109 protein-coding genes, 3 tRNA genes and 4 pseudogenes (1 of these 116 only partly in view) are annotated in these 115,343 nt (G+C 53.6%); 65 read left to right on the top strand and 51 right to left on the bottom strand.

The window, feature by feature from the left end; translation table 11 throughout:
• Positions 1–34 precede the first annotated feature (34 nt).
• From uvrB to ASN_RS10230, 3 genes are all read right to left on the bottom strand, one after another.
• Positions 35–2,302: an excinuclease ABC subunit UvrB gene (gene uvrB, locus ASN_RS10240; RefSeq protein WP_006557131.1), complete on the bottom strand. Its 2,268-nt coding sequence runs from the start codon at positions 2,300–2,302 to the stop codon at positions 35–37.
• A 69-nt stretch (positions 2,303–2,371) separates the two neighbouring features.
• Positions 2,372–2,821: a hypothetical protein gene (locus ASN_RS10235; protein ID WP_058988112.1), complete on the bottom strand. Its 450-nt coding sequence runs from the start codon at positions 2,819–2,821 to the stop codon at positions 2,372–2,374.
• Between the two features lie 128 nt (positions 2,822–2,949).
• A complete protein-coding gene (locus ASN_RS10230; RefSeq protein WP_058988111.1) occupies positions 2,950–3,933 on the bottom strand; it encodes an aldo/keto reductase in 984 nt (327 codons plus the stop codon).
• 351 nt (positions 3,934–4,284) lie between these two features.
• Between ASN_RS10230 and ASN_RS10225 the strand changes: the two genes are divergently transcribed.
• Positions 4,285–4,746, top strand: coding sequence for an NUDIX hydrolase (locus ASN_RS10225; protein WP_058988110.1), 462 nt, complete (start codon positions 4,285–4,287; stop codon positions 4,744–4,746).
• A gap of 173 nt (positions 4,747–4,919) precedes the next feature.
• Here ASN_RS10225 and ASN_RS10220 read toward each other — a convergent pair whose 3' ends face one another.
• From ASN_RS10220 to ASN_RS10190, 7 genes are all read right to left on the bottom strand, one after another.
• Entirely contained in the window at positions 4,920–5,435 is a 516-nt protein-coding gene (locus ASN_RS10220; protein WP_006557127.1) for a disulfide bond formation protein B, read from the bottom strand.
• Positions 5,432–6,778 carry an alpha,alpha-trehalose-phosphate synthase (UDP-forming) gene (locus ASN_RS10215; protein WP_058988109.1) on the bottom strand — a complete coding sequence of 449 codons (1,347 nt, stop codon included), beginning with the start codon at positions 6,776–6,778 and terminating at the stop codon, positions 5,432–5,434. Before ASN_RS10215 ends, ASN_RS10220 begins: the two co-directional genes overlap by 4 nt.
• 3 nt (positions 6,779–6,781) lie before the next feature.
• Positions 6,782–7,525, bottom strand: coding sequence for a trehalose-phosphatase (gene otsB, locus ASN_RS10210; protein ID WP_006557125.1), 744 nt, complete (start codon positions 7,523–7,525; stop codon positions 6,782–6,784).
• A 165-nt stretch (positions 7,526–7,690) separates the two neighbouring features.
• Entirely contained in the window at positions 7,691–8,305 is a 615-nt protein-coding gene (locus ASN_RS10205) for a DUF2155 domain-containing protein (protein WP_231948176.1), read from the bottom strand.
• The gene (locus tag ASN_RS10200) at positions 8,302–8,520 is read right to left on the bottom strand and encodes a hypothetical protein (RefSeq protein WP_058989276.1); all 219 of its coding nucleotides are present in this window, start codon (positions 8,518–8,520) and stop codon (positions 8,302–8,304) included. Before ASN_RS10200 ends, ASN_RS10205 begins: the two co-directional genes overlap by 4 nt.
• Before the next feature lie 43 nt (positions 8,521–8,563).
• Complete coding sequence (mlaD, locus tag ASN_RS10195) at positions 8,564–9,112, bottom strand: outer membrane lipid asymmetry maintenance protein MlaD (RefSeq protein ID WP_006557122.1); 549 nt, start codon at positions 9,110–9,112, stop codon at positions 8,564–8,566.
• Between the two features lie 57 nt (positions 9,113–9,169).
• Complete coding sequence (locus ASN_RS10190; RefSeq protein ID WP_039903165.1) at positions 9,170–9,538, bottom strand: NADH-ubiquinone oxidoreductase subunit NDUFA12 family protein; 369 nt, start codon at positions 9,536–9,538, stop codon at positions 9,170–9,172.
• Between the two features lie 180 nt (positions 9,539–9,718).
• On the opposite strand from ASN_RS10190, the gene ASN_RS10185 reads away from it, so the two are divergent.
• The 6 genes from ASN_RS10185 (at position 9,719) to ASN_RS10160 (ending at position 17,187) form a co-directional block, all read left to right on the top strand.
• Positions 9,719–11,284 carry a TSCPD domain-containing protein gene (locus tag ASN_RS10185; RefSeq protein ID WP_058988108.1) on the top strand — a complete coding sequence of 522 codons (1,566 nt, stop codon included), beginning with the start codon at positions 9,719–9,721 and terminating at the stop codon, positions 11,282–11,284.
• A gap of 191 nt (positions 11,285–11,475) precedes the next feature.
• On the top strand, positions 11,476–11,940 hold the full coding sequence (locus ASN_RS10180) for a RidA family protein (RefSeq protein ID WP_006557119.1): 465 nt from the start codon (positions 11,476–11,478) through the stop codon (positions 11,938–11,940).
• A 15-nt stretch (positions 11,941–11,955) separates the two neighbouring features.
• Entirely contained in the window at positions 11,956–13,110 is a 1,155-nt protein-coding gene (locus ASN_RS10175) for a GNAT family N-acetyltransferase (RefSeq protein WP_058988107.1), read from the top strand.
• 164 nt (positions 13,111–13,274) lie between these two features.
• Positions 13,275–14,183 carry a bifunctional methylenetetrahydrofolate dehydrogenase/methenyltetrahydrofolate cyclohydrolase gene (locus ASN_RS10170; RefSeq protein ID WP_006557117.1) on the top strand — a complete coding sequence of 303 codons (909 nt, stop codon included), beginning with the start codon at positions 13,275–13,277 and terminating at the stop codon, positions 14,181–14,183.
• Positions 14,180–14,929 (top strand): methylenetetrahydrofolate reductase, encoded by a 750-nt coding sequence (locus ASN_RS10165; protein WP_058988106.1) that lies wholly within the window; start codon positions 14,180–14,182, stop codon positions 14,927–14,929. Before ASN_RS10170 ends, ASN_RS10165 begins: the two co-directional genes overlap by 4 nt.
• Positions 14,930–15,021: 92 nt before the next feature.
• Complete coding sequence (locus ASN_RS10160) at positions 15,022–17,187, top strand: hypothetical protein (protein WP_058988105.1); 2,166 nt, start codon at positions 15,022–15,024, stop codon at positions 17,185–17,187.
• Between the two features lie 91 nt (positions 17,188–17,278).
• Here ASN_RS10160 and ASN_RS10155 read toward each other — a convergent pair whose 3' ends face one another.
• Positions 17,279–17,773 carry a kinase inhibitor gene (locus tag ASN_RS10155; protein WP_058988104.1) on the bottom strand — a complete coding sequence of 165 codons (495 nt, stop codon included), beginning with the start codon at positions 17,771–17,773 and terminating at the stop codon, positions 17,279–17,281.
• Between the two features lie 17 nt (positions 17,774–17,790).
• Positions 17,791–18,009: a hypothetical protein gene (locus ASN_RS10150; RefSeq protein ID WP_006557113.1), complete on the bottom strand. Its 219-nt coding sequence runs from the start codon at positions 18,007–18,009 to the stop codon at positions 17,791–17,793.
• 223 nt (positions 18,010–18,232) lie between these two features.
• Between ASN_RS10150 and queA the strand changes: the two genes are divergently transcribed.
• The 10 genes from queA to ASN_RS10100 all read left to right on the top strand — a co-directional run bounded on the left by queA (position 18,233) and on the right by ASN_RS10100 (position 27,491).
• A complete protein-coding gene (gene queA, locus ASN_RS10145; RefSeq protein ID WP_058988103.1) occupies positions 18,233–19,348 on the top strand; it encodes a tRNA preQ1(34) S-adenosylmethionine ribosyltransferase-isomerase QueA in 1,116 nt (371 codons plus the stop codon).
• Positions 19,345–20,505 (top strand): tRNA guanosine(34) transglycosylase Tgt, encoded by a 1,161-nt coding sequence (gene tgt, locus ASN_RS10140; RefSeq protein ID WP_058988102.1) that lies wholly within the window; start codon positions 19,345–19,347, stop codon positions 20,503–20,505. Before queA ends, tgt begins: the two co-directional genes overlap by 4 nt.
• A gap of 191 nt (positions 20,506–20,696) precedes the next feature.
• Complete coding sequence (gene queG / locus ASN_RS10135; protein ID WP_058988101.1) at positions 20,697–21,821, top strand: tRNA epoxyqueuosine(34) reductase QueG; 1,125 nt, start codon at positions 20,697–20,699, stop codon at positions 21,819–21,821.
• Complete coding sequence (locus ASN_RS10130) at positions 21,818–22,087, top strand: ribbon-helix-helix domain-containing protein (protein WP_050942291.1); 270 nt, start codon at positions 21,818–21,820, stop codon at positions 22,085–22,087. Before queG ends, ASN_RS10130 begins: the two co-directional genes overlap by 4 nt.
• A gap of 646 nt (positions 22,088–22,733) precedes the next feature.
• A complete protein-coding gene (locus ASN_RS10125; protein WP_058988100.1) occupies positions 22,734–23,351 on the top strand; it encodes a hypothetical protein in 618 nt (205 codons plus the stop codon).
• A gap of 6 nt (positions 23,352–23,357) precedes the next feature.
• Positions 23,358–23,669, top strand: coding sequence for a winged helix-turn-helix domain-containing protein (locus ASN_RS10120; RefSeq protein WP_006558186.1), 312 nt, complete (start codon positions 23,358–23,360; stop codon positions 23,667–23,669).
• A gap of 250 nt (positions 23,670–23,919) precedes the next feature.
• Positions 23,920–24,747: a TerB family tellurite resistance protein gene (locus ASN_RS10115; RefSeq protein ID WP_058989275.1), complete on the top strand. Its 828-nt coding sequence runs from the start codon at positions 23,920–23,922 to the stop codon at positions 24,745–24,747.
• Positions 24,748–25,026: 279 nt separating this feature from the next.
• On the top strand, positions 25,027–25,896 hold the full coding sequence (locus ASN_RS10110; RefSeq protein WP_039903956.1) for an MlaA family lipoprotein: 870 nt from the start codon (positions 25,027–25,029) through the stop codon (positions 25,894–25,896).
• Positions 25,897–25,903: 7 nt separating this feature from the next.
• Entirely contained in the window at positions 25,904–26,524 is a 621-nt protein-coding gene (locus ASN_RS10105; protein WP_006558189.1) for an MlaC/ttg2D family ABC transporter substrate-binding protein, read from the top strand.
• Between the two features lie 196 nt (positions 26,525–26,720).
• A complete protein-coding gene (locus ASN_RS10100; RefSeq protein WP_157765167.1) occupies positions 26,721–27,491 on the top strand; it encodes a hypothetical protein in 771 nt (256 codons plus the stop codon).
• A gap of 255 nt (positions 27,492–27,746) precedes the next feature.
• On the opposite strand, the gene ASN_RS10095 is transcribed toward ASN_RS10100, so the two are convergent.
• The 3 genes from ASN_RS10095 to ASN_RS10085 all read right to left on the bottom strand — a co-directional run bounded on the left by ASN_RS10095 (position 27,747) and on the right by ASN_RS10085 (position 30,194).
• On the bottom strand, positions 27,747–28,250 hold the full coding sequence (locus tag ASN_RS10095; protein ID WP_058988098.1) for a GNAT family N-acetyltransferase: 504 nt from the start codon (positions 28,248–28,250) through the stop codon (positions 27,747–27,749).
• A 127-nt stretch (positions 28,251–28,377) separates the two neighbouring features.
• The gene (gene ettA, locus ASN_RS10090) at positions 28,378–30,057 is read right to left on the bottom strand and encodes an energy-dependent translational throttle protein EttA (protein ID WP_035382507.1); all 1,680 of its coding nucleotides are present in this window, start codon (positions 30,055–30,057) and stop codon (positions 28,378–28,380) included.
• A gap of 63 nt (positions 30,058–30,120) precedes the next feature.
• Positions 30,121–30,194 (bottom strand) — tRNA-Ile (locus ASN_RS10085).
• Between the two features lie 155 nt (positions 30,195–30,349).
• Here ASN_RS10085 and ppa point away from each other — a divergent pair.
• From ppa to ASN_RS10060, 5 genes are all read left to right on the top strand, one after another.
• Entirely contained in the window at positions 30,350–30,880 is a 531-nt protein-coding gene (ppa, locus tag ASN_RS10080) for an inorganic diphosphatase (RefSeq protein ID WP_035382459.1), read from the top strand.
• Between the two features lie 270 nt (positions 30,881–31,150).
• Positions 31,151–31,978, top strand: a complete 828-nt coding sequence (locus tag ASN_RS10075; protein WP_058988097.1) for a DODA-type extradiol aromatic ring-opening family dioxygenase — start codon at positions 31,151–31,153, stop codon at positions 31,976–31,978.
• Positions 31,979–32,080: 102 nt separating this feature from the next.
• Positions 32,081–32,689, top strand: coding sequence for a YceI family protein (locus tag ASN_RS10070; RefSeq protein WP_058988096.1), 609 nt, complete (start codon positions 32,081–32,083; stop codon positions 32,687–32,689).
• Between the two features lie 257 nt (positions 32,690–32,946).
• Positions 32,947–33,023: transfer RNA gene (locus ASN_RS10065), tRNA-Asp, on the top strand.
• 453 nt (positions 33,024–33,476) lie between these two features.
• Positions 33,477–33,701, top strand: coding sequence for a hypothetical protein (locus ASN_RS10060; RefSeq protein ID WP_058988095.1), 225 nt, complete (start codon positions 33,477–33,479; stop codon positions 33,699–33,701).
• Between the two features lie 114 nt (positions 33,702–33,815).
• Here the strand turns inward: ASN_RS10060 and ASN_RS10055 are convergent, their stop codons facing one another.
• A complete protein-coding gene (locus tag ASN_RS10055) occupies positions 33,816–34,343 on the bottom strand; it encodes a carboxymuconolactone decarboxylase family protein (protein WP_006558197.1) in 528 nt (175 codons plus the stop codon).
• Positions 34,344–34,615: 272 nt separating this feature from the next.
• A complete protein-coding gene (locus ASN_RS10050; protein WP_006558198.1) occupies positions 34,616–35,158 on the bottom strand; it encodes a peroxiredoxin in 543 nt (180 codons plus the stop codon).
• A gap of 209 nt (positions 35,159–35,367) precedes the next feature.
• Here ASN_RS10050 and ASN_RS10045 point away from each other — a divergent pair, with 209 nt between their 5' ends.
• The 3 genes from ASN_RS10045 to ASN_RS10035 all read left to right on the top strand — a co-directional run bounded on the left by ASN_RS10045 (position 35,368) and on the right by ASN_RS10035 (position 37,417).
• A complete protein-coding gene (locus ASN_RS10045) occupies positions 35,368–36,354 on the top strand; it encodes a hydrogen peroxide-inducible genes activator (RefSeq protein WP_006558199.1) in 987 nt (328 codons plus the stop codon).
• A gap of 136 nt (positions 36,355–36,490) precedes the next feature.
• A complete protein-coding gene (gene ykgO, locus ASN_RS10040) occupies positions 36,491–36,616 on the top strand; it encodes a type B 50S ribosomal protein L36 (protein ID WP_003625637.1) in 126 nt (41 codons plus the stop codon).
• Positions 36,617–36,619: 3 nt separating this feature from the next.
• Positions 36,620–37,417, top strand: a complete 798-nt coding sequence (locus ASN_RS10035) for a tetratricopeptide repeat protein (RefSeq protein ID WP_058988094.1) — start codon at positions 36,620–36,622, stop codon at positions 37,415–37,417.
• A 178-nt stretch (positions 37,418–37,595) separates the two neighbouring features.
• Here the strand turns inward: ASN_RS10035 and ASN_RS10030 are convergent, their stop codons facing one another.
• Positions 37,596–38,522 (bottom strand): prephenate dehydrogenase/arogenate dehydrogenase family protein, encoded by a 927-nt coding sequence (locus tag ASN_RS10030; protein ID WP_058989274.1) that lies wholly within the window; start codon positions 38,520–38,522, stop codon positions 37,596–37,598.
• Between the two features lie 26 nt (positions 38,523–38,548).
• Complete coding sequence (locus ASN_RS10025) at positions 38,549–39,550, bottom strand: lysylphosphatidylglycerol synthase domain-containing protein (protein ID WP_407922310.1); 1,002 nt, start codon at positions 39,548–39,550, stop codon at positions 38,549–38,551.
• A 265-nt stretch (positions 39,551–39,815) separates the two neighbouring features.
• On the opposite strand from ASN_RS10025, the gene hpnA reads away from it, so the two are divergent.
• The 12 genes from hpnA to ASN_RS09965 all read left to right on the top strand — a co-directional run bounded on the left by hpnA (position 39,816) and on the right by ASN_RS09965 (position 54,980).
• Positions 39,816–40,811, top strand: coding sequence for a hopanoid-associated sugar epimerase (hpnA, locus tag ASN_RS10020; RefSeq protein WP_006558203.1), 996 nt, complete (start codon positions 39,816–39,818; stop codon positions 40,809–40,811).
• 12 nt (positions 40,812–40,823) lie between these two features.
• The gene (locus ASN_RS10015; protein WP_058988092.1) at positions 40,824–42,062 is read left to right on the top strand and encodes a glycosyltransferase; all 1,239 of its coding nucleotides are present in this window, start codon (positions 40,824–40,826) and stop codon (positions 42,060–42,062) included.
• Between the two features lie 178 nt (positions 42,063–42,240).
• Positions 42,241–43,101, top strand: a complete 861-nt coding sequence (hpnC, locus tag ASN_RS10010; protein WP_058989273.1) for a squalene synthase HpnC — start codon at positions 42,241–42,243, stop codon at positions 43,099–43,101.
• Positions 43,102–43,173: 72 nt separating this feature from the next.
• A complete protein-coding gene (gene hpnD, locus ASN_RS10005; RefSeq protein WP_035382465.1) occupies positions 43,174–44,064 on the top strand; it encodes a presqualene diphosphate synthase HpnD in 891 nt (296 codons plus the stop codon).
• A gap of 25 nt (positions 44,065–44,089) precedes the next feature.
• Positions 44,090–45,388 (top strand): hydroxysqualene dehydroxylase HpnE, encoded by a 1,299-nt coding sequence (gene hpnE, locus ASN_RS10000; protein ID WP_058988091.1) that lies wholly within the window; start codon positions 44,090–44,092, stop codon positions 45,386–45,388.
• 57 nt (positions 45,389–45,445) lie between these two features.
• Entirely contained in the window at positions 45,446–47,416 is a 1,971-nt protein-coding gene (shc, locus tag ASN_RS09995; RefSeq protein ID WP_058988090.1) for a squalene--hopene cyclase, read from the top strand.
• Positions 47,417–47,422: 6 nt separating this feature from the next.
• A complete protein-coding gene (locus ASN_RS09990) occupies positions 47,423–48,127 on the top strand; it encodes a phosphorylase family protein (protein WP_058988089.1) in 705 nt (234 codons plus the stop codon).
• Between the two features lie 455 nt (positions 48,128–48,582).
• Positions 48,583–49,812 (top strand): acetate/propionate family kinase, encoded by a 1,230-nt coding sequence (locus ASN_RS09985; RefSeq protein WP_058988088.1) that lies wholly within the window; start codon positions 48,583–48,585, stop codon positions 49,810–49,812.
• A gap of 47 nt (positions 49,813–49,859) precedes the next feature.
• Positions 49,860–52,232, top strand: coding sequence for a phosphoketolase family protein (locus ASN_RS09980; protein WP_058988087.1), 2,373 nt, complete (start codon positions 49,860–49,862; stop codon positions 52,230–52,232).
• A gap of 210 nt (positions 52,233–52,442) precedes the next feature.
• On the top strand, positions 52,443–54,041 hold the full coding sequence (locus ASN_RS09975; RefSeq protein WP_058988086.1) for a flavin monoamine oxidase family protein: 1,599 nt from the start codon (positions 52,443–52,445) through the stop codon (positions 54,039–54,041).
• The gene (locus tag ASN_RS09970) at positions 54,041–54,460 is read left to right on the top strand and encodes a c-type cytochrome (RefSeq protein ID WP_058988085.1); all 420 of its coding nucleotides are present in this window, start codon (positions 54,041–54,043) and stop codon (positions 54,458–54,460) included. The genes ASN_RS09975 and ASN_RS09970 overlap by 1 nt, the downstream gene beginning before the upstream one ends.
• Positions 54,461–54,524: 64 nt before the next feature.
• Positions 54,525–54,980 (top strand): RidA family protein, encoded by a 456-nt coding sequence (locus tag ASN_RS09965; RefSeq protein ID WP_086898027.1) that lies wholly within the window; start codon positions 54,525–54,527, stop codon positions 54,978–54,980.
• Positions 54,981–55,169: 189 nt separating this feature from the next.
• Here ASN_RS09965 and ASN_RS09960 read toward each other — a convergent pair whose 3' ends face one another.
• The 7 genes from ASN_RS09960 to ASN_RS09930 form a co-directional block, all read right to left on the bottom strand.
• Positions 55,170–55,454 carry a hypothetical protein gene (locus ASN_RS09960; protein WP_035382473.1) on the bottom strand — a complete coding sequence of 95 codons (285 nt, stop codon included), beginning with the start codon at positions 55,452–55,454 and terminating at the stop codon, positions 55,170–55,172.
• A 15-nt stretch (positions 55,455–55,469) separates the two neighbouring features.
• Positions 55,470–56,984 carry an efflux transporter outer membrane subunit gene (locus ASN_RS09955; RefSeq protein WP_058988084.1) on the bottom strand — a complete coding sequence of 505 codons (1,515 nt, stop codon included), beginning with the start codon at positions 56,982–56,984 and terminating at the stop codon, positions 55,470–55,472.
• 19 nt (positions 56,985–57,003) lie between these two features.
• A complete protein-coding gene (locus ASN_RS09950) occupies positions 57,004–57,915 on the bottom strand; it encodes a biotin/lipoyl-binding protein (protein WP_006560263.1) in 912 nt (303 codons plus the stop codon).
• 30 nt (positions 57,916–57,945) lie between these two features.
• Positions 57,946–58,140 carry a DUF1656 domain-containing protein gene (locus ASN_RS09945; protein WP_006560264.1) on the bottom strand — a complete coding sequence of 65 codons (195 nt, stop codon included), beginning with the start codon at positions 58,138–58,140 and terminating at the stop codon, positions 57,946–57,948.
• A 22-nt stretch (positions 58,141–58,162) separates the two neighbouring features.
• Positions 58,163–58,657 (bottom strand): MarR family winged helix-turn-helix transcriptional regulator, encoded by a 495-nt coding sequence (locus ASN_RS09940; RefSeq protein WP_006560265.1) that lies wholly within the window; start codon positions 58,655–58,657, stop codon positions 58,163–58,165.
• Between the two features lie 142 nt (positions 58,658–58,799).
• Positions 58,800–59,225 carry a phage holin family protein gene (locus ASN_RS09935; protein ID WP_035382474.1) on the bottom strand — a complete coding sequence of 142 codons (426 nt, stop codon included), beginning with the start codon at positions 59,223–59,225 and terminating at the stop codon, positions 58,800–58,802.
• 38 nt (positions 59,226–59,263) lie between these two features.
• Positions 59,264–59,566 carry a hypothetical protein gene (locus tag ASN_RS09930; protein ID WP_006560365.1) on the bottom strand — a complete coding sequence of 101 codons (303 nt, stop codon included), beginning with the start codon at positions 59,564–59,566 and terminating at the stop codon, positions 59,264–59,266.
• Positions 59,567–59,633: 67 nt separating this feature from the next.
• Here ASN_RS09930 and ASN_RS09925 point away from each other — a divergent pair, with 67 nt between their 5' ends.
• The 7 genes and pseudogenes from ASN_RS09925 (at position 59,634) to ASN_RS20570 (ending at position 65,310) form a co-directional block, all read left to right on the top strand.
• Entirely contained in the window at positions 59,634–60,758 is a 1,125-nt protein-coding gene (locus ASN_RS09925) for an ABC transporter ATP-binding protein (RefSeq protein WP_058988083.1), read from the top strand.
• A gap of 146 nt (positions 60,759–60,904) precedes the next feature.
• Positions 60,905–61,894, top strand: coding sequence for an extracellular solute-binding protein (locus ASN_RS09920; protein ID WP_058988082.1), 990 nt, complete (start codon positions 60,905–60,907; stop codon positions 61,892–61,894).
• A 134-nt stretch (positions 61,895–62,028) separates the two neighbouring features.
• Positions 62,029–62,373 (top strand): hypothetical protein, encoded by a 345-nt coding sequence (locus ASN_RS19955; RefSeq protein ID WP_167541310.1) that lies wholly within the window; start codon positions 62,029–62,031, stop codon positions 62,371–62,373.
• A 4-nt stretch (positions 62,374–62,377) separates the two neighbouring features.
• Positions 62,378–62,899 (top strand): YcgN family cysteine cluster protein, encoded by a 522-nt coding sequence (locus tag ASN_RS09910; protein WP_058988080.1) that lies wholly within the window; start codon positions 62,378–62,380, stop codon positions 62,897–62,899.
• 42 nt (positions 62,900–62,941) lie between these two features.
• Positions 62,942–63,658, top strand: coding sequence for a M48 family metallopeptidase (locus ASN_RS09905; RefSeq protein ID WP_058988079.1), 717 nt, complete (start codon positions 62,942–62,944; stop codon positions 63,656–63,658).
• A 102-nt stretch (positions 63,659–63,760) separates the two neighbouring features.
• Positions 63,761–63,846: transfer RNA gene (locus ASN_RS09900), tRNA-Leu, on the top strand.
• 89 nt (positions 63,847–63,935) lie between these two features.
• Positions 63,936–65,310: pseudogene (locus ASN_RS20570) on the top strand (DUF6538 domain-containing protein).
• 166 nt (positions 65,311–65,476) lie between these two features.
• Here the strand turns inward: ASN_RS20570 and ASN_RS20200 are convergent.
• Positions 65,477–65,824, bottom strand: a pseudogene (locus tag ASN_RS20200) (transposase); the annotation flags it as partial.
• Between the two features lie 167 nt (positions 65,825–65,991).
• Here ASN_RS20200 and ASN_RS09885 point away from each other — a divergent pair.
• The 9 genes from ASN_RS09885 (at position 65,992) to ASN_RS09850 (ending at position 72,367) form a co-directional block, all read left to right on the top strand.
• The gene (locus ASN_RS09885; protein ID WP_058988077.1) at positions 65,992–66,429 is read left to right on the top strand and encodes an AAA family ATPase; all 438 of its coding nucleotides are present in this window, start codon (positions 65,992–65,994) and stop codon (positions 66,427–66,429) included.
• Positions 66,429–67,187, top strand: coding sequence for an AAA family ATPase (locus ASN_RS09880; RefSeq protein ID WP_058988076.1), 759 nt, complete (start codon positions 66,429–66,431; stop codon positions 67,185–67,187). Before ASN_RS09885 ends, ASN_RS09880 begins: the two co-directional genes overlap by 1 nt.
• On the top strand, positions 67,187–67,828 hold the full coding sequence (locus ASN_RS09875; RefSeq protein ID WP_058988075.1) for a hypothetical protein: 642 nt from the start codon (positions 67,187–67,189) through the stop codon (positions 67,826–67,828). Before ASN_RS09880 ends, ASN_RS09875 begins: the two co-directional genes overlap by 1 nt.
• A gap of 308 nt (positions 67,829–68,136) precedes the next feature.
• A complete protein-coding gene (locus tag ASN_RS20565; RefSeq protein WP_058988074.1) occupies positions 68,137–68,547 on the top strand; it encodes a DUF6538 domain-containing protein in 411 nt (136 codons plus the stop codon).
• Positions 68,548–68,615: 68 nt separating this feature from the next.
• Positions 68,616–68,975, top strand: a complete 360-nt coding sequence (gene tnpA, locus ASN_RS19230) for an IS66-like element accessory protein TnpA (RefSeq protein WP_058986867.1) — start codon at positions 68,616–68,618, stop codon at positions 68,973–68,975.
• Positions 68,972–69,319: an IS66 family insertion sequence element accessory protein TnpB gene (tnpB, locus tag ASN_RS09860; RefSeq protein ID WP_010510701.1), complete on the top strand. Its 348-nt coding sequence runs from the start codon at positions 68,972–68,974 to the stop codon at positions 69,317–69,319. Before tnpA ends, tnpB begins: the two co-directional genes overlap by 4 nt.
• Before the next feature lie 63 nt (positions 69,320–69,382).
• Complete coding sequence (gene tnpC, locus ASN_RS09855; RefSeq protein ID WP_058986868.1) at positions 69,383–70,993, top strand: IS66 family transposase; 1,611 nt, start codon at positions 69,383–69,385, stop codon at positions 70,991–70,993.
• A 109-nt stretch (positions 70,994–71,102) separates the two neighbouring features.
• Complete coding sequence (locus ASN_RS20195; protein ID WP_231948173.1) at positions 71,103–71,369, top strand: hypothetical protein; 267 nt, start codon at positions 71,103–71,105, stop codon at positions 71,367–71,369.
• Positions 71,321–72,367 (top strand): tyrosine-type recombinase/integrase, encoded by a 1,047-nt coding sequence (locus tag ASN_RS09850; protein WP_231948172.1) that lies wholly within the window; start codon positions 71,321–71,323, stop codon positions 72,365–72,367. The genes ASN_RS20195 and ASN_RS09850 overlap by 49 nt, the downstream gene beginning before the upstream one ends.
• A gap of 385 nt (positions 72,368–72,752) precedes the next feature.
• Here ASN_RS09850 and ASN_RS09845 read toward each other — a convergent pair whose 3' ends face one another.
• From ASN_RS09845 to ASN_RS19950, 5 genes are all read right to left on the bottom strand, one after another.
• The gene (locus ASN_RS09845) at positions 72,753–74,501 is read right to left on the bottom strand and encodes a hypothetical protein (RefSeq protein WP_167541309.1); all 1,749 of its coding nucleotides are present in this window, start codon (positions 74,499–74,501) and stop codon (positions 72,753–72,755) included.
• A gap of 253 nt (positions 74,502–74,754) precedes the next feature.
• Positions 74,755–76,494 (bottom strand): hypothetical protein, encoded by a 1,740-nt coding sequence (locus ASN_RS09840; protein ID WP_058988072.1) that lies wholly within the window; start codon positions 76,492–76,494, stop codon positions 74,755–74,757.
• Entirely contained in the window at positions 76,491–76,865 is a 375-nt protein-coding gene (gene mobC / locus ASN_RS09835; RefSeq protein WP_231948171.1) for a plasmid mobilization relaxosome protein MobC, read from the bottom strand. Before mobC ends, ASN_RS09840 begins: the two co-directional genes overlap by 4 nt.
• 303 nt (positions 76,866–77,168) lie before the next feature.
• Positions 77,169–78,017 carry a hypothetical protein gene (locus ASN_RS09830; protein ID WP_157765166.1) on the bottom strand — a complete coding sequence of 283 codons (849 nt, stop codon included), beginning with the start codon at positions 78,015–78,017 and terminating at the stop codon, positions 77,169–77,171.
• Positions 78,014–78,595: a hypothetical protein gene (locus ASN_RS19950; RefSeq protein ID WP_167541272.1), complete on the bottom strand. Its 582-nt coding sequence runs from the start codon at positions 78,593–78,595 to the stop codon at positions 78,014–78,016. Before ASN_RS19950 ends, ASN_RS09830 begins: the two co-directional genes overlap by 4 nt.
• A gap of 114 nt (positions 78,596–78,709) precedes the next feature.
• Between ASN_RS19950 and ASN_RS09825 the strand changes: the two genes are divergently transcribed.
• The 3 genes and pseudogenes from ASN_RS09825 to ASN_RS09815 all read left to right on the top strand — a co-directional run bounded on the left by ASN_RS09825 (position 78,710) and on the right by ASN_RS09815 (position 80,955).
• The gene (locus ASN_RS09825; protein WP_231948170.1) at positions 78,710–79,060 is read left to right on the top strand and encodes a recombinase family protein; all 351 of its coding nucleotides are present in this window, start codon (positions 78,710–78,712) and stop codon (positions 79,058–79,060) included.
• 543 nt (positions 79,061–79,603) lie between these two features.
• Positions 79,604–80,260, top strand: coding sequence for a DUF4760 domain-containing protein (locus ASN_RS09820; protein ID WP_082666640.1), 657 nt, complete (start codon positions 79,604–79,606; stop codon positions 80,258–80,260).
• 155 nt (positions 80,261–80,415) lie between these two features.
• A pseudogene (locus ASN_RS09815) lies at positions 80,416–80,955 on the top strand (recombinase family protein).
• A 5-nt stretch (positions 80,956–80,960) separates the two neighbouring features.
• Here ASN_RS09815 and ASN_RS19660 read toward each other — a convergent pair.
• On the bottom strand, positions 80,961–81,599 hold the full coding sequence (locus tag ASN_RS19660) for a serine protease family protein (RefSeq protein ID WP_157765165.1): 639 nt from the start codon (positions 81,597–81,599) through the stop codon (positions 80,961–80,963).
• Between the two features lie 470 nt (positions 81,600–82,069).
• Here ASN_RS19660 and ASN_RS20190 point away from each other — a divergent pair.
• From ASN_RS20190 to ASN_RS09795, 3 genes and pseudogenes are all read left to right on the top strand, one after another.
• Positions 82,070–82,225: pseudogene (locus tag ASN_RS20190) on the top strand (IS5/IS1182 family transposase); the annotation flags it as partial.
• A gap of 644 nt (positions 82,226–82,869) precedes the next feature.
• A complete protein-coding gene (locus tag ASN_RS09800) occupies positions 82,870–84,261 on the top strand; it encodes an NAD-dependent succinate-semialdehyde dehydrogenase (protein WP_058989270.1) in 1,392 nt (463 codons plus the stop codon).
• A gap of 180 nt (positions 84,262–84,441) precedes the next feature.
• Positions 84,442–85,734 carry an NAD(P)/FAD-dependent oxidoreductase gene (locus ASN_RS09795; protein WP_058988066.1) on the top strand — a complete coding sequence of 431 codons (1,293 nt, stop codon included), beginning with the start codon at positions 84,442–84,444 and terminating at the stop codon, positions 85,732–85,734.
• A 92-nt stretch (positions 85,735–85,826) separates the two neighbouring features.
• On the opposite strand, the gene ASN_RS09790 is transcribed toward ASN_RS09795, so the two are convergent.
• Positions 85,827–86,768, bottom strand: coding sequence for a LysR family transcriptional regulator (locus tag ASN_RS09790; protein WP_082666639.1), 942 nt, complete (start codon positions 86,766–86,768; stop codon positions 85,827–85,829).
• A gap of 62 nt (positions 86,769–86,830) precedes the next feature.
• Here ASN_RS09790 and ASN_RS09785 point away from each other — a divergent pair, with 62 nt between their 5' ends.
• On the top strand, positions 86,831–87,928 hold the full coding sequence (locus ASN_RS09785; RefSeq protein ID WP_231948169.1) for an aromatic ring-hydroxylating dioxygenase subunit alpha: 1,098 nt from the start codon (positions 86,831–86,833) through the stop codon (positions 87,926–87,928).
• A 134-nt stretch (positions 87,929–88,062) separates the two neighbouring features.
• Here ASN_RS09785 and ASN_RS09780 read toward each other — a convergent pair whose 3' ends face one another.
• Both ASN_RS09780 and ASN_RS09775 read right to left on the bottom strand, forming a co-directional pair.
• Complete coding sequence (locus ASN_RS09780; RefSeq protein ID WP_058988064.1) at positions 88,063–88,662, bottom strand: TetR/AcrR family transcriptional regulator; 600 nt, start codon at positions 88,660–88,662, stop codon at positions 88,063–88,065.
• A gap of 897 nt (positions 88,663–89,559) precedes the next feature.
• Positions 89,560–90,054: a hypothetical protein gene (locus tag ASN_RS09775; RefSeq protein ID WP_006558018.1), complete on the bottom strand. Its 495-nt coding sequence runs from the start codon at positions 90,052–90,054 to the stop codon at positions 89,560–89,562.
• Between the two features lie 234 nt (positions 90,055–90,288).
• On the opposite strand from ASN_RS09775, the gene ASN_RS09765 reads away from it, so the two are divergent.
• The 3 genes from ASN_RS09765 (at position 90,289) to ASN_RS09755 (ending at position 95,829) form a co-directional block, all read left to right on the top strand.
• Positions 90,289–91,023, top strand: a complete 735-nt coding sequence (locus tag ASN_RS09765; RefSeq protein ID WP_231948168.1) for a DUF4142 domain-containing protein — start codon at positions 90,289–90,291, stop codon at positions 91,021–91,023.
• A gap of 321 nt (positions 91,024–91,344) precedes the next feature.
• On the top strand, positions 91,345–93,870 hold the full coding sequence (locus tag ASN_RS09760; protein ID WP_058988061.1) for a TonB-dependent receptor domain-containing protein: 2,526 nt from the start codon (positions 91,345–91,347) through the stop codon (positions 93,868–93,870).
• Positions 93,871–93,957: 87 nt separating this feature from the next.
• Positions 93,958–95,829, top strand: a complete 1,872-nt coding sequence (locus tag ASN_RS09755; RefSeq protein ID WP_082666809.1) for a CocE/NonD family hydrolase — start codon at positions 93,958–93,960, stop codon at positions 95,827–95,829.
• Positions 95,830–96,123: 294 nt separating this feature from the next.
• On the opposite strand, the gene ASN_RS09750 is transcribed toward ASN_RS09755, so the two are convergent.
• From ASN_RS09750 to ASN_RS09740, 3 genes are all read right to left on the bottom strand, one after another.
• The gene (locus ASN_RS09750) at positions 96,124–96,861 is read right to left on the bottom strand and encodes a M15 family metallopeptidase (protein WP_231948167.1); all 738 of its coding nucleotides are present in this window, start codon (positions 96,859–96,861) and stop codon (positions 96,124–96,126) included.
• 484 nt (positions 96,862–97,345) lie between these two features.
• Positions 97,346–98,620: an NAD(P)/FAD-dependent oxidoreductase gene (locus tag ASN_RS09745; RefSeq protein WP_058988059.1), complete on the bottom strand. Its 1,275-nt coding sequence runs from the start codon at positions 98,618–98,620 to the stop codon at positions 97,346–97,348.
• Positions 98,617–100,050 (bottom strand): aldehyde dehydrogenase family protein, encoded by a 1,434-nt coding sequence (locus tag ASN_RS09740; RefSeq protein WP_058988058.1) that lies wholly within the window; start codon positions 100,048–100,050, stop codon positions 98,617–98,619. The genes ASN_RS09745 and ASN_RS09740 overlap by 4 nt, the downstream gene beginning before the upstream one ends.
• 90 nt (positions 100,051–100,140) lie before the next feature.
• Between ASN_RS09740 and ASN_RS09735 the strand changes: the two genes are divergently transcribed.
• Positions 100,141–100,740, top strand: coding sequence for a thioredoxin domain-containing protein (locus ASN_RS09735; protein ID WP_058988057.1), 600 nt, complete (start codon positions 100,141–100,143; stop codon positions 100,738–100,740).
• Here the strand turns inward: ASN_RS09735 and ASN_RS09730 are convergent.
• The 9 genes from ASN_RS09730 to ASN_RS09690 form a co-directional block, all read right to left on the bottom strand.
• Positions 100,737–101,240 carry a c-type cytochrome gene (locus ASN_RS09730; protein ID WP_231948166.1) on the bottom strand — a complete coding sequence of 168 codons (504 nt, stop codon included), beginning with the start codon at positions 101,238–101,240 and terminating at the stop codon, positions 100,737–100,739. The genes ASN_RS09735 and ASN_RS09730 overlap by 4 nt on opposite strands.
• Positions 101,218–101,694 (bottom strand): c-type cytochrome, encoded by a 477-nt coding sequence (locus ASN_RS09725; RefSeq protein ID WP_006558027.1) that lies wholly within the window; start codon positions 101,692–101,694, stop codon positions 101,218–101,220. Before ASN_RS09725 ends, ASN_RS09730 begins: the two co-directional genes overlap by 23 nt.
• A complete protein-coding gene (mauA, locus tag ASN_RS09720; RefSeq protein ID WP_058988055.1) occupies positions 101,691–102,302 on the bottom strand; it encodes a methylamine dehydrogenase (amicyanin) small subunit in 612 nt (203 codons plus the stop codon). The genes ASN_RS09725 and mauA overlap by 4 nt, the downstream gene beginning before the upstream one ends.
• Positions 102,289–102,882: a redoxin family protein gene (locus ASN_RS09715; RefSeq protein WP_058988054.1), complete on the bottom strand. Its 594-nt coding sequence runs from the start codon at positions 102,880–102,882 to the stop codon at positions 102,289–102,291. The genes mauA and ASN_RS09715 overlap by 14 nt, the downstream gene beginning before the upstream one ends.
• The gene (locus tag ASN_RS09710; RefSeq protein WP_058988053.1) at positions 102,882–103,400 is read right to left on the bottom strand and encodes a MauE/DoxX family redox-associated membrane protein; all 519 of its coding nucleotides are present in this window, start codon (positions 103,398–103,400) and stop codon (positions 102,882–102,884) included. Before ASN_RS09710 ends, ASN_RS09715 begins: the two co-directional genes overlap by 1 nt.
• Positions 103,401–103,402: 2 nt before the next feature.
• Positions 103,403–104,608: an amine dehydrogenase large subunit gene (locus ASN_RS09705; protein WP_058989267.1), complete on the bottom strand. Its 1,206-nt coding sequence runs from the start codon at positions 104,606–104,608 to the stop codon at positions 103,403–103,405.
• Positions 104,609–104,676: 68 nt separating this feature from the next.
• On the bottom strand, positions 104,677–106,056 hold the full coding sequence (locus ASN_RS09700) for an amino acid permease (protein WP_082666638.1): 1,380 nt from the start codon (positions 106,054–106,056) through the stop codon (positions 104,677–104,679).
• 2 nt (positions 106,057–106,058) lie between these two features.
• Complete coding sequence (locus ASN_RS09695; protein WP_058988052.1) at positions 106,059–108,041, bottom strand: NAD(P)-binding protein; 1,983 nt, start codon at positions 108,039–108,041, stop codon at positions 106,059–106,061.
• Positions 108,042–108,087: 46 nt separating this feature from the next.
• A complete protein-coding gene (locus ASN_RS09690) occupies positions 108,088–110,577 on the bottom strand; it encodes a TonB-dependent receptor (RefSeq protein ID WP_231948165.1) in 2,490 nt (829 codons plus the stop codon).
• Positions 110,578–110,994: 417 nt separating this feature from the next.
• On the opposite strand from ASN_RS09690, the gene ASN_RS09685 reads away from it, so the two are divergent.
• Complete coding sequence (locus ASN_RS09685; protein WP_006558035.1) at positions 110,995–111,537, top strand: cupin domain-containing protein; 543 nt, start codon at positions 110,995–110,997, stop codon at positions 111,535–111,537.
• On the opposite strand, the gene ASN_RS09680 is transcribed toward ASN_RS09685, so the two are convergent.
• The 3 genes in view from ASN_RS09680 to ASN_RS09670 are tightly spaced (each overlapping or abutting the next) and all read right to left on the bottom strand, a layout consistent with a single transcriptional unit that may run on beyond the window.
• Positions 111,527–112,771: a cytochrome c gene (locus ASN_RS09680; RefSeq protein ID WP_058988051.1), complete on the bottom strand. Its 1,245-nt coding sequence runs from the start codon at positions 112,769–112,771 to the stop codon at positions 111,527–111,529. The two genes, ASN_RS09685 and ASN_RS09680, sit on opposite strands and share 11 nt — an antisense overlap.
• Complete coding sequence (locus tag ASN_RS09675; RefSeq protein ID WP_231948164.1) at positions 112,768–114,972, bottom strand: xanthine dehydrogenase family protein molybdopterin-binding subunit; 2,205 nt, start codon at positions 114,970–114,972, stop codon at positions 112,768–112,770. Before ASN_RS09675 ends, ASN_RS09680 begins: the two co-directional genes overlap by 4 nt.
• Positions 114,965–115,343, bottom strand: partial view of a (2Fe-2S)-binding protein gene (locus tag ASN_RS09670; RefSeq protein WP_058988050.1) — the 3' portion only. Its footprint extends 83 nt past the window's final position; the window shows 379 of its 462 coding nt (coding positions 84–462); its start codon lies off the right edge, out of view — the gene reads right to left on this strand; its stop codon occupies positions 114,965–114,967. The genes ASN_RS09675 and ASN_RS09670 overlap by 8 nt, the downstream gene beginning before the upstream one ends.

The following is a 115,343-nucleotide window of genomic DNA, read 5'->3' as shown; positions in this document are numbered from 1 at the left end:
GTTTCCACTTCTTAAAAAAACCCGTCCCTTTCGGCTAACCCCGGCTTCGGGTGCGGCCTTTTTTGGGTTTAGGGTCGTACCCTCCCCCGCCTGGCCCGAGGGGACGCGGAACCTGATCCTGCTTTTTGCGCCGCCCGGCTGGCTTTTTCCCGGCCGTAGATGTTGGCTGCGGAGGCGGCTCTATCCCCAGTTGCAGCGCTTCCAGCCGTTTGATTTCATCACGCAGGCGCGCTGCTGTTTCAAATTCCAGATTGGCGGCTGCCTCACGCATGCGCTTTTCAAGGCCAGCAATAGCGGCATCAAGATCCTGCCCGACAAATTCCGTCACACCCGTATCTTCATCCGGGGCGATGGTGACGTAATCCTGCTCAAAGACAGAAGAAACAATATCACTGATATTCTTGCGCACGCTTTGCGGGGTAATGCCGTGCGCTTCATTCCAAGCCATCTGCTTTTCACGCCTGCGGGCTGTTTCTTCCACCGCGTAACGGAGGGAATCCGTCATTTTATCGGCGTACAGCAACACCCTGCCTTCCACGTTACGGGCAGCACGACCAATGGTCTGGATCAGTGAGGTGCGAGACCGCAGGAAGCCTTCCTTATCCGCGTCCAGAATGGCCACAAGCGAACATTCCGGAATATCCAGCCCCTCACGCAGAAGGTTGATCCCGATCAGAACATCAAACGCCCCTACGCGCAGATCCCGAATAATTTCAATCCGTTCCAGCGTATCAACATCCGAATGCAGATAGCGCACACGGATACCGGCTTCATTCAGATAATCCGTCAGATCTTCCGCCATGCGTTTGGTAAGCGTTGTCACCAGAACACGGCCGCCTTTGGCAATGGTCAGACGACATTCTGCCAGAAGATCATCCACCTGATGCTCAACCGGACGGATATCCGTAACAGGGTCAATCAGCCCCGTCGGACGGATAACCTGCTCTGCAAATACACCGCCCGTGCGTTCCATTTCCCACGGGCCGGGGGTGGCGCTGACAAACACGGTCTGCGGACGAAAGGTATCCCATTCCGCAAAATTGAGAGGTCGGTTATCAAGGCAGGAGGGCAGACGGAAGCCGAACTCCGCCAAGGTGGATTTACGCGCATTATCCCCGCGCTCCATGCCCCCAATCTGGGGCACGGTCACATGGCTTTCATCCACAATCAGCAAAGCATCTTCAGGCAGATATTCAAACAGGGTTGGCGGTGGATCACCCGGTTCACGGCCAGACAGGTAACGGGAATAGTTTTCAATCCCTTTGCACACACCTGTGGTTTCCAGCATTTCCAGATCAAAGGTGGTGCGCTGATCCAACCGTTCTGCTTCCAGCAGTTTTCCCTGCTGCGTGAAACGATCAAGCTGTTCGCGCAGTTCCTGCTTGATGCCTTTGATAGCCTGATTGAGCGTGGGCCGAGGTGTCACATAGTGGCTGTTGGCGTAAATGGTGACTTCCTGCAGATCTGCCGTTTTTTCCCCTGTTAAAGGGTCAAACTCGATAATGCCGTCAATTTCATCGCCAAACAGGGAAATACGCCAGGCACGGTCTTCATTCTGCACCGGAAAGACGTCAATGGTCTCACCCCGCACGCGGAACGTGCCACGGGTAAACGCGGCATCATTCCGGCGGTATTGCAGTTCCACCAGACCGCGCACCAATCGGTCCCGATCAATCTCGCCACCCAATTCCAGCTTTACCACCATGCGGGAGTAGGTTTCGACCGACCCGATACCGTAAATGCAGGAAACGGACGCAACAATGATCACGTCATTCCGCTCCAGCAGCGCCTGCGTGGCGGCGTGGCGCATCCGGTCTATCTGTTCATTGATCTGACTATCTTTTTCAATATAGGTGTCAGACCGTGGCACATAGGCTTCCGGCTGATAATAATCATAGTAACTGACAAAATATTCGACCGCATTATTCGGGAAAAACTGCTTCATTTCCCCATAAAGCTGTGCAGCCAATGTCTTGTTGGGAGCCAGAATGAGGGTTGGCTTCTGGGTGGCCTCAATCATCTTGGCCATGGTGAAGGTCTTGCCGGAACCCGTAACCCCCAGCAACACCTGATCCCGCTCATTGGCCTCAACGCCCTTCACCAGTTCCTTAATGGCCTGTGGCTGATCCCCGGCGGGTTCATATTCGGAAACCACTTCCATCCGCTTCAGCTTGGGCCGAGCCGCCTGTTTTTCCGGCTTGAACAGCACGGGCGGCAGTGCGGCTGCCTTTTCGCTCAGGGAGGGACGCTTCTTGCCCCGCGCTGCGGAGGAAGAGGAACGGGATGCAGACTGTGTGGCCATAGAAAGCAAGATGGGGCACAGCGCGGCCTCCCGCAAGGGCTGCCCCGCTCCACCGCGCCAAAAACCGCCTTACTGCATATGAAAGAGCATGCGTGAAAGGGGGGTGTGGGAAAGCACAATCACCACCATGCCAAGAACAATGGCAATACGACCGCCAATAAACGCACACGCCTGAGAGAGTTCATCCCGACTGGCCATGTCCATAAAGCGATCAATACCTGAAAAACCGCTTGCTGTGCGGTTGCTGCGATACCGGGCCAGTTCATCATCTGAAAGTCCGGCATAGGAAAACAGCGCGGCGCTGTATGCGTCCAGATCATCCTTGCGATAATGAGGCGTAGCACTGCCCTGCCTGACGCGGGCCGGGCCACCGCCAAACAGCGCCAGAATCCGCAACCGTTTTTCAGAAACCCCCAGATAGCCAGCCGCCTGCTGGCTGCTCAGAACCTGCTGAAGCGGGAACTGGAAGACCGTTCCCGGTTGTTCTGGCGCTTCAGGAAGGGTGGAGGGGTCTTTCATTCCTGACAGCTTGCGGAAAAGCGGCTTGCCGAGTCAACGTTAAACCCCGGACGCCAGCCCTGCGACCACGGCGGGTCTTACAGCAAGCCCATATGGAAGGGGCGCTACCGCCCCCTCCGGCCACTCCTTCAGGCGCGTGCGGGCGGTGCCATGAACTCCGGTCCTACCGGGTCCGTAATGTCACGGGTCAGGATGGCGTCAATCTCTTTCATGTCTGCTTCATTCAGCTTCCAGTCCAGAGCATCATCCACTCCACTGATCTGTTCGGGCTTTCTTGCGCCCCACAAAGCAATGGTCGGCCCACGATCCAGCACCCAGCGGATCGCCAGCGCCAGCATGCTCTTGCCGTGCTTGTCTGCAATGGCTTTGAGGTCTGCCACCGCCTTCAGATACTGGTCAAAGCGCGGCTCTTTGAATTTGGGATCGGTCTTGCGCAGATCATCCCCTTCAAATTTCCGGTCCGCCGTCATACGGCCAGACAGCAGCCCCCGGCAAAGAGGACCATATGCCAGCACCACAAGCTTGTTCTGAATGGCGTACGGCAGCACATCCTTTTCAATCTCGCGCTCAAACAGGTTGTAAGGCGGCTGCACAGCGGCAAGAGGAGCCACCTTGCGGAATTCATCCATCTGGGCTGGCGAGAAGTTACTTACGCCCAGAGCCCGCACCTTACCATCGGTAACAAGCTGCTCAAGCGCCCGCGCTGTCTCTTCAATCGGCGTTTTGGGGTCGGGCCAATGCACCTGATAAAGATCAATATGGTCCGTGCGCAGCCGCCGCAGAGAGTCTTCCACTTCCTGTTTGATACGCTCTGGCCGGCTATCACGGAACACCTTGCCGTCCTGCCAGTTCAGGCCGACTTTAGTGGCCAGAATCACGCGGTCCCGTTTGCCTTCCAGCGCCCGGCCAATCACATCTTCTGAATGACCAAAGCCGTAAACGGGAGCGGTATCAATAACATTGATGCCAAGATCAAGCGCCTTATCAATGGTTCTGGCGGCATTCTCATCATCCGGTCCGCCCCACATGGCCCCGCCAATAGCCCATGTTCCAAGGGCGATGCGTGAGGCCGGTTTGGCCAGACCGGGGATAGAAAGCATTTCTGCCGTCATTCCTGAGAACTCCCAACAAATATAAACTGCAACTTTATCCGTTCTTTATCAGCAAGATAAGGGCGGAGAAACCCAAAGCCTAAACCTCTCCTCCGTGATAAGTTGCATGGCAAATATGGGAGGCTGCCATACAGGCAATTTTCCAGAAACATGAGTCCCAAAAGACATAGCGTGTGGCTGGAACAGATTGACTGAAACACCGCCCCCAAACGGGCTGGCTTTGCCGGTCAGCTTTCTCCCCTTATCCGCCTTCCTCGCGTGACAGACCTTCTGACTTTTTGATCAATCAGCCTTACCTTCTATACTCCCCTCCGTAAGCCCCTGTTGAATGATCTGTCTGATAGAGACGTAATGACCCAAACACCTCCCTTTATGCCCCGTGCGGGGGTTCTTGCCGTAGTACGTCGCGGTTCCGATTTCCTGTTGGTCAGACGGGCCAACCCGCCGGATGCCGGACTATGGGGATTTCCCGGTGGGCGCATTGAAGCAGGCGAGACCCTGCTTCAGGCAGCAGAACGGGAACTGCTTGAAGAAACCGGAATATGCGCCAAAGCCACACATGTCGCTGATGTATTTGATAGCCTGCACTACGGCCCGGATGGCGCACTGCTGTTCCATTACATTATTATCGCCGTGTGCTGCACAGAATCAGCGCCAACATTGCAGACCCCGTGTGCGGGCGATGATGCTCTCGAAGCGCGCTGGTTTTCCTATAAGGACATGACTGCGTTGGGTGCTTCAGCCAGCAAGCGCGTCGCCACCCTTGCCAAGCATGTGCTGCAAGAAGCACAAATCCACGAAAACCAGTCATAACCCGGTGTGAGAAATCTGCATCGTGCCACAGACGAGGAATTTTTGGGGCTGGGGGAAAAGATTTTTACAAGCCCCGTGCAGACAGAGGCATCATCAAGGCGCCAGCGTATCAGACGCAAAAAGCGGAGTAGTCTGATCAGACAGACTTTGCATGCAATCTGTCTGGCAGCTTTTCAGTAGAAAATCCGTCTTGCTGTGCGGGCCACTCTGCGTTTCCAGATAAAGAACACAGCCAGAATAGCGGCAGCATACAGGCCGCCCATAACACTCATGGACAGCGGTAAGCCCGGCACAAGATAGGTGGGAGCATCACAGGGTTTGGAGGGACGCAACGGCATGGACGCCAGACGTTCCGCCATTGTACGGCCACTGATATGCGGCGCGTGGCACCCCGGAAACGGGCTAGGCCACCATTGCCACTCTACCCCGGCGTGGCACGCAGCCAGCCCGACTGATGCCAGAAGAACAGGCACAGCCAGCCACAGCACCGGACCACCCGCCGCACCCGGCAGAACAATATCGATAATGCCAATCAGAATGAGAATGCGCCACGGCCAGCGTTCTACCAGACACAACTCACACGGCATGATTTGCAGAACATGTTCCACCCACCATGCTACGCCCAACGCCAGCCCTCCGGCCAACGCCAGAAATAATCCCATTTTCCGATGAACCAACGCAGCCTTCACGCGCGCTTTACCTTTGCCAACGTGCCGATGAAATCTCGCGCCCAGCTTCCTGCCGTAACGCGCCAGACATCAGGCTGCAACAGGGCCCATCTGGCCTTTCGTTCTGCCTGTGGCATGATAAGTGCCTTGTGCAAGGCCTCTGCTATTTCATCGGCATCATGCGGATTGACCAGCAGGGCATCTTCCATCTCAGGCGCCGCACCCGCAAAATGTGAGAGAACCAGCACTCCGGGGTCTTCCGGATCCTGTGCCGCTACGTATTCCTTGGCCACCAGATTCATGCCATCCCGCAGCGGTGTGACCAACGCAACATTGGCCAGCCGGTAAAAACCTGCCAGCAGATGACGCGGCACCGGGTGCGTCAGGTAGCGCACGGGGGTCCAGTCAAAATCACCATAGCTGCCGTTAATACGGCCTACGGCTTCATCCAGCCCCTGCTTCAGCAGACGGTATTCCTCAACATCCCCACGGGAAACTGGCGCAATTTGCAGGTAAACAACCTTACCCCGGTGTTCAGGGTAGCGCTGAAGAAAAGTTTCATATCCTTTCAGGCGCTCAGGCAATCCCTTTGAATAATCCAGCCGGTCCACACCAATAATCAAAGGCTTCCCCGCCAGACTTTCGCCTAGGCGCTGCACCTCCGCCAGATCTTCTCCTGCCTTTGCCTGCTCGGCAAAGCTTTCCGGGTCAATGCCTATGGGGAAAACCTGTGCCCGTGCCTTGACGCCACAGATGGAAAATCCATCATTCATGTTGCGTGCGTCGTCTTCTGTCTGCAGGCCGATCACATCATACGCCTGCATGTTCTGCATGAGTTTGGTCCCGCCGGGCAGTGCTTTCATCAAGCTCCAAGGTGGGAACGGAATATGCAGGAAGAACCCAATAGGGGATGTAACCCCCAGATCACGCAGCGCCTGCCCTAACGGGAACAAATGGTAATCGTGAATCCAGATCAGATCATCCGGTTTTAAAAGCGGCAGAAGTTTCCGGGCAAACAGTTCGTTTACATCCAGGTAAACTTCACGATCTTTCCGGTTATATTCCATCAGGCCAGCGCGATAATGGCAGAGCGGCCACAGGATGGCGTTGGAATATTTCTGATAGAACCCGTCAAACTCGGCATGCGTCAGATCTATCGTGGCGTAGGTAACATTTTCCACGTGATCGATGCTGACATCGCGCTCTGCCTTTTCATGCTCGGAAATCTGCTGGCCAGACCACCCGAACCACAGGCATTGGCCCTCGCTCAGCGCATCGCGCAGCGCCACGGCAAGCCCACCTGCGGGCTGCTGCCGGTCACGCGGGGCGGGAACGCGGTTGGATACAACAACAAGACGTCCCATCCTTTAGCGCTCCTTTCCAACCAGTATCCCCAGCCAGTCCCGAAATGCCGCAGGTGTTGGAAAATCCGTGGGAATGCGCAGGCCAGCTCCGCCCAGCCTTTTTGCTGCGGCAATACCATCCTCGTCCGTTACATCATCACCCACAAAAACCGGCTTTCGGCCTGCAAAGGGGGCCGCTTCCATCAAGGTGGAAACAGCATAGCCTTTGTCCACGCCTGCGGGCCGGATTTCCCACGCCATTTTGGCGGCCTGCAAATGGAACGCGCCATCTGCTTCCTTCATCCAGCCCTCGGCAGCCTGCCGGAAAACCTCGCCTGCTTCAGGAACAGCGCGATAATGCAGCACAAACCCGGCCTGCTTGTGCTCCAGCCGGGAACCGGGCCAGGCTTCCACCAGTTTGCGGGCGGCAACCAACCAACTTTGCGGAACAGTGGGCAGAGCAACCCGTTCGATCGGACCACCCGGACGATGCCGAACCGCGACCCCATGCTCCCCCGCCACGGCAAAAGGCACATCTCCGAGGAAATGGTCGATCTGATCAATCGGACGCCCGGAGATAACCGCAAGGGCATCTCCACACGCTGCCCGCAGACGACGCAATGTTTCCAGCAGGCCGGGAGGCACCACCACAGAATCAGGTGTCGGGGCGATATCAACCAGTGTTCCGTCAAAATCGAATAAAAAAGCCGCCTCCTTCACGGGGGGAACCTGAAGGCGGAACTCATTACCGGAAAAAGTACGGACCACGTGCACCTCGTCTTACTATCTTTTCAGGCTCCGTCCCTCGCCTTCAGGGTCGTCAGAGCCTGTTGCTGAACGATGCCGGAGCCAACGGCTGACGACAACCACCCCGCACGGCAGGGCTGGTCATGCATTCTGTGGACACACTATGGAGAAAATGCGTCCTTAACCTTAATATTCGCCGCCATATTCAGGTGTGGCTGGTGTCTGGTTCTGGCCAGCGGGCGCCGCCCCCGTAGAGGGAGCCTGCCCGCCTGCCCCGCCATCACTCCCGGTAGAAGGAGGGGTGGCACCAGAAGGTTGCGTCAGCACCGGCACGCTTGGTGTGGGCAGTGGCGGCGCAGCAGGGGCAACATTATCCCCTTCACACCGCACCATCCGCACATCGTACACAGCACTTTCAAACACACCCAAAGCAGGTTCCGCCGCCAGCATCCAGCCTTTGAACGTTGCCCCATCCGGGTGCGTGTCATGCAACTCCAGCCAGCCTGCGGCATCCGGAGATAATGTTTGCGGCCGTTCCAGGCAACGGCCCGCTGATATCTCTAAACTCTTGTAATGTGCAGTCGTTCCAACCGGAACCGAGATCACTTCCACATGAGCATCCAGCCGATCCAGCACGCGCACAACGGCGGTCGCTTTCCCCTGCCATGTGTTGGGCGGATAAATGGCCGGAGGGGCAAGCGGCGTGCCGACGGCATGAGCGACGGAAACAGCGCCTACGGCCGCGCTGCCGACCATGACACAGGCAAGGGCGATCTTGCGCAAAATGTGTATGCTTTTCATGCGCCGCTCCCCTGACGGGGGGAGACGAGAGCCGTTACAAGATCAGCCAGCCGGTCACGCATCACCTGTTCACTTACCCCCATTAAAACCGCATCCTCAAACGCATCACGCAGAACGTCCTGCACTTCCTGCCAGTTTTCTTCCAGCACCTTTAATTTTTCCACGCAGGATACGGGTTGCCCGTCGTCCTGCGGCCAGATTTCAGGGGTTTTCATCTCGCTATTTTTCTCCACAGCCGCGCACACCAGGCGTTCTGCCTCAAGGCAGATCACCCTTCCCCGCATCAGCTGGGGCAGCGGGTTGATCCTTGGCCGCATCCTTGTTGGCGCGGGTCAGTGTGTCCGTTACAGAGAAAATAAATTTGCTCAGCAGTTGTTCAAGACTGATCGAACCCTGGGTCTGATTAACCATGGCGTTCGGTTTCAGGGTCTGATCATCCCCACCAGGAGAGAGGGCAATGTATTTACCGCCCAGAAGACTATCACTGGTGATGATGGCAGCACTATCCGTTGGCAATTTGATATCGGGCCGCACGGTAAAGGTGACTTCCGCCTTGTAGGTCGTGGGATCAACCCGTTCCTGGACCACCTGCCCAACGGTAACACCTGCCAGCCGCACATCCGACCCCACGCCCAACCCGTCTATGTGGGAAAAGCTGGCATGAAGCGGATAACCCGTACTATCGGTTTTCCGGCCTTCCCCTACCACAGCGGCCACAAGCATGAGGGCGAGGGCAATCAGCACGACCACACCCGTTATGAGTTCAACCGAATTCCGCCGTGCGGTTGCTGATGTCACTGAAGCCATGAATCCTGTTGCACTCCCTGCTCTGGATTTTCCTCTTAGCAGGGAATGCGTCCGAGATCACGCATCCGGCGTCCAGGCGTCATAATCTCCTGTGGCAGGAGGTTTCTGCCCGGTGCTGTATGCACTGCCCGGCGGGCTATAGCGCTGCGCCGTGCCGGTCATGTTAGGTTGGTACGGAAGCTGCCATGGCTTGCGCTCTTCATCAGGAATGGGTGCATCCAGCGTATGGTGCAGCCACCCCCACCATTCCGGCGGCACGGCGGAAGGATCTTCCCCTTTCAGGTAGATCACCCACCGTTCAGGCCGGTCAAGCCCGCCGCCGCGGCGTGCGGGGCCGGTCGATTCGTAATAGCAGCGCCCTTGGGCGTCCTTGCCAACCAGCCGCCCTTTGCGGCGCGTGTACAGCCGTGTTCCGATATTTGCCATGAACGGGATGATAAAACCGCTGGCAAGGCGCGGTCCATGCCTTTTGGCCTCCTGTTCGATCAACTGCGCTCGATTGGAAAAAAGTTATCCCCCATATCCTCATTATACCGGGGTCTGTATAATCTGCAGAGGGGTCTGACCGGGTTCCATCGCCCTGTGCACAGGGCGTAAACTGCGGGCATGACAAGAGCCAGACGCCATTGGAACGGTGTGCTCATGAGCACACTACAGGCCGCAGCAGACCCGGATGCTCCTTTCCGCTCCGTAACGCTGCCCGCTGAGTGGGATACCGACGCAGCTTCTGCGCTGGCCCAGCTCATACCCGGCACGGACGCAATAGACCTCCCGCGCGCGGCCTCGCGCTGGGTGGACGCCCTGACACAGGATGACGCCACTGCGCGGTCTCTCATCTGGCTTCTGCTCATGCGTCAGGCGGCTCCGACAGAAGCCGTCTGGGCATGTGAATTCGATCGACCGCCGGGCTTTGTGCTCAATCTGGCCGCGTTTGTCTCTCCGGGGGAAGGGTTTGCCGCAGAAACCTTTGTGGCGGCCCTGCGTCTGCTCTCCCGCGTGCTGCGTGATGCCTCCCACACCATGGGCAACCAGCGCAACGGCGAGCTGCCGCTGCCTGATCTGTTCGCACCCCAGTCTGAAAACGCTCAGCCTGCCGTCAAGAGCTCTGATGTGGATGGCGCAGGCACTCCCCCGCGATGTGCCGGGGACATCCTGCTGACCAATCTGGATGCGTGTCTGGCTGGAGTAGGGCTGGATTACGATAGTGAAGATGGCCGTGCCGCCGCATGCGCCATTGCCACACTGGCAACGCTGACAGCCCATTCCGGCTGTGGCCCCGAGTCCCTTCCCCTTCCGCCTGTGCGGACCGTTTTGCCGGGCCTGAGCGAAACGCTCCGGGCCGTGTGGAATGAAGCTGCGGTAGAAACTGAAAATCCGCTTGAAGCCATTGAAACCGGCTTCTCCACCTCCGGGCCAGTCGATGGCGTGCTGGGCGTGGAAGCGTGCGGCCTCGCCCCCGTTTTCTCCCTGCTGCGCCCGGATGGACGGCTGGCTCAAAGCACCGTCAACCGGTTGGAGGCCCGAGGCTTCACCACAGAAACCGCTCTAGCGGCTGCGCTGGCCGGGGAAACCGTACTGCCTTTGCCCGGACCCACCGCGCACATGGCCATGTATCGGGCGCTGACCGGCTTTATTGACCGCATGCCAGCACGGCCAGACCCGGCCGCCCAGCCGCTACGCCGCAAGCTGGAACGCGGAATGCGCCGTGCGCTGCCCCACCGCCACGGCGGCTTTACTCAGAAAACAGCCATTGGCGGCCACCGCCTGTTCCTGCGTACGGGAGAGTATGAGGACGGAACACTGGGCGAACTGTCCCTCACCCCCACGCGGGAGAGTGCCATGGTGAAAGGGCTGATGGAAAGCTTTGGGGAAGCCGTGAGCATTGGCCTGCAATATGGTGCGCCGCTGGAAGAATATGTGAACAGCTTTGCCTATTCCTGCTTCGGCCCCTCCGGCACGGTGGAAGGAGACCCCGTGGCCACCTACGCCACCTCCATGCTGGATTATGCCTTTCGCGCTTTGTCTGAAGCCTATCTGGGTAAAAAGCTGCCCGATGGCCCCCATCAGGACATGCAGGGCGAGCCTGATCCGTTGTTGCCGCTTGATTTCCCGCCGGATGAGAGCGACCCTGCCCCCCGCAAACGAGGCAGCCTGCGGCTGGTTGTCAGCTAACGGAACTCTGGTCCTCTAGCCCCGGCGCTGCCCTGCACTCTGTTGCGGGGGATACGCTGGAGCCAGACAGAGCGGTTTTCTATCGCCGGCCCTCCCTTTCGGGGCCGGCTTTATAGCCTGCCGGGGCAGCCTCTTTTCCCGCTGCATGCGCCTTTGATGGCGCACGCGGCACCCTGAACGGAGATGATTGTATGAGCACCACCCCTGAAGCACGTCTGGCCGCACTGGGTATCACCCTGCCCACACCCGCTGCTCCTGTTGCCAACTATGTAGCGACCGTGCAGACTGGCAACCTGCTGGTTCTATCCGGCCAGTTACCCATGGTTGACGGCAAGCTGTTCGCCACAGGCAAGCTGGGTGGCGCGGTATCTGTTGAAACCGCTGTCGAAGCTGCCCGCTACAGCATGATCAACGTGATCGCACAGGTTAAGGCCGCCGTGGGTGACCTCAGCCGTGTGAAACGCGTGGTGCGTCTGGGCGGATTTATTGCCTGCACGCCAGATTTTACGGCTCATGCATCCGTCATGAATGGTGCCTCTGATCTGGCCGTGGATGTATTTGGTGATGCTGGCCGCCATGCCCGCTCCACCGTGGGTGTGCCATCCCTGCCGCTGGATGCCCCGGTTGAAGTGGAAGGGTTGTTCGAAATCGACTGATTGAGAGGATGCGCCATGCCGGACTGGTCTGTTTCACTCCACGACGGCATCCATTCCCTCACGGCAGAGGCGTGGAATGCCTGCGCGGGGTCAGATAACCCGTTTGTCAGCCACGCCTTTCTCTCTGCGCTGGAAGACAGTGGTTCTGTCTCCCGCCGCACAGGCTGGATGCCCCGGCATGTTAGCCTGCACGCCCCGAATGGCACCTTGGCGGCCGTCTGCCCCGCTTACCTGAAAGGGCATTCCTGGGGCGAATACGTGTTTGACCAAGGCTGGGCCCGCGCTTTTGAAGCCGCAGGCGGCCAGTATTATCCCAAACTGCAAGTTGCCGTTCCTTTTACCCCGGCACCCGGCCCGCGCCTGCTTGTGCACCCTGATGCTCCCCCGGAAGCTGCTGCCGTGCTGGCAGATGCCCTGCGCCAGATCTGTGGCGATACCGGCCTTTCTTCCGCCCATGTCACTTTCTGCCAGGAGCAGGAAAGCGCCCTGATGGCCAAACGTGGCTGGCTGCATCGGCTGGGGCTGCAATATCACTGGCATAACCGGGGTTATCAGAGCTTTGAGGATTTTCTTGAGGCGCTCTCATCCCGCAAACGCAAGGTCCTGCGGCGCGAGCGGCGAGACGCCAATGCGGCGGGCCTCACCTTTCATACCCTGCGCGGGAACGACATTACCAAACCCGAGTGGGATGCGTTCTACAGATTTTACCAGAACACGGTGGACCGCAAATGGGGAAGCGCCTACCTCACTCCTGCTTTCTTTCCTCTGCTTTCAGAACGGCTGGGGGAACGGGTTGTGCTGATGGTAGCGCGTAACGGGCAGGAAACCGTTGCCGCCGCCCTGAACTTGCTGGGCAAAGATACTCTGTACGGACGCAACTGGGGCTGCACAGGCAACTGGCCGTTCCTGCATTTTGAACTCTGCTATTACCGCGCCATAGACTTTGCCATCGCGCACGGGCTGAAACGTGTAGAAGCTGGCGCACAGGGGGAACACAAGATCCAGCGCGGTTATGTGCCCAGCCTCACCCATTCCGCCCACTGGATTGAAAACCCCTCCTTTCGGGCCAGTGTGGCGAACTTTCTGGAACACGAACGCTTAGCAATGACGGAAGAAGCCCAGGCACTGGGCCAGCTTTCCCCCTATCGGCAGGATAACGCCGCAGAATAAGGGAGCCCACCACATGTGGCGGCTGCCGGTTTATCCCTGCTGCCCTGACATGCGCGCAGAAAACTGCGGCTGTACCGGGCTGCGGCATTGTCCCGAGATGTTTTTTTGCGTATGCCTCCAACACTTCAGACCGCCCCTTCCCGATTAGACTGGCAGCAGGAACGATGAGCGCATCCTCTCCCCTTTCTTCCGACCATCAGGCCTCCCTGATTGATGGCAAAGGCTTTGCCGCCTCCCTTCGCGCTCAGATCCGCGATGATGTGCGTACTTTCCATGATCAGTACGGCGTCACGCCGGGGCTGGCTGTCATTCTGGTAGGGAATGATCCGGCCAGCGAAGTCTATGTGCGCAACAAGGCGATCCAGACTCATCATGCAGGCATGCGCTCCTTCATGCACATGCTGCCGGAAACAACCTCTGAAACCGAACTTCTGGCGCTGATTGAACGCCTGAACAACGATCCGGAAATTCATGGCATTCTGGTTCAGCTTCCGCTGCCCAAAGGGCTGGACGCGCGGCGTGTGACCAATGCCATCCGCCCCGAAAAAGATGTGGATGGACTCGGAGAAACCAACGCAGGGCGTCTGGCAATCGGGCTCCCCGGTCTTGTGCCCTGCACCCCGCTGGGCTGCCTGCTCCTGCTGAAAGACCAGTTGGGAGACATGCACGGCCAGCACGCCGTGGTGATTGGCGCATCCAATCTGGTCGGCAAGCCGCTGGCCCTGCTGTTGTTGGCCGAAGGCTGCACGGTCTCTATCGCGCATATCCATACACGGGATACCGCTGCATTGGCCCGGCAGGCCGACATTCTGGTGGTGGCCACCGGGGTGCGTGAACTAGTGCGGGGTGACTGGATCAAACCGGGGGCCACGGTCATTGACGTGGGCATCACCCGCGTCACGCTGGAGAACGGCAAAACCCGGTTAGTCGGCGATGTTGTGTTTAACGAAGCCGTCAAAGTGGCTGGCCGTATCACGCCAGTACCGGGTGGCGTCGGGCCCATGACCATTGCCTGCCTGCTGAAAAATACTCTCACGGCAGCGCGCCTTCTGGTAACGGGAAAACCGGAATGAGCCTTTCACGCCTCTCCGTTGAACTGATCCCCCGCAGCACGGAAGCCTTGCTGGACGATGTTGCCAGCGTAAAGGCTCTGTTTCCCGCAGCCGATACGCTGAACGTGCCGGATCTGATGCGCTTTCCGCTGCGCAGTTGGGATGCTGCTGCCTTGATCCACCCCCACTTTGCGCGGGTTGTCCCCCACATCCGGGCGATTGATATCGCTCCAGACGCCCCTCTGCCCGGTGCAGATCAGCCGGGGCTTGAAGAAGTATTGGTCGTGCACGGAGATCCGCCAGCAGATCTGTCCCACCGCACCTACCCCAACAGCACGGAAAGCATTATCCGCCGCTACAAAAAGGAAGCGCCTCACCTGCGCATCTATGCGGCATTTGACCCTTACCGCCGTGCGCCATGGCAGGAACTGGAAGACGTTGCCCGCAAGAAAGAGGCCGGGGCGGAAGGGTTCTTCACCCAACCCGTGTTTGACCTGAAACTGTTTGACCTCTGCCGCGAATGGCTGCGGGATGAAACCGTGTTCTGGGGCTTGTCTCCCGTTATTGGCCCACGCTCACGCTCTTATTGGGAGACCACCAACCATGTGGTGTTCCCAAAGGATTTTGAACCCACGCTGGAGGCCAATATCCAGTTTGCCCAGACCGTATTACGGCACCTCTCGCAGGAAAAAGGGCGGGCTTATCTGATGCCGCTTCGCGTAAAACTGGATCAGTATCTGCCACCACTGCTAGAGGCTCTGGCATAAAGGCAGGTCTGTTCTTTCTGACTGCACACAAAAACAGTCTGACCTGATAAAATTCCTCTTTCACGAACGCCGTTTCAGGATAAAGTTTTGAAATGGCGTTTTTTCTTCTCTCATGGCATGGCGCGCTGGTGGGTTACACAGGCCTGCACATGCATTCCGCTTCTTTCACGGATATCCTGTTCCGTGCGACATCCCCTGTGGTGTTGCATGATGATGGCACGATCGAGCCATGTGAGGCCTTTGTAAAAGTCGTGCCTGTGAACTCCATTGGCACCAGGCAGTTTGTGGCGCTGAAGGCCAACACCCATTACCTTTCCAGCCGCGCAATTGACAAACTTGACACGATGCCTATCTGCGCCGCCTGGGAACATTTTCTGGCCCTTCCCACCGCGCTCCTTCCCGTTCTGAAAGACCTGACCACCCGTGACTGGCACGAAAATGGCCGCTGGGTAGGGCGCGCCGTATGCCACGAACACCATATTCATCTGGGAGACTGGAAGTGGCCAGCAGAAGCACTACAGACGGAACGAAAAGGGGATACCCTCACCCTTTGGACTGAAGGAAGCGACCAGCGGATCACTTTGACTCAATGCCCTTCCCGCACACTTTCAGCGCTACTGGAAACGCTGACAGAACGGCTGCAGATGGGAGAAATCCGGCCAAGCCAGAGCACACCCTGGGCCGCAACAGAGGAACTGCGCGAGCAGATCCTCAAGGTGAGCGTCGCACCGGGCGATACGGGGCATCTGCTCCATCTGGCGCGCCAGTGTGGTTTTTTTGCCCTTTGGGATCTGGCGGCAGGGTTCCTCTCCTGCGCACGCGCGCAAGATACCAACCCCGATCTGATCTATTATGCTGCCATTCTGGCCCTGCGTACAAAACAGTATGAAACCGCAGCACATCTGCTGAGCGAAGCCCTTAATGCCCGCTTCCCCGACACGGACCTGCAACGGATTCAACCTCTTCTTGATCGGGTGAACGCAGGGGAAGACGCTCTGCTGGATTTACCCCGCCGTCTGGGCCGCATGGGGCTGCCCATGTTTGACGGGTTCTTTGATCAGTTGCTTATCCCCATGCCCCTGGCACGGCAGAACAGCCATGATGTACGACAGGCCTACAGCACACGTTTTGAAGAAATCTGTTCAGGTCAGAGCATACAGCGTCGGCTGAAGATCCTGAAAGCTGAGGCCCATTTCAACGGCCTCAGCTATTGGGAAGAAGTGAACATGGGTCATGCCAGCTGGCTGGCTGGCCTGCGCAGGGAAGCCGATGCCCATTACGCGGCAGCAAAAGCACTGGCCATCCAGACACATATTCATCCCATCCATTATAATTGTGGAGTTTTTTCATGGCTGAGTGAGGCTGAATGCGACGCCCTCTCCTCCCGCGCTGTACCAGACCGGCTTGGCCTCTCTGGGTGGGAATGGCATTTCAGCCCGGAGGAAGAGGCTACCGCTTCACCACCAGCCCTGTGTCTGGTTTTCGGGTGTGATACCGGCTATTTCCGTTTTATCCCAAAGCTGGTGCTGTCTCTCCTTCGGGCCTGCCGAAGCACTCCGCCTGCCCAGCCTATTCACCTCTGTATCGGGGTGGAACAGCCAACCATGGAACAATTGACCTTCCTGACGCGGGTTTCAGAATGGCTGGCGGCCCATGATCCGCACGTGAAGCTCAGCTTTACTCATGGCTCTCTGACACACAGGGATGGCGCGACCTATACAGCCATCCGGTATCTGATGCTGCCCGAAATTGTGGCCCGCTTCCGCTGCCCGGTAATTACGGCCGATTGTGACGGGTACTTCCCTGAAAACTTCACTACCCTGTGGCAACAGATGGCTGACACAGCGGATTATGGGTTCCGTCTGTACGCCTATAATCATGAGGGCCAACAGGTGATGGGCGAACCCTGGGGTTTTGGCGCAGGTATTTCCTATTTTGGAGAAACCGATCTCCTGCCGCCCATCGCACACTTCCTGAGCGATTATCTGAACACGGCCTATGACCCCAAAAACCCGACCAACTGGTGTGTGGACCAATGTGCTCTAGCGGCTGCCTTCCGGCGCTTTGTGGCGCCACGGTGGAATGACCTGCGACTCAAATTCATGGATGAAGGAGAAACCCTGATGGTCATGCCCCATCATGTGGGTGGCAAAGACGCGCTCCTGACACACGAAGGCAGTGTGTCCATGACGGATGTGGTGGTGGATCTGGCACATCATACGCCGCTCCGTTCAGCCTCACTCTCCGGCAGGCCGTAAGCACTAAAAAAGGAGGCCCTTTTCTGGCCTCCTTTTTTCCTGTCTGATGAAAACGGCGGATTTATCCTTCCGCAGACGCTTCATGCAGACCTTACGGGGCTTTTCCGCCGTAAATAGCCGTAAGGCTGGCCGCACCAAGACTATGATGATGCACCATGAAACCAACCAGAGCCGGGCTGGAGTCCGGGGTAACATCCAGTGTGGGCACATCCACCGCATGCACCGTAAAAACATAATGATGCACCGGTCCGGGCGGAGGAGCTGCCCCACCATATCCCGGCACGCCGAAGTCAGTCCTTACCTGCAAGGCCCCTGCGGGGAGCCCCCCTTTGCCTGACCCTGCACCCTCGGGCAGGCTGGTCACGCTTGCAGGAATATTGGCAACCACCCAATGCCACCAGCCGGACCCTGTTGGAGCATCCGGATCATACACTGTGATCACGAAGCTTTTGGTGCCCTCCGGCGCGCCTTTCCACTCCAGCGCGGGGGAAAGATTCTGCCCGGATTGCCCCATGCCGTTGTAAACCTGGGCCTGCGGCAGGGTTGCGCCCTCAGTAAAAGCCGGGCTTGAGAGAACAAACGCCATGGTGTGCTTTTCCTTTGTTACCAGTTGCGGCTGATCAGCCAGAATTCTTCAGAGGTCAGGGTAACGGCCTTGCCAGCGTCAGATTCAGCCGCAGCACGGGCCAGAGCTTCAATCCGTTCAATCATGATGATCTTGCGCTGATGCGCTTCAGAAGATTCGTTGCTGGCCTGCAAAACACCCAGAGAGGTTTTGGCGGCTTTGGCAACGCGGGCCGCATCAAGCAATGCGTAAGACATTCTTTTCTCCAAATTTTCTCATACAAACAGGATTGGACTTTGAACCTCGCCTGCTCGCACTTCAAGACAGGATGAGGCGTACCACCCATGCCATCTTTTGCAAAACCCTGCCGCCTTCTGCCCTCTTCCCTGTGGGCCAGACGCATCAGTGCTCACAAGGTTCAGTTTTCCATCCATCTGCCCTCTGGCGCAGGCGCTGCCTATTGCGTAAACCCATCGGGCCATGAGCGACCGTACCGAAGATTTTGATTTCCACCTGCCCGAAACCCTGATCGCGCAGGAACCTGCCAGACCACGGGAGAGCGCCCGCCTGCTGGATGTGCCGCAAGACGGCCCGTTCCATGACCGGCATGTGTCTGATCTCCCCTCCCTGCTGCGCGCGGGTGATCTGCTGGTCGCAAACGATACAGCTGTTATCCGCGCCCAGTTGCACGCCCTGCGTGGGGAAGCCCGTATCGGCATTACGCTGGACCGTATTCTGGCCGATGGCACATGGCATGTGCTGGTCCGCAATGCGCGCCGCCTGCGGGTGGGCGATACCCTGACATTTACCGGCAGCCCCCACACTGCCGAGGTTCTGGCGCGGGAAGAAGGTGGCGGAGCCGTGCTCAGGTTCTCAGCAGAAGGCAGCGCCTTTGATGCGTTCCTGAAAGATGTAGGGGCATTGGCGCTTCCACCCTACATTCACCGTCCACATGGCCCGACGGCGCAGGACGACAAAGACTACGCCACCATTTTTGCCGAGCATAAAGGGGCTGTGGCCGCCCCCACGGCGGGACTCCACTTTACGCCGTCCCTGCTGGAAGCAGTAGACGCGACCGGAGCTGAACGCTGCACGCTTACTTTGCATGTGGGTGCCGGCACCTTCCTGCCCGTGCGGGAGAACGATATCTCCAAACACCACATGCATGCTGAACGCGGGATCATCACGCAAGAAACAGCAGAGCGTATCAACGCTGTACGGCAGGCAGGTGGCCGTATTATTGCTGTCGGCACCACCAGCCTGCGCCTTCTGGAAAGCGCTGCAGATGAAACAGGCCGGGTGCATCCGTTTGACGCTGAAACCTCCATTTTCATTCGGCACGGCTACAAATTCCGGGCAGTGGACATGCTGATGACCAATTTTCATCTGCCACGCTCCACCTTGTTCATGCTGGTCAGCGCCTTTGCCGGAACAGCGCGCATGCGCGCGGCCTACGCCCACGCTGTAAACTCTGGCTACCGTTTCTATTCCTACGGAGATGCCTGCCTGCTGCGGTGCGCCAACCCCATTGATGCCCACCGCATTTCTCATCAGACCACTGCCCACCCCACAGGTGCGGCCGGAGCCCTTTCATGACCCGTTTCAACTGGACCTGCGAGAGCATGGACGGCAACGCCCGCGCTGGTACCCTGCACACTGCTCACGGCCCCGTTGCCACCCCCACCTTTATGCCCGTGGGCACTGTGGGCACCGTAAAAGCCATGACCATGGATGCGGTGCGATCCACCGGCGCGGGCATTGTTCTGGGCAACACCTACCACCTGATGCTGCGCCCCGGCGCGGAACGGGTACGGCAACTGGGTGGCCTGCACAAATTCATGGACTGGTCCGGCCCGATTCTCACGGATTCTGGCGGCTTTCAGGTCATGTCTCTGGGGGCGTTGCGCAAACTGGATCAGGATGGCGTCACCTTCAAATCCCATATTGACGGTTCAACGCATCGCCTGACCCCGGAAAGCTCGACCGACATCCAGCACGCGCTGGATGCCACCATCACCATGTGTTTTGATGAATGCCCGGCCCTGCCTGCGCCGCCGGAAATCATTGCCAAATCCATGCGCCTGTCCATGCGCTGGGCAGCACGCTCCCGCGAGGCTTTTGTGCACCGCGAGGGCTACGGTCAGTTTGGCATTGTGCAGGGCGGCACAGAAACAGACCTGCGGGCTGAAAGCGTGAAAGCCCTGACCGACATCGGGTTTGAAGGCTACGCCATTGGCGGCCTTGCCGTTGGCGAAGGGCAGGAATTGATGTTCGCCACACTGGACACCACCGTTCCGCTTATGCCGCAAAATGCGCCCCGCTACCTGATGGGCGTTGGCACGCCTGATGATCTGCTGGGCAGCGTGATGCGCGGCGTGGACATGTTTGACTGCGTCATGCCCACCCGTGCGGGCCGTACAGCCCGCGCTTATACAGAACGTGGCACCCTGAATTTACGCAATGCCCGCCACGCTGGCGATGCACGGCCCATTTCTCCACACTGTGACTGTCTGGCCTGTTCACGCCACAGCCGTGCCTATCTGCACCACCTGTTCCGGGCGAATGAAATTCTGGGCCCCATGCTGCTGACATGGCATAATATCGCCTATTATCAGCGGCTGATGCGCCAGATACGCCAAGCCATTCTGGAAGGCCGACTGGAAACGCTGGCTACACAGCTTCGGGCTGAATGGGCCGCAGAAGACTGGACAGAAGATGAAATGCCACAACCGGTCATCCCACCTGTTCCCTGACCCCGCCTGTGCTCGTACTGAGGAAGAAGCAGGGTATATCATTCCCTGCTTTATCCCCCACCATCAAGCGGGTCAGAAGCCAGTTTCACCATATCCCCTTTTTCCGGCCCGAGCCGTAAGAGATCTCGCTTTCGCGGGAGCCTCTCTTGCCTGACTCAGACTCCGTTTCCCCTCCCCTCCCCGCTGCACGCATGGAGAAGCTTGCCGCGCGTATTCGGGATAAAGCACTGGCTCTGGGGTTTGACGCCATTGGCTTCAGCCCTGCGCATCTGGGGCCAGAGGTACGCACGCGTCTGACCGATTTTCTGGCCAACGGCTATCAGGGAGAAATGGGCTGGCTGGCCGAACGTACGGACCAGCGCACGCATCCGCAGGATTTATGGCCCGATGCCCACAGCGTGATTGCGCTCGGTCTGTCTTACGCGCCGGAAGGCGATGCTCTGGCAACCCTGCGCCAACCAGATCGCGGCAATATTTCCGTCTATGCCCGCCACCGCGATTACCATGATCTGGTAAAAGGCATGCTGAAGCATCTGGCCCAATTTGTGGTCAAGGAAGGACGCGAAACGCTTGCCGCCGCACAGGCACAGGCACAGGCACAGGCACAGGCACAGGCACAGGCACAGGCACATCCGTTGCCTGAAACGCCGCAGGTCAAGGTCTTTGTCGATACGGCACCTGTTTCTGAAAAACCTTTGGCAGAACAGGCAGGATTAGGGTGGCAGGGCAAGCACACCAATCTTGTTTCCCGCACCCATGGAAGCTGGCTTTTTCTGGGTGAGATTTATACAACGCTGGCATTGCCTGCCTCTCCTCCCTCCGGAGGAAGCTGCGGCAGTTGCACGCGCTGCCTGACGGCCTGCCCCACGCAGGCCTTTCCTGAACCTTATAAAATGGATGCAAGGCGCTGCATTTCCTATCTGACCATTGAACATTCCGGCCCTATTCCGCACGCCTTACGCCCAGCCATAGGCACACATATCTATGGGTGTGATGATTGCCTGGCCGTATGCCCCTGGAACCGCTTTGCCCAGACATCCCGCCAGATCAAACTGCAGCCACGCCCAGACCTGATTGCCCCGGAACTGGCAACCCTCAGCCAATTGGATGATACCTCTTTCCGCCAGATGTTTTCCGGTTCTCCCATAAAACGCATTGGCCGCAATCGCTTTGTGCGCAATGTGCTGATTGCCATAAGCAACAGCGGCGAACCTTCCCTGTTACCTCACGCCGAAAAGTTGCTGACAGATACAGACCCGGTAGTTGCCGAAGCTGCCCAATGGGCTACCCTCCGCCTGAAAGAGAATGGATCATGAGTTCGCATTTACGCAAACGTAGCCTTATCCTTTCCGGACATGACACAAGCGTGGCGCTGGAACCAGACTTCTGGGACGTTCTTGAGGAAATGGCAGATGCCTGCCAGCAGCCTCTGCCCGTTCTGGTTGCACGGGTGGATGCAGAACGCCTTCCACCACGCTCTCTTGCTTCTGCCTTACGGGTCCATGCCCTCAACTGGCTGCGCAAACAGGTCAATGCGACGACAGATGATAAAGCAGAACCTCATTCAACGAAAAATATTTGAATTAGTCAGTCCATTTTAAAAATAATTCTAGAAAATAATCAGACCCAACAATAAATAGCAAGAAGTCAAAAACAGCTACGCAGCGTAGGCTATAAACACCTTCATAGACACGATAACAATAATAAAATCCCCTTACATGAAATAAATTTTCAAAATAACAAATGAAATCCTGACGATGAAGGACAGTTTGAAAAATAAACTATGAAAAGCTGACGAGAGGTTAGCAAGATTGAACAGGCAACCATGAAGGTCGATACGAAGCCATCGGAATAAAAGCCAACACAGTCAGCCGCTGACGCCCAGCCCCTCCGCCTTATAGACTTTTCAAACAGCCTCTTAATCTCATTTTGTCACATGACAAATACGTTTTCCCCAAAAGGCCGGTCCACCAGATAGATAGCTTAACCGGCTTTTGCGTTCTCGGCAGGCAACAGCACTCACGTCCCAAAGCACCTTCCTTTCTGCTCTGGCTCTACGGCGCAGGACCTCCCCGCATTTCCTCTACCTCGCCTTGCCTTCAGCTTTTCAATGCACGCCAACGACTATTTTTAACTTTGCATAAAATTTTACTTTTAATTTCAAAGTGAATTTCCTATGGTGAACTCACGGTTGCTGGCAACCACCCCTTCGGCTTGTGAGACGCTCCATGACCCAACAGACACATATCTTGCAGCAGGACATCAGTTTTTTACGTGCTCTGGCTGAAGCCGGACAACGCACGCCGTTCACTTTTGGGCCTTTCCTTCTGGCGGGCGGCCTGGTTTTCGGGGTTGCCTCTGTCATTGCGTGGGCTGCCTCCCGCCACCTTCTTGGCCTTGAGCCTGACGCCATCATATGGATTTATGGGATCGCCATGTGCGTGCATGGGGTTTGCGTTTTCATCTTGGCGCGAAAAGCAAACCTTACGGGCGCTTCTTCTTTCACCAATCAGGCCATGGCGCGGGTCTGGCAATCTATTGGGTGGTGTATTCTCACCGTCTTTCTAGCGGCCCTGCTGATCATGTGGCGGTGCCAGACAACACTGGTGTGGGCACTGTTTCCCTCACTGATTCTGGGGCTTTATGGAACAGGCTGGCTGGTTGCTGCTTTGATCTCGGGCCAGAAATGGCTGCAATTTGTTGCTGGCTCTTCTTTTGTTGGAGCTCTTCTGTCTGCACTGTTCATCAACTCACCTTATCTTTTCCTGCTTTATGGCAGTTTGCTCGTGCTTCTTTTGGCTGTGCCCGGCGGTGTGCTGATGCGCAAACAGAACGCTGTAGCCTAAACTCCCATGCCTCCTTTCAATATCCATGAGGTCGATGAAACCATTCATGGCCGGGTACGGCTTGGCATCATGACCTTTCTGGCCGCCACCGGCACTGCGGATTTCACAACCCTCAAGACGCATCTTCAGGTTTCAGATGGAAATCTGTCCACCCACCTCAGAAAACTGGAAGAGGCCGGATATGTCCTGCAAAATAAAAGCTTTGCAGGGCGACGCCCGCTCACGCAACTCAGCCTGACAAAACAGGGACGAAGCGCCTATATCGCCTATCTGGACACCATGAGCCGTTTGGTCGCCACGTCCGGAGACATGGCATGACGCCTGCGGTTCAGGCGGGAAGCATTGTCCTCCTTCCCTCGCCCTTTTTATAATGAAAGCCGCAAATAAAAATTAAGACCGCTTACCCGCCCTGCTTCCCCCTGAATTCGTAGCCATTTGAACAGGCGCGCCATGGCAGCGTTGCCGGTAGATTGCCTTCTCTTGCAGGCCATCTCCTTGCTATGGTGTTTGAAAGGCTGAAACCGGGCACCATATGGTACTCACAGCACAGATGGTTGAAGCGGACAGAATGGCGATTTGGGGTAAGATTTTTGGCGGCGTTGCCGGGTTTGCCATGGGGGGGCCTGTAGGGGCCGCCTTGGGCACGGCGCTGGGCCACGCTGCAGACAAAGGGACTTTGCTTCAGCCCCCGACAGGAGGGTGGAGTGACCGCTGGGCGGCCCGTGCCCGGCCTGACCCCAACGGGGCGGCAACCTTCATGGCGGCCAAACTGGCTGCGACCATGGGCAAGAAAGAGCAGCTTTATGGCCTGAGCAGCGTGATTCTCTGCGCCAAGCTGGCCAAATGCGACGCCCCAGTGAACCGGCGTGAAATTAACGCCTTCAAGGCACGCTTTCGGGTCCCGCCAGAAAATATGCGCGAGCTGGGACGGCTGTTTGATATGGCCCGTCAACGCACGGATGATTATGAAGCCTTTGCCCGCGAACTGGGGCAGGCTTACGCTGATGACAAACAGCCGCTGGAAGACCTGCTGGCGATTCTGTTCACCGTTGCCCGCGCTGACCTTGCTGCTGATGAACCTTTAACCAAAGAAGAAACACGCTTCCTGCAACGGGTTCACGCCCTGTTCGGGTTAAGCAAGGGAGCGTGGGACCGTGCGGAGCAGGGCCGCGCACGCCCTGCCATGGCGGAAGAAGATGCTTACGTGATCATGGGTGTGGAAGCCTCTCTCTCCAATGACGAGATTCGCGCGCATTGGAAAACGCTGGTTCGCCAATATCACCCGGATGTGATGTCTGCCCGCAATGCGACACCTGCCGAAATTGCGGAGGCTTCTGCCCGTATTTCACGCATTAACGCGGCATGGGATCTGATCAAACGGGAACGCGGCCTGTAAACTGGCCGTCTGCCATCCAATAGAATCCCCTCACTCGCGCTTAATAATGGCGCGAGAAACCGCATAATTGCGGCATTCAGGCAACAGAGAACAAAAAAATCACACTCCGCGGTGAACCGAAGGGCCAGAGAGGCGCTTTTTTTCTTCTACCCTGCCTTCCGTGCAGAGAAGCCCTGCATTGCGTAGCGCCGTTCTCGTGGTAGACAAGGCGGCAGGATAGGCCTGCCATACGGTCAGGTCATATTAAGGATGCGTCACAGGGTGAAGGTGAAGGCGGCAATGAATTCAGGACGGAACGGCATGCGGCTCCGCCCTCGCGGTCAGGCACAGAATGGTCAGACCCGGGCAGGCTTTTCGGCTTATCGCCGTTTCTCCACCCGCTCTTCTCTTCTCGCTCTTTCTCTTCTGGCATTGGCGGGTTGCAGCAGCATCCGCAATCCGCCCCCCAAAGATCCAGACGCCTTGGCCGAATACAAACAGGCGAACGATCCGTACGAGCCCCTGAACCGCAAGGTCTACAACCTGACCATGACGTTTGATAAATGGGCGCTGCGGCCGGTAGCCAAGGCTTATGTGTGGGCCGTGCCCCGCCCTGTGCGGAATTCACTGGGCAACATGATCACCACCATGAACGAGCCCTCTGTCTTCTTTAACGATGTTGGCGCAGGTAAGCCACGCCGTGCGGGTGATGCGTTTGTACGCTGGTGCATCAATATGTCCGTCGGCCTTGGCGGGCTGATTGATGTCGCCAAAATGGCTGGATATCCTCATCATGATAATGATGGCGGGATGACGCTGGCCAACTGGGGCATTCCCTCCGGCCCCTACCTGTTCCTGCCCATGGGGCCATCCTCCATCCGTGACGGAATTGGTTACGGGATTGACCAGGGGCTTTCCCCTTGGAACTATGTACCACGTGGATATGGGCTGATCAGCTTCAACTGGGCCTATAACATGATGGCCGTTGTGCATGGACGCTCAGAACATCTGGATGAGCTGGACGCACTGCAGCGGGATGCGCTCGACCCGTACGCCACCATTCGCAGTGCGTATCAGCAGCAACGCAAGGCTCAGATAGAAGCTATCAAAAACGACCACCGAGCGACGGTGCCTTTGTGGTACCATGTCAAGAATAAACAACAAGGGTAACACTGACATGACATTCCTCTCTGGCCGCCGCTTTCTTCTGGGTGCCTTTGCCATGGTATGTGCAGGCAGCCTTTCCATCCTGCCGGCCCATGCAGCTCAGAATACCCGCCAGTTCATTCAGGATTTCGGCAACAAGCTGGTGGCTATTGTAAATAGCCCGGTCTCTCTTTCTGAAAAAAAGGAAAGAGTTATGCCGCTTATCCAGGAAAACGTGGATATTGACGGCATTGGCCGCTATTGCCTTGGCCGCTACTGGAAAGTTGCCACACCTGCCCAGCAGAAAGAATATCTGGGCCTGTTCCATCAGGTGCTGGTGAACGCCATTACCGACAAGCTGGGCGATTATCGTGGCGTGAGCTTTACCATTGGCAATGTCACCAAATCCGGTGAGGATGACGCTGTTGAAGCCACTCTTCTGCGCCCCCAGCAGCCCCCCGCAACCATGCAGTGGATTGTGAATAACTCTCCCAAAGTGGTGGACGTTATTGGCGAAGGAGCCAGCCTGCGCCTGACACAGCGGCAGGACTATTCCTCCTACATCGCCCGTAACGGCGGCAACGTGGATGCACTGATCAGCGCCCTGAAGCGCCAGATTGCCCACCACACAACGGCTGCTACACAGCAGTAAGCCTCTTCCACCTCCGGCAACGGAGCGAGATCAAAAAGCGTCACTCTTCTGGAGTGGCGCTTTTTTTGTGCTCATCTGACCTTCCCTTGAATTGTTACAAATTGGGGAAACCCTTCTCTCGTCCGCTCTTTCATGAAAGATGAGACTGGCCGCTGAAAAGCAGGCTGAACCGTCAGGACAGGAAAAGAGCACGATCATGACCCTCGTCCACAACCTTCTGCGGCACAGGTCCGCATTACTTCTGCCATGCGCTGTTCTGGCAGGAACCACATTTCTCTCCCCTCGCCACGCACAAGCAGCACACTCCCTCATCACGCAGTTTCAGGGGTGTACGGCAGACGGGCAGACAGGTCCTGTTGCCGCCCCAACGGTTCTTCCTACCCCTTTTGCCTTGGCCGCCCCTCTTCCTGCCGGCCTAACGCTTTATGCTTCTCAGGATCTGGCCGCCGTGGGGCCGGTTGGGTGGCATTGTCTGCAACTGTATGGCTCATCGGGCACTTTCCTGATGCTCCGGCCCGAAGCCTTTCCCCAGTCAGACAGGGCCGCGCTTGAAGCCCAAACCAACGGCCCCGGTATTCAGCTTTCCTCCACATTTGGAACAACCAGTGGCCGTTTTGACGTGGCACGCACCGTTGCTCGCGCCTTTCCCAACTATCAGGCGTATGTGCAGTCAGTCATTCAAGAAGGGATAGAGCCTGCCAGCCACTTTCCGAGCGGCCCGTATCCGGATGACCAGATAACGCGCGAAGGGGATAGAGATGTTGCTTTCACAACCCCACCGCACACAACCGGATTCGGCACAGAAAGCCGCCTGATAGCTAATAACAGCCCCATACAGGGCCTCCTCCACCTGACCACGGCACATGATCTGATGGCGCTTCAGGTACGGCTTCCTCCCAGCCAGAGTCACCTGACCCAGACAATTATCGAGCAGACTCGCAAGCTTAATGCAGATTTTGGACGTTAACCTACGCAGTCGCCGCCACTTCCTGACGAAAAATTGGGTGCTTCTCCGGAAAAAGGAAACGGATGCTCTGAAGCCGGAAGGGGGAATGTGAAGGCCTGCCTTCAGGGCATATGCGTCATCAGTTCATCCCAATGACAGCAAGAGATTGGGATCGCTCCCCTTGTCTCCGGGCAAAAACGCCCGGCTACCTTACGGTCAGCGTTTTTCGCGCACGCGCTCTAATCTGCGTTGCGGCGGCAGAAGTCTCCGCTTCTTTCAGGAAGGGCGGATGCTTTCATAGACAACCATCGTCTGCCCATCACGCTCGAATGTTTCACACTCGCGCATCCCGATTCCCTTCAGAATACTACGTGAGGGAAGATTGGTTTCTTTTGCCACAGCGACAACACGGGAAATCCCCGCATTATGCGTAAAACTTAAAGCCGCGTTGGCAGCTTCACGCGCAATTCCTCGCCCGCTTGCCCAAGGATAGAGGGCAAACCGCAGGCCGAATCCTCGCCCGTCCGGTCTGTCATGGATGCCGGTCATCCCCACAAATTTGCCGTGCTCGTGAATGGTGAAAATCCCCACACGATGACAGGCCCAAAACGCAATATCATCCGCCATATCGCGTTCAGCTTGTTGACGGGTGCACACGCCGCCCAGCATCTGGCCAAAAGCGCCGCCATCGGCCTTGAGGCGAACCATATCTTCCATGTCACGCCAGGTAACTGGCTGGAGCACCAAACGGCCAGTGCGAACTGTCCGGGCATCAGACATGGCCCGCCCTCCGCACAAAGGCAGGAGTACGCGCAAACGCCCCGGCATGGGGCGTCAGACAAGAAAAGAAAGATTTACCTGAGGGCAGACAGGACGGATGCCGCATCAGACACCCATCCAAGCCAGATCAGCGGGCGATGGGCCGATAACGGATGCGGCCCGGTTCCGTAGCATCAGCACCCAGACGCCGGCGTTTGTCTTCCTCATAAGCCTGGAAGTTTCCTTCAAACCACTCGACGTGGGAATCCCCTTCAAACGCCAGAATATGCGTTGCCAGACGGTCCAGGAACCAGCGGTCATGGGTAATAACCACGGCACACCCCGGAAATTCTGCCAAGGCTTCTTCCAGCGCACGCAGGGTATCCACGTCCAGATCGTTGGTTGGTTCGTCCAGCAGCAGCACGTTGCTTTCCTTGCGGAGCATCTTGGCCAGATGCACGCGGTTGCGCTCACCACCGGAAAGAATACCAACCTTCTTCTGCTGGTCTGAGCCCTTGAAGTTGAACGCCCCGACATAAGCACGGGAAGGAACGGCGCGCTTGCCCAGATAAATGACATCCGTCCCGCCGGAAATTTCTTCCCACACGGTCTTGTTGGGGTCCAGATCGTCACGGGACTGGTCAACATATCCCAGCTTTACAGTCTCACCGATTTTCAGTTCACCCGAATCCGGCTTTTCCTGACCCACGATCATCTTGAACAACGTGGACTTACCAGCACCGTTCGGCCCGATCACCCCGACAATACCACCCGGCGGCAGTTTGAAGCTGAGATCGTCAATCAGCAGACGGTCACCAAACCCTTTGCTGAGGTGATCGGCTTCAATCACCGTGCCGCCCAGACGCGGGCCGGGCGCAATGACGATATCCGCCACACCCGTCTGCTTTTCAGCGCTCTGGGCCAGCATTTCTTCATATCGCGCAATACGGGATTTGCTCTTGGCCTGACGCGCCTTGGGGCTGGACCCAATCCATTCCTGTTCGGCGGCAAGGGCACGCTGGCGGGCACTTTCTTCCTTTTCTTCCTGTGCCAGACGCTTACGCTTCTGTTCCAGCCAGGAGGAATAATTGCCTTCAAACGGGATACCGCGACCGCGTTCGATTTCAAGAATCCAGTTGGTCACGTTGTCCAGGAAGTAACGGTCATGGGTGATGACCATCACGGTGCCCTGATAATCGTGCAGCGTCTTTTCCAGCCATGCCACGCTTTCTGCGTCCAAATGGTTGGTTGGCTCGTCCAGCAGCAGGATATCAGGCTTTTCAAGAAGCAGGCGGCACAGAGCCACACGGCGACGTTCGCCACCGGAAAGCTTGTCTACCGGGCTGTCAGCAGGCGGGCAGCGCAGTGCATCCAGCGCGATCTCCAGCTTGCGGTCCAGCTCCCAGCCATCGCCAGCATCAATCTTTTCCTGCAAATCGGCCTGTTCAGCCAGCAGGGCATTCATTTCATCGTCTTCCATGGGCTCAGCGAAGCGCATGGAAATCTCGTTGAAGCGGTCAACGGCCTTTTTCAGGTCGCCAAAGCCTTGGGCCACGTTCTCACCAACGGTCAGTTTGGGGTCGAGCTGAGGCTCCTGCTCCAGATACCCGACCTTTACGCCCTCAGCCGCCCAGGCTTCCCCGCCATATTCCTTATCAATCCCCGCCATGATCTTGAGCAGGGTGGATTTACCGGCACCGTTAACGCCCAGAACACCAATTTTCACGCCCGGCAGGAAGGACAGCGTAATGCCTTTGAACACTTCCCGACCACCCGGATAGGACTTGGTCAGATCCTTCATCACATAGACGTATTGATATGGTGCCATGAGATGAACTCCCGCGAATGGACTGGTAAAAAGGCGCCGATAAGGACGTGAAAGGCAAAAACCTGCGCCCGGCAGGACTTGAACCCGCAACCTAGCCGTTATGAGCGGCCCGCTCTAACCAATTGAGCTACGGGCGCGCAGGTGGCTCTCTGATTACGCAACCTGACACATTTGGCAAGAGTTCTGAGTGTGAAAAACAGCCAAAATTCACTCCCTTCTGTTCCGACTTGGCAAGTCGCACCATGGCGGATAGGGTCTGGCATCCGTATTTTACCCATGCTGGAGCAGCCTTATGGACGTGTCGAAACTCTCTCCTGGTAAAGATGTGCCGTTTGACATCAATGTGGTGATCGAAATCCCGCAGGGATCTTCCGTCAAATACGAAATCGACAAGGAAAGCGGCGCCCTGTTTGTGGACCGCTTCCTGTTCACGCCCATGGCCTACCCCACGGCATATGGCTTCATTCCCGGCACACTGGCCGCTGATGGAGACCCGACAGACGCCCTGGTGCTGACCCCCAGCAACGTTGTGCCCGGCTCCGTGATTCGCGCCCGTCCCATCGGTGTGCTGAAGATGGAAGACGAATCCGGCCAGGACGAAAAAATCATCTGCGTCCCGCATGACAAGGTTCACCCGCAGTTCAGCAAAGTGGAAAGCGTGCAGGATCTGCCGGAAATCACCGTCAAGGCGATTGAGCACTTCTTCACCCGCTACAAGGATCTGGAACCCGGCAAATGGGTGAAAGTGACCGGCTGGGGCACCCGTGAAGAAGCTGGTGACTTCATCCGCACTGGCGTGGAAGAAGCCAAAAAGGCCAAATAAAGCGTTTTGCCCTTTCTCCTACGGTTCCATCACACCGTAGGATGGGTTCGAGAAACCGGAGTGTGCGGCTTATGCCGCCCTTCGGTTTTTTTTATGCGCGTTTCTCAGGAGACGACAGCTAAGGCAGTTCCCTCCAGTGAGAAGAAAAGGGCCTTCCAGAATACCCATCTCATACTCCTGGTGTGAGATATCTTACTGAAACATGGGATTATCAAAAGGCATCGAGAACGCGACACTCCCATTCCTGCTCCTGTCACGGTTGGTCTGCCCATGCCTGAAGCCGCACGTCACTCACACTCTGCCGGACGTCAGCCCGTCCTCTTCCTGCCGCATGGTGGAGGGCCGTGCTTCTTCATGGACTGGCCGGATACGTGGGATGCCATGGCGGCTTATCTGCGCGGGGTGCGCGATACCCTTCCCCAGAAGCCAGATGCCATTCTGGTTGTATCTGGCCATTGGGAAACCGGAGTACCAACCGTAACCTCTGGTGCTCATCCGTCATTGATTTATGATTATTACGGCTTTCCACCCCACACCTATCAGCTTGACTATGCTGCACCGGGTTCACCCCAGTTAGCCCAAACAGTGCAACATCTGCTGGCGGAAGCAGGTATCGCCGCAGAACAAGATCCCCACCGTGGCTTTGACCACGGTGTCTTCATTCCTTTCATGCTGGCGTTTGAAAAGGCGGATATTCCCGTTGTGGAACTCTCTCTACAGCAGGATATGGACCCGGCCCAGCATCTGCGTATCGGGCAGGCTCTCGCGCCGCTGCGGGACCAGAACATCCTGATTGTGGGCACAGGCCTGACCTACCACAATCTGCGCCACTTCATGACGGGTGACCCACGTTCCAATGATGCCGCCCGCCAGTTTGACACATGGCTGACCCAAGCCATCACACAGCCGGAAACCCAACGTAATCAGGCACTCGTTCAGTGGGAAAGCGCGCCCGCCGCGCGCATCTGTCACCCCAGTGAAGACCATCTGCTTCCCCTGATGGTCGTTGCAGGTGCCGCAGGCACAGATTTGGGCGTCCGCACCTATAGCGACACGGTTATGGGCAAGGCTCTTTCCGGCTTCACCTTCGGCGGCTGATCTTTTTCCCGGCAGAGTACGAACCCAACGCTCTCGCGTTAGGACAAAGCGGACATATGCCTCTCTTCCTTTGTTCTCACCATTCCCCAAGGATGTTTCATTATGTCTAAAAGACTTCTCACATGCTCTCTTGCTGTTGTCGGCATGGCAGCTTCTCTCAGCATGGCGCTGGCAGAAGGCGCTCCCCAACAGGTTCAGAGCGGTACCTACAAAGTCGAACCCGGCCATACGCAGGTAGTATTCTCCCTGCTGCATTTCGGCTTTACCAATTATTCCGGCCTGTTCTCCGGTGCCAGCGGCACACTCGCTTTGGACAGCGTGCATCCTGCTGCGTCCAAACTGACCATTTCTCTTCCGGTCAGCAGCGTTCAAACCACCAGTGATAGACTAACAGACGAACTGAAGGGCGCGGACTGGCTGGACGCAGCCAAATACCCCACGGCCACCTTTGTTTCCACACAGGTCGCGCCCGATGGCAAAGGAGGAGCCTCCATCACCGGCAATTTCACTCTGCACGGCATCACCCGCCCCCTTACGTTACAGGCACGCTATGTGGGGTCTGGAGTAAACCCCATGGACAAAGCTTATACGGTCGGCTTCCAGGCGACAGGGGTCATTAAACGCAGTGAATTTGGCGTAAAAACCTACGTGCCAATGGTTGGCGATGAGGTGACACTTGCCATTGCTGGAGCATTTGAAAAGCAGAACTGACCGATCTGCGCCCCCTTCCCTGCCTTACCGGATGGGGGTTTTTCGGGCCGTTCCTTCCACCCTGCCCACCGGCGAATGATGAAGGGGCGCGCACCTCCCGCATGCCTCCAACAATCGTCCATTTTCTCCATAAGTCTCTGGATTAAAGAGAAAAATACATAATCTGCATTTTTTTTACCCAAACCCTGTTGCCAAACGAAAAATCCCCGCTATAAGACCCCTCATACCGACGCACACTACTGGTGAGCGTCAGGACTGCGGGTGTAGCTCAGTTGGTTAGAGCGCCGGCCTGTCACGCCGGAGGTCGCGGGTTCGAGCCCCGTCACTCGCGCCACTTTCTCTCAAAATACAAATTAAATGAGAAAATGGCGCGCCCCTCTCCTGTGGCATTTGATCCCATGCCAATCCCCCATCGTTTTTATCGTTAAACTGCTACCCGTTCCGGCATTTTTTACAGCCGAACCTATAGGTGACTTCTGTAGCCGCCCGTTGAATGTCAGCACGATAACGCCTTGGCCCTGTCGCCACGACCATGCTTCTGCCCGCAATCGCACGAAGCGTGCAGGGTAGGATTAGAGGGAGAATGTGCCTGGCAATTTAAGAAGCGCTGCACCTTATGCGTTGCAGAACCGCCCGCTGTCCGCAAAACGCCGCCCTTTTAAGGGAACCGTATTGGAGGGATGGTAGAAGCTATTTGAAAAGCCCTTCCCCAATAAACCCCGTAGATCTCTTGAGATCGAAAAGGCCGGTTTGAAAGTCCGATAGAGGATCTTTGGCACAAAAACCAATGGCCCAGAGGCGCAACACAAAGCCCCATCAGGTGGACGCCTCACTCTACCACACAGGCAATAATCGGGCTGGCCTTTTATGGATGGTGCCGAAAACCTGCTTTCCGGCAGAAAAAACCATTCTGATTGATCAGACTGGATCTACACTCTACTCCGCCATTGCCTCCGGCAGGCAGGCAGGCAGGCAGGCAGGCAAGAGATTGCAAACTTCCCCCCTCCTTTGAGCAAGCGTTGCGTTCCGCATGGAATGGAGAACGCTTCGCTTGCACGGTCAACAGAAGAAGGTAGGGGGCAGCTTTTCGACAATATAAAAACGTCTGACGCCCGCTGGCTGAGAATCAATCACCCAGTGCAGCAGCACCTTCCACAGCCACGGCAACAGCATGCACGGTTGCGGCAATACGCGCGGCGGTCTGAACAGCTTCCGCCCCCAGGGCTTCTCGCACAATTTTCTCGTGGCTGGTTACGCACAGGTCACAGCCGTTGATGACGGACACAGCCAGAGACCACAGTTCAAAATCCACTTTTTCCACACCGGGGCGCCCAATCACACTCATGCGGAGCTGTGCTGGCATCTTGGCATAGTCACCGCCTGCCATATGCACAAAGCGGTAGTAAATGTTGTTCATCCCCATGATAGCCGCAGCAGATTTGGCAGCACTCAGGGCTTGAGGGGAAAGCTTACCCCCAAATTCGGCAACAATAGCCTTGGTGACATCATCATTACGAGACGCGATGGCAGAGACAATGAACGTACCGGCAAGCTGCTGCTGCGTCAGGGCAATATCATTGGCGAGAGAGCTGAGATTCAACCTCAGATCCTTCGCATAATCGGGAATACGATCCTTCAGGGCATCAAGGGACATGGGTCAATCCGCAGAAATTAAAGAAAATAGGGGAAACGAGGCACCTTCTACCGGGAAAACTTACCGGACATCAGGCACTCTCAGCATTCGGGAAAGCAGGGCGTAGGGCCGCAGTACAAACCCGCATGGAGCAGACTCCTCGGGCTGCCGTCCCGTCACAGAGCAGGCAAACCGGAAGCGTTGCCTTCGCAGCAGACCGAAATCGCCACGAAGACAACCGCCAGATCAAAAACCATCAGAGACAGCATGATCTGGCTGATAAAGCAGAAGGATCAGACTTTGATGAAGTCGTCACCTTTCTTCCAGTTGCAGGGGCACAGTTCGTCGCTCTGCAGGCCATCCAGAATACGCACGATTTCCTGCGGGTTACGGCCCACGGACAGATCGTTCACGGACACGTGGCGAATGACGCCGTGCGGGTCCACAACAAAGGTTGCGCGCAGGGCCACACCGGCATCCTTCGCCATCACGCCTGTGCCTTCTGTCAGCTCACGCTTGATGTCAGCCAGCATCGGGATCGAGAGATCCTTCAGGTCTTCGTTGTGCAGGCGCCAGTTAAGGTGCACGAATTCGCTATCGATGGACACACCGTAAACAACGGCATCACGATCAGCGAAGTCTTTGGACAGCTTGCCAAATGCCACGATTTCCGTGGGGCAAACGAACGTGAAGTCTTTCGGCCAGAAGAAGACAACCTTCCATTTGCCAGCGTCAGACTTATCAGAAATCTGAACGAATTCGCCCTTCAGCCCTTCGGGACCACCCGGAACAGCAGTCAGATCAAAGCTCGGAAATTTATCACCAACGGTCAGCATCAGATTGCTCCTTATATGTTGGGCATATGTTACAGCGGCACATGCGCACCGCTGCCGCGGAAGTATCTATGGCGCGATGCGTCCATTCATGCCAATGAATATTTTATATCAAAACAATCGGAATGATCGATTAACAATCCCCCTCCTGTTCTTCAAAAGAGAATCATGTCTGCGCATCTGCTGCCAGCCGTAAACGTGTGAGGTCTGCCATGCTTCCCCTCCCTTCTGCCCAGCAACTTCGCTACCTGATTGCGCTTTCAGAACTCCGTCATTTTGGCAGGGCGGCGGCGGCCTGCGCCGTGACGCAATCCACGCTTTCGGCAGGCATCATGGCGCTCGAACGCCAGCTTGACGCCCAACTTCTGGACCGCACTGTGGGAAAGAAAGTGGTTTTCACACCGCTGGGGCATGACATTGCCAATAAGGGCCGACAGGCGCTGGAAGCGCTGGAAGCCGTGCCGCAACTGGCCGCCGCCGCCCGCACACCACTGACAGGCGCGCTACGGCTAGGCATTATTCCGACAATTGGCCCTTTTCTCCTGACTCCGCTGGTCAAAATCATCCGGCTGCGCTTCCCTCAGATTGTGCTCTCCCTGACAGAAGACACAACCGAACATCTCTTGGAGAAACTGTCCCTCGGGCGGCTGGATATGCTGGTGCTGGCCATGCCCTGCCTGTGTGATGGCACGGAAACGCTCCCCCTGTGGCAGGACCCGTTTCATGTTGTCATGCCGGAAGGCCACGACCTGAGCCACCTCACGCATGTGCCGGTGGAGCGTCTGGAAAACCAGCGCATGATCATGATGGAAGATGGCCACTGCCTGCGGGAGCAGACGCTCGCTGTCTGCCGCCAGGGCCGGGGATGGGACAGTTCGGACGGAGAAGGCGACTCCACATTCACAGCCACATCACTCCAGACCATGGTTGAAATGGTGGAACTGTCTCTGGGCATTGGGGTCGTGCCCGCATTGGCTATTGAAAACGGCCTTCTTCAGAATCATCGTGTTGTCGCCCGCCCGCTTTCCGGCGGTCCGGTGTGGCGCACCATCGGGCTGGCATGGCGCCCACGCTCCCCGCGCGCGGCGGATTTCCATACTCTGGCTTCAGCTTTTGCCACCCTTGCGCCCGCCAATCGGGAAACACCCAGGCCGGACCTTTCCGCAATCGGGAAAAAAGACACGGCCAGATCCAAATAAAACGGCAAGAAACCAGACCCAGAAGAAGAAATTCCGTCTGGAACCCTTGAGAAACATTGACTCGTACAGGCGGGGCCGGTATGTGCCCACTCAACTTGTTTCCAGTTCCTTAAGCATCGGCGGAGTAAAACGGGCCATGAAAATCAGAAACAGCCTGAAGTCAGCCAAGGTGCGCGATAAAGATTGCCGTGTCGTGCGGCGTCGCGGCCGGGTTTACGTCATCAACAAGAAGAACCCCCGCATGAAGGCTCGTCAGGGCTGATCCATGCCATCTCCGGCCTCTTCCGGCTGGCGTTTGACGCATGACATGCGCGCAACCCGTTTTTCCGCACGCCGGAGAAACGGGTTTTTGCATTTGCGCTCCCGTTTTCTGATACTCCTCATGGCTGGTTCCTGCCTGCTTGCCTCTGCCGGGCAGATAGTGGCGGCCCCCACTTCCACGGCACATCCACCTGCTTCTGCTGGCTCAGCCCCTTCCTCCGCCCCGCCCAAGGCTCCCACGCCTCCGCCCGCCGCTACATCACCTCAGCAGAGCAGCCACGATAACAAGCCTTCTGCCCCTTCTACCAAGAAACTGACCCGTCAGGACCGGATCGGCCTGTTGGCAGACCAGCTTGCCCACGCCAAGACGCCAGAAGAAGCCCATACGCTGGAAGACATGCTGGAAACCCTTCGTTCTGCCGGGCTTTCCCCCACAACCCAGCTTCTACTGCGTCGTGCACAGAAAGATGTGTCTGCGGAAAAACCAGATAACGCTGTGGACGATATGGGAGACGCCATAGCTCTCCAGCCAGACCAGGCCATTCTCTGGCGCTCACGCGCCCAGATGCGTCTGGTCGCCGGTGATCTGGCTGGAGCCGTGCAGGATCTGGGCGCAGCCCTCCAGCGGGACCCGAAAGATGCCCAGAGCTGGAACCTGCTGACAACAGTTGAAGAGCACCGCAATGATGGTCAGGCTGCACTAAAAGCCTGGCAGAAAATGCTGGATCTCAATCCCATGGCAGACAAAAATCACAAGCGTCTGGATGCGCTCCGTATTAAAGCCTTCGGCCAGCCTACCTGAGATACGCCCGTTCTATACGAGAGCAGTTTGAAGCATCTGGCAGATCAGCCCCACAAATCTGTTTGGGAGCGATGATGTTGGATACTTGTCCCGATAGCCTACCCCATCGCGCCTTCAAATCAGCCTTTCGACTCCTGTGCGGGCTGACTTTTCACACGGCGTCTAACGGCGGCACGTCTTAGGCCTGCTCGTTTTCAATCAGGCTTTTGCGGATTTTCCGCCCCCGTTCGATGCGGTCCACAATATACGCTTCATCTCCCCATCGGATGGCGCGTGCCATGGCTTGTGCGTCTTCCATGAAGCGCGCCAGCATTTCCAGAAGCGCATCCCGGTTTAACAGAAAGATATCGCGCCACATAATGGGGTCAGAAGCTGCGATACGGGTAAAATCCCGAAAGCCGGATGCGGCAAAATCCAGCACTTCCGAACGCGTTTCATCTGCCAGATCATCCGCCGTGCCACAAATGGTAAAGGCCAGCAGGTGCGGTAGGTGACTCACAATGGCGCAAACACGATCATGATGCGCCGGGGTCATTTCCCTCAGACGCGCCCCACACCGCTCCCACAAAGTGCGAATGGCGTCCACGGCTTCAACTGGTGTGTTGTCCAGCGGGGTCAACAAGCACCAGCGTTTTTCAAAGAGCGTAGCAAAACCTGCATCCGGCCCGGAAAACTCGGTGCCCGCCATTGGGTGCGCGGGCACATAAGGGACATCAGGCCGCAAATAAGGGGTAATGGCTTCTATGACCGAAACCTTGGTTGATCCCACTTCTGTCAGAATCGCACCCGGACGCATGGCGGGCAACACCTGCGCGGCAACAGGCCCCATTGCGCCCACAGGCACGCACAGCATGACACAATCAGCCTGCGCCACAGCCTCGGCAGCATCGGCCATGACTTCGTCTGCTATACCCAACTCGGATACGCGTGCCCTGACCTCTGGCGAAACATCAACCGCAATGACACGCCGAGCCAACCCTCCGAACTCCCGCGCACGCCGAAGGACAGAAGATCCGATCAACCCCGGCCCGACCACCACCAGCGTCTCGAACACAGGAGGAAGAGGCACCGCTGACGCAACGGGACGACTCTGGTTGTCAGGCATGGAAAGCCCCGCATCAGCCACGCCCGTCACTCCTTCACCACGGAAGAAGCCGGAACATAGCCAACCTCTGTTTTAGGCATGGGCTTGGCGCTTGGGGTCCGCAATCCACGCACTTCCATGAACTGCCACAGCAGCAATACCGGAATGCCAATAGCCAGTTCACGCCCACGCCGCAGGAGAGAAAGCCCGAGAGAGACGGAAGAATCGATTCCAAAGGCATGACCAAGGGCCATATAGGCTCCTTCCTGCACACCAAGACTCCCCGGCACCAGAAAGCCGAGTGACATGATGGCGCACGTCACACCCTCAACAGCCACCGCATTGGGAAAGGAGAGAGACGCACCAAGGAAACCCGCTGTCATCCACAGCATGGCGGCACTCCCCAGCCACCCCACCAGATGGTAGGCCGCAGAGGCGCAGATACGGCCAGGACGGCCCCATACTGCTTCCATCCGTTCCTGCAGATCATCCGCGCCATTGAGCACGCTGTCATGCCACTGAGACGCCAGACTGCGGGTAAACATCCCCCCAAAACGGCGGAAAATGCTGCCACCATGCCGTTGGGTCCAGATAAAGCCTGCCGTGCCGACAATCAGAAACACCGCCCCTATAATGACAGGCATCACAAACGGGCTGTTGCGCTGGTGGGCCACCAGAAACGCCACCCCCAGAAGCACAAAGGCCACCTGCCCCATCACTTCCGTGGTGATATCCACCAGATTGGCGCACGCAGCTTCTGGCAGATCGACCTGTCTGGCCTCACGCCCATGCAGGCCGTGCCCGGAACAGGTGGCCCGAATCCCGATGACAATCCCCCCAAGCTGGGAGAACGGCAGACAGGTTGCCGCAGCATCACGCACCATCCGCGCACCAAGCAGGCGCAGATAACCAATCTCGGGAAACGCAGCGTGCCAGGCAAGGCCCAGCACTCCGTCCACCGCCAACTGGCAGCATACCATCAGAAGAAAGCCGCCCAGACCAATACGCATAACAGCATGAACCACAGAGCCAAAACCGCTCCATGCCATGGCTGCCGTAATGGCCAAAAGGCCCAGCAAAGTGAGAAAAATCGTAAGCTTTTTCAAGGCCTAAGCTCTATCTGCCCGAGAAGCCCCCCTGGGCCTCCCAGCGCCTGGCGGCAGTCAGTCCATCCAGGAGGGCTTTGTTCGTGAGTGGAGGATCACTTACACCAGCACGGGGTCTGGCGCCACCTTGGAGGGCAGGATAAAGAGACAATCCAGCCGTTCGGGTTTCACACCCGTCCTTTTTATACCCTTGTGGGAGCGCACTTTCATGACCGCCCATACGCTCGTAACCGGCGCGACAGGTTTTGTCGGGTCTGCCGTAGCCCGTACGTTGCTGGAACGCGGCCACACCCTGAGACTGATGGTGCGTGAAGGCAGCGATCGCCGCAACATTGCCGATATTCCGGCCGAACTGGTGGATGGTGATCTGTCCCGCCCGGAAACCTTCGCCCGCGCGGTGGAAGGCTGCCGCTATGTGTTTCATGTTGCTGCTGATTACCGCCTGTGGGTGCCTGATCCCGCCCCCATGATGACGGCCAATGTAGAAGGCACGCGCCTGCTGATGCTGGCAGCGCAGAAAGCTGGCGTTGAACGCATTGTCTATTGTTCCTCCGTTGCGGCACTGGGCCTGATTGGCGACGGTACGGAATCGGATGAAGAGACTCCTGTGCAAGAGCATGGCGTCATTGGCATCTACAAGCGTTCAAAATATCGTGCGGAACAGGAAGTTCTGCGCCTGGTGCAGGAAAACGGCCTGCCCGCCGTTATTGTGAACCCGTCCACACCCGTTGGCCCGCGCGATATCCGGCCGACACCGACAGGCCAGATGATTCTGGACTGCGCAGCAGGCCGCATGCCCGCCTACGTGGATACGGGCGTGAATATTGTGCACGTGGATGATGTGGCAGAAGGCCATGCTCTGGCCCTCGAACGCGGCACCATTGGCGAGAAATACATTCTGGGCGGAGAAAACTACCTGCTGCGGGACCTGTTCGCCATGGTGTCTGAAATTGCCCATGTGCCACCGCCGCGCATCCGTCTGCCGCAGGAAGTGATCTGGCCTGTTGCCATTGTTTCAGAATGGCTTTCCCGTTCTTTTGGGTTCTCTCCGCGCGTTACGCGTGAGATGCTGGCCATGTCCCGCAAGAAAATGTTCTTTTCATCAGAAAAAGCCATCAAGGAACTGGGCTATTCTCCTCGCCCTGCCCGCAAGGCAGTGGAAGACGCCATTACCTGGTTCCGTAATAATGGAATGCTGAAATAAGGAGGCTGAGGGATGGTTTTCGGCCTGGCTGTTCTCTCCGCGCTCATCTGGTTCGGGCTCATCTTTTTCCACGGTAAATTCTGGCAGGGCGGGCCCATTCTCCGCCCAGCCAACCCTTCTCATACCCCTGCGGATATTGCCCCCAGTGTCACAGTGGTCATTCCAGCACGTGACGAGGCCGAAGGCATTGAAGCTGCGCTGGGCTCCCTGTTGCAGCAGGATTATCCCGGCAAGCTCTCCCTCATTCTGGTCAATGATCGCAGCGAGGACGATACGGGGGCCCTTGCCCGCAGCCTTCCAGACCCCATGGGGCGCCTTACAGTTCTTGATGGTGCGGACCCGTCTCCCGGTTGGAGCGGCAAGCTCTGGGCCGTGGCGCAGGGTGTGGCGGAAGCCCGCCGACAACAGGAACAGGACACCGGCTATATCCTGCTGACAGACGCGGATATCGTCCACGCACCGGCCCATGTTTCCACTCTGGTCGCCAAAGCCCAGACAGATGCCTTGCACATGGTTTCTGAAATGGTGGAGCTACAGTGTGAAAGCCTGCCAGAGCGCGCTCTGGTTCCGGCCTTTGTCTTCTTTTTCGCGCTGCTCTACCCCTTCGCCAAGGTCAATGACCCGGAAAGCCGCACCGCTGGCGCTGCGGGGGGCACCATTCTGATCCGGCGCGACACATTGGCCGAAATCGGCGGAATTGCCGCACTGAAAGGTGCGTTGATTGATGACTGCACATTGGCCACGTGCGTCAAACAGGCCGGAGGACGGCTGTATCTGGGTCATTCTTGCCTCGCCAAATCCATCCGCCCTTATCCGTATGTGGCTGATGTCTGGCGCATGATTGCCCGCACCGCTTATGTGCAGCTTCGTTTTTCGCCCGTGTTGCTGGTGCTCACGGTTCTCGCCATGTGCGTGGTGTGGGTGGCACCGGGCGTTATTGCGCTGTTTGGTCACGGTCTGGCCCGCTGGGTCGGGGCGGCCACATGGTTGGTCTCCATCGGCTCCTTCGTGCCAACCCTACGGCGTTTCCGTCTCTCCCCCTTGTGGGCACTGACCCTGCCGTTTGTGGCGCTTTTCTACACGGCGGCCACCATCGGTTCCGCGGTCAATCATTACTGTGGGCGTGGTGTGGTGTGGAAAAATCGCGCCTATCGGGAAGCTATTCCGAATGATGGCCGCATTAGCCCTGTCCCTGCGCAGCAGGAAGAACCGATTCGCTCCGCCCAGCGGGGTGCCGGCCCCGGCCGGTAACCCCACCCCAAGCAGAACAGGCGGAGCAATACCCCAACACCACAGGGCAGGCGAAAACCCGGTCCTGCTTCAACCCGGTACCCGGCCAGAAAATCTGTCTGCACGCGCAAGGAGTAGGCACGCCTGAACAGAGGGTGTAAAGGTCCGCTTCATGATAGCCAACCGCGCAGAGCCGAGCATGACCGAGACATCATCTGTATGGGGCACGGCAGACGTTTCCTCCGGCAAGGGTGCGTCTGACGAGAATTTTCCTGTTGGCTCCCTGCTGATCAGCAAGGCGCTGCGCCCGCATGTGCATGCCTATTACGCCTACGCCCGCGTGATTGATGACATTGCGGACTGTGAAACCCTGACACCAGAAGAAAAGCTGGCCCGCCTGAACGCCATGGAAGACGTTCTTCTGGGCAAGCGGGAAGCCATTACACGACAGGACTCCATGAGTGCCGCCGTGCTCCGGGCCTCTCTCACCCGCACTGGGGTTCCCTTTGAAACCGCGACAGATCTGATCATCGCCTTCCGGGATGATTCTCGCGGGGTGGAATACAAAACGTGGGATGACCTGCTGCGCTACTGCAAATATTCCGCCAATCCTGTCGGGCGCTTCCTTATTCAGTTGCACCGTGAAAGCCTCAATGCTTTTCCGGCATCTGATGCGCTGTGCACCTCTCTCCAGATTCTGAACCATCTACAGGACTGTCAGGGGGACCTGATCCGGCTGAAACGCTGCTACCTGCCGTCAGACATGCTGGCGCTGGCTGGAGCATCGCAAGAGGACATTCTGGCCGGACACACCAGCCCGCGCCTGCGCCGCGTCTTCAATACCCTGCTGGATGGTGTGGACGATCTCAACCGTCAGGCCTCCACGCTTCCCTCCCATATTAAAGACCGCCGTTTCCGTATGGAATGTGCCGCCATTGTGGAACTGGCCAAGCGGCTGACCCTGCGCCTGCGCCGGGAAGATCCTCTGGCCGGGCGGGTTGCCCTGAAACGAACTGATGCCATGCATGCAGCCCTTGCGGCCCTGCGGGGATGGTCTTGAGCTTTCCCTCTGCCGGAAGTTCTGTAAAAAGACCGTGTTTCGAACAACCATGAACCAACAGGTGGAAAGCGCGTGACAGCCGAAGACATCCAGACGCATGACAAGCCAACCCCGCTTGGGTGTGATCCTGCTGATCTGGCGTGGGTAGAAAGCACAGTAAAACAGGCTGGCACATCCTTTGCCGCCGGCATGCGCATTCTGCCCCCCATGCGCCGCTACGGCATGTATGCCATCTATGCCTTCTGCCGCGTGGTGGATGACATTGCCGATGGGTATGAACCCATGGAAGAGCGCAAGGCCCGTCTGGACGCATGGCATCAGCACATTGCTGATCTCTATGATGGCAAGGCGATTGACCCGCTTGACCGCGTTCTGATGGCTACCATCCGTTTCTTCTCCCTTCGGCAGGAAGATTTTGATGCGGTGATTGACGGCATGATCATGGATGCCGAAAACACCATTGTTGCCCCGGATGAAAAAACGCTTGATCTGTATTGTGATCGCGTAGCCTCCGCCGTTGGTCGCCTTTCTGTCCGTATTTTTGGGGACAGCACGCAGGAAGCGGACAAGGTGGCGCATCACCTCGGCCGCGCTTTACAGTTGACCAACATCCTGCGTGACATTGCAGAAGATGCCGCGCGTGGTCGGCTTTATCTGCCTGGCGATCTTCTGACACGCTTCAATGTGCCGCATGATCCCATTAAGGCGCTCTCGGCTCCCGGCTTGCAGGATGTGGCCAACATTCTGGCCGCCCGTGCGGAGGATCATTTCCGTGCCGCTTTTGCCACCATGCGCCACTGCCGCCCCAAGGCCATGCTGCCAGCTCGCATCATGGGGGCAAGCTATGAGGCTGTGCTGGTGGCCATGCGGAAGCGCGGCTGGAGCAGCGCTGTCTTGCTGGACCGGCCTCACACCTCCACTCTGGGCAAGGCCTTCTGGCTGACCGCCTCCTACCTCCCGTAAGCTGAGAGCGGAAAGAGCACACAGAATGGCAGGCACCCTGCACATTATTGGCGGCGGCATGGCCGGACTGGCCGCAGCAGTAGAAGCGGCTGGCGCTGGCAAGCATATTGTGCTGCACGAAGCCGGACGCGCCTGTGGCGGTCGTGCCCGTTCCTATGAAGATCGTCAGATCGGGTGCCGGATTGATAACGGGAACCATCTGCTTCTTTCCGCCAACAAGACCGTGTTCCGCTATCTGGCCATGACCGGCGGGCTGGACACGTTAACAGGCCCGCGGGAACCCCTGTTTCCGTTTGTCGATCTGGCCGAAGATGCACGCTGGACGCTTGATCTCTCCCGCGGGCGGGTTCCGTGGTGGGTCTTCCAGCCGCATCGCCGGGTGCCGGATATGCGACTGGTGGAATTGCGCAGCCTGCAAAAGCTGATGTCCGCCAAGGAAGATCAGACCGTGGCCGAGTGCCTGCTGCCGGGTGCCTTTTCCCGCCGTCTGCTTGAGCCCTTTGCTATTTCCGCACTCAACACCCCCTGCGAGACAGGGAGCGCTGCCCTCCTTGGCGCGGTCATTCGGGAATCCCTCTCTCTGGGTGGGGAAGCCTGTGTGCCATGGTATGCGCGGGATGGATTGTCCGAGACACTAGTGGACCCTGCGCTGGCGCATCTGCGTGTGATGCAGGCGGAAATCCGGACCCAAAGCCGCATTGGCAGCCTGGATATTGAGCGTGGCCGTATTACTGCCCTGCACGGCCCAGAAGGCAGTATTCCGCTGACGGACGACGATTTTGTTATTCTTGCCGTGCCTGCCCCGGTTGCCGCCAGCCTGCTGGATGGCCGCGTGCAGGGCTTTACCGCACCTGATGCGTTTGAAAGCATCCTGAACCTGCATTTCCGTCTGGCAGCCCCCCCGCGCCCGCTTGGCACATTCGCCAAAAGTGGATTCATGGGACTGGTGGGCAGCATTGCGGAGTGGGTTTTCCTGCGGGATGACATTCTCTCCGTAACGGTCAGCGCCGCAAACCGCTTTGCGGAACAGGACCCGGATGAACTGGCCCGCACCATCTGGCAGGATGTCCGCCATGCGTGTGACCCGGTTCTGATGGAAGCCCTGCCAGACACCCCGCCCCAGCAACGGGTGGTGTGGGAAAAACGGGCCACCTTTGCCGCCACCCCAGAACAGAACCGCCTGCGGCCCGGCCCGGCAACGGCGCTGGTCAATCTGGCGCTGGCTGGTGACTGGACGGCAACCGGATTGCCCGCCACACTGGAAGGCGCAATGCGCTCAGGTGTAAGGGCTGTTTATACGCTTGGGCTTCGCTCTCCGTCATGATCCTATCATGTCGGGCTTTTTCCAATTCAATGCTGAAAGCTAAAAGGAACAATCGACATGGCCGCTGACGGCAGCGCTTTTTCCGACGCCCCCGTTTCCAAAGAAACACTGGATCGCGCAGTCACAAACGCTCATGCCGCATTGGGCAAGCGCCAGCAGGCTGATGGCCACTGGGTTTACGAACTTGAAGCTGACGCCACCATCCCGGCGGAATATGTGCTGCTTGAGCACTATCTGGACCGTATTGATGATGCGCTTGAACAGAAAATAGGGAACTACCTGCGCCGTATCCAGAGCAAGGATCACGGTGGCTGGCCACTGTATCACAACGGCAAGTTTGATCTCTCCGCTTCGGTAAAAGCCTATTTCGCGCTTAAAGCCGTTGGGGATGACATCAACGCGCCGCACATGCGCCGGGCACGGGAAGCCATTCTGGATCACGGTGGCGCAGAGCGCACCAACGTGTTCACCCGGTGTCAGTTGGCCCTGTTTGGAGATGCCCCGTGGCGCGCCACGCCGGTCATGCCGGTGGAACTGATGCTGCTGCCCCGCAAGGCATTCTTCTCGGTATGGAACATGTCTTACTGGTCCCGCACGGTGGTGGCGCCCCTGCTGGTTCTTGCGGCCCTCAAACCTATTGCCATCAACCCGCGCCAGATTCACGTGCGCGAACTGTTTGTAACCCCCCCGGAAGTGGTGAAAGACTGGATCCGTGGTCCTTACCGTTCCGTCTGGGGCCGGGTCTTCAAGGGGCTGGATACGGTTCTGCGCCCGGTTCTGCCGTTTATTCCGACCCAAACGCATGACAAAGCCATCAAGGCGGCAGTGGACTTCATTGAACCCCGCCTGAACGGAGAAGATGGACTGGGTGCCATTTATCCGGCCATGGCCAACGTGGTCATGATGTACCGGGCTCTTGGTGTGCCAGATGAAGATCCCCGCGCGGTAACGGCATGGAAAGCGGTGCAGAAGCTGCTGGTCATCAAGGATGATGAAGCCTACTGCCAACCCTGCGTCTCCCCCATTTGGGATACCGGCCTGTCTGGCCATGCCATGCTTGAAGCCGCCTCCGGCCCCAATGGTGTGGCTCCGGAAGAAACGCTCACGGAACTCCGCAAAGCCAGCGCATGGCTACGCGACAAGCAGATTCTGGACGTGAAGGGCGACTGGGCCATCAACAAGCCTGACCTTGCCCCCGGCGGCTGGGCCTTCCAGTACGGCAATGATTATTATCCGGATGTGGATGATACCGCTGTTGTTGGCATGCTGCTGCACCGTGAAAGTGACCCGGCCAATGCCGAGGCTCTGGAACGCGCCCGCCAGTGGATTATCGGTATGCAGAGCACCAACGGAGGTTGGGGCGCCTTTGATATCGATAACAACAAGGATCTGCTCAACCACATTCCGTTTGCAGACCATGGCGCGCTGCTTGACCCGCCGACAGCGGACGTTACGGCACGCTGCATCTCCTTCCTGGCCCAGCTTGGCCATGTGGAAGATCAGGCAGTTATTGACCGTGCCATAGAATATCTGCGCAAGGATCAGGAAGAAGACGGTTCCTGGTTTGGCCGTTGGGGCACCAACTACATTTATGGCACATGGTCTGTTCTGTGCGCCTTCAACGCGGCGGGTATCTCACATGATGATCCGGCTGTGGTGAAAGCAGTGGAATGGCTGCGCTCCGTTCAAGGCGCCGATGGTGGCTGGGGTGAAGGCTGCGAATCCTATGAAGGCGGCGCACATGGCACCTATGGCGAGAGCCTGCCGTCCCAGACCGCATGGGCTACGCTGGGCCTGATGGCCGCTGGCCGCCGGGATGATCCTGCCGTAGCAAAGGGCATGGCATGGCTGGCCGAACAGCAGGATGAAAACGGCGAATGGCATGAAGATCCCTACAATGCCGTTGGATTCCCGAAGGTGTTCTACCTGCGCTACCACGGTTACAAGCAGTTCTTCCCGCTGATGGCGCTGGCCCGCTACCGTAATCTGGAAAGCAGCAACACCCGCCGCGTCGCGTTCGGGTTCTGAGGCTCCATGGCGCAATCTGCTCAGCCATCCCCATCCCGGCCGGGTATTCTGGTCGGGCTTAAGGCCGAAGCCCGCTTTATCCGGCAGGTTTTTCCGCATGCGGCCATCGCCGCCAGCGGGGCCTGCCGTGCGGGCGCCCTGCGGGAAGCCGCTCGCCTTGCGGCCTGTGGTGCAGATTGCCTTCTCTCTTTCGGGCTTGCCGCTGGCCTCGACCCGGATTTGCCTGCGGGCAGCATTATCGTGCCGGAAAAAGTCTCGGCATGGGGCAGTGCTTACACGGCAGACGCTACCTTGCGCCACATTCTGGGGGCCGGGCAGTCTGGTGTCCTAAGCGGATCATTGCTCCACAGTGACGATGTTGTGTTGAACGCGGATGAAAAGGCGCGTCTGTTCGCGTCTTCTCATTGTGCTGCGCTGGATATGGAAAGTGGTTTTCTGGCCCGTGCTGCTGATGAGGCTGGGCTACCATTCGCCGTACTGCGGGTGGTATGTGATCCCGCAACCCGTTCTCTTCCTTCCATTGCAGGCACAGTGTTGTCACCCGATGGTGGCCTGAAGGTTGGGGCGCTTACAAAGTCCCTTCTGCGCCATCCGGGCCAGATTCCGGGGCTTATTGCCCTGGGCCGGGACGCAGGAATGGCTCGCTCAGCCATGCAGACTTTTCTGAACCACCAGCGCGCCCAACCGGCCTTTGCGCGTTTGGCTGCCTGAACAGCCTCTTTAAAAAATAAGCTCAGCCGGAAAGCTCACGCAGTCTGAGCCGTTTTCCATTTCACCCTATTGCTGCCCCTTTTTCGTTCCGTCGTGAGAGAACACGGCCCAACAGTCCCTTTTTCAGCATTAACGCCCCGTATGCATTATTCTCTCGGAAAAGCCGGACATTTTTGGGCGCTGACAAGACGCGCCTTACCCCACGATATCTGCCAAAAAATCATTCTATTCAGGCAAGGCAACCTTCCCTCATTGCGGCAGCCAGCATTTTCACACTCTTCAGCACGCGGCAGATTTGCTTGCTATCCCTGCGCCTCGGGGAACGACGACCGGCGTTTGTCTGTTACAAATTCCTGAAAAAGTGCTCGGCATGAGGCGTATCAATACGGGCATCACCCGTTTAACGTTATGCTCGCAAACGCCTTCTCCACTATCAAGCAACGGGAGCCCCTGGGTTGTCAGACGTCATACTGGCCTTCAATTGCGGATCATCCAGCCTGAAATTCACGTTGTTCCGTTTGCAGGCACACGCTGCTCCAGCCGTGCTGGCACATGGCGCAGTTGAAACAACGCCCGACTCCCCACGCTTTCATGCTGTGGACAACACAGGCACCGTTCTGGCGGATTGTACCTGGAGCCAGCCAGACCATACGGATAAAACAGCCCCGTTTTCGCTTGGTCCGCTTTTCAAATGGATAGAAAGCCATCTTGACGGAGGGAAAGTGGTGGCTGTGGGCCACCGTGTGGTTCATGGCGGCCCTGATTTTATCGCTCCGGTGCGCATTACGCCGGATATTCTGGCGCAACTGGAAAAGCTGACGCCCTTCGCCCCCCTGCATCAGACCGTTACACTCGCCCCGATCAAAGTGATCGCGCGCGAACGCCCTGATCTTCCGCAGATTGCCTGTTTTGATACAGGCTTCCACCACACCATGCCCCCGCTGGCCAAATTACTACCCCTTCCCCGCCGATACGATCAGGCAGGCGTACGGCGCTACGGTTTTCATGGCCTTTCCTACGCCTATATCTCCTCCCGCCTGCGCGAGATTGATCCCAAACTTGCGCAGGGCCGAACCATTGTTGCGCATCTGGGCAGCGGGGCCAGCCTGTGCGCCCTGAAAAACGGCCAGAGCATTGAAACCACCATGGGGTTCTCCGCGCTGGACGGACTGATGATGGGCACGCGCTGCGGTGCACTGGACCCCGGGGTCCTGCTCTACATGATGCAGGAGGAAGGCGCGGGATGGCATACCATTGTTGATATCCTCTACCATCAATCCGGCCTGCTGGGCGTGTCCGGTCTTGCGGCAGATATGCGCTCCCTCCGCGAGCAGGCAAAGGCGTCCACTCCACAAGCTGCCAATGCGCGGGAAGCCCTCAATCTGTTCGCCTATCGCGTGGTGCAGGAAATCGGCGCCCTTACGGCCATCCTGCAAGGGCTGGATGGGCTCGTCTTCACCGCAGGCATTGGCGAGAATGATGCCGCCCTCCGGGCAGAGGTGTGTACTGCCCTGCACTGGGTTGGTGTGCGCCTGGATGCGGAGGCCAACCAGCGCCATGCCCCCATTATCAGCACGCCCGATAGTTCCGTCATCATCCGCGTGGAGCCAACAAATGAAGAACTGATGATCTGCAAGGATGTCATCTCAACGCTGGATCTACTGGCCAAAGCCTCTCCGGCCTGACCCTTGCGCCTCCTGCTTCCGGCCTCTTTCCTGAAAAAGGACACTCCATGAGCACGCAAACTCCCTCAGCACCGCTTTCAGCCGCAGATCTGGCCCTGTTCAACAGGTGGTGGCACGCTGCCAATTATCTCTCGGTTGGTCAGATCTACCTGCTGAAAAATGCTTTACTGCGTGAGCCACTGAAGCTGGAGGACATTAAGAAACGCCTGCTGGGGCATTGGGGCACAACGCCCGGCCTGAACTTCATCTGGCTCCACCTTAACCGTATTATCCGCGCGCAGGACCGCAACATCCTGTTCATCGCGGGGCCGGGTCATGGCGCTCCGGGGCTGATTGCCTCCACATGGATGGAAGGCACCTACACAGAATATTTTCCGGACGTAACGCAGGATGAAGAGGGCATGACCCGCCTCTTCCGCCAGTTCTCGTTCCCGGGCGGCATCCCCAGCCATGCCGCGGCAACCACGCCTGGCTCCATTCATGAAGGGGGAGAACTGGGCTATAGCCTCTCCCACGCTTATGGCGCGGCTTTTGACCATCCTGATCTGGTTGTGGCCTGCGTGATCGGTGATGGAGAAGCAGAAACGGGGCCACTGGCCACATCCTGGCATTCCAACAAGTTTCTTGACCCCAAGACAGACGGGGCAGTGCTGCCCATTCTGCACCTGAATGGCTACAAGATTGCCAACCCCACCATTCTGGCCCGCATTCCCAAGCCCGAGTTAAGAGATTTCCTGAAAGGCTGCGGGTATGACCCCATTTTTGTGGAAGGGCATGAACCTGACCCCATGCATCAGGCCATGGCCACAGCCATGGATCAGGCGTTTGCCAGCATCAGCGCCATTCAGGAAAAGGCCCGCACACAGGGAGACACCACCCGCCCCGCATGGCCCATGATCGTGCTGCGCAGCCCCAAAGGCTGGACCGGCCCCAAAACGGTTGATGGTCTGCGCACGGAAGGGTACTGGCGCTCCCATCAGGTGCCGGTGGACAATATGAGCAAGCCCGGCCATCTGGCGGTGCTTGAAGAATGGATGCGGTCCTACAAACCGGATGATCTGTTCACACCCGAAGGCGCATTAAAACCGGAACTTGCTGCCCTTGCGCCCAAGGGCGACAAACGCATGAGCGCCACACCTTATGCCAATGGCGGCACCCATCTGCGGCCCCTGCGCCTGCCCGACTTCCGCACCCATGCGGTGCAGATTACGGCCCCGGGCCAGACCGTAGCGGAATCCACCCGCATTCTGGGCTCGTGGTTGAAAGATGTCATGGCCGCCAATGCGGATAAACGGAACTTCCGGATTGTGGCCCCGGACGAAAACAACTCGAACCGCCTTAACGCCGTTCTGGATGTAACCAACCGCGCGTGGAACGCGGAAACCTATTCCTATGATGACCATCTCTCCCCTGATGGCCACGTGATGGAAATTCTAAGCGAACATACGTGCCAGGGCTGGCTGGAAGGCTATCTGCTGACGGGCCGTCATGGCTTCATGTCCTGTTATGAAGCGTTCATCCACATTGTGGATTCCATGGTCAACCAGCATGCAAAATGGTTGAAAACAGCTTCTGAAACCGAGTGGCGGCAACCTATTGCCTCGCTGAATTATCTGCTGACCTCTCACGTCTGGCGGCAGGACCATAACGGGTTCAGCCATCAGGACCCCGGCTTTCTCAACCACATGGTGACCAAAAAAGCCGAAACGGTACGGATCTACCTGCCACCGGATGCCAATACGCTGCTGTGTGTGACAGACCATTGCCTGCGCAGCCGCAACCGTATCAACGTGATTGTGGCGGGCAAGCAGCCTGAACTCCAGTGGCTGGATATGGATGCCGCACTCACCCATTGCCAGCAGGGTATTGGCATCTGGGAATGGGCCAGCAATGATAAAGGCTCAGAACCGGACGTGATTATCGGTTGCGCGGGGGATGTGCCAACACTGGAAGCACTGGCGGCTGTCAGTATTCTCAACAAACATATTCCGGACCTGAAAATCCGTGTGGTCAACGTGGTTGATCTCATGACGCTGCAAACGCCAGACCAGCACCCGCACGGCCTGCCAGACGCCACGTTTGATACCCTGTTCACAACCGACAAGCCGGTTATTTTCGCATTCCACGGCTACCCTGCCCTGGTGCATCAGCTTATTTACAAGCGCCGGAACGCCATCAACTTCCATGTGCACGGGTTCCGTGAGGAAGGCACAACCACCACCCCGTTTGATATGACAGTCCGCAACCATCTGGATCGGTTCCATCTGGCTGCCAACGTTATCCGGCGCGTACCAAGGCTGGCCTCCAAAGCGGCTTATGCGCACCAGGCCGTGCAGGACAAACTGGCTGAACATCAACGCTATGTTTGTGAATATGGGGAAGACATGCCGGAAATCCGAAACTGGAGCTGGGCACGTTAAGCCCGGATTTCTCAGAGCATCTCAAGCGGCAGTTGCCCCTGCCGCCCCCAAACCCTCATTGCCTCTCATCAGACCTGTTGTCACTCTCAAATTGATAACGTAATGTTCCCAATAGGGAACATTTGGACAGCACCGTCACGCTCCACCAGACACTCCTCCGCCGTGATCGCTTCTGATGTAACGCTTTTTAGGATATCTTGGGGTTAATTGATGCCATCAGCTCATTCTTCTCCTCCCACCCGCAGGCAGTTGCTGACGCGCATTGGCACTTTGGCAGGAAGCGCCGCCCTTTATCAGGCCATGACCAGTCTTGGCCATGCTCAGGGAACGGATTTCAAAGGGCCGCCAGCCCTTGGCGGAGCCAAAAAAGGGACCAAGGTTCTCGTGCTGGGGTCTGGCCTTTCGGGCATGCTCTCTGCCTATGAATTACGAAAAGCCGGCTATGATGTTCAGATTCTTGAATTTCAGAGCCGCAGTGGTGGTCGCAACATCAGCCTGCGCGGTGGCGATACCGTAACAGAACTGGGCGGAGCCACGCAAAAAGTGGGGTTTGCGCCGGGCAATTACATCAACCCCGGCCCGTGGCGTATCCCCTATCATCATCAGGGGCTCCTGCATTACTGCCGGGAGTTTGGCATCCAGCTCGAACCGTTTATCGAGCTCAATCATAATTCGTGGCTACACTCCACGGGGGCCTTTGGCGGCAAGGCTGTCCGTTATCGGGAATTTGCATCGGATTTCACCGGCTTCACGGCCGAACTGATTGCCAAAGCCATTGATCAGCACAAGCTGGACGATCTTGTCAGCGAGGACGAACGCGACCATCTGCGCACGGCCATGAAATCTTGGGGTGGCCTAGCGAAGGATTACACCTACAAGAAAGGAAATACCAGTTCCCTTCGCCGTGGCTTCGCCCGCCCGCAAGGCGGCGGCATTGATGGCGCGCCCATTCCCTCCGATCTGTTCGCACGGGACGATGTCATGAAGTCCGGCCTGTGGAACTGGATGGCCTTTCATGAACGGCTGGATATGCAGACCACCATGTTCCAGCCTGTTGGCGGCATGGACCAGATTGGCAAGGGCTTCACCCGGCAGGTGAAGGATCTGATCACGCTCAACTGCAAGGTCACAGCCCTGCATCAGGACCAGAAAGGCGTGACCGTTACCTATAATGATATGGCCAACGGTGGAGCAGTGCTCCAGGCCCAGGCCGATTACTGCGTCTGCACCATTCCGCTCTCCGTTCTGTCCCAGTTGGATGTGCAGGTGAGTGACGCCATGAAAGCCGCCATTCTAGCCGTGCCCTATGCGTCCTCGGTCAAGATGGGCATGGAATTCAAACGCCGCTTCTGGGAGGAAGATGATCAGATTTACGGTGGCATCAGCTTTACTGACCAGCAGATCAGCCAGATCTCCTACCCCAGCCACGGTATTTTCTCCAAAGGGCCGGCGGTTCTGCTGGGGGGCTATATGTTTGGCCCCGCCGCGTATGATTTTGCAGGCATGACCCCCAAGGAACGGCTTGAACGCGCCCTGACCCAAGGCACGGCCATTCACCCGCAATACCGCAAGGAGTTTTCAAACGGCGTCAGCTTTGCCTGGAGCCGTGTGCCCTGGACTCTCGGCTGCTGCTCCATGTGGACGGAAGAGGCCCGCAAAACCCACTACAAAACACTGTGCAGTGTCGATAACCGGGTTGTTCTGGCTGGTGAACACGCTTCCTACATTGGCTGCTGGCAGGAAGGAGCCATCCTCTCCGCGCTGGATGCCGTCACCCGCCTGCACAAACGCGCACTGGGAGCCGCCTGATGCGTCACATTCTCCTTCTCTCCGCCCTTCTGCTCTCCCCCGCCCTTATGCCGGTTGTCGCCCATGCTGACAGCGCCAGCTCAGTTGAAGGCAAGGTGCAGACGCTGCCCGATGGTGCTGCGGTTTACAAACATGTCTGCCAAGGGTGCCATATGCCGGACGGCAAAGGCGCGGAAGGCGCTGGAGCCCGCTTTCCTGCGCTGGCAGGAAACCCCAAGCTACAAAGTGCTGAATACCCGGCCTATGTGGTGCTGAACGGATTTGGTGGCATGCCATGGTTTGGTGTGGCGCTGAATGACCAGCAGGTGGCCAATGTTGTGAATTACGTTCGCACGCACTTTGGCAACCACTATACTGACACGCTCAAGCCTGAAGACGTCGCCGCCATGCGGCCTCACCTGACTGTAGAGGATGAATAACGTGCGCCTTTCCAAAACTCTTCTTTCCGCTGGTACGCTGGCGCTGGTTGCCGCCACAACGGCCATGCCGCTGGTGGCCAAGGCTGAAACGGGCATTGTACGTCATGCCGAAGGCGATTTTCCAATCTCGACCTCCATTGAGGTTCCGGCGGGAGCGAGCACCATCTATCTGAGCGGCATGGGGGCCCCGGTGCAGGATAAAACTGCTCCGCCCAAAAGCCTTGAAGCCTATGGTGACACGCAGACCCAGACGCTTGCCTCTCTTCAGCGCATTGAAGCCGAGCTGAAAAAGCTGAACCTGACCATGGGGGACGTCGTGCAGATGCATATCTACATGGTGGCCGACCCACGCACAAAACAGCTTGATTTTGCGGGCATGATGAAAGCCTACACCCAGTATTTCGGCACAGCGAAACAGCCCAATCTGCCGGTTCGCTCTGCTTTTGCCGTGGCACAACTCGCCAACCCCGGCTGGCTGATCGAAATTGAAGTGACGGCTGTACGCGCGCCCAAAAAATAAGGCAGTCGCTTGAAAAAGACCTCAAACTTTAAGGTTCGAGGTCTTTCATGAAAAAATCCCCCGCTCATAAAAAGCGGGGGATGGTTTTTTATTCTCTTGCTCTCGTAATACCAACGCAACGGAAGCAGCCAAGGCAATCTGAGTCAAAAATCCTGCCAAACTGGCCAGGGAAGTGTCTCAAACAGCCGGTTACTTTCCATCCATCCGTTCAACCGTTCCATCTGCATCGTCACCCAGAAAAAAATCTTCCGGATCTTCTGGCACGGGCAGATTAAGCAGATAGAACCCGAACAGAACGGTCAACGCCCCCAGAATGACAGGCACCCAGCGAAACACCGTAACCAGTGTCGTATCCTGCGGGCTGCTCCTGACCACCATGACCCAGCCGCTGATACACAGAAGCGCAAACCCTCCCAGAAAACAGAAGGAAATCAGCAGAAGCCGACGCACATAAGATGAGGACTGGCTGCGCATGGCGGCCCCCTGCAATTACTGTTTGAAGGCCCGCGCTAACACATTCTGCGTTTCAAGAGAAACAGGAAGTGTGGTGTTGGTAAGCGGCACGCCTTTCCACCCAGCGCCCAAAGCCGTGTAAAGGTTCACGGCATCACGCAAACGTTCCAGCTTGGCCAGTGCTTCCTGGTTCTGGGCATTCAGGGTTGTGCGTTCCGTGGTCAGCACTTCCAGAAAGCCAACCAGACCAGCACTGTACAGCTTGCGTGCCCGCTCGCTGGCAGTCGCACTGTCTTCCGCAGCCTTATGCAGTTGCTCGGCATATTCAATATCATCATGCCAAGCGGCCATGGCGTCTTCAACTTCCTTGAAGCCGGTCAACACCGTCTGCCTATACTCCAACCGCGCAGCCTCGGCTGATGCCTGTGCTGCCCGGACTTCCGCCGTCATCTTGCCGCCATGCATCAAGGGCAGGCTGGCCATCATCAAGAACTGCCAGCTCATGGCGTTCACCTGAAAGAGCTGGTACATGGCTGACGCATTGGGGTTGAACGTCAGCGGAATAACAAAGTGCGGATACAGGTTGGCCACCGCCACGCCAATCTGCGCCGTTGCCAATGCATATTTGCGTTCCGCCATACGGATATCCGGGCGGTTCGCCATCACAATAGACGGCATAGTCGCGGGGAATGCGGGAACCGTCGGCAGAGGCCGCACCACCTTGAGCTGATCTTCCAACTCGCCCGGCATTTTCCCCAGCAGCACTGCAATGGCATGCGTGATCTGGGAGACACGGGTTTTCAACGGTTCACGGGCCGCAATCTGGGAATCCAGTTCCGCCTGCGCCTGTGCAATCTGCAAGGTGTTGCCCACACCTTCCAGATACAGCTTGTTGGTCAGGTCCACCGCATCCTTGGCCACCCGGATATTGTCCGTGGCGATATGAATCTGCAACTGCGTTACCCGCAGCAGCATGTAATCAGACGCCAGTTCGGAAAGCAGCGTCATCAACAGGGCGCGGCGGCCTTCAATGGACGCTTCCACCGCGCGCTCGTGCGCTTCCACATCGCGGCGGATACGGCCGAATACGTCCATTTCCCATGTGGCCATGGCACCATATGTCAGCATGGACGCTTCTGGCCGGTTTTGCGGATTACCCGGACGAATGGGCCAGTTATCAATGTTCAGAGAGTACCGAACATCCCCCCCGCCCATATTGGCGTCCATCTGCGGATACCATTGGGAAGCTGACCGATCACGAATAGCCCGTTCCGCCAGAATACGCTGACCAGCGATCTGGAGATCAAAGTTCCCTTCAATCGCCTGCTTCACCAGACTGGTCAGCATGGGATCATTGAAGGAAGCCCACCACTCGGTCATTTCCTGAGTGGTGTGTGCAATTTCTTCCGGAGTTGCGGGGTGTTCCTCCGCCGCTTCCTTGAACTGCGCAGGCACTTTCATGCGATCAGGCTGATAGTTCGGCCCAACTGTGCAGGCCGAAAGCAGCATGGAAGACGCCATGAACAGGCCGAGGCGACGACGAACCTTCATTTTCCGTTTCCCGTCGCGCTCAGAGATGATCTTGCAGCCAGGTCGTCAGCTTACCCCGACGCCCACGTGGCTCTGGTCCGACACTGACAGTCGCCGTCATGCCCGCTGCCAGCGTCACGCTGTCCGGCACATGGTCCAGATGGATACGAACCGGAATACGCTGGGCCAGACGCACCCATGTAAAGATGGGGTTCACGTCCTGAAGGCCCAGCTTGTCGGGGGTGCCATTGGTGTCATTGATACCACGGGCGATACTGACAACATGGCCTGTCAGGATAGGTTTATACCCCATCAGCTTCACGCGGGCTTCATCCCCCACATGCACGCCCCACATCTTTGTTTCCTCAAAATACCCGTAAACCCAGTAGGAATCAGAATCGATCACGGCCATCCGGGCCTGCCCGGCAGATGCATAATCCCCTACCCGTACGTTCAGGTTGGTCACATAGCCATTAACGGGTGAATACAGCACGGAACGCTGGAGGTTCAGCTTTGCCAGATCCAGCGCCGCGCGGGCGGCATCCACAGAGGCAATCTGGGTTGCCACATTGGAGTTGAAGACTTCCTGCTCTTCCGCTGACACAATGCCACCCAGCCCCATACGGCGGCGTGCATCATTACGCTTGAGCTTCAGGTCTTCCAACGCGCCATCCAGCCGGGCCTGCGCTTCCCGAATCGCCAGACGGAACCGCACCGGGTCCAGCACGAACAAGGGATCGCCCTTATGAACAAACTGGTTGTCCACCACCGGAATCTGAACCACCGTTCCCGCAACTTCAGGGGCAACGTCAACCACATACACACGCACGCGGCCATCACGGGTCCAGGGCGCAATCATGTAAACGTTCCAGAGGGTTATCCCCAGAACAATGGCCAGTGAGACGACCGCCAGGGTCAGAATAACTCGTATCAGGGTGCGCAGAAGGGGCATTGCGGGGACTCAAAAGCCTTTATCGGGGGATCAGACGTACAGGATCAGCAAGCAGAAAATACACACGTAAAGAGAGACTTCGAACAGCGCGATATGCCAGAACCAGCCCAGCAGGCCGCTCCACCACAAGGCGAACCGTACAAACATCGTGAGCGGCAGAGCCGCCAGCGCATAGACAACAACCGGCGCCATAAAGACACCGAAAAGATTGAATTCCGTCAGCATGACGCCATTCTCGTTCCAACCATCACCGTGCGTGTTCTCTCTCACCTGCCGGCTGGTCTTTCTGTCCAACGGCAGCCTGTTCCACACGGTCAAAAATATGACAGCATTGCTCCAGTTCGGCGGAAGAGACATCCGCTGTCAGACGGTTTGTCACCTCGTCAGCCGCGCGGCTGACCAGAGCGGCAACATCCCGCCCTTCTTCCGTAATACTGACAAGCTTGGAACGGCGGTCATCCTCATCAATTTCACGCACAATAAAGCCGCGCTTCTCCAGCACGTCCAGAAGCCTCACAAGCGAAGGCGCTTCCAGAGAGAGGGAGCGGGCCAGATCAGTCTGCCTGACCGGAGCTGATGAAAAATTGAGATAATAGATGGGCCGCCACGTTGCGTCCGTCAGCCCGAATTCCCGCAGATCTGCATCAATCTCACGCCGCCATACGGACGCAAGACGAGCCAGCCGGTACCCGAAGGACCGGCGGATCTCATGACTGTTAGCGGAATCGTGGTCAGGTTCCATAAGGTGCCCATACTAGCAAGTATACAAACTGTTTGCACACTTACAAAATGCTGGGCTCATCATTCACAGAAAATATACTTCCCCGCCAATGCAAAATTGGAATGGAACCTATGGGCAAAGGCGGAGAGAAAAAGAAAAACGCTTAGTTTTTCTTGCGGCGCACCACATCCCACACCTTGCGGGTGCCGTGGCGGCCCAGAGAACTGGCCACTGTGGCGGTAACAGCCGCCATGGTCACAGATTCCTTCATCTGGGTCATGCAGCGGTTACGGGCAATGCGTGCATCCACTTCCGCCGTTGTCAGATAGGAACGACGGCCAAACAGCACGCAGATCAGTGCAACCAGCAGATCAAGCGCGAACACCGCAAATGCAGCGCTCACCGGGCCCCAATGGAATGTAAACAGGAAAAGGGCCCACAGGAGTCCATGCCCCGAGACCAGCGCAAAAAAGCCAAACACAGCGGCAACCACCAGGAACGCAGCCTGACGGCCAAGGCGAATGGCCATCTGCTGCATGAGGCTTGATTGGGCATGCAGGGCTGACCTGCCAAGTTCAAAGATACGCATGGACTCCGAGACTACCTTCGTTCAGATGACGTTACGCTTCAGCGTGACAACCGACCGAGGATAAAGCCCACAACGCCAGAAATAGCGATAGAGACCAGAGAGGACGGACCACGCGTCTGCTTGGAAATATCATTGCGCGCATGATTGGCCAGTTCACGCGCATTGGCAACCGCCTGCTCGGTCAAATTCTCGGCTTTGCCACCAGCGTTCGTCAATGCAGGCACGATATGTTTGGTGATCAGGCGTTCAACGTGGGCTTTTACCGCTTCAATTTCATCGCGGGCCGTTTCTGCAGCATTTTCACCCGCAGCCTTTACATCCTTGAGCTTATCAGAAGACATGGAAAACCCTATTCGTTCTATAATTATTGAAGATACCCTTTTAACGGATCGGTAAGGACATCGTTGCATGCATACAACGCATGGCTCGCCACCGCCAATGGCGCTTTTGAACTTTACGTATCACCCAACCGCGCCAGGGCTCAGCTTTTCCGTCCATACGGGGCGCTGTGTGGCTCTTTTGGGAATCGGAGACCGATCACAGGATTTTGCATCCCTTTCCCTTGCGCTGGCAGGACACCTCCCGGTCCGTGCCGGGAGTCTGCTGGTGAGCGGAGAGAATGTCACATCCCAACCCGCCGGACACCGGAAGCTGGCCACCATAGGCCCGCACACTCCTCTATTTCCGCATCTTTCCGTTGCCGAGAACTGTCTCTTCCCTCTCAAAGCCAGAAGCCAGCTCTCCGAAAGCGCCATGCACCATCGGGTCTCGGAAACACTGGCGCTGACAGGGTTGGACGCCGTGCGGTCTGTGCTGCCCGGCAAGCTGACCGCAGAGCAGACTTTTCGCGCCCAACTTGCACGCGCCCTTATTCTCAGGCCCGAAGCCATTGTTCTGGATCATCCGTTCACCGGTCTGGATCATGCAAGTGTGCTTCGCCAGATAGCGCTGCTTGAAAAGCTCCAGCGCGCCATTGGTCTGAGCCTGCTTCTCCTCACCCACAACCGCACGGAAGCCCTGTTGCTGGGTGATGTCATCGGCGTGATGGAGAACGGTCATCTCCTTCAGCTCGGCAATGCGCCCACCCTGCTGCAAAGACCAGCGAGCGAAAGCGTTGCCGTTGCGTTTGGGGAGGCCAATGTCCTGACAGGCAAAGTGCTTTATACTGATGACGACTGCGCCGAACTGCGCCTGCCCTCAGGTGAGACCGTGGAGGCCATGGCCTCACACGGGCTGGAAGAGCATGATCTGGCCGCCATTTGCGTCCCGCCGGACAAGCTTTCCGTCATGTTTCCACGCTCCGCCACCCTTGCAAAAGAGGAAACCGAGGGCATGGTCGTCGGCACATTGGTCTCTGCCCGTCACCTTGGCACCGTCATTCATATCCGCTTCCGCATGCAGGATGGAGGGGAACTTATTGCGCACCGGCCGCCCGTCCATACCCTCAAGGATCTTGAGCCTGGGCGGCTGGCGTTGCTGGCGTGGCAAACAGCAAACGCAACCGCCTTCCCGATGGACCAGAAATCAGGCTAAAGTAACTTAGAGCCAAGCCGTAACTGTGTGAGGTTGCCCTGTTTTTTTCTTTCCGCCGCCCCAGACATCGTCCATCTTCTGTTCTGGACCATCCTTCCCCTGTAGCCCCTGCCCGCCTTCTGCGGCGCAGCATAGGGGCGTTTGCCATGGGGATTCTGTTATTACACGGCGGCGCACAGGCCAGTACGCATACCTCTCGTCGCAGCATCCGCCCGGCGGCAGCCCCTCTGCGGGTTCTGACATTTGGGGGGATGATTGCGACCACCCAGCAGAAAATTCTGTTCAAACCTTATGCGCAGCTTCTCAAACGCTCCATAACCAGCACCCCGTGGGATGGAGAAATCGACGCTTTACGCAAACAGGAAACCGTTTCCCCTCACCGCTGGGCAGCGGTGATGATGGAAGACAGCAGTCTGCAAATCAGTTGCTCCCTTGGCCTATTGGCGCGCGACCCTGCCGACAATTCCAATAGCAGTTGCGGGCAACCCTCCGCCGCCATTGATTTCGCCATGGCGTGGGATCGCTCTCGCTTTGACACGGCTCCCACATGGGCCGATTTCTGGGATGTTGCCAGACACCCCGGGCGCCGCAGCCTGCGGCGCGATCCGCGCACTACGCTGGAAATTGCTCTGCTGGCCGACGGCGTTCCACCAGAAGCCCTTTACCGGGTTCTCAACAGTGATGAGGGGCTAGACCGCGCCTTCCACAAGCTGGAACAGATCCGGCCTTATATTGTGTGGTGGTCTACCCCAGCGGAAGCCGCCCATATCCTGAAAAGCGGCGGTGCACTGATGGGCTGCGTACCCACGGGCGAGATTCTTAGCGAATCTCCCAGTGAACGCCTGCGCTTTGGGGTGTTCTGGTCACAGCGGCTCCAGGTCAATTACGCATGGGGTGTTCCCAAAAGCTCCGGGCAGGACAACACGGCTCTGGCTTTCGCGTCCTGGCTGGAGCATCCGACCCAGAAGCAGGCTTTCGCCAATGCGTGGCCATCGCTCCCGTCCCTTAAAGAAATCTCCTCTGGCTTGCCCGAGTTACAGCACCTCCCCGCGGCCATCCCGGTTGACGACACGTTCTGGAGCACCCATCTGGCCAGCATCTCCGCCCGTTTTGAACATTGGGCAGAAGAACCCTAACCATAAAGTTTCTCCGTTTGTCGTCATTCCCCTTTTTGTTTGTCCATACGCTTTGGGTGGCACTGGTTGGCCTGTGTCTGGCTACCCTCATCTCCTGCGTGGCGCTAATGATAAAGCAAGGACAACGCATATTTGTGCTCTTGCTGCTGATTGTGCTCCCTGCCACAGCCGCCGCACTAATGCTGCCCTTTCTGCTTACCGGATCGACCTTCCCTCTCCCCATCCTGCAAGGTGCGCTAATCAGCCCCCTGCTTTCTCTCGTGCTTCTCAGCCGCCTGCGAAACATTCCGTCCACATGGACCCTGACCGCGCAGGAACTAGGGGCAGGCAGCCAAATGCGCCTTCGCTACCTCTGGCTGCCTCTTATCCGGCGCCCTCTAATGCTTAGTCTGCTTCTTGCCGTGATCTTGGGGATAGCGGGCTCAGTCTGCCTGTTACAGGCTTCTTCTTCCCTGAGCACACAAGGCAGTTTATTCTAACGTCATGACACAATCTTCCGCCACTACGCCATTTTGGGAAACCACACCTCTGCAAGACATGACCACAGCACAGTGGGAATCTCTGTGCGATGGATGTGGACGGTGCTGCCTGCACAAACTGCGCGATGAAGAGACGGACGAAATTCATTATACGTCCGTTGCCTGCCGCCTGCTGGATGTTTCAACCTGCCGATGCACAGACTACGTCCAACGGCACCGCAAGGTACAGGACTGCATCACCCTGACCCCAGAGATGGTGGCTGGGCTGGATTGGCTCCCCCCTGATTGCGCGTACCGTCGCCTGTCTGAAGGGCGCTCGCTCCCTTTGTGGCATCCGTTACTCACCGGCACGGCGGAAACTGTGCTAGAATCCGGCGCATCAGCAGCGGGGCGGTGCATCAGTGAACGCAAGGCCGGAGATCTGGAAGATTATCTGGTTACATGGCCGGGCGAACCGGCCGAGCCTGTTACGGGACACCCGCAGCAGCGGCCTACCGTACGCCATGTGCACACCCGTAAAGGCTAGCTTCTTTCCCTCACGATCTCACTTACGGGGCCTGCTTCTGACATGACAGCCCCCCGCACAACCTCTCCCAACACAGAAACTGTTCTTTTGGGAGATGCGGCTGTCCCCATAATCTGGCGGCCCTCCGTGCGGGCTCGCCGCCTTTCTGTCCGCATTGATCCCAAGCAGCAGGCAGTGATTGTCAGCTATCCACCTGCTTTTCCCAGGCAGAGAGCTCTCCTGTTTTTACGGAACCAGTCCCACTGGATCACCTCTCGGCTCACGCTTCTTACCCGCGCGCCCCTTTTTGCCCCCAACAGTATTATTCCCATTTGCGGCGTGCCCCACACCATTGTTCACCAACCCAACGCACGCGGCGGCGCCTGGCTGGAGGACACAAGGCTCGTCGTCACTGGTGAGGAAGACTTCATTAGCCGCCGCGTTGCTGACTTTTTGAAAAAGCACGCTCAAACCATTTTGGGGCAGGAGCTACGCGCTTTGGCACAAAGTGCTGAACTCTTCCCTTCCCGGCTAGATATAAGAGACACATCCAGCCGCTGGGGCAGTTGCAGCAGTTCAGGACGTATCATGCTTTCCTGGCGGCTGATTATGGCCGCTTATCCCATTCAGCATTATCTCATTGCCCATGAACTCGCGCACCTGAAGCACATGAACCATAGTCCTGCCTTCTGGGCTTTGGTGGACACCTTAACCCCCCACCGACGGCAGGCCGAAGCGTGGCTGAAACAACACGGCAACCAGTTGTTGAGCGCCCGCTGAAAACCACCCCTTGCCGCCGCGCCGCATCATGCTAAAAACCCAACTCAACAACGCCTCATACTGGGCGGGCCCGACACACTTCCAACGGCCTCAGCCCTCTAAGCGAACTTGGCGGAATGGTAGACGCAGGAGACTTAAAATCTCCAGCCCGCAAGGGCGTGCGGGTTCGAGTCCCGCAGTTCGCACCACAGACACCTGAAATAGCACGATTTTTTAGCTGAATGAGGGGCAAAGGCTGTCTTTGCTCCATCGTCCTTCCCCATCAAGGGAAGATTTTATGCTCCGAGTTAGAGGCACTACCTATCACTTTCGCCGTATCGTTCCCCCCTGCCCTGCGAGCAGCTTTAAATCGGCGGGAAATCTGGGTTTCCCTGAAAACAGGCTACCAGAATGAAGCCCGCAAACGCGCTTCTCTGCTCCATGCCAGAACCACAGAATTGTTCATGCAGGCCCACTCTATGCTGGCTGAACCGGACGCTTTAGGCAGGCTTGAAGGACTGCGGGTTGCACTGCGGGATTTGCAGAGCGTGAATCTGCCTTCATCTGCTCAGGAAATGGGGTCCATGCCAGTTTCAGCACCGATGCCAAAACCCCGAATGGTGAAGAAAACGACCAAAGCACCCAAAGCCCAACCTTTAATGCTCTCCGGTGCCTTGAAGCGCTTTGTGCTGGATAATCCCCATGCCAGCGCCGACACCAAGAAAGCCACCCAGCGGGCTGTAGACCTGTTCCTACAAGCCTTTGGCGATGCTCCTGTGTCCATTATCGGTGGCGAAAAGGCCGGAGCCTTCCGCGACCTCCTGTTTTCTCTTCCAGCATCACTGGGCAAACGTAAAAGCAGCCTTACCCTTGAAGAAGAAGCACAGAGGGCCAGAGAGGAAGGTCTGCCGACCCTGAGTGGTAAGAGCGTCAAAAATCATATGATGCGCCTCTCTGCCCTGTGGAACCAGCTACACCAGCGCGAACAGATCACACGCAATCCGTGGACAGGCTGGAATTTTGAAAATGGACAGAAGACCGTCAGAAGAAGCTGGACGACCAAAGAACTGGCTTTGCTGGCCTCTGCCTCATGACATAGCACATCCGTGCCAGAAGAGACCTTCAGGCTGGTCACATTGATTGCAGCCTATTCGGGGATGAGGCTGGGCGAAATCTGCACCCTGCGCAAAGAGGACGTCCAGACTGTTGACGGTATCCCCTGTTTCCTTATCCGACCCCATAGCGAAACCGGCTGGGCACCCAAGACAGAAGCAGGCACTCGTATGGGGCCAGTCCATTTAAAGCTGATTGATGCCGGTATTCTGACTCTTAAGGATACCACAGACGGCCCATACCTCATCCCCGGCTTGGAGACTTCAAAACAGGGTGTCAGAGGCGCAGCATTGGGACGAGCGTTCTCTTTGCTCAAGACCCGTATCGGCCTGCCAGCGGAAATCACGTTCCACTCGTTCCGGCATACCGTTTCCACACAACTCAGAAACGCCCATACAGATATCCGAGAGGTGTGGATTGACCGCCTACTTGGTCATGAAGCCACCCATAAGAGCCAAGGGACGACTACCTACCTTACCGGCATTTCAACAGCCAATCTGCAACAAACAATAGAGGCAATACGCTACCCGGAAACAGCCTTCAAAAAGGGAACGATTTAAAAGGGAGCCAGCAGTGCTCAATGGCTACCCAAAGGGGCGCATCGAGCAACTGGCAAGGGGAAGTTCCTTCCCCGTTGACGCCCTAAAAGGCAGACGAAAGATCCCCGCAGTCGGGAAAACCTTCTCCTAGGTTCAGGGCTCATAGCCAGCGTTCTGATCGGTAACCGGCATGCGACTTGGTATTCATACCGCCTTTGGTGCGACCGATCAGGTGGCTTGGATCCCCTTTTCTAACCGCAGGCTTAAAGCCGTACGGTGTGCCTCGAGATTAGGTCGCATCAATCATAATGGTCCGAGGCTCAGCCCACGCGACAGACAGACCACCCATCATTCGCATAAAAATAACCATATCGTCCCGACGCTTTCAACGGTTGCAGAACGTCTTGTGCGGGCCGTATTCCCGGGGTGCATCACGCCAGCCCATAGCATTGCGGTTCACAACAGTAATGCAGCTCAGAACGCGACGGTTATCAACGCGAGGTTTGCCGTGGCTCTTGGGAAAGAGCCGCCGCAGGGAGGCTGAGCCCCCCCCTCATTCTAGGCTATAGAGACTTTGCAGTGCTGAAAATTATGCTATGATAATCAAGGTAAGAAAGCATATGATCACAACATCATCAGCCATAAAATTCTCTTGAATGTCAAATCAACGATGAAACAGACCAGAACCACCAAGAAGAGATCATGATCAACAATATAACGATCAAAAACTATAAATCCATAAACAAGATAGATCTCGATCTTGGGAGAATAAATGTTTTTATTGGCGAAAATGGTTCTGGAAAATCCAACATCTTGGAAGCGATTGCTTTAGCTGGAGCTGCAGAATCAAATAAACTAGACAATGAATTCCTTGCGTCCAGAGGAATACGAGTTAGCACTCCTGAATTGATGCGTTCTGCTTTTTTAGAAGAAAAATCTTGTGATCCTATACAGGTCTCAATGAAATCTGATGAAAATATTTTTGAATATAATATAAACAACGATAACAAACCTTACTCAACTTGGAAACTCGAACCTCAAGGAAATGGATTAGATAACGAATATTCTTTGGAAGAATTTAAAAAAGCTATTTCAAATTTACACAATAAAAAATCCGATTCAAGACTACAAAAAAATTAATGGCTGCCTTGGATGAAGCTTTATTAAAAATGCTCTCCTCAGAAAACGATTCATTTAAAAACATAAAAATAAAACTCAAAAAACCAGAAGATTATATTGATGTAAGAAATTTTATTATTTTTTCTCCAGAAAATTCTTCCCTTAGAATATTTGAAAAAGAAGGACAAATAGAACCCTTAGGAATCAACGGAGAAGGGCTATTCAAGCTTTTATCAGTCTTATCGCAAGACAATGAAAACGAAACGTTTTCCGAAATACGAAAATACTTAAGTCTATTTGGCTGGTTTGAAGATATAAAAGTTGAAATAGAGGAAAAGACAGATAATATTAAGATATTTGATAGTTATTTATGCAAAAAAACACATTTCTTTGATCAAAGAAGTGCCAATGAAGGATTTCTATTTTTACTATTCTATTTCACCTTATTTTCTACAAATTTAACGCCAAAGTTTTTCGCTATTGACAATATTGATGCATCATTAAATCCCAAACTTTGCTCTGAATTGATGAGAAAGCTTCGGGATTTGTCGAACAAACATAACAAACAAGCTATATTTACCACTCACAATCCTGCGATTCTCGATGGCTTAAATCTTAACGACCAATCCCAAAGATTATTTGTAGTTTACAGAGGCATTAAAGGAGACACAAAAGTCCGCAGAATTGCTCAAAAAGAAAACATACCTTCAGAAACGCCACGCAAACTCTCGGAGTTGTTTATGCGTGGCATTTTAGGCGGCCTACCAACAGGTTTCTAATGATAAATATTGCTTTAGTTTGTGAGGGTAAAACTGATCAAGTTATTATATCTCACATTATCGAACAGTTATCTAATGACGATAGTATTGACATTAACCCCCTTCAACCCAGAAGAGATGATACTGACCAATATACATCTACTGCTGGTGGTTGGGAGTTAGTGTTTGAATTTTGCGAAAATGAAATAGAAGATGCTCTACAATACAATGATTACGTCTTAATACAAATAGACGCTGATCAATCCGATCACCCTAATTTTTGTGTAGATTTAACGTGTGGCGGAAATGATAGACCTTGCGATGACGTAGTGAATGATATCATATTCTTGATAAAAGAAAAAATTGGCACTGATATTCTTAATAATAATGATGATAGGATTTTATTTGCAGTATCTTTTCACTCTATTGAGTCCTGGATTTATTTGATTATTTTAGATAAATACAAACCGAAAAATAGTTTTCAACATTTAAAAAGGGAAATCAATAGAAAATATAATATCAATATTACAAAAAATATTCCATCTTATACAAAACTATGCAATTTCATCAAAAAAAGAAATATCCTTTCCTCCTTAGGAACGGATATTAGCTATGACCTTATAATAAATAGGTTAAATATAATTTTAAACAATGACCTTTAAATATACAGGATTAATATTCTTATTCCAAAATACCATTTATTTTTTCACTTGACTGCTCCATCGGGTTGCCCGCAGGTTATGCGGGATTACCAACCTTGAAGGACGGTAACGGCTGAAATTGTCGTTCGTTTTCAGTGTGTTTTCTGCTTAGTGTTTGATAAAGCGTGGGGGTTCGAGTCCCGCAGTTCGCACCACCATAACTCATTGTTTTTGTTCATTATTCTGGATTTCCAGAAACACAGACCCCGCAAACTCTTACACAAGGTCTTACACAGGCTTTGGCGGGGGACGATGAACAAGGCAGAAACATGCTCCAATGCCGGGCAACAGGTTTCTATTTCAGAACGCGGGTTCCATCACGATTCCGTGATGTCGTAAAAAAGAGTGAAATCTGCTTTTCGCTGTTCACCAGATCAAGGAAAATCGCACTGATCCGTGCTGGAACAGCATACGAACGAACACAGGCACTTTTTGCAAAGATCGAACACGCGATGGCTCATGAACCGTGGATTATATCGGATGAGGAAAAGCAGGACTATGCTGACCTTCTCAGACGCTCCATCCTTCCCCCGGAAACCAGCGGAGCTCAGGAAACAAGAGACAGTCTGACAGAGTGCGTACGATCATATCTTGATAATAATAATGCCAGGAATTTCCTAGAGGCCATAATCCAGTCATATGAGCTCGAAAGTAACCGGCCGTTTGAGGCCGCCTTATGATTAAAGATTGTGACTGGTAACTTACCGTCGTTAACGACGTCGTTATTGACGTCATTTGAGAGGTAAGAATGGCCCAGGAAATCCTGATTGGTGTTGAACGCCGTCGCCGCTGGTCGGATGAACGCAAACTGGCGATACTGTCTGAAGTTGGTGTGGATGGAGCGAGTGTATCGGATGTGGCACGTCGGCATGACCTGACCCGCCAACACCTTTACCAATGGCGGAGTTCATTCCGTCAAAGACTATCTTCGCCAGATCAGTCTGTGGCGTTTATTCCTGTTGCTTCAGTGACGACACCTGCTGTGACATCTGGCGGTGGACCTGACGAACTGGCCATAGTGCTGCGCAATGGCCGTAGTATCAGGGTGACGGGACATCCTGCCGAAGATCTTCTGGCCCGGGTCATCCAGATTGCGGAGACGGCATGATTGGCGTGGGCAACGGCGTGCGTGTCTATCTGGCCTGCGGGGTGACCGATATGCGCAAGGGCATATCGGGTCTGGCAGCACTGGCACAGGACGTGCTGCGTCAGAACCCGACATCAGGGGCGCTCTTTGCTTTTCGTGGTCGCCGTGGCGACAGGATCAAGCTTCTGATGTGGGACGGTCAGGGGTTCTGTCTTTATTACAAGGTGCTTGAGAAGGGACGTTTTCCATGGCCGTCTCCGGCAGAGGGCGTTGCACGCCTGACGACAGCACAGATGGCCATGCTGTGGGAAGGCATGGAGTGGAGACGCCCTTCCTGGTCTGCACCACCGTCTCGCGTAGCCTGATTTTTATGGCGTGATCGTGTAGAACCTTTTGAATTTTCTTAGATTTTCTGCTATTTTTTCATAATGACGCCTGCACCCGTGGTCCTGCCTGATGATCCGGATATCCTGAGGGAAATGATTGTTTCCCTGCAGACCGAAGTGGCCCGGCTTTCTGCGTCGGCCCGTGCGTATGAGGCTCTTGTCCAGTCTCTCAAAATCCGGATCGCACGCCTTCAGAAACAGAAATTCGGGGCCAGTTCAGAAAAGATAGACCGTGAGATTGAACAGCTCGAACTGCTCCTTGAAGATGTAAAAATCGCCATCGCGGCAGCCGATCCTTCTCCTGATATCAGGGAGCATGATGTCAGCGATGATGCAGTCTCTCCCCCACGGCAGCGTGGCAAACCACAGGTTTCTGACACGACACCACGGGAGCGTATTGTTCTCGACCCGGGTGAGGCCTGTCCTGCCTGTGGCGGTCCTCTGCGTCTTGTAGGCGAAGATGTCACCGAAATACTGGACTTTATTGCGGCAAAACTGAAAGTTGTCGAAACGGCACGGCTGAAGAAATCCTGCCGCCATTGCGAAACGATGGTGCAGCCTGAAGCACCGTCGCGCCCTGTTCCACGGGGGATGGCTGGCCCCGGGCTTCTGGCCCATATCCTGGTCTCGAAATTCGATGACCATATCCCGCTTTATCGTCAGAACGAGATCTTTGCCCGTCAGGGTGTGGACATTCCCCGTTCAACCCTGATCGACTGGTGTGGTCAGGCCGTTGCCGTTCTGCGTCCTCTCACAGATCTGATCCGTCAGGATGTCGTAAAGGCAGACCTGCTGCATGCCGATGATACACCCATCCAGGTTCTTGATTCCCGTCTGCGCCAGGCTGGGAAACCACGTGGTGTGAAGGAAGGGCGGATCTGGACCTATCTGCGCGATCCCCGCCCCTGGGGCGGGAGTGATCCGCCCGCCGTGGCCTACTGGTTCTCTCCCGATCGCAAGGGGATCAATCCCCAGACCCATCTGGCACAGTTCCGGGGCATTCTGCAGGCTGACGCCTACGCGGGGTTCAGGGATCTGTATAAACCCGATGCAACGGGAACCGTGCATGTGCGCGAAGCGGCCTGCTGGGCTCATCTCCGCAGGGCCTTCCATGATGTCTGGAAGGGCAGTGATTCGACAATCGCAAGGGAAGCACTCGAGCAGATCGGGGAACTCTACGATATCGAGCGGCAGCTCACCGGGTCTCCTGCTCCGTATCGTCTGGCTGTCCGACAGGAAAAAAGCCGCCCTCGTGTCACAGCATTCCACGCATGGTGCGAAACACAGCTCGCCCGTATCCCTGGCAAGGGGGAACTGGCAAAAGCAATCCGTTATGCGCTCAACCGGTGGGCAGCCTTTACCCTCTTCCTCGAAGATGGTCGTGTTGCCATCGACAACAATCCTGCCGAACGGGCCATACGACCGGTATGCGTCGGGCGGAAAAACTATCTGTTTGCCGGTTCAGACGCCGGGGGCGACAACATCGCTGATGCCATGACGCTTATCGAAAGCGCAAAACTTTCAGGCCTCAACCCGCACGATTACCTCGCCGATGTTCTCGCCCGCATCAACGAACACAAGATCAACCGCCTCCACGAATTGTTGCCATGGAACTGGCAACCCGCGAATACGCTTCACAAAAAGGCCGCATAATCAAGGCGGCACAGAACGGCCGGTTACGCTCGAAATTGCGTCGCTGATCTCCCAATACAAGACCATCAACGCTGAACATCTCCTGTCCCATGTCAGAGACACAGACCGCATGACCGCGCTCACCGGCTATCTCAAGGATACAGCCGAACCCGCAATGGAAAAGCTGATCCGTTCAGGTGAAATCCTTGCGTCCAGAGTCCAAGGCCATCAGGAAACCATCAAGGTCTTTGAAAATCAGTCTGCACTGTTACGGGAAACATTGGCTCCTGTCTTCCAACAACTGGAAGTGAAACCTTCTCCCCTGTCTCGGAAGCAGTCTCTACCTTCATGGCGTCACCAGAGATTAAAACCAAGCCAAACAGCGAACTGGCTATGATGACTAACGTCTATCGCAGATGCATCGAAATCAATGGCGATGAGCCTATCCGCACTTATTCCAGTAAGCACGCCGATAAATATATCGAAATGATGACCCAGATTCCTGGCACCTATGGAAAAGGTAAAACCAAAGAACTTACTGTTGACGAACTTATTAAATATGCAAAGCGGAACCGCATAAAAGCCCTTCTCAAAACCAAAACCATCAAAAACCATTTCTCCAAGATGTCGATCCTATGGACCTTCCATGAGAAAAAGGAACTGGTGAACCGAGGCTCCAATGTCTTCAAAGACTGGTCTTTTGGCCGAAAACTGAAGGGCGATGGCTATAAAGCGTGGCCAGAGGACGACCTGCGGAAACTCATCGACACTCCATGGCCTCCCGGCCAGATTTCCCAAAGAACATTTGGCATGATTGTCGGAATTGGATCTTATACAGGGATGAGGCTGGAAGAAATATGTCGCTTGCGAAAGCTGGACGTTATCAACATCAAAGGTGTCTGGTGTTTCAATATCTGTGAGCATCTGCCACGACGCAACAGACCAGCGGAGGCATGGAACCCCAAGACTGAGGCCGGTGAAAGGGTTGTTCCTATCCACCGCAAACTGATTGAAGCCGGAATTCTGGAATGGGCCAAGAGTGCCAATTATTATCTATTTAACGAACTGGCATTCAGCGGAAGGGATAAAAAACGAAGCGTGGGCTTTGGAGGAAAATTCTCAACATTCAAGAACCGGCTTGACATTAAGTCCTCTACTATTGTTTTTCACAGCTTCCGTCATAATGTCTCCACCAAGCTCAGAAATACGCCAGGAGGCGACACCGGCATCAGGGAACTCTGGATTGATGATTTCCTTAGTCATGAATACGGGCATCACTCAGAAGGCGTAAAGCGATATCTGGATGGTATCGATCTTGAAAATATCGTTCAGGTGGCTGAGTCCATGCAATATCCGGATTTCTGGGATATCAGGACACTTATGGGAGAGGTTTAAAATTCATTTCCATAGGGTTTTAAGTGCCATCTCACCCACAACAATCATAATGCCAATAATCCACAGGATTTGAGCTGTAAGATGACGATAAGATTCAGGGACAAACTTTTTTATTTTTTATAATTTTTTCTCATGTGAGTTGCCGGCATCTTATCCATGGGAGAAGCAGGAAGGGGCATCCTGGACCTACCCCCTCCTTTTCCCTTCTCCCTTAATTTCTGAATTCTGAAGATCAATAAATTGGAAACATGATAACAAATCTTTGGTCTATGAAAACTTATACCCCTACACCCCAACCTACGAACCTATATATTATTTGCGATAGACTTGCGACACATCAAAACAGAATAAGAACCTATAGAAAATTATGGTGAAAAAATTTTAGTCACCCAACATTTGATAGAAGGTTTGATTCAGAGCTTTTAACCTCAATATCAACAGAAGCTCTCTGTAATTTTTTTTGTCGTCTTTCCCATGTCCTGCGACATATTCCCAATTTTTCCCATGGTTTTGTTTTGGATAATGCCTCCCCTTCATAGTGTTCTCTTCTGACAGACCCTGCATTCCTGCGCTTTTTGGCTTGATAAACCTTGTCAGTCTGTTTCCGCCTTTCTTTCTTGATGCTCTTGGAAACCAGACAATCCAGATGCTTCATTTCATCTTCGGTGATCGCAAGTTTTTCAATGATTCGATCAATGCTGTAGGCATAACGCCATGAGCAAAAACCCGGTTTCACATCAGACACATCACACGCAGTCATCAGTTTATTCAGGCTCGTGATATTATCGCTTTCAAAATGCTGAGTCAGATAATCAGAGGGAATAATATCTTCCATCTGGGCTTTCACATAGGGCAACAGCTCATTGGGATTATTCTGGAAATGTGCTGACGCCATGGAAACAGCGATATGACAGAACATATCCCTGTAGCCTTCCATGACACTTCCACCCCATCTCAGCTTTGCCAGTTCCTTCAGATCACCAATGATACGCCTTGATTGCTTATAGGGTGAGTTTTTAGAGGCTTTGACAGGAAACTGGAAGATATTCCCATGATCAGGGCTGTCAGCCTTCAGAGATGCCTTCTGGCTCCATTTCAAGGCATTGTCCCTGTAGATCTTCTCTCCCCGCTTCCTTGCGTTTGCACGAATAGCGTCAATCTCTTTCGCCTGCTGATATCGTTGTTCTCCTGCATATGGTGCAATACCCAGAACACGCTGTTTGAAGTCGTCCGAGCTATAACGATTGTCTTCGTTAAACCACACTGACCGGCATGAATGTCCCAAAGGAGAATATTTATAATTGATTGATCCTGGAATCCTCAAAACAGTCTGAGCAGAACACGGTGTGATATCTGCCATCAAATAATCCAGCCTGTTTCGGATGTTCCTATGAATATCCTCAATCACATCAATATAAGAACGCGGTGGATTTTTCTGCCCAACTTTCCTGCGTCGTCTTCGGATAAACACAGTATCTGTGAATTGCCATAACAGGTAGGCTCCACCACCAGACAACACAACTTCAGTGGGTTCTGGTATTTCGTTATTCACGCAATGAGAAATAAGCCATTCAGCTTTGCCTGAATCATCCAGAGATTGCCATTCCTGAAAGAGTTCAGGACGATAGTGATCATTATCAACCCACCTGTCAAAAATACCTTTTGCCCTGTCTCCCCTGATAAGCTTCCGTTTTTCACCAAGCTTATTGATATCCAGATCAAGCCATGCATGAGATATGGCTGAAATATCCTCTTTTCTCTGGGTCTTTCTGATCTTCGGAAAGAATGCCTGAGAACGATACAGAGCCTCGAATTTGTTGCTCTTTATCAAGTCCCTGATTCCCTGCATTCCTTCTTCTGTCGCAGGAAAATATCTTCTGAAGATTCTGTTACCTGGCTTTTGTTCCTGAGTGGCCGGATCATAATATTTTGGACGCCAGAAATCTTTCCAGAATCCTAAAATGCTTACATAGCATTCAGAACCATCCCGATTTGTCGGGAATCTTGAAACATCCCAGAATGTCGAAATGTCAGGAGGCAGAAAGCTTTCAGATGAAAACTTTTCTTCATTCAGGCATTTTCTTACGTCAGGAATATCATTTTCTTTAATAACTTTTTTACATATCTGTTCCATATTCTGTTTCCCAAAAATTGGGATCACAAAAAGTCTTCATTTGAAAACCATGAGAAGGAAAAGAAAGAAATTCTATTTTTATTGTTAACTTTGTGTTATAATTACTCTATCTACAATCTAACTTAACAAAACTTCTTGCGGGGGCGTCATTTTCCTCCTCCCTGCAATCCCGCCCTTTAGAGACGCCAATCTCTCAAGGGCTTTTTTATATCTACCATGATTATACATGAAAATCAATAATAAATGAAAAAATCTATTTATATACAGGAATAATATCATTGTTCACATTTTTCTTTTTCTCTATTGAAATGGCTTTATCCCTACTCTGATTCATTGCTGTCATGGGCGCCTCAATATCTTTTGTTTTCCTCATCTGTTGGAATGCATAAACAGGATTCGTTAGAGTATCCCGTAGAAGTTCTGCGTCTCTTGTTTTCTGAATGTAGTTATATAGCTCATCAAAATCTTTTTTTGCCTTCAGGTAGCTTTTAACAGAGTTATCAGTCTGCCATTCCCGAAGCTTTCTTTCACGACCAGCTACGTAGAAATCCGCTATCCAATTCAGACAATATAAAAAATCACTCTCATTATTCAGAATATCCAACGCCTTAAAATCATCTCTCTCATATCTCAGCTTCTTTAAGGCATTGTTGAATTCTTGGAGCGCCTTACGTGTAGATGAGCCATTAAACCATTTCTGCCGTTCCACATGATATCTGGTTCTTAATGGCTTCAGGATACTCTCATGCTTTTCCCTTACCTTCACACGATTTCTACTGGCAGGATCGGAAAATGGCTCTTTGGGAACATGTTTCCATTTCTTATCAAAGTCAGACATCATCTGTAACAGATCATCTGCAAATTTTTGCTGGTTCGCTAGTGTCTCTTTTTCGACAGATGCTTTCCTGTTGGCTTCTTCATTCTGGAAAACAATAGAAGCCTTCTGTTCACGCGACATACTATCAGTCATCGCAAAATGATCTGCTTTGATGTCAGAAACTCCACTTCCTGACGGAATGCCTTTAATCGTAAGTTGGGGCACAGACGACAGTAAAGTGCGCTCCGGTATAACCTGAGGCATAGGAGAGAGAATCTTCTCACCTGTCATCTCTGAAGCATTTACTGGGCTCTCACCCTCAGACAGTGCAAAGGTCGTATCCTTTCCCTGTTGTAAGGCTTCAAACAGGTTGGCAAACTCCCCTTTCTTCATTTCAAACAGACGATTGGCAGAACCAAGAAACTGATTATTTTCGTTATTCACGATAATGTATGTATTGGCTTTTTCTCCTTTCTGGATACTCACGCCCAGAGCACTTAACCCCTCAACCATTTCTGAAAATGATTCTGAGGTTATACGTAGGCCTCTGATCGACTGTCTCAGCTTTCCGAGGTTAACCCCCTGACGCAAGGCTGATTGATGCTGGATGGCTGTAAAAGCAGATTGCACTGGTTCATACAGGTCTGGTGTATGAGCATCTATATAATCCGCAATATCAGCCTTACCTTCATCCCGGAGCTGGCGGATGACTGCAACCTGATAGCGTCCCTTTACAATGTCATGACCAAACAAAACCTCACACGTCCGGGAAATCTTCTCCTGTCTGACTTTCATGTAACTGCTGTCCAGGCATTTGCCAGCACTATTCCGCCATGATGCATAGAGATGATAGTGCTCATCCGCATCAGGTTCACCCGCCTTGGCCTTCCTATGTCTGACTATTGTGCAGGTATCCGGATCAAAGCCAAATTCCACAGCCAACATACTGACACTTTGTAACATCTGCTCATGCGTAATGTTTCGCTTGGGATTGATCTTGAAATGGCACACCGCATATTTGTCGTGGTTGTCTCTGGCTTCATCAAAAGTCTGCATAACATCAAACTCTGATCCTTGAATCTCGTCTATGGATTCATTTCCAGAGCCCCGAAAAACATGATCACAGGTCTCCCCACACCCACGAGAGGCAATAAGAGGCTCTGAGCTGATAATCATCTTCGAATATCCATGATAATACGCTTCATGGTCTTGATGATGTCACGACATTCAGAAACCGCTCGTGATGCGTCCTCATGTCCACCAGCATTCAGATGATAGGCTATCTGGTTCAGGTTATTCCCACATCGTGCAACCTGATTGGTGGCTTCATTCAACTCTGCCAGAAGATATTTCTTTTCGTCATTCACAAAATATCTGGAAGACATCAAAGACCGGAAATAACTGGCGAGATTATGAAACCCGGCTTCACGTCCGGTTTGCTTCCATGCCTCCAGTTCTTCACGGTTTGCACGAATGGAGAGACGGGTTTCCATTCGTCTCATATTTGGCCTTCCTGCTTTGCCTTTATTTATTTTGTTATTTTCCATTATATAAAATTCCTGCACTCAAATGGGGTCAACGGGGTGAAACCCCTTGCCAGTCTGGGCAGAGTGAACCGTGAAACGGGTCAACGTAGTCCACGCCTGGCAATACTATTATAATACATATTTTATATTATAACGAATTTCAGGAATTATTATTATTCAATAGCGTAAAACACCGGGGTTATACCGGTATGAATTTAATATATTATTATCCAACTTTTTCTTATTCTCTGCCATCTCATTTCCAGAGATATCAGAAAAGGCACCGTTATAGCACCTTCCCATGATGAAGCATAAAAAGTGTTTTTATAATGTTGCTTTCACTGTGTTTGTGGAAAGCTTGTCATCAACAAAGGCATTCATTTGCTTAATTACCTCATCATTCAAGCGGTTCTCTGCCCCTGTATCTTCGAGAAAAATCTCCATATATGAAACATTCTCCGGATTTCCTGACACGCCTCTTATGTTAACAAATATATATGCCTGTGCTGTCGGTGCGTAATCCGGGTTTTTCCGTGTTGGCACCAGAAGAGAACCTTCAGGTCTTTCACTGATGCTCCCATCTTCCAATGAGTAAATGATGTCCTGAGTATCATTTTTCATGAGATGGATATTATATTTTTCAGCCAAGTCCGCTTTGAGGCCAGTAAAACTTGGTGACGCATCAGCAGGGTAAGAAACTGTCCTCTCTATCTTCGTTATGACATTCCCTGAAACGGGCGGAGAAAATGTTACACGTAACCCATCTCCTTTTATCAAACATCCTAACTGCATCGGGAAGAATTGTGTCTTAACCTGCACTCCCTTATGTACCACTGTCAAAAAAGTATTGCTCTGATGTGGTTCGCCCTCACAATGAGCCGTCATGATTTTTCTTGCGTCTTCTAATGACATTCCCAACGTCAAGCCGAGAATAGACGCCTGTCCGACACTGTTAGATGGCGCTTTATAGTCAATAACCTGCTTCAGATGCAGACCGCCGTTATCTTCAGGAACTTTGGCCGGTTCTGTCGATAAGCCAAGAATTTTATTACAAGCAGGAGATATCATACCCTGATTACGTGCCATCATGCACTGTACCATTGTCTGAGCAGATGCGGTCACAGGTTGAGCAAGAGTAAGGGCTGTAAAAATGAAAAATATCTTTTTCATCATGATTCCAGAGATTTAACGAATTGAGGATTGTTGTTAATGGCCTGATTGATACAAACCATCGCAGTATTATAATTTTTCCAAATCAGCTTGGTTCGCTTTCGATAACCAACGAATATCAATATCGGAATCGCCATAAAGATATCGATATTTAGAAATGGAAGGATATCTGATTGAGTGAACGTCGGGTGAGTGGCGCGATAGTCTCTATCTGAATGGTAAACACCTCCAAGATTGTTATTTCGAGGAGGAAGATTACTGTAGGCCAGCGTCAGAATTATAAGAGGAAGAAAGATATAACCAAGGTATTTTAGCGTTAACTCTTTAGTCCCTTTGTAAGCAATCGAATTTGGCAGACACCTGAGGAGATTCCAGCCTTGATTGGTCGTGAAATTCCTGACAACTAAATTATACCCGTTATTATTACCTTTAACGCTTCCCCAGACCACTAATACTGTTTGACCATTACCAATATCACCGTTTACTTCGACTTTCTCCTGTCGGCCACCGGGAGAAACTATCCAGAAATCTTGGTGTTCCTGAGTTGTGCTGGATATCTGAGGAGCGCTTGTCCTGTACACACCATACCCAAGGTCGGTAATCGTACCCTGTCCAGTCGACTGAACTGTAGTCGATGTCCATTTCTGAACGTCTTTTACAGTCCCCTTGATTCCGTTCAGCCAGAACGTAATGCCGTGGATGTTCTTTCTTTAATAGACATACTGAAAAAACGGCAGATTGCTGTGCGTATCCTTAACCTCGGGATTGATACCTCAGGTGCTGGTGGTCGCCTGTTCCTTCTGCTTCTCGCTGGTTTCGCGGAGTTTGAACGCAACATTATTCGTGAGCGGATCATGGCTGGCCTGGATGTCGCCAGAGCCAAGGGAAAACGCCCCGGAAGACGTTCCACTCTATCGCCTGAAAAGACGGCTCAGGCACGCGCTATGAAGCAAAGAGGACTTTCCTCCCGCGAAGTCAGTGAACTGCTTCAGGTATCACGTATGACGGCATGGAGAGCCATGAACAGCCTGAAAGCCGTCCCATAACCTCTGTATCAGCTATGCATTATTAAACGCACGACATGCAAATAATGCATATTCCAAAAACAGGTGATTTTGGGACAAATTTTTGATCCGAACGATGAAGATACCTCCGCTCCCGGAAAACTGTCAGGACCAGTGAAAAACGTGCCTATCCCCGGCAGGATTTTTGTTTTAATTATGTGGATCACAATAATTATTTTCTGCGCTCCAATCTCATTATAAAACAGACTTCTGACTATCAGAAATTTATACAAACAAATTACATAAACACGGCATAAAATCATAAATATATCATAATTTTATTTATGATATATTATAGAAATATTAAAAAATAGGTTTTGGTTGACTTTTTTATTAAATTATGATATATTATTTTTGCACATATTAAATGTGCGTGGAAATACATGAGGAGATGACCAAATGACCAATGTAAACGCTATGTGCAACCTAGACGAGATTCCTTGGGTAGAATAAGCCCAAAATTTATGTTTGAATACGGGAGAGGTAGCTCTTTAATGAGCTACCTCTTTTTATTTGAGGGAAGGCATGATGCTAAATTTAAAATATGGAAAAAAACAAAAATTTAAACTATATAAAAAGATGAAATGCAGAAATCCTCTTTTTATCATTTATATTTTTGCCGCTACATTTTACATTTCAATAGTAATCGGAATTTGTTATGTGTTTTATGTTAAGAATTGCTTAGACAATGCTGGAAAAACTGAATCTGACACTGCGTTAATAACGATACTGACTTCGTTATTTGTTGGAGCAATGGCTTTGTCAGGATGGGTAGTTGCGTCATGGATAGCGCACAGAAACTTAAAAATTCAGACTACAATAGCATTGGTTGGCACAAGATTTTCAAATGCAGAATTCCCAAAGCATCTAGATAGAATAGATAAGTATTTTCCTGAGTCAAATGTGAAAATTGATTCTATACAAAATATGAAAAAAAGCGAAAAAGCAGAACATATTCAAGCAATTCAATCATTAAGATATATTCTGAATTACATGGAATTTATAGCCGTTGGAATAAAAAGCGGAGAGTTAGATAAAAGATTCATATCTCAAGTTATGAAAACAAGCATCATAAATATTTATAATAAATTTTCTTTGTATATAGAAGATCTTCAGAAGAAAAAGCCGTCAGTCCTGTCAAATTTTAAAGATTTGAAAGATGACATTAGGGAGGATTTGTAATAAACAATATTGGATCAAATAAAAAACTAGTCTCATTTGTGTAGTCCCTAAAGGAACATTACCACAACCTACCGTATTATGTGCCTTTTGGGTCTATAATGGAATTAGGGAGCGGTTAGTACCGTCATCACTATAACCCAAAAGGAACAAGGAATATGAAATATGGCTATGCACGAGTAAGCACATCAGACCAAGACCTGACCATACAAGAAACAGCACTCCAAAAAGCAGGATGTGAAATTATCCGAGGTGAAAAGGTCTCTGGAACTAGCCGGGAAGGAAGGCAAGAACTGGATACCTTGCTTCAATTTTTAAGGCCCGGTGATTCGTTGCTGGTCACTCGTATCGACAGGTTAGCGAGATCAATCAGCGATTTGCAGGATATTGTCAGATACCTGGAAGATAAAAAGGTATCATTGATTTGCACTCAGCAACCCATAGATACATCCAACGCTGTAGGGAAAATGTTCCTGAATCTGCTTGGTGTCTTTGCTCAATTTGAGACTGAATTGAGAAAGGAACGCCAGCTTGAAGGTATTGCCAAGGCAAAGGTAGACGGTGTCTACAAAGGCAGAAAACAATCCTATGACCATTAGTATGTCAGACAACTCAAAGCCAAAGGATTAGGAATTAGTAAGATTATGCGTCAAACAGGAATATCAAAAACACACATTTATCGTATTTTGATTCACTAATTGTACTAAATATTTTGTGTTATGAAATCCATAATATCATTGTATCCAATAAAAATACCTTCATCGATAACTCTTACAGTCTTTTCTTCCCATTTTTTTCCATCGTCATCAACTTCTGAATGGGAAAAAACTGTAATAGAGCTCTCATGATTCCCTATTAACATCCCCGCAAAATGCGTTGTATTAAATACAAATACTGGAGCACCACTGTATCCGGCAAGGGAAGGAAAAGAGAGATTGTACACTCCACGACCTTGGTTTAAGAATGAGCCTAAAGGTGTAGATGTTATATAGCCCTTAGAAAAATGTGGTAATATGCTTTTTGAATCTTTTATCATGTCTTTGAGATAAGCATTGGCAACCAATTCTCCTCCCATCGTTAACGGGCACGATAATGGCTTAAATATTTGCATTTCACTACTACGCACATCAGCTATAGCTAAATCTAATTTGTGATGAAATTTTATATTTTCTATTAAGAAATTTTTATCGCTCGGCGATTGCGCTGTTGCAGAAGTGGCACCCTCAAGAATATGCCTACATGTTACTAATTTAGGGGGACTCCCCACAAAAAAACAACATCCTAAATATTCTAGATTTCCATCGCCTAAATTATCCAGGATTGGCCAAATCATTTTACTCACGTCGAAATACGTCATGTAATTACCTCTCTATCAAACCCTTGATCACAAAAACTTCCGTAAGAATAGCATGTTAAGAAATTTCAGTGCCCGTTTTTCTAACCTTCCACCGTTACCCAGTGATCCAGCCTTTTAACATATAGCATTCCCCAAGAGACGGGCTCGATGCAAGCATGCATATTGTCACATTCAACTCGTGATATTGACCCTTCCGGCATATTCAAAAACCTTGACCGATTTCACACAAAGTCTTACACAAACTGTTACACGAACGTTCAGAATATTGTTTGAAAACAATATGTTATTGGTTGTCCGATTTACTTCAGTGGGTTCGAGTCCCGCAGTTCGCACCACCATAACTTCTTGTTTTTGTTCAGGCTTCTATTTCAGGACACGGGTTCCGTTACATTTCCATGATACCCTTAAAAAGAATGGAATCAGAAGGTTAACAGGAAAAACCCCTCGTCCAGCCCCATGTCGAGCATGTCTTTGCTGATCAGAAAGCACAGACGGGACTGTTTATCCGGACAGTGGGCATCATTCGTGCCACCACGAGGATCGGGCTGGCCAACATCGTCTACAACATGCACCGCTTTCTGTTCCTGGAACGGATCAGTGTCGCCTCTTAGAAAACCAGAGGATAATGCTTTCCGCTTTGCCTCAAACGCAGAGTGAAAGTCATAACCCTGAACCATCAACACCTGCTCATTGATTCCAAAATCAGGATACTGGGGCCTCACTCAACGATTCTTTAATCCCTCCAGATCATCTGTATTTTCCATCACCAGACGAACATTAACGAATATTTTCAAAAAGAGAGTTCTGCCGACGGCTGCGCCATTGTTTCGGAGAGAGGAGAGATACCCTCTTTTTCGTGATGACACGACTCTGGCTGGCCACCCACAGGCCATACTCTTCGCTCCATTGAAGCGTGTCGCCCCTTTACCCCCTTTCATCGTTCTTACCTGAGGAACCTGATAAGAGTTATTAATTTGAATAATCTATTTATGCGTTGACCGTGTCTATATCCATTTATATATAGACACCTGCAGACAGAACAGTGAGCTATGGCAGGAGGTAAAAGATTTTTTGTTTCCAGCCGAGGGCTTTTTGTAAAGGGGTCTTTCCCTTCTGTTAGAAGTTGACCGGTCTATTTTTTGTCGGTCAAAGGGACAATGGTGATGCAGAATATCCTGTTTTGCGCTTCCAGATGTATGCCGCATATGCGGTTGCGGGTCCCTTTTGCCTGTCTTCCATTGTTTACGAGGTAAAAATGGCGTACGCGACAACCAACCCCTACACAGGGGAAGTTCTTGCCACTTTCCCTGAAGCCACAGATCAAGAGGTTCAGACAGCGCTTTCTGACGCCTATTCAGCTTTTGAAAAATGGCGTGATACGCCTTTTGCCGAACGTGCCCGCATCATGAATGCTGCTGGTGCCATTCTGCGGCGGGATGTTGACAAGTATGCCGGCCTCGGCACGCTTGAAATGGGCAAGACTTTTGAAGAATCCAAGAAAGAAGTCATTCTTTCTGCAGAAATTTTCGAATATTATGCGAAATATGCAGAAGAACTTCTGAAGCCGGAAAGCCTGCCGGTTGCTGATCCTGCCGAAGGAAAAGCCGTTCTGGTGCATGAACCGCTTGGTATTGTGTTCGCCATCGAACCGTGGAACTTCCCTTTTTATCAGGTTGTCCGCATTATCGCTCCGCAGCTTTCTGCCGGGAACGCTGTTCTGCTGAAGCATGCTTCCAACCTGCCGCAATGTGCTGCAGCCTGTGAAGACCTGATGAACGAAGCAGGACTGCCCAAAGGGCTGTTCCGCAATCTGTACGCTGCCCGGTCTCATACAGCACTGATCCTGAATGACCCGCGCGTATGTGGTGTCGCTCTTACAGGCTCAGAAGGCGCTGGCACAATTATTGCTGGTGTTGCTGGTAAAGCGCTGAAAAAAGCCACCATGGAACTGGGTGGTGCAGACGCCTTTATTGTTCTGGACGATGCAGACGTTGAAAAAGCAGCCAAATGGGCCGTTATCGGGCGCCATTGGAACGCTGGGCAGGTTTGTGTATCAGCCAAGCGCCTGATTGTGGCAGATGCGGTTTATGATCGCTTCCTGGAACTTTACAAAAAAGGCGTTGCCGAACTGAAAGCCGGCGACCCGATGGACCCGACCACCACGCTGGCTCCCCTGTGCTCTCAGGGTGCGGTAGATGACCTGCACAATCAGGTAACCGCCGCAATCAAGCACGGTGCCAAGGTTGAAGTCATTGGGCCGGAAGTTCCCGGAAAAGGCGCTTTCTTCCGCCCGCTGCTGATGACCAACCTGCATGGCGATAACGAAGCACGCCATTGGGAATTCTTTGGTCCGGTAACACAGCTTTACCGCGCCAAGGATGAAGACGACGCCGTTCGTATTGCCAATGACTCTCCTTATGGTCTTGGTGGTGCAGTCTTCACCAAAGATGAAGCGCGTGGTGCCCGCGTGGCAGCAAAGATCCGTACCGGCATGGTGTTCATCAACCATCCGCTGGTGCCGAAGGCAGATCTGCCGTTCGGGGGTATTGCACGCTCCGGTTATGGCCGTGAACTGATCGGCCTGGGGATCAAGGAATTTGTGAACCACAAACTGATTAACACGGTTGATATCGACGCACCGTTCTGATCAAACTGCCAGCAGTTGTCTTGATTGACTTCTGCTGGCACCTCTCTCCCGATCATACAAAATACAAATAAACGTTAAAATATACTCTATTTACAGATATTTTATAAATACACATCCAAAACAATATTCCAAAAAATGGACCTTTCCCTGCTTACTCCCTGAAAGAGGCTTGTAAAACTGATGGCATCCAAATCTGAAATTCTTATCGTCGGTGGTGGTGTGGCAGGACTGGCCCTTGCAACCCGTTTGGGAAAAACGATTGGAAGGCAGGGGAAAGCTCGTATTACCCTGATTGACAAAAGCTTTTCACATGTATGGAAACCCATGCTGCATTGCTTTGCAGCCGGCACTGTACTGAATGAAAATGATCGAATCAGCTTTATCTCTCAAGCCAGCAGCCACCATTTTGAATTCTGGCCCGGAGAAGTCATTTCAGTTGACCGCACTAAACGGGAAGTTGTTTTAAGCCCGCTTCATGCATCAGATGGCACCAAGGTTCTGGAAAGCCGCACTCTGAAATATGATGCCATCATTCTGGCTGTTGGAAGCTGTGCCAATGATTTTGGTACACCCGGCGTGGCTGAACATTGCCTTTTTATTGATAATCTGATTGAAGCCAATTCTTTCAATGAGAAATTCAGGATGGAAATCCTGAAATCCTTTGCCAATAGTTCCAAACTGGACATTGCCATAGTTGGCGGGGGCGCAACCGGCACACAACTTGCCGCGGAACTTCATAAATCACTTGAAATTGTCGATCCTCTCAGCTTGCATGCATTCGGTAAGGCTCCTCCAAAGCTTAGTGTGACACTCCTTCAATCCGGCCCACGTATTCTGCCTGCTTTTCCGGAATCGGTCTCCATCGCAGCGCAAAAAGAACTTGAGCGGTTGGGTGTTACCGTACGCACGTCCTCTCGTGTTGCTGCAGCAGATGCCACTGGCTTTATTTTGAAAGATGGCTCTCATATTGCCGCAACCCTGCGCGTCTGGGCGGCTGGCGTCAAAGCGCCGGAAGTCACCAAAGCTTATGGGGGCCTTTCTCTCAACAGGTCGGGCCAGATTACGGTTAAACCTAATCTGAGCTCAGTTGATGATGACAGGATTTTTGCAATGGGAGATTGCTCCTTCATTGCAGATGAACCGTTGCCAGCAACAGCACAGGTGGCGCGGCAGCAGGCCCACCACCTTGCCCAACATCTCCCTGCATGGCTCGAGCATGGTAAAGAAGTCCCGTCCTGCATTTTCCATAATAAGGGGGCCATTGTTGCTTTAGGCAATTACAATGGATGGGCAGCGCTGCCGGGTGGCACTGTTTTAGGTGGTGGCATCATGCACGGGCTTTCAGCACGCCTTGGGCACATCATGCTCTATCGTAAGCATCAGATCGAACTGTTCGGTTATTTCCGGGGCATGGCCTCCATCGTTGCAGACTGGATAGAAGCCATTATCCGCCCTTCCGTTCGTCTGGACTAAAATCTACATGGAAGGCTAACGAAAATTTCTGCATGCCAACCCAACGTAGAGTTGGAGAGCCTTCCAAAACTTTCGTTTGTTGAGATCTGCAATTACGCCAGTTTCTGCCGTAATTGCGTCCATTCTGCTTCCACCCTATCGGCAACACGTCGCGCCACGCCAGACAAAGGGCGCGTACGGTCATGCGCCAACGCCAAAGTGAGGCGCGGAGCCGTTGCCCCTGCCAAGGGCGTAAATGCGAGATCACCTGTCTGCACTTCCTCCATAACATCAAGATAACTGAGAAGCGTGATGCCCAATCCCGTTCTGACAAGGGATTTGATCATTTGCACGTTATTACCGCTGGCAACCCTATAAGCGTTAAGCCGACAATCAGCTTCCAGTTTTCTGAATACTGAAGCCAGCGCCAAAGGCTCTTCTGGCACAATAACTGGATATTCCGCACAAACCGAAAAGTGAGCCTGCGCCTGTGCGGTCACGGGATGACCCACTGGACTGACAATTCCCAACGGAAAAGAAAGAACAGACCTCACCTGTAAATCCCGCACATCTACAGGGTCCAGAAGAAAGGCCAGATCCCCATCTCCGGCAAAAAGCCGGGTATTTAACTCGGCATTATCATGAATGTGAATATTCAGAATAATACCCGGATAGTGCTCCTTCAGCCGCACGGCTATATCCGGCAGAAAAGCGCTTGCCAGCGCCTGGGGAGCCAAAATATCAATCTGCCCCCGCCGCATGCCCTTCAACTCATCAATCTGGCGGTTGAGGCTCTCAAAATCCTTTACCCACCGGCTCGCATGAGCGTGGAACAGTTCTCCCACCGCAGTAAGACGCATGCCGGACGCAAGACGTTCAAACAGAGGCGTTTGAAGCGCCTGTTCACCCAGCAGAATATGCCGGTCAATAGCGGAAGGGGCGATGCGCAGGTCTTCCGATGCCTTGCGGATCGACCCATGGCGCGCCACAGCCAGAAAATAGATGAGGAAGCGAGAAAACGGATTCATTCGACTGTTCTCAATTTGAGAATGCATACTGCATGAAACAGATATATCCGATAATATATAATCAATGAAATACTCCTTCCTATGACTGGATGGCTTTTGCCTCCTCCTTCATCGTTCCAGGAGCGCCTGCCGTGACCACGCCCCCCCTTGCTGCCCGCACCAACGAAGCCAAGCTCCCCCGCGACAACACGTTTGAGCCGGATGATTGGCTTATTCTGGCTTCATACTGGTATCCAGTCGCCCTTGTGCGCGAACTTGAAGACAAGCCACTCGGCGTCACGCTACTGGATGCGCCGCTTGTCCTATACCGTTCAGGGGACGAGATTGTGGTGGCAGATGATCTATGCCCCCATCGGGGCGTCCCTCTCAGCATGGGTAGAGGAGACGGGCAAAGCATAGCCTGTGCCTATCACGGCTTTCGCTTCGGCTCCGAAGGACGCTGTGTGAAAGTACCCGCTCATCCGGATAACGCCATTCCCAAACGGCTTACTCTGCGCACCTATCCTGTTATGGAGCGCTATGGCCTGATCTGGACCTGCCTTCGCCCGCAGGAAGGAGAAGCTTCTCTTCCTTCCATGCCCCACTGGAATGATCCTGAATTTCAACAGATCAATTGTCCCTGGATTGATATTAACGGCTTTGCTGGCCGGCAGGTTGAAGGCTTTATCGATGTAGCTCACTTCGCCTTCGTCCATACCGCAACCTTTGCTGACCCGGAAAACCCTGTTGTGCCAGCCTACATGCCCAAAATAACCCCTTATGGGTTTGAAGCAGAATACCGGAGCAGTGTTGGCAATTATCCGATTGGGTATTCTGAAAAAGGACGGCCCGGCTTTGAATGGCTGAGGCATTTCCGGGTGCATGTGCCATTTACCGCAACCCTGGAAATTCATTTTCCCGACGAGAAACGGCTTGTGATCATGAATGCAGCCTCTCCTGTTTCTGCGCGCAAGACACGCATGTTTGCCCCCATCTGCCGCAATTTTGATACGGACCTGCCCGTGCAGGATGTGTACGACTTCAATCTCAAAGTTTTTGAGGAAGACCGCGCTTTGGTAGAAGCGCAAAAGCCGGAAAACCTGCCCCTTGACCCTTCGCTTGAGGTTCATGTGATGGCAGATCGAAGTTCAATTGCTTACCGCCGCGCACTCCGGTCCATCGGTTTAAGCCAGTTTTTCACAGCTTAAAAAATACTTCAGGCAGCCTCTTGTTCACAACACATGTTTCCAAGAGGCTGCGTGCTGCCAAATCTGCGGCCAACAGCCTTCTGGCACCCCTGCTCTACGCAAACCCCGCGTTATCGAACGCTTCAATCGACTTCTTACTTTGACGCATTCAAAAGCATGATTGATGTCTGCCAAGCTTCATCAAAAGGATGGGGAGCGTGGGTGATCTTGGCCATCAGCGTTGCCCCAAGCCATAATTGATACAGAGAAGTCGCCAACTGATGTGCGGAGAGAGGAGATGAAATTGATCTATCTTTTTGCCCTGCTTTGATCATGGCGGCCAAACGTTTGATAACGGCAGCCACACCATTATCCATAACAACGCGCATATCTTCAGAAAGATCAGATATCTCGGCAGCCAGTTTCACAATAAGACATTTATCACCTACCCGCCCACCAACATGGGTGATACGCCAGCGTTCAAAATAAGACGAAACCAAATCGTACCCTGTCTGAGTCTTCTTGGAACTCAAACATTCCATATCTGCAAGGTAGTCATGGATATACAGCCTAAGAAGATCTTCCCCGAATTTTTCTTTCGATTCAAAATAGTGATAAAATGATCCTTTAGGAACCTGTGCCACTTCCAATATTTGAGAAATTCCCACACCGGAAAAGCCCCGCTTTCCAATCAAAGGGCGAGCGGCTTCTATTATTCGTTTCTTTGCAAGATCGTGTTTATTTTCAACAGCCATAACAGAGAATTACATATACCATAATTGCGAGAAATGTATTTCTCATTTTACGTTATAGAACATAAAAAATATACACGATGTCATAAAAAAATCTGTGATCGCTCTACTTTCTTCAACTTACTCGCCAAAAAGACCATACTCACAGCAGGACGCCCTGCGTCCGGGCACTCGATTTACCCCTCTTCGGCAATACTGGGTTGGCATGTCTTGCCGGAAGCTGTTCGGATAATGAGCCAAACATTGAACATCCAACCGTCTGCTACTTGATTGACACATAACACTTCTGGGTTTTTATGATATATTCCATGTAGTTACTGAGTCCATCTGCACGTATCGTCGCTGACCAAAGCTTTATCCGGAACATGAAAATTTTTGTAAAAACAAGGCGGGATAACGCCCCCCAAACCACCCATCACATACGAAAGCCGCCCCTTCCCTTCCGGAAGCATTTTCTGGCTCCCGTTTCTATCTGTGTGCTTTTATCAGGATGCGTGGACGATCATGGCAAAGGTGCAATGCACGCTGCTACCTCACGCTGTTTCTCAAAATATCCGCTGGCAAAAGGCACTGCTTATAAACGCTTTAGCTGCATCTATCAGGCACACTCACAATACGGACCTGATGCAATGGGCACTCACTCCGCCCTTCTTAAGCAGATAGACCAAGCATCCTTGCGTGTAGGACTGGATATTGATTCAGGAGTTCTGACCGTAGCGGAAGGGGAAACAGCCCTCCATTGGGTGACAAGGAAAGCCTATTATCAGGCTTCCCAACACGCATCACCCCCAGAGCAACCCAAAACTCAGGGATTACGCAAATAACAGCAGAAAAGGAAACATGACCAGAGCAATGCTTCCTCTAAAACAATATAACTGAATGCTCTTTCAACCCAGAATTTTACTGTGTTCTGGGCACAATAATAGGATCTGAAGATTTTTTATCAGAATTAAGCACAGCCCCACCTGATTGCGTGGAGTAAGTTGCGGTTGTGGATTGCTGCGGTGTTCTGGGAGGATGGAACGCTGAAACCGGACCAAACACGCCGCCAGCAGATTTCTGCATCGTGCCTTCAGGCTGGCGGGCACAACCGCGTGTAATAATGGAACAGATACCATCTGTTCCGACCATTTCATCGTTATTGCCTGTGTAATGCACGTCAGAGACACGGTCATGATCCAGACGGATCACGGCAGAGCAAGTTGTTCCGCCCCCACCGCCAAGCTGTGCAATTGTTGTGGCAATATCACCAATCGGAATAAGGGTGGAGCCACCATAGCTCGGCTGTGGCTGCGTTCCTGTGTAAACAAAGATCTGAGTTGTATCATTGATCTGTTTGGTGGCCGTCGGCAGGCCAGCACAGGCCTGCAGATCATAAGAGGTCATCCCGATCATTGTGATCTGCGCTTTATGAGCAGCCCGTGAATCAAAATACCCGCACCCACTTACACTCACAGAGAGTGAGGCAACCGCGACCAAACCCGCAATCCGACACTTCATTTCTTCGACTATCCTCACCCGTTGCCCAAACACTCACACTATGAAGCGCAGCACTTCTAAGTTACTGTGCTCTTTCCATACAATGCAAGAGGTCAAATAAAGTGTGGAATATTTCTTTTCTGACAAAATATGTCACCATCAGACCAATATATCGCTCTTAATTCTCGCTTGATTTCGTCCTTTTTATCAAAACAGACTGCCTCTCTTATCTTGCCATCCCTATCACTCCCTAGCATCATGGGCTTTTCCAAGCGCCGTCTACCACCTAAAGACAGCCGGACAAAACGGCCCGTGTGGCCAAAGGAGAATTTGCTGATCATGTTGGTCCTGTCCCGTCGTAAGGCGCTTGCCTGCTCCCCTCTTCTCGTGACCCTTTTTGCGCTGAGCGCCTGCATCAGCCCCGGCCAACCGCCAGCTGCTCCCTTGCCTGCCCTGGAAAAAGCTGCACCATTCACGTCGGCTGACGCGGACTTTGTTCAAAAACTCAATGATATGGATCTTACCCACATTGCGTTGGCAAATATCGCCAAAACCCACGCGGCTCGTAACGATATCGCTCTGCTCAGCACAACCATCGTAAAAGAACTGACAGAAAACCACGATACGCTAACCAAGCTGGCCACAACCCACACATTGACTCTGCCAGCCAAACCTTCTGCGCAAAGCCAAAAAGTCATTGATCAGTTGCAACATTTGCATGGCTCGGCATTTGACCGAAGCTACACCCGCTATTTCATGACCAGCACAACCAAAATGAAATCAGTGCTTGAGGCTCAAATCACCACCTCCAAGAACACAGATCTGGTTAAACTCGCAACCGATACCAAAACCAAACTCACCACTTATCAATCAGAAATCAAATAAGCACTTTTCCAAAAACAGACCATAAACAAACAGACACATAAAATTTTCAGTTCCAATGGCTTCCTGTTTATAGTGCAGGAAGCCATTGTTGTACTTACATCAACAATAAGAACCTGATCATTCCATTCTGCTTTGATCTCACCGCCTCATAACTTAACCTAAAGTTATCACATACCCATCATTTTTTGGGCATTGACAGAATACGTTTCGGTTCAACAACATAGAGCCTGTGGTTCGCGGTTGACCTGATTTTTTATGGTCAATTCAGCCAGCCATGATGTTTGAGCAACGCATATCATTACGATCTGAAAAGGGTTTAAGATGGGATACCGGTGTCAAACGCTCTATGAACGATATAGCAGGCCATTTCTGCTGTTTGGCACGGCTCTTGCTACTCTTTTCACTATTCCCGCAGCATCGGCGGCAACCCCTGTTCACACAACGGCAGGAATCAAAAAAGCTCCCCTTCATACCAAGCCGCATAAATCTCTTTCTTCCACTCCCGCAAGTGCAGTGCGCTCTGCGCCGCCGCGACATCGCCGATCCGGCCCGCTGCATAGCAAAGACAATGAAGAAATAAACGTGAGCACGCGCCGCGTTGCCAGCCGCGGTGCAGAAGTTGCTGTAACGCGTAAAGTGATGGATCGCTTTGTAGAGGGCACGAACCCGATGCAGATCCTTGCCCAAACCACACCGGGAGCCAACTTTACATCAACAGATGCCTTTGGCCTTGATACCTACGGCAACACTTTCTACATGCGCGGATTTACGCAAATGCAGATTGGCGCAACGCTGGATGGTATTCCGATGGGGACCCAGGGTTTTGCCAACTACAATGGCGTGTCCATCACCCAGGCAATGATTCAGGATGACATCGGTGGCATGACGATGTCTCAGGGAGCAGGCTCTCTGGACACATTCTCCGCCCAGAACCTTGGCGGAGCAATGACATACGTCACCTCTGACCCCAAGGACAAGGCTGGAGGCAAGATCAGCCAGACTTTCGGCAGTTACAACGCTTTTCGCACTTACGGCAGGGTGGATAGTGGTGTTCTGAACTCCACAGGAACAAAATTCTACGCATCTTTTGCGCGCACCAAAACAAATATGTGGAAAGGGCAAGGTTACCAGAGCGAACTGCAAGCCGATGCAAAGGTTGTTCAGCCCCTTGGTGACCGCGGCAAAGTGACGGCCTTTTTTGGCTACGGTAACTTTACGCAGGGCAATTACCTGACAATGACCAAAAATATGTGGAAAACAATGGGGCGGAATTCCACATATCTGAAACCAGACTACGATAAAGCAAAACTTTGGGCATATTACGCCCAATATACATCTGACGTCCCCCCGGGATACGAAGGTCTTCTGTCTAATGACGAAATTGGTGATTATGCCTGGGATGCCTCGCAGATCCAGCGGACCTACCTATCCTCCATCAATACCCACTACGATTTATTCAAAAATGTAAAATCAGATACCATTATTTACGGTAACGTCAGCAGTGCGGTGCATGGTGGCACAAACAACTTTGTCACGTCTCCCTCTTATGGCACGCCGGAACTTCTGGCAGATGGCACGGTATCTGGCGTTCCCATGGCGCTCTCAATGGCGCATGCCTTCATGCGCCGTCTGGGCGGCACACAAAAATTTACCATTGAAGCGCCTCATCACAACCGTATTGAAACGGGCGTATGGTATGAAAACAACCATTGGATTTATAACCAAAGGCTCTACGAAGACGGTTTGAACTCAGCGCACAACTGGCTCTCTGACTTCAAACAGGGCACGGGGCATACCTGGTTCAATAACTCCTATAATACCAATACCTTCCAGTTTTTCCTTCAGGACCGCTGGACCATTATTCCCGGCATGAATCTTCTGGCTGGGTTCAAATCTCTTACACAGACAACGCATGGTGGCACCAAAGATGACTACACCCAGCAGTTGGCTGCTGAGGGATGGAACACTTATTATCGCCACGCAGCAAACGGCACCTTAACCGCATCGGCGGCCTTCCTGCCGCATTTCAATTTTGACTACCATTTTCTTAATCATCATGAGTTTTACTGGGATATCGCGGAAAATATGCGCGCATATGACTACTATTCCCAGACAGCAACCAGCACTGCATGGGGTGGCCTAGGCAACTCCACCTACACGGCCCAGCAGGTATTTGATGCCAACAAGAAAGTTCTCCGCCCAGAACGGACATGGAACTACGTTGTCGGATACCGATATGACACACATCTTTTTTCAGCATCCGTCGATTTTTACCATACCGACTATTACAACCGCCTTGCGTCCATCACGGAAGGTAGCGCAAATACAGCGAACAGCGCTTACCTGAACGTTGGTCGGGAAACCATGAACGGCGCGGATGTGATGGGCACAATCCGCCCGGTGGAAGGGCTTGAAATCACCAATAGTTTTAGCTGGAACGATGCCGAATATCAAAGCCGCTCCATCAATTACGGGGGAACATCATACAACATCAAGGGTAAACATCAGGTCTATTATCCAAAGTTCATGTATAAGGCGAACCTGAACTACACCTACAAACGTGCCATGTTCAACTTTAACGTGAACTATATTGGCTCACGCCCGATGACATATTTGAATGATGAAAAAATTCCGGCTTACTGGGTCGCAAATCTCAATCTTGCCTATAACTTTGGCAAAATTGGCTTTACCCAAAACCTGAAAACTACATTTGGAATCACCAATCTGTTCAACTCCAACTATATTGGCGGGGTATATGGCGCAGCCTCCGTATCAGGAGACGATAACGCCAACCTGTTTGTTGCTGCTCCCCGGCAGTTCTTTGGCACGATTGCCGCTGAATTTTAAAAGATTCGTTAACCGCACTGGACGTGTAAATTACGTCCAGTGCGCACAAAGACATTCAAGGTTATCATGAAAAAAAGCTCTCTACTCATGGCATGTCTTCTCACGACAAGCCTGCCCGCCGTCGCGCAGCCATCTGGCGGCATCAGTCCGGACATGCCAGACCATTTTACAGTCAGCACTCAGGACTTTGATTTTATCCGCAAGGAAATCATGATCCCGATGCGGGACGGAGTAAAATTACATACCGTTATCCTTGTGCCCAAAAACGCACACAATGCGCCTATTCTGCTAACACGCACCCCTTATAATGCTGATCACATGACGTCTCAGGCAGACAGCGGCACCATGGCCTCTGTTCTGCAAGGTTATGACAATATGCCCGACGTTATAGCTGATGGCGGATATATTCGGGTTGTTCAGGATGTGCGGGGCAAATATGGCTCCGAGGGGCATTATATAATGAACCGCCCCATGCGGGGGCCATTAAATGCCACGGAAGTAGATCACAGCACGGATACCTGGGATACCATTGAATGGTTGGTGCATAACGTTCCCGAAAGCAACGGCAAGGTTGGTATTCTTGGCGTATCCTATGATGGTTACACTGCCATCACAGCCCTGTTTCATCCTCACCCCGCCCTTAAAGTCTCTGTGCCCATGAACCCCATGGTTGACGGATGGATGGGTGATGACTGGTTCCATAACGGCGCATTTCGGGAAGAAATGCTTTCCTACATCTACAATCAGGAAGCGACCCCAAAAAATACAGTCAAATGGTGGAGCAACCAGTATGACAATTACCAGCTTTTCCTGAATGGTGTCTCTGCCGGTGCCATTGGCAAAGCACATGGTATGGAACAGATCGGGTTTTTCCGCCAGATTTTAGCACACCCTGCTTATGATAGCTGGTGGCAGTCTCAAGTATTGGATCGTCTTCTCCCAAAAGAAGGTCTTACTGTTCCGACGCTTCTTGTTCATAGTTTGTGGGATCAGGAAGATAATTATGGTGCAATCGCGCTGTATTATGCTCTGCAAAAAACGCCATCTGCAAAATCTGATTTATGGTTGGCCATGGGGCCGTGGAACCATGGCAGAGAAATAAAAGACGCCAGCATGCTTGGCGCCATAGATCTGCATTCTGATACAGGGTTATATTTCCGTAAGAAAATACTGGAACCCTTTCTGGCGCATTATCTCAAAGACAGCACTGTGCCCCTCCCTGCTCGCGTTACAACTTTTCGCACAGGCATCAATGAGTGGGAGACGATGCCCGCTTTGCCATCACAAGACTGCAATTCCACATGCACGACACTGCATCTTGCGCCTCAACATGGTTTGACGTTCGACGCCACCACGCAAAAAAGAGAGACTGTGCAGTATGTATCAGACCCTGAACATCCTGTTCCGTATGTTCAGCGGCCTGTTCTCTCCAAAAATCTTCCTAATTCCGAATGGCAATGGTGGTTGACGACTGATCAACGGAACGCAACCTCTCGACCAGATGTTGCTTCCTTCACCTCCCCGGTTTTGACAAAAGCAGTGTCCATTTCAGGCCAGCCTCTGGTGCATCTTACCGCCGCAACCACGGGTACAGATGGCGATTTTGTTGTGAAACTGATTGATGTTTATCCGGATGAAGTGCCCGCGCAGCGGGAAATGGGCGGCTACCAGCTCATGATCAGCGCAGATATTCTGCGGGGCCGTTACAGGAACAGCTTTGAACATCCGGAGCCCATCCCTGCTAACGTTCCCCAAGTCTATCACATGAAACTTCCGGTTGCGGCCCACACTTTTCTACCAGGTCACAGGATTATGGTACAGATCCAGTCTAGCTGGTATCCGCTTTATGATCGTAATCCACAAACCTATGTCGATAATATTTTTAATGCGGCACCGGACAGCTACAAGCCTGCGACAATCAGTATCGATACCGCCGAAAGCTGGGTTCAGGTGCACTGAATCCTTACACGGGCACCTTCAAGAAGCACAACTTAAAGTCTGGAGCATAACCTGAGCAGAGAACACGTAAGACAACCACAAAACTGATCAAAAAACACTCACGCAGAAAGCGACAATATTTTATGGCATGAGCCTTCTGCGTGAGAATGTGCAAAAATTCTTGCGGCCATTTCAAGAAATCAGGTATGTGCCTGACAGAGCCTTTTCATGGCAGAAGAAATGACCGAAACCGATTACCGGGATGGTATAGTGGCATTTGGCGGATAACCTGCCCAATACCCTTTCAACTGCCCTTTAATTTTTGATCTCTTCAAATGGAATATTCTGAACGGGATACAGGCTCCAGTCTTTATAATCGAAATGCCACCACTCTTCAGGAAGTTGTTCAAACCCTTCATGCTGCATGGCATCTTTCAGCAAAGCGCGGGCTGTCTTCTGTTCTTCAGGAGCTTCTGTATAATCTGAATATGCTCGGGGTGTCATTTCATCAAAGCCGCTGGGCATAGGCACCTGCCGTCCCGTTTTCAGATCATATAATGTCAAATCCACTGCGCACCCGCGATTATGACGTGAGCCTGTCACCGGATCTGCTACAAATTGATGTTTGTCGGCTGGTGTCGCATCCCAGAACACTTTTGTGATATACCATGGGCGATATGCATCAAAAATCAGAAGTCCATACCCTTTTGTTTTCAGAAATTCTGCTACACGCAGTAGCGCATCAGCCGCTGGTTTTTCCAAAAAAGCATGTGATGACGAATAAACAGGTGTTCCCAGAAAATTCCTATCTGTGGCGTAACGCACATCAAATTTGAACAATGGAGAGAGGTGTGCCAGATCAACCAATTCCGGTTTACGCAGCCCCATACCTGAAGCGGGAGGCGTAGCACGACGCGCTTGCTGCATAAGCTCATCTACAGGCTTAAGGGGCGTTATGCGAAAAACCATACTTGTCTGATCCTTGGCAGCATAAGCAGAAGATACGGACAGTCCCATTATCACGAACAAAGGGATCGCATAACCAGTTCTCATAACCCTTCGCCTCCTTGCCTGAAGCCATACAGATGATTTCTATTGCAACCTTATCTGCAAAGTCATCTGAAACCTGAACAAATAACTGCCAGAGAAAACCCAATGTTGATCAGTGTAACATTTCCATCAGAGGATGAAAGCCAATCTGCCTAACTGACACGCTCCTTCGATACTTTCATTCATCGCAAGCCACAATATGCTGTCCTGTAGGCAGGGTGCTGAGGGAAAACAATTTAAGTGCTACCGGTGCGTAAGTGGCTCTCTTCTTTGTATTTACTTCCCTGCAGAATTTACTGCATCTGTTTCTAAAACATGATGCGAAGACAAAAACCTGAGGAAACAGCCTCCGATCATCCGGCAACCTAAGGGGCTATATTTTCATTATACACAGAATATGGCCACACTGCACCAACAGCACACCGTCAGTTGTTCCGATTTTTGCGGTCCCTACTCATTTAACTGCCAAGAGAGCACCGCATTTTACTCAGAAGGGCAAACCAAGCCGGTCAGAAAGACGGCCCCATAGAATACGTCCGGCAACCCCTGCTTTCCATGCAAAATGGCCAGCTATTGGTTTGACAGGAGACGGAGGAAAAAGGGGCACCCCTGCGCCACTAAGATAATTCGCGAGGTGCTGCCCCATGACGGTCGCCATTGCAACGCCCCGCCCATTGTAACCGAGGCATGCCAGTAATCCTGCATCCGGCTCATGCCAATGGGGGTAGTGGTCAAGCGTTATACCAAGTTGCCCGTTCCAGCCATGGGTCCAGCCAACATCCTGCAATTCTGGCCAGAGAAACAATGCACGTTGCACCAGATACGGAAAAGCCAAGGCTCCCTGTAGATCATGTGAATATGATCGACCGCCCATTAACAGTCTTTTGTGTGCATCCACCCGATAATAGGTGGTAATTTGTCCCAGTTCATACAAAACTTCATGTTGAGACAGAATACGCTCGGCCAGTGCATCCGAAAGCGGGGAACTGGCGACAATACCGCTAAATACAGGGACCACGGACCGCCGAAGCTTATCCCATGCCTTGTCCGTATAGCCATTGGTTGCGAACACCAGCCGTTGCGCAACCACGCTACCTGCGCCTGTCTGCACATGCCATGCCCCCTCTTTACGGGCAAAGGACGCCACGCGCGTTGCACCGTAAATGGTAGCGCCTGCCCGTGTCGCTGCACGTGCCAATCCCCGGGTATAAGCGAGCGGGTCCAGTTGACCGCCCCGCATATCCAGCATCCCTCCACAATAAAGAGAGGTTCCTGTTCGGGCTTGCATTTCTTCCGGCTCAAGCCACTTCACGGGCCAGCCACGTTCCAGACATTGTCGTGTCAGTTCACGCAAGGGAGCAATCTGCACCGGAGCCGTTGCCGCACGGAGTGTCCCTCCGCGCTGCGCAGCGCAGTCTATGGCATGGCGCTCAATAAGTTCAAACACGCGGTTCGGCGCATTCCACGCGGCGTCAACCAGTGCTGGACCATGAACCGGGCCGAACTCTTTCTCAACCTCATCAGGAAGCGGCTTAAGACCGGGGTTAACCTGCCCTCCGTTCCGTCCGGAAGCCCCCCAGCCGGGCTGTTCCGCTTCCAGCACAATGACGGATGCGCCCTGTTCAGCAAGATGAAGTGCTGTGGAAAGTCCTGTCAGACCTGCCCCAACAATAGCAACATCAGTACGCACTGGCCCATCAAGGGGAGGATAAGCGAGGCCAGCCCCGCCATCCGCGGCATAGAGACTGGCCACGGTTTTCATGCTGTTTCACCGTATCCAAGAATGGCTTTGATTTCCAGGAAGTCTGTCAGACCAAACTCACTGCATTCGCGCCCATTTCCGGACTGACCGTAACCGCCAAACGGAGCCGCAACAGTCCAGTCTGCGCCATTGATATTTACGTTCCCGGCCCTTAACCGACGCGCAACCGCCCGAGCATGTTTCAGATCACCCGACTGAACATAAGCGGCCAGTCCATATGGCGTATCATTGGCAATCTGAATGGCATGCTCTTCATCATCATATGCCAGAATAGACAGAACCGGGCCGAAGATCTCTTCTCGTGAAATTGTCATATCCGGCTCTACATTTCCGAAGACAGTGGGCTTGACGTAATATCCTGTTTCAAGACCTTCCGGCTTGCCCAGACCACCAGTGACAAGAGTAGCGCCTTCTTCTATGCCCTTTGCGATCAGCGCCTGAATGCGGCCAAACTGGACATCACTGACAACCGGCCCAAGCTGTGTGGTTTCATCTGCCGGATCCCCCATTTTGAATGAGTCTGCCGTTTCTTTTGCAATGGCCATGGCACGATCCATTTTGGCACGCGGGACAAGCATCCGCGTGGGGGCATCGCAGGACTGTCCGGAATTGCTAAAGCAACCTTTAACACCTCGTCTTACAGCATCTTCAAAGTCAGCATCGGGAAGAATGATGTTGGGAGATTTCCCCCCAAGCTCCTGATGCACACGTTTGACTGTATCGGCTGCCAGTTTTGCAACAGCAGCACCCGCACGTGTTGACCCGGTAATAGAAACCATATCGACATCTGGATGGCGGGCAATGGCCTCACCAACTTCAGGCCCATCACCGTTAATCATGTTGTATACACCGGGAGGCAGACCGGCTTCCTCTATGATTTCACTAAAAACCAGTGCACTGAGCGGTGCAACTTCGCTAGGCTTCATAACCAGGGTGCAGCCGGCCGCCAGCGCAGGCGCCACCTTGCACATGATCTGGTTCATGGGCCAGTTCCAGGGTGTAATCAGGCCAGCAACCCCAACTGGCTCCCGCGTGATGAGCATATTGCCGCGCTGTTCATCAAACACATACGTTTTGAGCGCGGAAATCATTTCCTCCAGATGAGCCATCCCGGCCCATGTCTGACTGTCACGCGCCCGTGCGATGGGAGACCCCATTTCCTGAGAAATAGCCTGCGCCATATCCTCAGAGCGTTTTTTATAAATAACCAGAATACGTTCCAGAACGGCCAGTCGCTCTTCCCGTGTACTTACGGACCATGCGGGAAAGGCTTTGCGCGCGGAAGCCACCGCACGGTCCACATCCTGCGCATTTCCCATGGCAATGGTGGCGCAGGCTTTTTCAGTAGCCGGGTTAATAACATCAAGAGTGCGGGTGCCGAGGGGCGCAACCCATTGACCATCATAATAAAACTGCAAAGCATGGGACATGATTGTTAATTTTCCTTATTATACAAGATTGGTATCGACCATCAGGTAATTTGTTGCGATAGTCATATAAATGACAAGGACTGACAGATCATGACGGCTCTGATGCTCGCGCAGGGAATGCTCTGGATTGCGATTTTGCTGACAACGGCGGTAACCCTGCTGTTGCTGGAACGCATAAAAGCCCTTTATCGCAAAATCGCTCCTCTGGGCGCGCTGGCTCCCACGCAGCCTGCCGTAAACAGGCTGGATGCGCAGCATCTGACAACATTGGGCGGCCAAACGAGCGTAATTGGCGGACCAAGAGGGAACGGCAGAAAGCAGCTTCTGCTGTTTGTTTCGGGCGACTGTCCCGTTTCCCGGAAAATGGCTCCTATCACGCAGGATTTCTGCTACCGGGAAAATCTGGATCTGCTTTTTGTGGGTGACGATACGCCCCAGGCTCAGGAAGCCGCGTTGCACACCCTGCACATTGCAACGCACCAGATGGTCAATAGCGCAACGGTAGGCCGGTTGCTGGGTGTAGACCGTGTGCCATTTGCCGTCCTGCTTGGGCCGGATGGAACGGTGGAAGCCCGGGGGCTGGTCAACAACCGGGAGCATCTGGAAAGTTTGCTGGCCGTAACGGAAACAGGCCATGCCTCCATTCAGTCTTTTCTGGAAGCCAACCCGCATGCGCTATCGCCCTCTTAACGCGGGCACTGCGCAGCAGCGCGAGAAAGAACCTCTGCCCGTAGCTTCAACAGGTCTGTGGTGGTAAGGGGCTGTGCCCGCAATGTATGAACCTCTTGCGCAGTAAACGGTTTGGCTCCTGCGGGTGTGCTGCTTCTACCCAACCGGAACAGCACAAAGTTCATGACATCCGCCAGTTCCTGATCATCCCGAATAAGGGACATGGACACACCCGGCACCCGCACAAGATAGGCTCTGCCTTCAGCAGAGCAGTCAAATGTGCCTACATGGTCCCGCAATAGCGGGACAAAAGTGCGCGGAGAGGCCCCTTCAATCCCGTGACACCCTCCGCAATGGGTCAGATAGTTTGTGGTCGCGTGATCCAACAGGGCAGCGTCTGATACACAGGGACTTCCCCCACACACCAGAGCCGCAAACGCAGCCCCTGCCAGCCATTTTTTTCCCTTTGCAGGCAGAAATCTGCAAGCGGCAGCCATCTTATGGAATGGGATGCGCGGCATTCAAGGCGTTCCGTTCAGCCTGGATCTCTGAACTCTTCTTGGGGGTCGCCCGGGCGGCTTTTACCTCGTCAGCCGTAATGGTCGGGCTGGGTTTGCTGTCGCTCAAGGAAGCCACATAGGTCAGCACCGCAGCAATATCGTCATCTGACAAGGCTTTCAGGGACGGCATGAAGCCCGCATAGGTGACGCCGCCCGCCTGAATGGGGCCGTGAAGACCATTCAATACCACATCCGCCAGATAGGTTTTCCCTTCCGGGCTGGACGCAATTTTATCAATCCGGTTTTTGAGAACAGGAAACTGGCCAGGCATCCCTGCCCCGGCCGCCTGATGGCAGACCGAACAATTAGTATTATAGACCGCAGCGCCGTCAGACGCAGCATGGGCTGATCCTGCCATTACCCCCAGAACGGAAGCCGCTGCACCAGCGAAAAGAAATAAGCCTTTTTTGATCATGATGCGTTCCCAACAATGACTGACGTGGAACAGTTGTAAATTAACGCACCTGTTCCGAAACACCAGATGATATCGTTATTGGCCTGAGGGCGATAACTGGGCTGATCTCCCTCACTACCAAGGCACATGGGCTGGCTACACGCGTCCTGCCCGCAGCAATCCCGATAAGCAACCAGATAGGACTGTCCATCTCCCGGGTTGAAGCAGGTGCCAATCCATGAGGTTGGAGACGGACTTGTGCCCGGTGGACAACTATGAACCCCACCGCCGCAAGACGCACACAGGAACCCGTCAATCGCGCAATAGCGCCAATAATTACAGGCAGTGGGGTCTTTCGTCTGCGCATTGGCTGCAAACGGTGTGGGGGCCTTGAACTTTGCTGGCTGAGGCTTGGCTGGTGTAGCGGCAGAAGCACGTTCAACCGGCAAGGTTGGTACCAGCGCGCCAAATGTCACCCAAGCTCCTGCCCGCCCAAGCAGACTACGGCGCGAACTCCGGCTGGCAACATGGCGCGTCAGACGCTCTACCGCACGGTCAAGCAGACTGCGGCCCGTATCTTCTTTTTCTGAACGCGCCTTGTGGCGCGAAAATGCATCAGACTGCGACATGAAGAGACTCCTCCGTTAGGGCCTGACGCACCGGGGGCAGCGTGGCAACCAAAGCTTCAATTTCGCGGCGACTGCTGGCAATTTCCCGCGCGGTTATCACGCCTCGGGCATCCAACGCCACCAATGTGGGCAAACGTTCAATCTGCATGAGCAGCAGCAACTCGGTGCTGAGCAACAAAGGCACACCATCCAGAGAAGTACGACTGGCCATGGCGGAAAGAGCAGCAACATCCCCCTCTCCTATCAGGACCAGATCAAGATCGTGTTCCTTCGCCACAGACTGGGCGGTAGGCAATGTTCTCTTGCAAACGGGGCAGTCTGCCGAAACAAACATCAACACCATGGCGCGGCCGGAAGGATTGAAGCCACCAACAGAAACAGCCGCACCGTCCAGCGTACGCGCCGTAATCTGGGGCAATGCCTGACCGGCCTGCAAACCGGCAAGAACAGGCTGCACGCCAATAGGTGCCAGCCGTTCATGCAACACCCCGATCTGACGCGCCAGCACAAACACCCCTACGCTTAATGCAAGCACACAGACCGTTAACAGCACAGTGGAAACGATGAGAACAGTCATCATCAGATCCCGGCCTCACGCTTCAGGAGAGACACCGTGGCAACTGAAAGAAGCAGCATGGTAACGCCAACAAGCAGCCCTTCCACGCACAGGAAAAAAGAACCCGGCTGGCCACAAAGGCCAACAAGAAAAACCAGAAACGCCAGAGCAGCATTGCGAAAAACAGAGTTCCACGAAAGCCGGGCATCAATACCGGGAATACATCCACAGGCAAGATGTGTACGACCGCGCCAGACGTTAATGCCCATGGCTGTAGCGAACACCAGCAGAAGAAGCGCGGATATCACACCGGCAAGAAACGCGGCAAAGCCTGAAAAAAGCCAGACACCCAACGCTGTTTCCACAGCAATAATGCCATAGGCCGCAGGAAAAGCAGCATCAAGCGGTAGCAGACGATAGGCGGCAATATCTGACGCAAAACGGGAAATATCCGTAGCCTTTCCAATGCCGGTGAACAGGAACAGCGCACCAAAAGCGCCACTCCCTACCGCGCCCAGAACCTGTAAAGGAAGGCTCTGCATCCTCATTCACCCAGCGCGACCGTAAAGTACAGATCATCACCCAGATGCGGCATTTTTTTCATCTGCTTGCCGGTTTTCATATCCCAGATAAACAGGTCACCTTCATCATCATTAGTAAACAGAAGCGGTTTATCATCCTGCGTCACCCCTACCATGGTGGCCGGGGCAGGCAGAGGAATACGCCGCACAAGTTTATGCGTGGCTGTATCCAGTTCCCATACTTCCGTTCCCGCTTTTTTGTGTGTCCAGAATGTTCCCTGATGCATCAGCACAAACAGATGTCCGCTGGCATAATGCAGAGCAGAAAGCTGCCAGCCGCCGGGACGCCACGTCTTGGCAAAAGGCGCTTCGGCAGCCGGGGCTTTTTTCAGGCCCGCAGCTTCCTGAATGGACCAGGCAGGCTCAACCGTGCTGTCTGTCGAAAGAGCCGTGGGGTAAACCAGCCCGCTATAGGAGATAAACCACGTTTTGCCATCTGAACGACGAGTGGGACTATGTTCAAAAACGGCATCTTTTTCAGGGTCAAAGAATGGTTTGGTGTGCGTGACGCTCGCCTTGCCATCCTTCAGGCTGACATTGGCAAGACCACCATCGGCACAGATAGACGTGAACCCATCATTCCCCCACGGGTAGGCCAGAGCACACCCGGGCAAATCGACCGTCTGGCTGACCTTGTGGGCTGCTGTGTCAATGACGTGCACCGCATTTGTCGGCACCATTGAAAAAATATAGACGCGGCTGCCATCCTGATTAATGACAAGATTATTCTTTTTGGGCGTAACCAGCGCCCTGCCCGGCAGAACTTCATCATTGGTGATGGTGAGTGTCTGGGGGTCATAGGCGGGCAGCAGATCAAGGCGGTCTCCGCGGTTACCCCGCGACCATACTGTTTCAGCCACGTAAAATGCGCGCCCCCTGGGGTCCTGCACGACGTTGCCATTATAGGCGGCCTGGACCATGCCCAGCAATTTGCCCTGATCCGCATCCACCACATAAACCCGGCCATCCTTGGCATGGGTGCCTACTGTGTCCTGCACAAGAATGCGATGCGGGGTAACAGGAGAAAGCTTGATGATATCGCTTTCTTCCTCCTGCACCACAGGTTCATCCGCCCATGCCTTGACTGAAGTGACCGAGAACGCACCAAGTGCCATCATGCCCAGCACAAGAGCCGCAGTACCGGAGCGAAGAGCGGGAAAACAGTGCATAAAGTCAAACTCCTTGCCTGATAGGCCAGATGAAGACACAGCAAGGCTGCGCAGGTAAAATAAAAACGTCATGCTCCACCATCGGATGCATGGATACTCCGATGAAGTTTTATCCAGCCCCCGACGGTAATCAGAATCAGCGCGATTGACCCGGCAGCCAGCTCATGCCGCGTTTCCGGCGTCATCAGCATGGACAGCAGAACCCCAAGCAGCAGAGTGATGGCCAGCCAGCCTTTCCATGCAGACAACCGGTATAAACGCAGACGGGCGCAAACAATCATTACATTATAGAACATAATGAAAGTTCCGGTTGTGGCAACCAGAAAAGCAAACATGACGCCCGGAGAGAATATGGCTGTTGCAGAGATCAGAAGCGCGACAGCAGAACTGGCCAGCACAGCACGGCGCGGAAGGTGCGCCTGAGGAGACATGGCTTGCAGAACGCGGGGAGCGTCTCCCCTGCACGCCATCTCATAGACGACGCGAGAGGTGGCGTATAACCCGGAATTCAGGGTGGAAAGCGTTGCCGACAAGATCACACCGGTCATGATCATGCTGGCATACGGAACATGGAAACGGGTCAAAACCATCAAAAAAGGCGAAAAGCCCCGAATGTTATCCGACCATGGTATCAAACACAGAATTAACACGATGGATGTCAGATAAAACGCCAGAAGCCGCAGAGCGACCGTACGGGTGATACGCGCGATATTTCGGTCCGGATTATCAGATTCCAAGGCCGCAATGGTCGCAATTTCACTGCCTGTCATGGAAAACAGGACCGTTGGAATGGCTGCCAGAAAAGCAAAAACGCCCATGGGCATCAAACCGCCATGCCCGAACACATTCTGCGCCACGGTTACGGGCCGATTTCCCAGCAGTAGGCAACCGATGACAACAAAGGAACAAATTGCCGCGACCTTGATCATGGCAAACCAGTATTCAAACTCTCCATAGTTTTTGACAGAGAGCAGATTAATGGCTGTCATCACGGCAAGAATGAGTATCTCGATCAAAGCGTAAGGCAACGGAACATACGGTGCCAGAAGGGATGCTGAGGCAATGACCTCCACACCAAGAGTGGTCACCCACACAATCCAGTAAACCCATCCGGCCACAAATCCGGATAAAGGACCCAAGGCAAAGTGAATCTGGTTTACAAAAGATCCATGGCCCGGTGCATGCAGCGCAATATCCCGCAGCATGATGTTCACCAGAAAAACAATCAACCCGGATAAAACGTAAGAGATCAGGACACTTGGCCCTGCCGTCAGAATAGCACCTGAAGACCCGATGAAAAGCCCAGCCCCAATAACACCACCAAGAGAAATCATGGTGATGTGCCGCGGACGCAAACTCTTGGCCAGTGCGGGTGCTGGCGCATGAAGTGCGCCAGGGAGGTTTTCAGAACGATGCGCCTTGTGGCGAGAAGCCTCTGGAACAAACATAGTCACAGAGTACTCGCCCCAGGCGCAGCAGAGACGAACGGGAAAGTCTGCCGCTCCAGCAGTTCCACAACAGCACGGTGAGCCTGCTCAAATGCCGCATCTGTATGAGGGCTGGCTCCGGCATCCGAATTTGCAATGGCAATGCGGCCAAAGGGTTGCCGGGCTTTTACGCAGGGCCGATCAGACGTTTCCGTGAAAACCCAGTCCAGAGGATCATACAGGCTATTATAGGTGTAGGCATAACCATGCGGCCAGCGATTAACCGTAATGGCCGCAATATCGCGGTCGGCATCAAAACCACCGGGGCCGAGAATACGCTGCAACTGCTGGCGTATTTCATGTTCAAACTGTTCAAAAGTCAGACCCAGCAAAACACTGCGTCCAGCCCGATGCTGATCCCGTTTAGACAGGCCCGGCATGCCAAATGTTTTGATCATACGGACCACAATGGGTTTTTCCGGGTCAGTGGGGGCTTTCAGCCCACCCAGAGAGGCTGGCTCGGCAAGCTGCACATCCTCAAAAAACATCCCTGGACAGGAAATTTCTGAAATCCCCAGCTTCTTGAAAGCTCGCCAATTTTTCACCGCGACATTAACATAAGCGATCGGCCCTTTGACTGCATACGCAAGAGCTTCTTTCTGCGCAGCAGGAAGAGTGGGCACCATATAAGGGATGATCATATTCCAGCAGGCCAGCACGACCTGCTTGCCCCGCACCTTGCTGATTCGCCGTGGCGCTTCTTCTCCTGCAGGTGCGCACAATACCGAGACTGTCTCGGCCGTTTCTGGCGTACCATCATGCGCAATATTCAGCGCAAGCGTGCCTAACCTGATGCGAACTGGTTCTCCCGGTTGATCAAGCTTTGTGTAATCAAAGCTGGCAAGACCCATATCATCCTGAGAGCGAGCCTTTGTTGACTCTGGCACGAGATGCGCCACCAGAAGACGTGCAAGCGTTGCATTACCATCCGGAAAATGCACTGTTTCTTCTGAATCTTTCTGGCGACCATGCTGGCCGCCCTGTAAATCCGACAGCAGACCTTCAGGCAGTTCGCCCAACCCCAACCCCGAAAAACCAGGATACCCCATTGCCCATGCAAAAAGAGCAGGCAATGCATCGGCACCCACGCAAAACACCCCGGCTGCGGCCTTCTGAAATATGGCAGCAGCCGCAGGATCTATGTTGGCAACATTCAGAAGATACTCTTTGTAGGATTTGGTCGCGAGCAGCTTCTTTTTTTCAGAAAGGCTTTTTCCTGCCAGATAATCAGGCTGTTTGAAGTTCACAAGCCTGATCAGATCTTCACGCGCCTTGTCCGTAAGTGGTGCCGCTTTCAAGGCAGAGGCAGACAGAAAACGCCAGTGATCTTCCGCCTGATTCTGGCTTTTGCGCATAAGATAATCGCGTTGCCAGCCTTCCTGATTAAAAAACAGGCCCGCTTGCAGGCCCATATCTTCGTACGTTTTTCCTGTCTTCGTATTTTCTTTTTTATAGGCTTCTATATCCACGCCAATGTCAGACAGGATCATGGATGCCCACTGGTTGTATCGCTGTGGTGATTCCATTTCCAGCGTTCCACCATTCAGAACCAGATCATGTCCGTTAACGGAAAACTGATTTCTTTTTGCATGCCCGCCAAAATCATCATGATTTTCGATAATCAGAACAGTTTTGTCTGCACCTGCATATTTTTGAAAGAAATGTGCTGCTGAAAGCCCACTCAGTCCTCCCCCGACAACAATAAGATCATACACTTCTCCCGTGTCTTTGATCTCTTTTTCCTGAAGAGTGCCGTCTCTTAGGGCGTGGGCCGCTTCAAATGCGCCAGGATGACTGCCCCGCATGCCAGTACGTAACGGCGGGGACACGAAGTGATCAGAAGAAGAAGCCTGAGCGGAAGCTGATGGCAGAGTGGCAAAAGCACTCAGGCCGGTGGAAACCAGCATCCCTCCAACAAAATCGCGACGTGTAATGCGGTGCCGCATATCAGACCTATCATTATTCTGCTGATGGGATGGCTTCACGATCGGTTTAGAATTCTGCGCTTACTGTCCCAAAGAATTCACGAACAGCCCCTCGTTCAAGCGACTGATAATCTCCAGACATTGGGTTACCGTTCTGCCCCATCATGGAAATATATTTCGAGTTGAACAGGTTATAGACATTGAAATCTACAGAAAGGTTTTTGGCAAACCCAACCTTCCCAAAATTGTAGCGTGCGCCAGTGCTTGCCAGCCAGTAACCGGGCACCGAAGTATCATTCACGTAGCTGTAGTAACGCTTTGAGTAGTAATGAACGTCAAAGTGGGTTTCCAACCCTTTCCACCGATAAGACAGATTGGCTTTATACATAAACTGCGGGAAGTTTACGATCTTCTTTCCCTTGGTATAGTATATACCATCAGAAGTTGTAATATTTCCGCCATATGTTGAATGGTTGTAGCTGACACTATTATAGATCGCCAATCCCTTGATAGGAGTAAGCGTAACAGCGGCATCAACCCCGTTTGTATGCACTGTTGTGGGAACAACCGTGGAAACGGGAGCAAGAATAGTGCCTTCCGTTGCGGCCTGAAGCCGGTTTCGGGCATCTGCATGGTATCCGGCCAGGCTGGCCTGCACCAGTTTATCTGTATAGCGATACCCTACAGCATAGACCCAGTCTTTTTCTGGCGAGACGCTATGCTGAAGTTTTCTGAAAGCATCCTGATCCTGCACAGACCAGGGGGAGTTCCCTACGCCATTTGGCAGAACCTGATAAGTCCGCATGTTTTCCGCCAGATCAAAATAGAATTCATGATGCTGGAGAAAATGATAGCTAGCCCCCACATGCGGCAAAAAAGCGCTTGATGCTGTCATGCTGCCATTGGGAAGAGCATCCACCCCCGTATAGTCAGGATTGTTGTAAGTTGCCCCTCCGGCTGTGGTTGCCAGAACAGATTTAAAGCCCGCTGTTACGCGCAGATTTTCGATAGGACGCCACGTATCCTGTAGATGGAAGGCAAAATTGTTTGTTCTCCAGTTAAAGCCGTAGCCCTGCTGGAACGCTTTACCATATGTGTTGTACGGACCAACCGTTTTAAGAGGAGCACCTTCCCCTAGAGTTGGTTCATTGTACCAGAACAACCCTGCTTCCTGGTTGTTGTTTTCATACCATACGCCGGCATCAATATTGTGGTTGGCGATTTTGTACAAGAAGCTCGTGGTAAAGCCATAACGCTCCTGCCTGTTCTGCCAGACTTCCTCAGAAAATGGTGCTTCTGTATCAGCAGAAGGCGTAGAGGTATCGGCATAAGTATAATACCCTGTCTGGCTGGTACCGTAGAGAGTGGACCGCCAGCGCAGTCTGTCTGTCAGGGCAAGATCGAAATTCAGCCCCCCGGTGTAATTGGTTTCATGCTGACCACCGTCATACAGGTATGGTTCGTCCCCATTCTCCTCAATGGCATCAGTGGTCGGCAAAGAAATATTTCCAGCCGCATAATTATAGGCTTTTGCGTAATTGGGATAAAGATGCGGGGTGCGCCAGCCAAGCCCATTCAACATAGCCAAAGAAGTATCCCAGTAGCCCCACTCCGCCAGATCACTCCAGTTGAAGAAAGCCTTCATGACACTTTCATGCCCAATGGGCTGCACCAGCTTGGCGTCCACCTGCTGCTGGAACTGAGAACCGCCTCCGGCCCACATCCCCTCATCCGAGCGTGAATAGGCAGTCATGAACTTGGTGCCCGTGCTGTTCAGCTTCCCACTATCCAAGCGAGCATAGGTGCGGAAGGAGCTATAGCTACCAAAACCCTGAGAAACCTTACCCCCCAGTTGATCTTTGGGATCTCCGGTCTCGAACTGCATTGTTCCGCCCAGCGTGGACGTGGAGGGCACAGCCACACCGCCCGGACCTTCGGAGATAATGCTGCGGTCAATATCATCAGAAATGGCAGCCTGGATGATATTCAGGCCGTTATTGCTTTCATAGGTCTGATCATTCAGCGGAATACCATCCAGCGTTACGCCTAGCTGATCCATAAAGAAGCCACGCACATAAATGCTGGACCCCCACAAATCGATACCAAGAGGGTCTGTAGAACTGAAACTGACACCCGGCAGACGATCAGCCGATTTCAACACCGAAGTGCCGGGCGTAAACTGTTCCATGACAGCTTTGGAAACAACGTTATCCGCCCCGCGCGAAACACTGCGATGGGAACTGACTTCAACGGCTTCACTCCCCCCTTGCACCGGGCCCTGATGGTGCCGCGCAGCAGGAACGGTTCTAGCCGTTGAACGCGCTGGCGCCCGTGTGCCCGCATGTCGGGAACCGGGAGCCACATGCAGGCTTTGTGTAGGACGCGGCGCATGGTGGTTAACGGGAGTTTTGGGAGAAGCCACATCATCTGGTGCAGCCTTCGCCGACTCTGGAGAGAGCAGTGCAGGAAGTATCAACGTTGAGAATGACAAAGCGCATCGCAACGGCAGTTTGCGGCAGGCAACGGTGAAAGCCGCTGATTTTGTTTTTCTGCTCACGTGTGTTTCTTCCACTTTGAATATCAGATGCGGCAAAGGTTAAAAACGCTACTTGCGTTCAAAAGAGTCGAGGTCATGAAGAAAGAAACTCACGCGAGTTCCTCACAAAAGCGCCCATCATGCATGCTATTGCACACATACCAAACAGGCTGGATGCTTTAACTTACCCCTTATCACTCCCAGAAAACGTTTCATTTTCATGATAATATAAATAACAATGCCAAATCGCAACAGTTTTGTTGTCTTTTTTACACCCCGCAGCCCTCATCCATTGGGCTCCAGAGTGTTCAATATAAAAAACACTTCAAACAGAATTTTGTCAGCCTTGATGCAAATCTGCACACATCCGCCACCTTGCCATCAGGCAGAGTCTTTCATTACGATTAAAAAATATACACGACAGGAAAGGCGGGAATCATGGATGTTGGGGGTACGCTCTATGCCTTGCGCATGCAAAGGGGGTTGTCTCAGCGTGAACTGGCAAGGCGCTGTGGTGTTGCCAATGGCACAATTTCCCTTATCGAATCAAACGCCATCAACCCTTCGGTCGGGCTGCTGCGCCAGATCGTCAACTCACTTCCAATGAATTTGTCGGAATTTTTCGCGTTTGAACATAACGAGGAACGCAAGCTCTTCTATCGTGCCTCAGAGCTGAGAGAAATCGGCGGCAGGGGCATTTCCTACCGCCAGATTGGCACAAACCTGAACGGCCGCGCCCTGCAGATACTGAATGAAGTTTACGCCCCCCGCACGGATACAGGAAAAACCATGCTCCGCCACACAGGAGAAGAGGGCGGTGTTATCATCAGCGGAGAAATAGAGGTTACCGTGGGGGACCAGCGTGAAATTCTGGGCCCGGGAGATGCTTACTATTTTGATAGCAACCTTCCTCATCGCTTCCGTAATATTGGCACGGAACCGTGTCACATTGTCAGCGCAGCCACACCACCTAGTTTTTGAAGACAGATGGTTTTACTGCAACGTTACTGCCCCCAAAATGGGCCGTAACGTAAGTTGCTATGGCGGCAAGCTCTTCCGCTGTATAGGTTTTTGTGAAACCCGGCATAAACACCCGGCCCTGTACCGTTTCAAGGGATGTGCCCTCACGCAGAACCTGAATCAGATTAAGGGCTTCAGGATCTGACAGACTATGAGCCCCTGCCAAAGCGGCCCACTCCGACTGCCGACCCCGCCCATCTGGCAGATGACAGCCGGCACATGCCTGCACAAAAAGCATTTGTCCGCGGCTTTCCGTCTCGGTCCGGGTCTTGTCCTGCACCTTCAGACTACTTTGCACAACAGGCCCTTCTGCTATGGGGGCTAGACTGCGCAAATAGACAACAATCGCGGTAATATCTTCCGGTGTCATATAGCGGAGCCCGTGCTCTACTGCTTCTGCCATCGGGCCAGAGGCAGGGCCTTTACCGCTCGCCTTACCCGTCGTCAGATAAGATTTCAGTTGCTCATCTGTCCAACCGCCCAGACCATGGTTGGGGTCGGATGTCAGGTTATAGGCCCGCCACCCCATTTGCACTGTGCCCGCATACGCTTTGCTGCTCAGACCGTACGTCAAAGTGCGTGGCGTATGACACTGACTGCAATGCCCTAACGCTTCCGTTAGGTAGGCTCCCCGGTTCCATTCAGCCGATTTTCCCGACACAGGCTTGAAACGTTTGTCCGGATTATTCAACCAGTTCCAGAAGATCATGCTCCATCGCTGATTAAAGGGAAAGCTAAGCTGGTTCCTGGGTGGAGCAGCATGCTCCGGGCGCAAACTGAACAGATAGGCCTTGATTGCAAGAGCATCTTCATCGCTCATCAGCGTATAGGCCGTATAGGGCATGACAGGATACAGATGCTTTCCCCCGCGCCCGACACCTGAGCGAAGCATTTTCAGCCATTCTTCATCTGTATAATCGCCAATACCAGTTTTCTTATCTGGCGTGATATTTACGGCAAAGATGCTTCCAAACGGGAGAGTGAATGCTCTCCCTCCCGTCAGCTTTGTACCGCCCGGTTCTGCATGGCAAGCAGCACAATCAGCGGCCCGAAACAGATACTCTCCCTGCTTGATACGCTCTGCGCCTGCGCTATGCGCATCAGGAGCATTTCCTTGCGCAAAAGCCGCACAATAAAACATGCAGCCCAAGACAGAAGCGGCCCCTGTCATCCAGCCTTTCAAGCGGAATATCATAGCGCTGCATCCAGCTTACTGAACTGTTTTGCAAAGGGAATACGCCGCAAGCGTTTTCCTGTTGCCGCAAACAGAGCATTCGCCAGTGCTGGCGCGGCGGCTACCGTTCCAACCTCCCCAATCCCGCCAATTTCGGCATCAGGGTCAGGCACAAGGTGCACACGGATATCAGGAGCCTCATTAAGACGCATCATACGATAATTATGGAAATTACTCTGCTCTACCTGTCCATTTTTTAAAGTTATTTCGTTATAAAGCGCCATGGTCAGGCCAAAAATCAGCCCTCCCTGTATCTGCGCCACAACACCATCAGGAAAGACAATCGGCCCACAATCAACAGCGCTATCCACACGGATCAGTCGGATTTGTCCGCTTTTCTCGACAGCCACTTCAAGCACCGTTGCGGCCCAGGTCTGAAATGAATAATGCAGGGCTATTCCCAATCCATGCCCAACCGGGAGCGCCCTGCCCCACCCAGACTGTTTGGCAACTTCATCCAGCACTTTTATGGCCCGTGGCTGATGCGCCGCCAGCTTTTTCCGCAACGCCAGAGGATCCTGCCCGGAAGTGTGGGCAAGTTCATCAATCATGCTTTCAACAACAAACACATTATGTGTGGGGCCAACACCGCGCCACCAGAGCGTTGTGACAGCATCCGGTTCATCCCTGACAAACTCCACAAGCTGATCCGCCATGGCATACGGGGTCTGAGCAGCCCCTTCCACCGCATCCGGATCCAGACCGTTCTGCATCCCTTCCGGGTACCATCGCGCGGTGACAGCAGACCCTGTTGTACGATGATGCCAGCCGCTTATCGTGCCATCTGCGGCAAGCCCGGCAGAAATCCGATCATAATAATAAGGGCGGAACTGGTCCTGCGTAATATCTTCCTCGCGGGTCCATATCAGTTTGACAGGGTAGGACACCTGTTTGGCAAAGCGTGCGGCCTGACCGATCGAATTGGAATCAAGCCTGCGCCCGAAACCGCCTCCTATCAAATGGTTATGGACAGCAATACTTTCAGGCGGGAGACCCGTTGCATCCGCCACTTCCTGCCTCGCCCGTCCGGGAACCTGGGTTCCTACCCAGACATCTGCCCCGTCTGGCCTTATGTGCAACGTGGTATTGATGGGCTCCAATGCGGCATGAGCAAGAAACGGAAGTTCATAAACGGCCTCGATGCGCGTATGGGCACGTTTCAACGCCTCTTCGGCATTTCCGGTTTTCAACGCCGTTACGCCTGACTGTTCTGATGCCGCTTTCATACGTGCAACAATATCGGTCGTCGCAATATGGGCATTGGGACCATAATCCCACGCCGGGGCAGCAGCTTCCTGACCTTTGAGGGCGGCCCACATATGGCTGGCGATCACCGCAATGGCGTCAGGAAGTGTCAGAACATCCTCCACGCCGGGAACCGCCAGGGCGGCGGCCCGATTATAGCCGGTTAAGTGACCTCCTTTAACCGGGCACGCTTTAATGCACCCAATTTTCATGCCCGGTATTTGCACATCTATACCAAACCGGGCGCTCCCGTTTGTTTTGGCTTTTGTATCCAACCGGCGCGGACTTGTTCCAATCACCGTAAAATCCGTCGGTGACTTCAGCGTGATTTTTTTAGGAACCGGCTGACGCGCCGCGGCCTCAGCAAGGGCTCCGTAAGACGTGCTTCGCCCGCTTGCCTGATGAAAAACAGTGCCGTGCCGTGCTGTGCAGGCAGACGCCGGCACACCCCATTGTTCTGCCGCCGCCGCAATCAGCATCATGCGGGCCGCAGCCCCAGCTTCACGCAACGGCACCCAGCTATCACGGGTGGAAGAAGAACCACCGGTCTCTTCCTCGCCGGCAACACTATCCACGTAAGCGGGATCAGCGGGGGCGGCTTCTACACTGACCTGATCCAGTCCCACTTCCAGTTCTTCCGCCAGCAACATGGAAATACCGGTATAGATGCCCTGCCCCATCTCGGCATGCCGCATGATCAGAGTGACCGACCCCTGCGAGGTGATGCGGATAAAAGCGTTAGGACTAAAAACAATCCCTGTTACAGCATCCTGCGCTTTTGAAGCCCTGATAAGCGGCAACCCCGGGACAAATGCTGACAGCAGAAAGCTACCCCCGCCCGCCAGCACGCTACCCAAAAGGGCCCGCCGGGTCGGGAATGAAAGCCCCTCGCCTTGCGTGCGGTTCCATTTACGCATCCTGAGACGCCGCCCTATGGATTGCCTTGCGGATACGCACATATGTTCCACAACGGCAGATATTGCCCGCCATGGCATCATCTATATCGGCGTCAGTTGGATGCGGATTATTCTGCAAAAGGGCTGTTGCCGCCATAATCTGGCCAGACTGACAATATCCGCACTGGATGACTTCTTCATCCAGCCATGCCTGCTGCACTTTTGCACCAGCTTCAGTCTGTTCGATAGCTTCGATTGTCGTAATGGAATGGCCGGCTGCTGCTGCAACCGTCAAAAGGCAGGACCGAACCGGGGCACCATCCAGATGCACTGTACAGGCCCCACACTGGGCCACACCGCATCCGTATTTGGTGCCTGTAAGACCCAGAATA

The sequence above is a fragment of the Acetobacter senegalensis genome (genome assembly GCF_001499615.1).
Lineage (GTDB): Bacteria > Pseudomonadota > Alphaproteobacteria > Acetobacterales > Acetobacteraceae > Acetobacter > Acetobacter senegalensis.
Note: the sequence above shows the minus strand (reverse complement) of the source record. Positions and strands in the feature narration are given on the sequence as shown.

What these genes read in the sequence shown, in the direction of transcription:
- uvrB (WP_006557131.1), bottom strand. Translation starts at nt 2,302, where the DNA reads ATGGCCACACAGTCTGCATCCCGTTCCTCTTCCTCCGCAGCGCGGGGC.
- ASN_RS10235 (WP_058988112.1), bottom strand. Translation starts at nt 2,821, where the DNA reads ATGAAAGACCCCTCCACCCTTCCTGAAGCGCCAGAACAACCGGGAACG.
- ASN_RS10230 (WP_058988111.1), bottom strand. Translation starts at nt 3,933, where the DNA reads ATGACGGCAGAAATGCTTTCTATCCCCGGTCTGGCCAAACCGGCCTCA.
- ASN_RS10225 (WP_058988110.1), top strand. Translation starts at nt 4,285, where the DNA reads ATGACCCAAACACCTCCCTTTATGCCCCGTGCGGGGGTTCTTGCCGTA.
- ASN_RS10215 (WP_058988109.1), bottom strand. Translation starts at nt 6,778, where the DNA reads ATGGGACGTCTTGTTGTTGTATCCAACCGCGTTCCCGCCCCGCGTGAC.
- ASN_RS10205 (WP_231948176.1), bottom strand. Translation starts at nt 8,305, where the DNA reads ATGAAAAGCATACACATTTTGCGCAAGATCGCCCTTGCCTGTGTCATG.
- ASN_RS10200 (WP_058989276.1), bottom strand. Translation starts at nt 8,520, where the DNA reads ATGAAAACCCCTGAAATCTGGCCGCAGGACGACGGGCAACCCGTATCC.
- mlaD (WP_006557122.1), bottom strand. Translation starts at nt 9,112, where the DNA reads ATGGCTTCAGTGACATCAGCAACCGCACGGCGGAATTCGGTTGAACTC.
- ASN_RS10190 (WP_039903165.1), bottom strand. Translation starts at nt 9,538, where the DNA reads ATGGCAAATATCGGAACACGGCTGTACACGCGCCGCAAAGGGCGGCTG.
- ASN_RS10185 (WP_058988108.1), top strand. Translation starts at nt 9,719, where the DNA reads ATGACAAGAGCCAGACGCCATTGGAACGGTGTGCTCATGAGCACACTA.
- ASN_RS10180 (WP_006557119.1), top strand. Translation starts at nt 11,476, where the DNA reads ATGAGCACCACCCCTGAAGCACGTCTGGCCGCACTGGGTATCACCCTG.
- ASN_RS10175 (WP_058988107.1), top strand. Translation starts at nt 11,956, where the DNA reads ATGCCGGACTGGTCTGTTTCACTCCACGACGGCATCCATTCCCTCACG.
- ASN_RS10170 (WP_006557117.1), top strand. Translation starts at nt 13,275, where the DNA reads ATGAGCGCATCCTCTCCCCTTTCTTCCGACCATCAGGCCTCCCTGATT.
- ASN_RS10165 (WP_058988106.1), top strand. Translation starts at nt 14,180, where the DNA reads ATGAGCCTTTCACGCCTCTCCGTTGAACTGATCCCCCGCAGCACGGAA.
- ASN_RS10160 (WP_058988105.1), top strand. Translation starts at nt 15,022, where the DNA reads ATGGCGTTTTTTCTTCTCTCATGGCATGGCGCGCTGGTGGGTTACACA.
- ASN_RS10155 (WP_058988104.1), bottom strand. Translation starts at nt 17,773, where the DNA reads ATGGCGTTTGTTCTCTCAAGCCCGGCTTTTACTGAGGGCGCAACCCTG.
- ASN_RS10150 (WP_006557113.1), bottom strand. Translation starts at nt 18,009, where the DNA reads ATGTCTTACGCATTGCTTGATGCGGCCCGCGTTGCCAAAGCCGCCAAA.
- queA (WP_058988103.1), top strand. Translation starts at nt 18,233, where the DNA reads ATGAGCGACCGTACCGAAGATTTTGATTTCCACCTGCCCGAAACCCTG.
- tgt (WP_058988102.1), top strand. Translation starts at nt 19,345, where the DNA reads ATGACCCGTTTCAACTGGACCTGCGAGAGCATGGACGGCAACGCCCGC.
- queG (WP_058988101.1), top strand. Translation starts at nt 20,697, where the DNA reads ATGGAGAAGCTTGCCGCGCGTATTCGGGATAAAGCACTGGCTCTGGGG.
- ASN_RS10130 (WP_050942291.1), top strand. Translation starts at nt 21,818, where the DNA reads ATGAGTTCGCATTTACGCAAACGTAGCCTTATCCTTTCCGGACATGAC.
- ASN_RS10125 (WP_058988100.1), top strand. Translation starts at nt 22,734, where the DNA reads ATGACCCAACAGACACATATCTTGCAGCAGGACATCAGTTTTTTACGT.
- ASN_RS10120 (WP_006558186.1), top strand. Translation starts at nt 23,358, where the DNA reads ATGCCTCCTTTCAATATCCATGAGGTCGATGAAACCATTCATGGCCGG.
- ASN_RS10115 (WP_058989275.1), top strand. Translation starts at nt 23,920, where the DNA reads ATGGCGATTTGGGGTAAGATTTTTGGCGGCGTTGCCGGGTTTGCCATG.
- ASN_RS10110 (WP_039903956.1), top strand. Translation starts at nt 25,027, where the DNA reads ATGAATTCAGGACGGAACGGCATGCGGCTCCGCCCTCGCGGTCAGGCA.
- ASN_RS10105 (WP_006558189.1), top strand. Translation starts at nt 25,904, where the DNA reads ATGACATTCCTCTCTGGCCGCCGCTTTCTTCTGGGTGCCTTTGCCATG.
- ASN_RS10100 (WP_157765167.1), top strand. Translation starts at nt 26,721, where the DNA reads ATGACCCTCGTCCACAACCTTCTGCGGCACAGGTCCGCATTACTTCTG.
- ASN_RS10095 (WP_058988098.1), bottom strand. Translation starts at nt 28,250, where the DNA reads ATGTCTGATGCCCGGACAGTTCGCACTGGCCGTTTGGTGCTCCAGCCA.
- ettA (WP_035382507.1), bottom strand. Translation starts at nt 30,057, where the DNA reads ATGGCACCATATCAATACGTCTATGTGATGAAGGATCTGACCAAGTCC.
- ppa (WP_035382459.1), top strand. Translation starts at nt 30,350, where the DNA reads ATGGACGTGTCGAAACTCTCTCCTGGTAAAGATGTGCCGTTTGACATC.
- ASN_RS10075 (WP_058988097.1), top strand. Translation starts at nt 31,151, where the DNA reads ATGCCTGAAGCCGCACGTCACTCACACTCTGCCGGACGTCAGCCCGTC.
- ASN_RS10070 (WP_058988096.1), top strand. Translation starts at nt 32,081, where the DNA reads ATGTCTAAAAGACTTCTCACATGCTCTCTTGCTGTTGTCGGCATGGCA.
- ASN_RS10060 (WP_058988095.1), top strand. Translation starts at nt 33,477, where the DNA reads ATGGCCCAGAGGCGCAACACAAAGCCCCATCAGGTGGACGCCTCACTC.
- ASN_RS10055 (WP_006558197.1), bottom strand. Translation starts at nt 34,343, where the DNA reads ATGTCCCTTGATGCCCTGAAGGATCGTATTCCCGATTATGCGAAGGAT.
- ASN_RS10050 (WP_006558198.1), bottom strand. Translation starts at nt 35,158, where the DNA reads ATGCTGACCGTTGGTGATAAATTTCCGAGCTTTGATCTGACTGCTGTT.
- ASN_RS10045 (WP_006558199.1), top strand. Translation starts at nt 35,368, where the DNA reads ATGCTTCCCCTCCCTTCTGCCCAGCAACTTCGCTACCTGATTGCGCTT.
- ykgO (WP_003625637.1), top strand. Translation starts at nt 36,491, where the DNA reads ATGAAAATCAGAAACAGCCTGAAGTCAGCCAAGGTGCGCGATAAAGAT.
- ASN_RS10035 (WP_058988094.1), top strand. Translation starts at nt 36,620, where the DNA reads ATGCCATCTCCGGCCTCTTCCGGCTGGCGTTTGACGCATGACATGCGC.
- ASN_RS10030 (WP_058989274.1), bottom strand. Translation starts at nt 38,522, where the DNA reads ATGCCTGACAACCAGAGTCGTCCCGTTGCGTCAGCGGTGCCTCTTCCT.
- ASN_RS10025 (WP_407922310.1), bottom strand. Translation starts at nt 39,550, where the DNA reads ATGGCATGGAGCGGTTTTGGCTCTGTGGTTCATGCTGTTATGCGTATT.
- hpnA (WP_006558203.1), top strand. Translation starts at nt 39,816, where the DNA reads ATGACCGCCCATACGCTCGTAACCGGCGCGACAGGTTTTGTCGGGTCT.
- ASN_RS10015 (WP_058988092.1), top strand. Translation starts at nt 40,824, where the DNA reads ATGGTTTTCGGCCTGGCTGTTCTCTCCGCGCTCATCTGGTTCGGGCTC.
- hpnC (WP_058989273.1), top strand. Translation starts at nt 42,241, where the DNA reads ATGACCGAGACATCATCTGTATGGGGCACGGCAGACGTTTCCTCCGGC.
- hpnE (WP_058988091.1), top strand. Translation starts at nt 44,090, where the DNA reads ATGGCAGGCACCCTGCACATTATTGGCGGCGGCATGGCCGGACTGGCC.
- shc (WP_058988090.1), top strand. Translation starts at nt 45,446, where the DNA reads ATGGCCGCTGACGGCAGCGCTTTTTCCGACGCCCCCGTTTCCAAAGAA.
- ASN_RS09990 (WP_058988089.1), top strand. Translation starts at nt 47,423, where the DNA reads ATGGCGCAATCTGCTCAGCCATCCCCATCCCGGCCGGGTATTCTGGTC.
- ASN_RS09980 (WP_058988087.1), top strand. Translation starts at nt 49,860, where the DNA reads ATGAGCACGCAAACTCCCTCAGCACCGCTTTCAGCCGCAGATCTGGCC.
- ASN_RS09975 (WP_058988086.1), top strand. Translation starts at nt 52,443, where the DNA reads ATGCCATCAGCTCATTCTTCTCCTCCCACCCGCAGGCAGTTGCTGACG.
- ASN_RS09970 (WP_058988085.1), top strand. Translation starts at nt 54,041, where the DNA reads ATGCGTCACATTCTCCTTCTCTCCGCCCTTCTGCTCTCCCCCGCCCTT.
- ASN_RS09965 (WP_086898027.1), top strand. Translation starts at nt 54,525, where the DNA reads ATGCCGCTGGTGGCCAAGGCTGAAACGGGCATTGTACGTCATGCCGAA.
- ASN_RS09960 (WP_035382473.1), bottom strand. Translation starts at nt 55,454, where the DNA reads ATGCGCAGCCAGTCCTCATCTTATGTGCGTCGGCTTCTGCTGATTTCC.
- ASN_RS09955 (WP_058988084.1), bottom strand. Translation starts at nt 56,984, where the DNA reads ATGAAGGTTCGTCGTCGCCTCGGCCTGTTCATGGCGTCTTCCATGCTG.
- ASN_RS09950 (WP_006560263.1), bottom strand. Translation starts at nt 57,915, where the DNA reads ATGCCCCTTCTGCGCACCCTGATACGAGTTATTCTGACCCTGGCGGTC.
- ASN_RS09945 (WP_006560264.1), bottom strand. Translation starts at nt 58,140, where the DNA reads ATGCTGACGGAATTCAATCTTTTCGGTGTCTTTATGGCGCCGGTTGTT.
- ASN_RS09940 (WP_006560265.1), bottom strand. Translation starts at nt 58,657, where the DNA reads ATGGAACCTGACCACGATTCCGCTAACAGTCATGAGATCCGCCGGTCC.
- ASN_RS09935 (WP_035382474.1), bottom strand. Translation starts at nt 59,225, where the DNA reads ATGCGTATCTTTGAACTTGGCAGGTCAGCCCTGCATGCCCAATCAAGC.
- ASN_RS09930 (WP_006560365.1), bottom strand. Translation starts at nt 59,566, where the DNA reads ATGTCTTCTGATAAGCTCAAGGATGTAAAGGCTGCGGGTGAAAATGCT.
- ASN_RS09925 (WP_058988083.1), top strand. Translation starts at nt 59,634, where the DNA reads ATGCATACAACGCATGGCTCGCCACCGCCAATGGCGCTTTTGAACTTT.
- ASN_RS09920 (WP_058988082.1), top strand. Translation starts at nt 60,905, where the DNA reads ATGGGGATTCTGTTATTACACGGCGGCGCACAGGCCAGTACGCATACC.
- ASN_RS09910 (WP_058988080.1), top strand. Translation starts at nt 62,378, where the DNA reads ATGACACAATCTTCCGCCACTACGCCATTTTGGGAAACCACACCTCTG.
- ASN_RS09905 (WP_058988079.1), top strand. Translation starts at nt 62,942, where the DNA reads ATGACAGCCCCCCGCACAACCTCTCCCAACACAGAAACTGTTCTTTTG.
- ASN_RS09885 (WP_058988077.1), top strand. Translation starts at nt 65,992, where the DNA reads ATGATCAACAATATAACGATCAAAAACTATAAATCCATAAACAAGATA.
- ASN_RS09880 (WP_058988076.1), top strand. Translation starts at nt 66,429, where the DNA reads ATGGCTGCCTTGGATGAAGCTTTATTAAAAATGCTCTCCTCAGAAAAC.
- ASN_RS09875 (WP_058988075.1), top strand. Translation starts at nt 67,187, where the DNA reads ATGATAAATATTGCTTTAGTTTGTGAGGGTAAAACTGATCAAGTTATT.
- ASN_RS20565 (WP_058988074.1), top strand. Translation starts at nt 68,137, where the DNA reads ATGCTCCAATGCCGGGCAACAGGTTTCTATTTCAGAACGCGGGTTCCA.
- tnpA (WP_058986867.1), top strand. Translation starts at nt 68,616, where the DNA reads ATGGCCCAGGAAATCCTGATTGGTGTTGAACGCCGTCGCCGCTGGTCG.
- tnpB (WP_010510701.1), top strand. Translation starts at nt 68,972, where the DNA reads ATGATTGGCGTGGGCAACGGCGTGCGTGTCTATCTGGCCTGCGGGGTG.
- tnpC (WP_058986868.1), top strand. Translation starts at nt 69,383, where the DNA reads ATGACGCCTGCACCCGTGGTCCTGCCTGATGATCCGGATATCCTGAGG.
- ASN_RS20195 (WP_231948173.1), top strand. Translation starts at nt 71,103, where the DNA reads ATGACCGCGCTCACCGGCTATCTCAAGGATACAGCCGAACCCGCAATG.
- ASN_RS09850 (WP_231948172.1), top strand. Translation starts at nt 71,321, where the DNA reads ATGGCGTCACCAGAGATTAAAACCAAGCCAAACAGCGAACTGGCTATG.
- ASN_RS09845 (WP_167541309.1), bottom strand. Translation starts at nt 74,501, where the DNA reads ATGGAACAGATATGTAAAAAAGTTATTAAAGAAAATGATATTCCTGAC.
- ASN_RS09840 (WP_058988072.1), bottom strand. Translation starts at nt 76,494, where the DNA reads ATGATTATCAGCTCAGAGCCTCTTATTGCCTCTCGTGGGTGTGGGGAG.
- mobC (WP_231948171.1), bottom strand. Translation starts at nt 76,865, where the DNA reads ATGGAAAATAACAAAATAAATAAAGGCAAAGCAGGAAGGCCAAATATG.
- ASN_RS09830 (WP_157765166.1), bottom strand. Translation starts at nt 78,017, where the DNA reads ATGATGAAAAAGATATTTTTCATTTTTACAGCCCTTACTCTTGCTCAA.
- ASN_RS09820 (WP_082666640.1), top strand. Translation starts at nt 79,604, where the DNA reads ATGATGCTAAATTTAAAATATGGAAAAAAACAAAAATTTAAACTATAT.
- ASN_RS09800 (WP_058989270.1), top strand. Translation starts at nt 82,870, where the DNA reads ATGGCGTACGCGACAACCAACCCCTACACAGGGGAAGTTCTTGCCACT.
- ASN_RS09795 (WP_058988066.1), top strand. Translation starts at nt 84,442, where the DNA reads ATGGCATCCAAATCTGAAATTCTTATCGTCGGTGGTGGTGTGGCAGGA.
- ASN_RS09790 (WP_082666639.1), bottom strand. Translation starts at nt 86,768, where the DNA reads ATGCATTCTCAAATTGAGAACAGTCGAATGAATCCGTTTTCTCGCTTC.
- ASN_RS09785 (WP_231948169.1), top strand. Translation starts at nt 86,831, where the DNA reads ATGGCTTTTGCCTCCTCCTTCATCGTTCCAGGAGCGCCTGCCGTGACC.
- ASN_RS09780 (WP_058988064.1), bottom strand. Translation starts at nt 88,662, where the DNA reads ATGGCTGTTGAAAATAAACACGATCTTGCAAAGAAACGAATAATAGAA.
- ASN_RS09775 (WP_006558018.1), bottom strand. Translation starts at nt 90,054, where the DNA reads ATGATCGGGATGACCTCTTATGATCTGCAGGCCTGTGCTGGCCTGCCG.
- ASN_RS09765 (WP_231948168.1), top strand. Translation starts at nt 90,289, where the DNA reads ATGTCACCATCAGACCAATATATCGCTCTTAATTCTCGCTTGATTTCG.
- ASN_RS09760 (WP_058988061.1), top strand. Translation starts at nt 91,345, where the DNA reads ATGGGATACCGGTGTCAAACGCTCTATGAACGATATAGCAGGCCATTT.
- ASN_RS09755 (WP_082666809.1), top strand. Translation starts at nt 93,958, where the DNA reads ATGGCATGTCTTCTCACGACAAGCCTGCCCGCCGTCGCGCAGCCATCT.
- ASN_RS09750 (WP_231948167.1), bottom strand. Translation starts at nt 96,861, where the DNA reads ATGAGAACTGGTTATGCGATCCCTTTGTTCGTGATAATGGGACTGTCC.
- ASN_RS09745 (WP_058988059.1), bottom strand. Translation starts at nt 98,620, where the DNA reads ATGAAAACCGTGGCCAGTCTCTATGCCGCGGATGGCGGGGCTGGCCTC.
- ASN_RS09740 (WP_058988058.1), bottom strand. Translation starts at nt 100,050, where the DNA reads ATGTCCCATGCTTTGCAGTTTTATTATGATGGTCAATGGGTTGCGCCC.
- ASN_RS09735 (WP_058988057.1), top strand. Translation starts at nt 100,141, where the DNA reads ATGACGGCTCTGATGCTCGCGCAGGGAATGCTCTGGATTGCGATTTTG.
- ASN_RS09730 (WP_231948166.1), bottom strand. Translation starts at nt 101,240, where the DNA reads ATGCCGCGCATCCCATTCCATAAGATGGCTGCCGCTTGCAGATTTCTG.
- ASN_RS09725 (WP_006558027.1), bottom strand. Translation starts at nt 101,694, where the DNA reads ATGATCAAAAAAGGCTTATTTCTTTTCGCTGGTGCAGCGGCTTCCGTT.
- mauA (WP_058988055.1), bottom strand. Translation starts at nt 102,302, where the DNA reads ATGTCGCAGTCTGATGCATTTTCGCGCCACAAGGCGCGTTCAGAAAAA.
- ASN_RS09715 (WP_058988054.1), bottom strand. Translation starts at nt 102,882, where the DNA reads ATGATGACTGTTCTCATCGTTTCCACTGTGCTGTTAACGGTCTGTGTG.
- ASN_RS09710 (WP_058988053.1), bottom strand. Translation starts at nt 103,400, where the DNA reads ATGCAGAGCCTTCCTTTACAGGTTCTGGGCGCGGTAGGGAGTGGCGCT.
- ASN_RS09705 (WP_058989267.1), bottom strand. Translation starts at nt 104,608, where the DNA reads ATGCACTGTTTTCCCGCTCTTCGCTCCGGTACTGCGGCTCTTGTGCTG.
- ASN_RS09700 (WP_082666638.1), bottom strand. Translation starts at nt 106,056, where the DNA reads ATGTTTGTTCCAGAGGCTTCTCGCCACAAGGCGCATCGTTCTGAAAAC.
- ASN_RS09695 (WP_058988052.1), bottom strand. Translation starts at nt 108,041, where the DNA reads ATGCGGCACCGCATTACACGTCGCGATTTTGTTGGAGGGATGCTGGTT.
- ASN_RS09685 (WP_006558035.1), top strand. Translation starts at nt 110,995, where the DNA reads ATGGATGTTGGGGGTACGCTCTATGCCTTGCGCATGCAAAGGGGGTTG.
- ASN_RS09680 (WP_058988051.1), bottom strand. Translation starts at nt 112,771, where the DNA reads ATGATATTCCGCTTGAAAGGCTGGATGACAGGGGCCGCTTCTGTCTTG.
- ASN_RS09675 (WP_231948164.1), bottom strand. Translation starts at nt 114,972, where the DNA reads ATGCGTAAATGGAACCGCACGCAAGGCGAGGGGCTTTCATTCCCGACC.